The following is a 95,980-nucleotide window of genomic DNA, read 5'->3' as shown; positions in this document are numbered from 1 at the left end:
TATAGGGAGGAGTACGAACGCAACAACACAAGGGTGAACGGCCCACAGGGCGGGTACATGAAGGGCAAACGGCAGAGCACGGTAGAACCCGTTTTCGGTACCCTTACCCAGTTCATGGGCCTGCGAAAGATCAATACCATTGGGCTAAAGCAGGCCAACAAGGTGATGCACCTCGCGGCGATGGCATACAATCTCAAAAAGTATCTGAAATTCGAACAAAAACCGGTCAAGAGCGGGGCAGGCCGACTTGGCTTAATGGCATTTGTGGAAAACTCCTTTGAATGCCTGTTCAGCGCTTTTACAAGGCACCAAAAACTGGCTTCCCATTTATGACCTGACACGAAAAAAGCCTCTTAAAGAGGCTTGAACGGATCCGTTTTGTATAAACTAACGGCTTGTGCAACGATTACCATTGTTGTGCGTTCGTATTTTTATTCCCAAGGTCCATTCGTTGTTACATTTATTGTTTTCCCGTCTTTATCAATTTTGTATAGGCCACCTGCACAACCTAACCAAATAATCCCTTTTTTGTCTTTCAGAAAACTCATAGTTGAAGTTGGAACTTTGTAATTTACGAACTCATTGTTTGTGTATTTGTAAACTCCGTTGCTTGTTGAACTAATCCATAAATCATTTGATTTGTCATTGTGAATTGTGAAAACATCACTTTTGCTCAATCCATTTATTTCAGAGAAATGAACGAATTTGTTTCTGTCAAATTTATTCAATCCGCCTTCTCCAATTCGTTTGTCGGTATCAGCGTTGTCTTTCTCTGCCACTCGCGTTCCAATCCAAATATTTCCTTCTTTGTCTTCTGCAATGGATTGAACATTGTTTGAGTTCAAACCTTCTTTCGTTGTGAAATGGACAAATGAGTTTCCATTAAATTTACTTGCTCCATAACCGTCTCTTCCGAACCAAATATTTCCTTCTTTGTCTTCTCTAATTGTAGTTATCCAATCTTTTGTGTCTTGGTTGATTTTGGTTTCTATTTTCGGGTAAGGAATTGGTAAATTTTCAAATTGAGTTCCGTCAAACTTGCAAACTCCGCCCCAAGTTCCAATCCAAAAATTTCCTTTACTGTCGATTAATAAATTGCTTATCATATCGCTGCAAAGCCCGTCTTTTTTGGAAAAATTGGTGAAAGTTTTTCCGTCAAATTTCGATATTCCAGTACCTGTTCCAAACCATAAATTTCCTGCCTTATCTTCAATGACGTTTGTTATTCTGTTACTTGGCAATCCGTTTTTTGTCGTTAAATAAGTCAATTTGTTTCCGTCATATTTTGCAACTCCTTTTTCTAAAGTTCCAAACCACAGATTTCCTTTCGAGTCTTGAAATGTTTCGACTACATATTGTCCGATTTGTGAAGCATTATTTTTTTCCGTTGGATTTTTAATTTCGGCAATTTTCTTCTCTTGGGAATTGCAAGAAACTGATAAAATGGTCAATAATGTTAAAAGTAAAATCTTCATTTTCGGTTCGGTTTTAATATGTACGCACAACGGTCTCGTATAACCGTCAGTTACGGATTAATATGCTTTAATTTTCGGTTTGACACTGACTTTAGCAATTCCGAGTGGATTCGGACGTAGTCGAATCCGCCGTAATTGCGGTTATACATTGTTGCCAACAGTATTTTTATTAATTCAGTCATTGTTTAAATTCCATTATCAACATTATTGAAAATCCGATTGCTATTAAAATTCCAATTCCGTTGAGTATTTTTTTATTCTTGATTATTAAAGTCAAAATAAAGTCAATTACCAAACCAAAAAATCCAAGTCCGATTAGTCCGAACATATACACAACTCCCCAACCTTCTGCATATGATAGAGTCTTCCATTTAGCTATTGTATAGATTATGCAACAAGCCAAAAAGATAAGAAAATAGGCTCTTAAAATTGTCCACTTTTTCACTTGGTTTCTCCTCAATAAATTGGTGCGTCAAATTTTACTATTGTTGTATCATTTTCTACGATAAAGTCAACCCAATGGTCAAGCGAACCTCCATTCGTATAATATCCTCCACCACTAATTTCCTTTTTTCCACTTGCGCGATTAAAAGTCAGAGAGTAAGCTCCGTCAGATTTGTTTTTACGCATTGATAAAAATTCCGTAACGCTTTCATTCGCTTCAATTCGGTCAATTTTTATTAATTCCAATCTCTCAGTCCTCGTAAATTCCACATTTGTTATCGGTTCGCTTGAGTCATTTTTGATTTTCATCTCAATTCCATCTTTTTTGTAGAAAAAACAAGAGTTTAAAGTTAAAATTAATGTTATTGCAAGCAGTCTTTTCATATTGTTGGTAACTTATTTATATCGCTGTAAAATACGGTTTTATACCGCTAAATCGGAACAAAACTAATCAAATGCGCTTCTTTTATAGGGTTGTAAATCGAATAACACTCTAGTCTCTAAAGGAACACTATCTTTTTAAATGTTTTCCAACATTGACTTAAAACTTTCTGGGCTTGTTTTAGAACATTGAAGTTTACTGCACCCATTAAATACCATAAATGCATTGAGCTCTTTACCTAATGCATGGGCAAATGCATCGAATTTGACAATCTTCGGCTCCAATGCCAAATGATGGATTTGTAAAAGATTATTCTTTCTATCCGCCTTGCAGTCCATTCGCGCCACTAGCTTTCCGTCCCATAATATGGGGAGCGAAAAGTAACCGTATTGACGTTTTGCTTCGGGGGTATAACATTCCAACAAATAGTCAAAATCAAACAAGGAGACGATACGTTTACGCTGTATCAGCAGATTATCGAATGGGGAGAGTATTTTCAATTTGTTTCGGGCCAACGGTTTTTTCAACAATTCAAGTGCCGACGGTAAAACATAATACAGGTTTCCGGCAACCTCTACCTCTTCCAATTCTTTATGCTCAACCATCTCCTGTATGACGGTCAAAACAACGGCCTTGGTGTTTTTTAGCAAGTATACCATTTCTTTTGCTTGCCCCAAACCATTGGCTCGGAGGTATTGAATTATAAGAAAACGTGCATATTCCGTAGTGCTAGGCACCGCAGTGTTTACGTCTTCTGGCAAAACCCTTTCAGTCAAATCATAAACTTTATGGAAATTCACCCGATACGGAATCATAAGGTCACCTTGCATAAACAGGTATTCTAAAGCTTGTTTGGCCGGTTTCGTCTTCCACTCTCCCAATTTTTTACCGGTATGTTCAAAATCTTTGGCCATCAAAGGGCCTTCCGTTGCAATGCGCTTCAACACCGATCTCATAAGTGGTACGTTGCGCTTGTACCAGTGGTTCTGATGCCCGTTCGCTATGGCGTATTTACGAGGCAAGGTAAACCGATAATCGCGCATGGGCAGATAGGCGGCCGCATGGGACCAATACTCAAAAACCGTTTTATTTTCAACGAGCTGACCAAGGTGACTTGTTTTATAACGGGGATTACGGTTCCAAAGGGTATGATGATGCGCCCGCTGAATAGCTGAAATGGTATCGATTTGAATGTATCCCAAATGTTCAATAGCAGATAATGTATTGGCAAGCGCATTTCCTGTCGATTTTGTCGGAGGTAGTTTTTGTGACAACAATACTATCTTTCTTGCTTGTTGCTTCGAAATCTCTGTTGTTGTTCTGCTCATTTTAATTTTTATGATTTGAGGGAAGGGAGAATTCGCTTTCCGCTACTCGCAAAGTTCAATAAATTAAACTTTACTTACAAAACCGGTCATCTTCCACATTCCAGTAGAACTTCTAGTACCCTCACTTTTCATCCATAAATAATTCAGCGAACATTTTGCCCGCACTATTTAGAATCGTTTCTCAATAATCCGTCGCGGTTTCAAACCCGGGTTAATCATAATCTCAAAATCGATGACCCCCAATACCAATTCTTCTTCGGTAATTACTTCAACTTTCCAGAGCCCTTTTTTTACATTGTTTTTATAGGTATAACCACGAAAACCGTTATCCCGACCTCCGGTGATATCATATCCTATATCTTCGACAATCTCCCATTCTCGGGTATCGGGGTTGAACCACGTCCATCGATGAAACATCATTTTTTTTAAATCGGTCGGTGCAAAAATAGAGGAGAATACATACACATCTTCATTAGGTTTCATAATAAACTCAAGTCTATGGTCGCGCCAAAACACGAACCAGTCATCTCTTTCATAGGTGACAAAATAGGTGTTGTCTCTTTTTTCAATGTTATGCGCCACAAGACCCGTATCCATAGCAAGGGGTACAGGCGGAATAAGCTTAAAATAATAAAATACATTGATTACGGCATAGATGAATATCACAATACCCAATAGTTTTGCGATGTGTATTTCTTTACGTGTGCTCGGACTCAGGGCATAAATAACTATAATCAAGACGAGGGTACAGATTAAACTTACCAAGCCTGAAAAAAGAAAAATGCGGGTATCCATTTCTTTGATAAAGACAGGAATGATAAAAGTGAAGAAAGTAAAGTTTATAAAGAAGTACACACTAAATTGTAAATACTTGTTCGATATTCTTCGTTTTAGAAATTCATTGGCCAAAAACAGAACCACCAAGATGACAAAAAAGGACATTGTCTTCGAGAGCGAAACGCTTCTTGAAAAATAAATCACATACGCACTTGAAAGTCCACCAAAGAAAAATTGAATGGCCAACGGTAAATATTCTTCGTAGCGTTCAAGCATAGTGCCTTGCCACCTACCATCGTCGACCAAGTTATAAAGATAAAGTGTGATGGTCAGCAGGCTCATGTACAGGCACAAGACAACCAAATCGTACAACCGATCAATACGGCCCAAGGTCAACGTATCAAAAATAAATCCACCGATAAAAAAAATAATCGGCGCGTATTTTTGATGCCTTCTAATAAATTTGCGCAGTGCGCTATTTCTATACCTGACCAGTCCCCTTTTCATCTGTTTTTTGAAAGCCCATAAATATAAAGGAATTGGATCTAGGTATTTTGCCCTATTCACTATTACTCTTACCTCGATCAGAAAATGGTTAGCAGTGCAAAGGATTCGGCTTTCTGTTTAGGTTTGGCAGGTGTCTCTTTATGATATGGCTTGTTTCTTTCCTGCTGTAGTTTATCCCGTTTTTTGAAACGATAATGCGTAATACCATAACCGAACAATAAGACTATAAAAAGTACCCAATTGCCAACAATCAATTTTTTATGTGCAATATGATAAGTTGCGAAAAAAGAGGCGATAAACGCAATCACGCCGAATAATAAGCCCCAACCCAAAACAATAGCGCCACCGGCAAGTCCTTGGTCTTTGCCTGCTTCGATCCATCCGGCAAAATACATTCCAATTATAAAGAAAACCAAGAGTGAAAGTAAGTTAAATAGTAGACTGGCGGGTTTTAAGAGTTTTTTCATCGGTTGCAATTTAGTTTCGAAGCTCTTTGACGTAAAGGGTCTGGTTTCGTATAAATTAACAGGAAACATGGAAGTATAAAAACATCAATTTTGATCGTAGACCACTTCATCCCCATACGGACTTATTTTTTTAACTCTAGTTTTATTTTTCACGGAAAACTCCATAATCCAATAACTACCATCGGGGCCAATCAGTCCACCCGACGGAGACCAATCCTTTGATGATTCAAAAACCGTTTCAATTTTACCGCTTGGGGTGATTTTTTTCACTTTTCTTGCACCATAGACAGCTACGAAAATATTTTGTTGTGCATCTGACCAAAGTCCCATAAGATAGTGATGGTCTTGCACTTCAGCATGTGAAGGCCAAGTTTCCTTCAACTTATCCGATATGACCACCACATCACCGCTCGGTGTCACTTTTTTTATTTTAAGATAATCTATTACATACAAGTTATTATTTTCAGAAAAATGTAGCCAACGAATATCCTTAAACTTGTAATCTGTGTAAAGTGAAGTCTGCCCGTTTGCAGTTTCTTTTTTCAAAATTTCGATGTCGCCTGACTTTTCCGGCCAATACATACTACCCTCTGAATCGCGTACCAAAGTGTTATTGAATGGAAATCCTTCCGTCGGAGGTATGGCTTGTTCCAAACTACCGTTGCTTTTCAAACACCAAATATAATAGCCCCACTTGTCGGTAGCCTCTCCCTCGTACCATACATGTTCTCCAAAAAGGTTGTCATTTTCATCGAGATATAACTCGTGGGTATGTACATCTTTTACCGCAATAGTGCAGCTACCATCAGGTGCTATTTTCCATACATGTGTCAAATCTGTGTAAAATACATTTCCCTTGCTATCCATCACTATTCCAATTCCAGGATGTGCGGCAACTACACTCGAAAATAGCAGTGTGAAGAATAAGATAACTGGGGCGATTTCTTTTTTCATCCCATTTCTTTTTAAAATGTTACTCTTTATCAACCTAAGACATGAACATAATCGATAATCATTGCTCAATAATTAAGAAAAAATTGTTACGCAGCATCAAAAATATCACTGCGTCGGTTTCCGATATTTTTGAAAGGGTTGCTTGAGCAAACCTTTAATACTCCCATTCTCGGTGCTGTCCCTGAAAGTATCTACACCATAGACAATGGCTTCGCGATCTAATTTCATAAACGTACCAAAAAGCCGGTCCCATATCGAGAATATATTCCCGTAATTGCTATCGGTATAAGGCAAAACATAGTGGTGGTGCACTTTATGCATGTCAGGTGACACGATGATATAGCTCAATACCTCATCAACTTTTTTTGGCAATCGAATATTGGCATGTCCCAACTGCGTAGCCACTAATGAAAGTGATTGGTAGAGCATTACAATACCAATAGGAACTCCAATAAGAAATACGCCGGACAAGGTAAATGCATACCGAATTATACTTTCCAGGGGATGGTGTCGATTAGCGGTTGTCGTATCGACAGTATGGTCGGTGTGGTGTACCAAATGAATCATCCAAAGGGGTTTTACCTTATGCTCCACATAATGGACCAGATAGGCTCCTACAAAATCCAATAGCAATACACCGAGAACAATATAGGCCCACAAGGGCATTGAGGGCAACCAATTCAGAATTCCAAAATCGTTGGCAACCGTCCAATCACTAGTTTTAAGCAATAAAAAAGCTAACAAGAAATTAATAATTACGGTCGTAACGGTAAAAAACAAATTGGGCAGGGCATGTCGCCATTTTTTATAATCGAATTTAAAGAGTGGTACAAAACCTTCCAATACCCAAAAAAGGGTAATTCCCCCAACTAACAGTAACGACCGATGTGACGAAGGTATGGTCTCAAAATACGATAGAATCGACTCCATGCTTAAAGATACGAAAATCTGTTTTTCGTTGAACTCCTTTTCTAACAGTCTCCAGTGAAATATCTAATTCAATGACTGCCTTTCGACGGCCATCATTCATTGCCTATTGTTAAGTACCAATTATTAATCGCCCTACTTCCCCGCCACTCTTTTTTTCATCTCCTCGACAATATTAAAAGCCGCCGGGCAAATAGCTACATTCTTTAAAGTGATGTTATTGATTTGATGAAATTTTTTCCGATCCGTATGGGGAAACTCCCGACATGCCTTAGGTCTTACATCATAGATGCCACAATAGTTCTCGTTATCAAGAAATGGGCAGGGCAATTCTTGTAAGACATAATCTCTATCTTCATCGATACGCAAGAATTTTTCAATAAATAGTTGGGGCTTTAAACGCAGGTATTTTGAAATACGTTCAATATCGGCGCGCGTAAACAACGGCCCAGTAGTTTTGCAGCAATTGCCGCATTTAAGACAATCGGTTCGCTCAAATTCGTTCTCGTGAAGTTCTTGCATTACATAATCAAGGTTTTTCGGAGGTTTCTTCTTTAACTTAACGAAGAACTTCTTGTTTTCCGCATGCTTTTCACTTGCCTTTTTAGGTAATTCTTCAAGTATTTTATCCATGCCGTATCCTTTAGTTCCTTATCCCCTTAAAACGTTATTTTTGTTGTTCTCTTTATAAAAAACACAAAGAAGGGACTCGTAAAATACGAATTTATATGGAAGATGTTTTCGGTAAGGCCTTATTAGATTATCAGAACGGGAATTATTCCGAAGATATCTATACCTATTCTTCACTCGACGAAGAAGATGTGATGCCCCTACCCTACTTATTCCGAGATTTTAAGACTATGCCCTTGTTGGAACAAAGGGCGCTAGCACTTTGCAAAGGGAAAGTGCTCGATATTGGTTGCGGTGCCGGAAGCCATAGCCTCCATTTACAACAAAAAGGCTATAACGTGACCGCACTCGATACTTCTGCCGGTGCCATTGAAACCTGTAAACTTCGTGGTATTAAAAACACCTTGCATACCGATATATCTGCCTTTGAAGGTGAAAAATTCGATACGCTTCTCCTCCTTATGAATGGTATTGGCATTGTGGGTAATTTGAAACTATTAAACAATTTTTTGGACCATTTAAAATCTTTCTTGAAACCTGGAGGCCAAATTTTGCTTGATTCAAGTGATATCATCTATATGTTTATTGATGATGAGGATTCCAAAAGTCAAGAAAGTTTCGAATTTGACCCTGAAAACTACTATGGTGAAGTAACGTTCACTATGAAATATAAGGGAAAAGAGAGCAATTCTTTTCGCTGGTTGTACCTAGATTTCGATACGCTTCAAAGAGCCGCAAATGACAATAATTTGACCTGTGACCTTGTATTTAAAGGCGATCATTACAATTATTTGGCCCGATTAGCGAGTAAAATAGGTAAATAGGCACTATTTTTGCTTTATTTGCAGAACCTGAACAAGTTACATTTAAAAAACCTGGTTCCAGCAGTAACCAAAATAGCCAACAGTTAGTGATGAAAACTGAAGACAGATACGAAGGCCTCCGATATTTTTTTAACATAAGAAAGCATGCAATCCTTTCATTGTTAATATTCACCCTATTCTTTATAGGATGTTCAAAAGATTCAGACGGCACAAATGAAACTCCAAAAGCAGTCGATAAAACCGCTAACCTTAAAGCGGCAGGGGAATCTGCCAATGACATTCTTTCTAACGATAATTTCGACAAGCTTTTGATAGAGGTCGCCTATGTGGAAGATTTTAGACCAAAATCGGATGCCATTACCGATTTTGAAGCATTCCTCAAAAAACATACTTTTAAAGACAATATTGAAGTAATGTACAATGAGTTGCCTTCGCCAGAAAAAGATAGTCTTTCTTTAAACGAGATTGCCGATCTAGAGAAGGAAAACAGAACGGCATACAATGATGGTAAGACCTTGGCAATTTATATTTATTTTGCCGATGCCCCATCAGAAACAGACGATGAAGACGAAGATTTGGTAACCTTGGGGGCGGTATATCGCAATACTTCGATGGTCATACATGAAAGTACTGTGAAAAAACTGGCGAAACAGAGTTTTTTGATATCGGAAGCCGACATTGAAGCGGCAACCCTTAATCACGAATTTGGTCATTTATTCGGCTTAGTAGACTTGGGCACAACCCCCGTCAACGAACATGAAGACCCCGAGGCCGAAAATCACTGTAATGAAGAGAACTGTTTAATGCGCGCCGAATTGCAATTTGGTACCGGCATGAAAAAAATGTTGGCAAGCAGGGTGTCAAAAGGCCTATCATCTGCACCAGGCCTCGACCCCGAATGCATTCTCGATCTGCAATCAAACGGCGGAAGATAAATTTCTAAAAACCGTACTTTGGCAATACTTTATATGCAGCTCCTATAGCATTCACTATTAACCGATAAGATATTTACGGTATATTGAGATATTTGTGGGTCTGCAAAGACACCTTCCATTTGGGGTTCTGCATCACATAATCAACAATCAAAGGCGTTACCTTATCGCGAACACTCCATTCGGGCTGTAGGTACAAAATACAATCACCATTAACTTTAGCGGCCTGTTCTTCGGCAAAAATTAAATCGTGTTTGTTATAAACAATGACCTTGAGCTCATGGGCCTTATCATAAATTTTTCCTTCGGGCAGTTTGTTTTTTTTTGGTGAAAGACAAATCCAGTCCCAAATACCCGTCAAGGCATAAGCTCCCGATGTTTCAATATGTATTTTTAGGTTCTTCGCTTTGAGGGCCGAAGTCAAAGGACCCATATCCCATGTCAAAGGTTCTCCGCCAGTAATTACAATAGTATCGGAATATTTAGCGGCATTTTCAACTATATTTTCGACAGCTGTTGGTGGGTGTGTTTCCGCATTCCAGCTCTCTTTGACATCACACCAATGACAGCCCACATCACAACCACCGATACGCACAAAATAAGCTGCGGTACCTTTATGGAAACCTTCTCCTTGAATAGTGTAAAACTCCTCCATAAGTGGAAGCATTACACCCTTATCGACCAACGTCAAAACATCTTCTTTTACCATAGCGCAAAGATAAGTCGTGCAAAGCACAAATTTTAGATTCCACCCTGCTAATTCAATACGGTGCAAATATGCCTTAAAAATCGAATATTAAGGTGGCCAAGTATTGACATAATTTCGTTCCTATTGCCACTAAATCCTTTACATTACTTAATTTTCCCCTATTTTTATAAAAAATTAGACGCAATGGGCAGTAAGGAAGAATTCTTTGCACATATCGAGAAAGGTTACACAACTAAAGGCGATTTTATAATCATGGGAGCAGCCATGCTAAATGGTGAAGCCGTAACCGATGCTTTCGTCAAAATTCCTTTAAAAACCTTGAACAGGCACGGACTTATTGCCGGTGCTACCGGTACCGGAAAAACCAAAACTTTACAGGTGCTTGCCGAAAATTTATCGGATAAGGGTATCCCAGTGTTGCTCATGGACCTGAAAGGCGATTTAAGCGGTATTGCGGAACCGAGTCCGGGTCACCCAAAAATAGACGAACGTCACCAGAGAATTGGGATTCCTTTTGAGCCAAAAAATTTCCCGGTTGAAATACTCTCCCTTTCAGAACAAGATGGTGTTAAACTAAGGGCCACCGTCTCTGAATTTGGTCCTGTTCTTCTTTCGCGAATTTTAGATTTATCCGAAACCCAAGAGGGCATTGTAGCCGTCGTATTCAAATACTGCGACGATAACAAGTTGCCTTTGTTGGACTTGAAGGATTTCAAAAAGGTGCTTCAATATGCTACGGGCGAAGGCAAAAAAGAATTTCAGAAGCATTACGGCCGTATTTCAACAAGTTCTACGGGTACTATTTTACGAAAGATCATCGAATTGGAACAACAAGGAGCCGACCTTTTCTTTGGGGAAAAATCTTTTGAGGTAGATGACTTGACCCGCATCGATGAAAATGGAAAGGGTTATATAAACATCATTCGCTTGACCGATATTCAAGATCGACCCAAACTTTTTTCGACCTTTATGCTAAGTCTTTTGGCAGAAATCTATGCTACATTCCCAGAACAAGGTGATAGTAATAGGCCCGAACTCATTTTGTTTATCGATGAAGCCCACTTGATTTTCAAAGAAGCTTCGAAAGCACTTTTAGAGCAAATAGAAAGTATTGTAAAATTGATTCGTTCCAAAGGAATCGGACTCTACTTTGTCACGCAGAACCCTACCGATGTGCCAAATGAGGTATTGGCTCAATTGGGCCTGAAAGTACAACATGCGCTAAGGGCCTTTACCGCTCGCGATCGAAAGGCTATAAAATTGACCGCCGAGAACTACCCCGAATCACCCTATTACGACACAAAAGAGGTACTCACCTCTTTAGGTATTGGGGAAGCATTGATTTCGGCATTGGATGAAAAGGGAAGGCCCACACCTTTGGCAGCAACCCTGCTCCGTGCGCCCATGAGTCGCATGGATGTTTTGACCGACAGTGAACTGAAAGCGGTTATCGACGAATCGAAGCTGGTTAAGAAATACGGCGAAGTCATTGACCGTGAAAGCGCCTATGAAATTTTAAATGAAAAAATTGAAAAGGCCGAAGCTGCAGCAAAAAAAGAGAAAGAAAAGACGACAACCTCGCGGGGCCGCACCAGTAGCAGAAGAAGCACACGTCAAAATCCGGTGATTAAAGTGCTTACCAGCGCAACATTTATTCGTGGGGTTTTGGGGGTCTTGAAAAAAGTTATGCGTTAATTTGCAAAATATCTTGATCAACAACTTTTAAAAACAAAGTATACCCGTTAATGAAAAGAATAATCGCGGTCATAGTAATCTTCACTACCTTTTTGCTATTCAATTGCCAAAAGGAAGAAAAAAACACCTTCTTAATAACCAAAAATAGTGTTGGAAAATTAGACCGAACCAGCCTTGTACGCGACCTTGACCTCATCTACGCCGATGATTCCATTGTCAAGGATACATTAATCCTGAACTTGGCCAATAGGTCAAAAAAAGTTAAAGTTTTTGAAAAAGGCGGAAAACTTCTATTGACCCTGACACCAAGTTCCGATAGCATTCCAACAATTGAAAACGTCAGGATCCACGACCCGCGTTTCGTCACTGAAAAAGGGGTGGGCACCCTAAGCACTTTTAAGGATATCAAACAAAAGCATACTATAAAAAAAATACTTACCTCTACCAATAATATTCTAGTTATATTGAAGGATAGCAAAGTGTACTTTACAATTGACAAAGCCGAATTGCCCTCAAGCCTACGTTATTCATCAAGTGTCAATATTGAGGCCGTTCAAATACCGGACAAAGCCAAAATCAAGTACATGATGGTCGCTTGGGATTGATTTTATTAATCCGAAATATAGCCTCAAAAGTCGGCGGTCAAACGCCACCTTTACACTTTTAAGGATGCCCTATTGCTCTTTTTAGAAATTTTAATTTAGTGACGACTGATAATCAGTTCCCGATTTTGAGATTAGGATTTAGTTGTATTCTCTTGATAAAAATAAATTTGTAATAAAACCAGTCTTGAGGTTTGACACACATCAAGAATTTTTTTTGATCATAGCAATCTAGACTTCATGAATTCGCTACTACACTATCTTTTGGTACGGCGTGCCAAAAACAAATTAAAGAACAAGGAAGTTAAAGAACCTTCTAAAAAACAACTAGTCTCTGAAATACGTTCAGGACAAGTAGAGTTTGCACATGCCATAAAAGAAATACTATTTATTGCTATCGGGGTTTTCGCCGCGGGATTTGGTCTTAAAGGTTTTTTGCTTCCCAACCAGTTTATTGATGGTGGCGCTACGGGGGTTTCCCTTCTAATACAAGTCAAATCGAACATTTCATTAGGAATCCTTTTGCTATTTGTCAATTTACCATTTATAGTTTTGGGCGCTAAAACCATTGGTAAAAAATTTGCGATTAAGAGTATTCTGGCCATAGTAGCCTTGGCATTGGTCGTTCATTTTGTACATTACCCCATAATAACCCATGATAAGCTTCTAATAGCTGTGTTTGGCGGTTTCTTTCTTGGTCTCGGTATTGGCATGGCCATGCGGGGTGGCAGTGTTATCGACGGCACTGAGGTACTTGCTATTTATCTTAGCCGAAAGTGGCACTTGACCATTGGTGATGTATTGCTCCTTATCAATATCATGATTTTTTCAGCAGGAGCCTATCTGTTATCCATAGAAACCGCACTTTACGCTATTCTAACCTATTTGGTAGCTGCCAAGACCGTTAATTATGTGGTCGACGGAGTAGAAGAGTATATCGGCGTTACCATTGTCTCACATAAAAGTGAAGAAATACGGATTATGCTTACCCAAAACATGGGAAGGGCTTGCACCATTTATCAAGGCAGACAAGGCTATAGCAAAGATGACACAGAACGACTATCGACCGAAATCGTTTATACGGTTATGACCCGTCTTGAAATTGCCCGATTAAGTACTGAAATAGATAAAATAGATAAAAGAGCTTTTATCGTAATGAACGTCATCACCGATATTAAAGGCGGTATGATCAAGAAAAAACCATTGAAAGATTAACGTACCCTCCGCTCATCTGTATCTTTTTCCTATTTCTTATTAGCTTCCTTCTTCGTAAAAGGTTTTCCATCTAATAATTTACTGTTATTTTTGTGTAGATTACTTAGGTCTTTTTGCATCAAAAATGCAGGTTTCCAAAGTTGCCTCAAGCTCCCTCTATGAAAAAATTGATTTCCACCTATTCGCCCTTGGTTTATGGCAAATATTTCAATGCACTGTCTCGTCTTTCCAAAGAATACGCTGCTAAAAAAGCCTTCCAAACATTCTCCAAGGTACGTAAGGGAAGGGTTTTGCCAGAACAGACCGCTTTTTTGAACAGGGCAAGAATGGCTGTCGAAAAGGTCGCTGACCACCAGTTGCAATCTTATCTATGGCGGGGGTCAAAAGAAACTGTGCTGTTGGTGCATGGTTGGGAAAGCAACAGCTTTCGCTGGCACAAACTCATCGAATTTCTTCAAAGAGAAGATTATAACATTATTGCCTTTGACGCACCAGGACACGGACATTCTTCGGGGAAGCGACTACATGTACCCTTGTACACGATATGCTTACATCACATGGTCGAAAAATACAAACCTAATTATATCGCCGCACATTCTGTTGGGGGCATGACAACCCTATACCACCAATACAAACATCCGATATCTTCGATTGAAAAAATTGCAACTATCGGGTCGCCTTCTGAATACCATGAGATTATGGAACATTACCAAAAGCTCTTAAACTTAAACGACACAGTCATGGAGGCCCTGAATCAGCACTTTAAAGAACATTTTGGGTTTACCATACAAGAGTTTTCTACCTCTAAATTTGTCAAGACCAATACGAAAAAGGGGTTATTGTTCCATGATAAATTCGATAACATCACCCCATTTCACGCCTCGGAAGCCGTACATGCCAATTGGAAAGGCAGCACCTTGATTGCCACAGAAGGCCTAGGTCATTCTATGCACCAAGATGAAGTCAACCAGCAAATCATCTCCTTTTTTAATGGTTTAAACAAAACCGCGAAACAGGAGGTGCTGTTTTAAAAATATTAGGCTTATGGCAAGGGTTTCTTCAAACTCGCCAAATATTCAATGACATTTCTTATTTCACGTTTTGATAATGCACCACCCATTGGAGGCATGCCTGAGGGCATATTTTCCCGTTTGCCAATTCGTGAAAGGGCAATTTCCATAGGTTCGGCATCGGACGTTCGTAAAATGAGTTCCTTTTCCGTTTCTTCCTCTAGGAGTCCGGTAACGACCTGACCATCTTTAAGGGTAACTGTGACCGTACCAAAACCAGGTGCCAAGCGTTTACTTGGATTGATTATTGCTTCCAGTAATTGTTCCCTACTGAGTATATTACCAATATTATCCAACTCGGGCCCAACCTTGCCGCCCAATCCACCTACGGCGTGGCATCGCACACATTGACCTGTAGAGTTTTTATTAAAGAAATCCCTTCCTTCCCTCCAATTACCTCCATTCAACGTTTCTTGAAAAGCCTCAACCGTATTTCCCGTCGCTTTCAAGGTTTCTAACTGTGCAATGTTTTTCTCCGAACCGGAAGCTTCAACTGCCTCGACCAAATCTAAAGTTACCGATGAAGACAGTTTTTTTGCATTTGCCTTTTGTATCAATTGCGCCAGTAACGTTTCGGTTTTCTCATTTGGAAGTTCACCCAATACATTCAATACTTTCTGCTGCTCACGTACCGAACCCGTTTCAAAAATAGGGTTTACGATACCCGATAGCGCCTCCTTGGACACGTCCATCTTGGTAATTAGACCAATGGCCACAGTTCGTACCATAGGGTCTGGATCTTTCATGCCCGACTGCATAACCGTAGCTATTTTACCATAACCCAGTTCCCCCAACGCCTGTAACATGGCCATTCGCACTTCCGGCGATTTGCTCTTGGTCATTATGGATGCTAGTTGATCGTTATAGGAACGAATACCCAAGGCACTCACCATTTTTGAGGTTGCGACCAAAATATCCTCATCTTTTTCCTTTAGGAAAGGAACGACAAGACCATCCAGCTCTTCTCTTACCAGAGCAGAATCTCTCTTAACCTCGCCCCTATATCGGCCATCGACCCGGTCCAACACGGAAGGTTCCGCCCAAGTACCGATAGCCGCAAGTGCCTCTCCGCGAATAACACCGGACATATCACTTCGTTTGGCAAAATTGATGAGTGCATCCAATTCTTTCTCCCCTCCTACGCGAAGCGCAGCATTTATCGCTCGGCGCAATAAGGGCTCGGCAGAAAACCGTTGCTCTGACAAAATGGATGCCAAAGCTGGTAAATCTTCCTCAATCGACCAATCATCATTAATGGCGCGAGCTGCCTCTGTGACAATATACTCGTCTTTATCTTTAAGAAAATCGGATACTCGGGCACTCCGTAAACGTCTTAAAACCAATACGGCGGCAATTCTTAAACTCCGGTTTGGACTATGGGCCAATGCAGCAATAGGCTCAATCTCATTAATTCGGGAAAGTGCCAAAACTCCAGCATGCCTGATATAGATATCTTCATCACCATTCTCTGCAATCATATCAAGCAAGGGTTGAACCGCTTCCTTATAAGCAAGCCTTCCTAAGGCTTGAGCCGCATAAAACTGAACTCTCGGATTGTCGTTTTTCAACAATGGAAGTAATTGGGGGGCTGCTTTCGCATACCGTACATCACCTAAAATTTTACTGGCCTGTGCCACGATTTCCAAATCTCCATCAGTAAGCAATTCCATCAAAGGGGCAGCCTTGCCGTTATCCTTTCCTGCAAGTTGGCCGATACCCCAAATTCCATGGATTCGGGCAAATTGATTCGAATTATTCGTGATAACTTCTTGAAAAGCATCAAAGCCCTTGTTACCTCTTTTGACTAGTTCAAACTGTGCTTTTTGGCGGATTCTCATATCTTTATAAGACAGTAATTTCACCAATTCATTGATACTTTGTTTGTCATAATCCAAAGTCATCAAACGCTGTGTTTCCTCACGCTCGGCTTTTAAATCATCTTTATTCGAGGTCACATCCAATTTCCATACCCGGCCATAATTTTTCGTATCCCAACCATTGATCCAATCTGCCAGATACAAAGCCCCATCAGGTCCGAAACGAATTCCTGTAGGAAGCACTCCACTAAGTACATCTTGCTCTCCGTTCAATTCAAACGAAGCACCTTTAGGCTTTAACCCGAACGACCAAATATGGGAGCGACTCGGGGTTCCAACGAATTCAACCAAAAAGAATTTATTCAACCAATCTTTACCTAGCGCCGTACCAGGGTTGAACACCATACCTGTAGGACCATTATGAAAATTTTGGATGGGTGGAATAATATAGGCTGCTTGACCTTCCCAACGAGGCACAAATAACTTTTCATCCATCCATACATTATACCCATTATTTTTAGGGTCTGTATACTTACCGTATTGCCAATTAGACCTCCAACCGGCATCATGCCCCTCAACAATATGCACCAAACGCTCGCTCTCACCGCGGTGGTCGCCATCATTATCCGACGAGATAATATTACCATAGGCATCAAAAACGAATTCGTGTGTATTACGCAAACCTGCGGCAAAAACTTCAAAATCACTACCGTCAGGGTTCGCCCTTACGATGACACCTTGATTTGGGTACTTGTGCTGTATTCCATCTGGTGAGGTACCATTAAAACCGATATCACCGATACCCCAATAAATTTTACCATCGGGGCCTTCGATCGCCCCTGACATGCCATGTCCGCCAAAACCAATATGAACTGCATACCCATGCGATATGGAAGTTTTACTATCCAATACCTCATCGTCGTTCGTATCTGTTAATCGCCACATATCAGGACCTACGCCAACGAATACGTCTTCCTTTCGTACCAATAGTGCTCCAGCGACATCGGTAACTTCTTCGTTGAAATCACTCAAAATTCGTGTCGACTCATCGGCTATACCGTTGCCGTTTTTGTCTTCCAAACGCCATACCTCTTCTTTCTCTACAGCAAGGTCGTGCCAATCGTGCACCCCATCATTATTCAGATCGGATAGCCATTCGTTTTCCTCACTTTTTTCCGGGGCAAAAGTACTGCGGAGAAATGCGCGACGCTCTTCCAAAGATTGCAATGCAATGGAGGGGGTCATCCAATCCCTATGACCGCGAATATCGAATTCCGAGTTTTTTTGTCGATTGGTACGGGTCAGGTAAACCCTGCCCAAATCATCTATAGACATTGCTATGGGGTCGGGCGCCAATGAATCGGATGCCCATAAAGAAAGTTCTAGTCCTTCAGCTACCTGTGCGGCCACATTTTGGCGCGTTTCTTTGGCTCGCTGCAAGCCTATTACAGAATCTTCCCTTTTGACCAAAGGAATTTCTTTTGGTTTTTTAGGTTTGTCTTCACAGGAAATTGAAATAAAGAAAACGACTCCTAGAATAGTCAATAGCTTTACAATGCCGTAGTTTTTCATATTTTATTGGTTTGATCCAAGTTTGTTGTAATAGGTGTGATATGGAATTAATGTTGATGAAATGTGTCCGATACAAATTCTAAAACGGTTGGAAGTGCTTCTCGCCAGTACGTCCAACTATGTCGACCATCCCGTACCCGATATTCATGTGGAATCCCCTTTTTTGTCATTGCAATATGAACCAGGCTATTTCCTTCGTAAAGAAAATCATCATCGCCACAATCAATATACCAACGCACCGATTTAATATCCTCCACAGGTACACTTTCTATTAAACTAAGGGCATTGTGCCGGGCGAATTTTTCTTTTATTTCTTTATCGGAATACTTCTTATTGTCACGTTTAAGCCTTTCCTTAAAATCATCAATAGTCAAAGGCCCTATATAGGCACTCAAAGGGCAAGCTGACGAGAATAATTCTGGGTGGTGCAGCGCATACATAAAAGAACCGCCCCCTCCCATGGAGAGTCCGGCTACGGCACGATACCTTTTTTCACTCTTGATACGGTATTTCTTCTCGACGTAAGGCATAAACTCCTCAAAAAAGAAATCTTCATACCTCCAGTTTTCACCTTCGTTAAAATAACCACGTTGTCCCGTATTTGCATCGGGCATTATAATGACCATGGGAGTTGCCGTACCGTCTTTTATAGTATTATCTGTTAATCGTAATACCTCACCAAACTGCACCCATCCCGTTTGGTCATCTCCGGCGCCGTGCAATAAATAAAGGACCGGATAACTACGCTCGGAAGTTTCATAATCAGGCGGAAGATAAACAGCGTATTTTCTGTCGCCTTTTAAAATTTCACTGGTCATGGAAAGGTTGTCGTACACTTTTCCCGATTGAGAGAAAACGGTGAAGGATGTGCCCAAATAAAGTAGGGACAGCACAAAAAAATATTTCATAAAATGGTTCGATTATAACGGATTACAAGATAAGAAAAGGGTTGGGATTATTAATAGGGAATAAACAATCAATAGCTTACAGAAAAAAACAAACAAGAAATCTGCTTTTTAAACGTTATCATTTAGCATTAATCGGGTAAAACACCTACTAAATTACCTTGTATGAAAAAGTTTTCAATCGCAGGATTGCTCTTGATGGCAATACTCGGAATGAGCAGTTGCAATTATGATGATAGTGAAGATATTGATTTGCTCATACCAAAGGATGATACTCAAGAAACAACAGGAGCTTTAACTTTTGACCAAGCCAATACTCCTTAAAGAAATCAATTTTTAAGGGGAAAACAACCATTCTTCCGTCTTTAAAATAGTAAGAAGTCAAAGGGATGAACATGAGAACACCCCTTTTCTTAAGATATCTACCTATTTTCTACTACGATGCCTTTCTCTTGCCAATAAAGTATTTTTTAACAACATCGCAATTGTCATGGGCCCCACTCCACCAGGAACTGGTGTGATATAAGAAGCTTTTTTACTTACATTTTCGAAATCGACATCACCCGTTATATAGTACCCCTTCTCTTTCGTATCATCGGCTACTCGGGTAATACCCACATCAATAACTACCGCATCATCTTTAACCATTTCAGCCTTTAAAAAATGAGGAACACCCAATGCTGAGATAATAATATCGGCCTGCGATATGATTTGAGTAATATTCTTTGTTCGGCTATGTGTCAAAGTAACAGTCGAATTACCGGGAAAACCTTTACGGCCCATAAGAATACTCATGGGGCGACCAACGATATGGCTTCTACCGATGACCACAGTATGCTTGCCTTGGGTCTCTACACCATAACGCTCGATCAGTTCTAAAATACCAAAAGGCGTAGCAGGAATGAACGTACTCATGTCCAACGCCATTTTTCCGAAGTTGGTAGGATGAAATCCATCGACATCTTTATCGGGATCAACTGCCATGATTACTTTTTGGGTATCGATTTGTTCGGGTAAGGGAAGCTGAACGATAAAGCCGTCGATATCATCATTTTGATTGAGTTCCTCTATTTTCTTCAAGAGTTCCTGTTCGGAAGTAGTGCTCGGCATCTGTACCAAAGTCGACTCAAAACCGACGCGTTTGCACGACCTCACCTTACTTCCTACGTACGTAAGACTTGCACCGTCGCTGCCTACCAAAACTGCCGCCAAATGCGGAACCTTCTCTCCCCGTTCCCTCATTTTGGCAACCTCGGCCTTGATTTCTTCCTTAATCTCGTTCGAGACTTTTTTACCGTCTAGTAATTCCATTTATAAAATTTTCGGCTTATGCCTTTTTAATTTTCGAATCTTTGCCTTTTATCAACTTATTGCATTCCCTTCATGCCTCCCATCATTTGCATCATCTTTTTGCCACCGCCACCTTGCATCATTTTCATCATTTTACTCATTTGGTCAAATTGTTTCAACAATTGGTTGACCTCCTGCACGGTACGACCACTACCTTTGGCGATACGTTTTTTACGGCTAACATCTAATTTTGAAGGAGTCGAACGCTCATCGGGCGTCATCGAGTGAATTATGGCTTCTATATGCTTAAAGGCGTCATCATCTATATCCAATCCTTTTAAAGCTTTACCGGCACCAGGAATCATCCCCATCAAATCTTTCAGGTTGCCCATTTTTTTGATTTGTTGGATCTGGCTTAAAAAGTCATCAAAACCAAATTTATTCTTGGCAATTTTCTTTTGGATCTTTCGGGCCTCTTCTTCATCAAATTGATCTTGGGCACGTTCGACCAACGAAATCACATCGCCCATTCCCAAAATTCGATCGGCCATTCGTGATGGATGGAAAACATCAATGGCTTCCATTTTCTCACCTGTACCAATAAATTTTATAGGCTTGTCGACAACCGATTTTATCGATATGGCCGCACCACCGCGGGTATCACCATCTAACTTCGTCAAGATAACCCCGTCAAAATTCAAGACATCGTTAAATGCCTTGGCCGTGTTTACCGCATCTTGACCTGTCATAGAATCAACTACGAACAGAGTTTCCTGAGGTTTTATGGCACTGTGGATGTTCGAAATTTCATCCATCATCTTTTCATCGACAGCCAGACGACCTGCCGTATCAATGATGACTACGTTATATCCGCCAGCTTTAGCATGGGCCACCCCAGCCTTGGCAATAGCGATAGGGTCGCTGTTCTCGCGATCTGAATATACTTCGACCCCAATTTGTTCACCAACAATATGCAACTGGTCAATGGCCGCAGGACGATATACGTCACAAGCTACCAATAAGGGTTTTTTCGATTTTTTTGTTTTCAGAAAATTGGCGAGTTTCCCCGAAAAAGTCGTTTTACCCGAACCCTGTAATCCTGACATCAAAATGATGGAGGGATCACCCGAAAGATCGATACCTTCGGTTTCGCCACCCATAAGTTCGGTAAGCTCGTCTTTCACAATCTTGACCATCAACTGCCCTGGTTGCAACGTAGTCAAAACATTCTGGCCCAAGGCTTTTTCCTTGACCCGATTTGTAAATTCTTTGGCTATTCTAAAGTTGACGTCTGCGTCGAGCAAGGCCCTACGGACCTCTTTAGTGGTCTCTGCAACGTTTATTTCTGTAATCTGGCCATGCCCTTTGAGTACGTGCAGTGCCTTGTCAAGCTTTTCACTTAAATTATCAAACATCGTCTTGCGTTCTTTTGAAGGAAAGCAAATTTACTAATAACAGCGGGAAAGATAGTCGTTAACAAGAAAAAAAAGAGCACCCATCTAGGATGGATGCCCTTTTCGGGGATGTGGGGCAAAAAAGGTGTTAATTCTTTTCAAAAGTCAAATAATCGGTATCACCACTACCGCCACTGACATGGTTAAGTTCAATCTTGCTTTGCGTGTATTTTACAATGTGCCAATCTTCGCTTAATTCTTCAAAATCATCTGGAGCATTGAATACGATGTTAAAATCAACATCATCGGCGTCATCGGCATCAGAAACGGCAATCGACCATGCTCCTGATAAGGCCGCATTGCCATCGGTGGCACCTAAAACACCATTAACATTGAATGTAAATCCATAACCGGTAAAGTTATCGGTATCGTCCTCATCGGTATCGAAGAAATACGATACGTGCCATTCTCCACTATTAATAATCGTTTTGATTTCGGCAATATCTTCGGCAGTAACCCGATCTTCTGTCGTGTCATCGTCTTTATCACAGGCCATAAACACGACCATGGCGAGAGACAGAGTAAATACTTTTAAAAAATGGAATTTCATGTTTTTGAATTTTAGTTATTTCATCTAAACCATAACGTTGAAACACCTAATATTATTTACCCCATTACTAATTATAACTTTTCCAAAATAAGATCATTGAAACCTCCCCAGTCATTTTGGTGTTTTAGCTCCAAACGATTATCCGATACTTCGGCTATATGATAATCGTTGCCCAAAGCGTAAAAATTGCTTTCCGTCCCAAAGGTGATAATCATTTCAAGTTTTTGTTCACTATTTCTATACACGAACCACCTGCCGCTATCGGCTTCCTGCTCGTTCGGATTTAGGACTGAAAGTTGTCCGTTCGGTTCAAAACTGAACATGTAACCATCATAAAGTTCGGTGGAGAAATTTTCGTTTTCTGCGAAATAAGCAACTTCCCAAAGCGATTTATTGAACAAGCCACGGATCATAACAACATCTTCGTCATCTTCGTCGTTGTCACAATTTCTTTCAAGTATTAGCTCATAATCGGTTCCTTCAATTTCAAATTTCAACCGATCATCTCTCAAATCAGCCAAAGGCCATTCAAAACTAACACCGGGCTCTTGCCCCATATTAATTGCCATAACTAAACGGCCTTGCGCATTGGTCGTAATCTCCCAACTACCATCTAAAATGTTATCGCCGCTGCTCAACGTTACCACACCTTCTGCCATAAAATTGAACTCATAGCCCAAAAGCCTTCTCATTTCTTCCCCGTCGTTCCTTACCTTTTTTATTATCCAACTACATTCACGCAATATCCCACGTAAAGTATCAGGTTCATCGGAGAACAGTTCACACGCTTTCTTCATGACAATTTTATTATCGTCACCCGAGTAAAGTTTGATTTTTCCATCCTCTATTTCATTGACATACCATTCAAGGTTAAAATCGACCAATACATCAAATTCAAGACTTAACAATACATTGTAGTTGGCAACCCTTGTTGCCCAAGTTCCTGTTATCCTGTTGCCCGCTCTATCGATTACGGTTACCTCTCCCGCTTCCGTAAAATTCATGGCATACTCGAAATATTGTTCTGTTTGGGTCTGGTTATCCCGTTCAACATCCCTAACCAACCAAGGACACTCCACTAAATACTCCTCTAGACGTTCTTGTGTAAAATCATCATCATTGTAATCATCGTCATCATCTTCATCACAGGCATTTTTTGCACTTTCTATTGCTGATGCCAATTCGGTATTGCTACTTACCTCAACTTCAGTTTCATCATAGAGCTCCAACACCACAGGAAAATCAATACTGACCAAGTCGTCGTCATCCAACCCGGCGAAAAAGCGTCGCCATTCCCTATCGCTGTTTACTACGATCTTACCTGTTTGCTGCTTATTCGTATTGAAGGTGAACAGCGAAATGGGATAAACAAAATCGATACATTCGATGTCATCATCATCACCGCCTTCTATACATTGTTCGGCAAGTGCCCGTAAATCTTCCATTCCATTGACAGAGATTTCAGTATAGTCTCCCATAGTTACGGTTATCGGAAAAAAGATATCCAAGATATTTTCATCTTCGTCAACTGCGTCAAAAGCCAACTCGATCAACTCAAGGTCTTCCATAGAATCTATTGCAAGCTCCAATCCATTGACATTCACCTTGTAGGGAAACTGAATATCAAAACAACTAGAACCATCAACGATATTATCATACGAACCGTCGTTCGAAACGGTTTGTTCAATCAACTTAGCCGTAGCGGAACTGGCCATAAGCGTCTCCTGTTCATTTACCGGATCTACTTCTTCATGCTCCTTTTGACAAGAACCTAGACTCAATGTCGATACAAGTAGGCTCGTATACATGACATAATTTAAAAACTTTTTCATAGCGATTTGGATTTACTTATTCTTCAACTTTGAAACAACCCACTTTAAAAATACCCTACTCCTAGTTTATTTTTTTTAAAATATCTTTGGTACAAAATCTACCTTTTGAATACCGAAAACAAAGATACCGTATGTGAGGAAGAAGTGTTCAGCACCATCTTTAAAGATAATTCTAAAACGGTGTTCAATTATATATATTATAAGTTCGGCAATGAGGAAAAAGCTTATGATGCCGTGCAGGAAGCCTTCGTAAAGCTCTGGGAAAATTGCGGAAAAGTATCCCCAAAAAAAGCCAAGTCATATGTTTACACAGTCGCCAACAACCTATATCTGAATATAATCAAAGCGGAAAAGGTACGCCTTAAATATGCTGACAAGAGCTTGAAGACGACCCATGAGTCTCCAGAGTTCTTGATGGAGGAAAAGCAATTCAAGGAAAAATTGGATAGGGCACTTGATGGTTTACCGGAAAACCAGCGAACCACCTTTCTGTTAAATCGTATAGACGGAAAGAAGTATGCCGAAATTGCGGAAATGGAGGGAGTAAGCGTGAAAGCAATAGAGAAAAGGATGCATTTGGCACTGAAATCATTGCGGGAGCAAATTGAAGGTATTTAATGGTAAAAATTTGGAGCTCAATCTCCTACGGTGCTAAAAATTAAAATAAAGAAGTAGGGTTTTTTTATAACAAACTGTTATTAAGGTACAAAGCTAAAAAATATGCAGGAGAATTACTTGGCGAAATGGCTGAACAATGAACTTACCGAGACGGAATTGTCGGAATTTAAAAAGTCCGATACGTACGCTTCTTACCAAAGAATAGCTGAGGCTTCTACCCATCTAGAAGCTCCCGAATTCGATATCGAAGGTTCGTTAATGGCCATAAAAAACCAGCAAATTCTCAATGAGCCCAAAGTCGTTCGGCTCCATCCTTTTAAGAAATTTTTGCGGGTAGCCGCGGCCGTTGTCATTCTTATTACCGGTTCTTATTTCTATTTAAATTCTTTAGAAGATACCGTTGTTACACAGTATGCCGAAAGTAAAGAAGTTTTGTTACCCGATAATTCTCAAATAACGTTGAATGCCGCTTCAGAAATTTCGTATGATTCCAAAAACTGGAACAAGAAACGGAGTATTAAGCTAAACGGCGAAGCTTTTTTTAAAGTTGCCAAAGGCAAGCGCTTTACGGTAGCCACAGAAGATGGCATTGTTGCCGTTCTGGGTACACAATTTAACGTAGCGAACAGAAAAGGTTTTTTCGAAGTCACCTGTTTCGAGGGGCTGGTCAGTGTAACGTTCAATGGTATAGAAACAAAATTGCCTGCAGGCAATTCTTTTATAGCTATTAACGGAACAATAATGGAGAATACAGTTGCCGATACCGAGCCTTCTTGGATGAACAACGAAAGTACTTTTAAGAGCATTCCCCTAAAATATGTTTTGTTAGAATTTGAGCGACAGCATAATATTACCGTTGAGACCAAAAACATTAACACCGATCAGTTATTTACCGGCACTTTTAGTAATACCGATACCGAATTGGCCGTTCAGAGTATTAGCGTTCCTTTCCGAATAAAGTTTAAATTTGAGGGGAATAAAGTGCTATTCTATGCTGAAAACACTCCGTAAGCGTGTTCTTCCTTTTCTTTGCCCCATGCTATTTTTCATTTCATCAATAGCCCAGGCACAAGAAAATACGGCCACCACCTACCTCAGCTCATATATACAACTACTTGAACAGGATTTTGATGTAAAGTTCTCGTACATTGATGATGATCTTAGGACCATTCAAATAACCATACCGAAATCTTCGAAGCTTTCCGAAATTTTAGAGGATATTCGAGACCAGACTCAAATTGAAATTCAAAAGCTGAGCGAACGATATTATACACTCAAAAAAACTACAACTGTTCATATTTGTGCAATTATACTGGATAATTTCGAAAACAATACCGTCGCAGGTGCCACAGTTGAAGTATTGCAAAGTAACGTAGCATCAGTCACTGATTTGGATGGTAAATTCTCGTTCGCCAATGTTCCAAGGTCTGCAACCATACAGATACGTCATATTGGATACAAAACACTGTTTGTCAATGTCGAAGATTTGCTGGCACCCAATTGCCCTACGCTATTATTGGCAGTCAACTATCAGCTGTTGGACGAGGTAGTCGTCTACAAATTTTTAACAACGGGCCTAACAAAAGAATTGGATGCCAGCGTCACAATGAATACTAAAGAATTCGGACTTTTACCCGGGTTAACGGAACCCGATGTTCTACAGACCGTACAAGCACTACCAGGTATTAAAAGTATAGACGAAACGGTTTCCGATATAAATATAAGAGGAGGCACCAACGATCAGAATCTAATATTGTGGGATGGAATCAAAATGTATCAATCAGGTCACTTTTTTGGTCTGATCTCGGCTTTCAATCCCTATCTTACCGATAAGGTCGTTCTTGTCAAAAATGGCACCAGCGCCCAATACGGCGACGGTGTGAGCGGTATTATAAGCATGCAAACAGCAAACCAAATCAACGCTGAATTCACAGGTGGTGGTGGCTTTAACCTTATTGGAGGTGATGTCTATGGTCAATTTCCGTTATCGGAAAAATTGGCCCTTCAATTTTCCGCACGTCGTTCCCTGACCGATTTCTTTAATACGCCCACTTACAATCAATTTTTTGAAAGGGCATTTCAAGACAGTGAAGTTTCGGAGAACAGCTATACATCAGCTATTACAAAGGAAGAAGATTTCTATTTCTACGATTTTAGTGCAAAATTGTTGTACGACATCACCGCCAAACAAAAATTTCGTTTTAGCCTAATCAACATTAATAACGATTTGAATTATACCGAAACAGACACTGGGGCAGAGCGTACATCCAATAGCGAACTAAATCAGAGTAATCTCTCTTTCGGGGGAAGTCTCGAAAGTCAATGGACTCCAAAATTCTCGACCCATTTGAACATTTATTACACAAGTTATATGCTCAATGCCTTGAGTAACACGTCCAGCGAACAACAACAGCTATTCCAGAACAATGAGGTTCTTGAGACTTCAATCAAATTAAACACGCATTATACGTTGAGCAACACATTGAGTTGGCTTAATGGATATCAATTGAGTGAAACCGGCATTATCAATGCCACCAATGTCACCCAGCCTCCGTTTAAAAGTGATGTAAAAGGAGTAATGCGCACCTATGCCCTATATTCAGAATTGACCTTCACCCCGAAAAATAAAAAATGGTTCGCCCGTGGTGGTGCCCGTTTGAACTATTTAGAAAATATTGCGACTTACCACGAATTCATTATCGAACCTAGATTGAACATTAATTATTCTTTCACAGAAAACATAAAGGCTGAATTCATGGGTGAGTTTAAAAGTCAGGCCACGAATCAAGTTGTAGATCTCGAACAGAATTTCCTTGGTATTGAAAAACGAAGGTGGATTCTCTCTGATGGGGAAGCGCTGCCCATAACCAAGAGTAAGCAAGGATCGGCCGGCATCAATTACGACCACGAAAACCTATATATTGGTGTGGAAGGATTTTACAAAGAAGTCACAGGTATTAGTACGGCCACCCAAGGATTTCAAAACCAGAATCAGTTTAATGGAGAATTGGGCAAATACGATGTAAAGGGCATCGAGTTCTTGATTAATAAAAAATCGACCGATTACAGCACATGGCTCAGCTACACTTACAACCAGAACAACTATACTTTTAATGAAACAACACCGCGTACTTTTCCGAATAACTTAGATGTTCGACACAGCATTACCTTGGCCGGAAACTATACTTTCAATCGTTTGAAATTTAGCATGGGGCTGAACTATAGAACGGGCAAACCCTTTACTGAACCTCAATCAGATGACCCCATCGATGCAACTTTTTTTCCATATCGAATCAATTATGCGAGTGCTAACAGTAGTCGATTGCCCGAATATTTCAGGGCAGACGTTTCAGCTGTTTATAATTTCTCTATAAATTCTGGAATAAAAGCTTCCATCGGTCTTTCGGTATTGAATTTTACCGACCGGAAGAATACATTGAACACCTATTACAGACTGAACGAAAACGATGAGATTGAAACGGTGAAAAGTGTTTCCTTGGGTTTAACACCAAATGCCAGTTTCAGAATAAATTTTTAGAGGAAGCCGAAAACGTGGAAGACTGAAAATCAAAATTCAACATACGCTGAATAATGTCATATAACTGAGGGAAGTCTTTTGAGAAAACTGTTGGTGTTTCAACAAAATTCTCGACTGTGACCGAAAAAAACTCTTGCAAATTGGTCATCCCATATTCACGGAAATATTGCGACGACGACAATTGTTCTACAAAAGACGCGTCTAAAAAAAGTTCTTTTATCTTTTTTAGGCCGACCCTAAACTTTCGTGCCTCCCAAGAGCTCTTCTTTATCATTTCAAAGCTCAGCGCATGCGCAAATTCATGTATGGCCAGATTTATATTATCGTCAGGTATCGCAAACCCCTCCCGTATTTTTTCTGCTGAAAATATAACCGTTTTGAAATGAGGACTGTACTCTCCAAGATGATGTCGTCTTTTGATTCGGGAATAGTACTGTGACGGGTAGACCAAAATTCGCAACAACGACCGCGTCATTTTATAATCCTTTAAACCTAACGTCATCAATACTGCGGCAGCGCTTAGAATGAGCCTAAGTTCTTCTTTGTCGGTGACATTGCCATAGAAAACGAATTTTTTTCTACTTCTGAACCATACAATTCTTTGCTCACATTTTGCTCTCAGTTCTTGTGCGAGTTTGCCATAAATGGGAAAATTTTCAGTCAATAAAAGTCTTTCGCTCGTCGACAGCGGTTTTAGTTTTATAAAGGGATTCAAATGGTAGAGACCTATGGCACAGTACAGCATATAGAGCACATGGCCAAGAATATATACTATGGCCAAAATACCAAAAATATCAGCTGTCAACATACGCAGGGTTTAGGTTTCAGAACATCTTCAAAAGCAATGTAAACTAAAACTTGTCATACCTAAAACTGAAGTACTACGGAAAAATTGTTCCGTTTTTGATAGAACCGAGCTATTATCTACATTCGATCAGGTACTTCTATACCCAAAAGTTTGAATGCAGATTGCACGACTTCCCCAACCTTTTTGGACAACTGAACCCGCAAAACTTTCTTATCTTGGTTCAATTCGCCCAAAATGGAAACTTGTTGATAGAACGAGTTGAATTCTTTAACTAAGTCGTAGGTATAATTCGCGAGCAATGCCGGACTGTAATTCTCGGCGGCCAGTTGAATGGTTTCAGGAAAAAGTTGAAGCTGCTTGATCAATTCCTTTTCCTTTTCATGCAACCTCAGCGATTTCAGGCTTTCAATATCAAACTCTTGTTCTCCCGCTTCTGCTTTTCTTAAAATCGATTGAATTCTAGCATAGGTATATTGGATAAACGGACCTGTATTCCCTTGAAAATCTACCGATTCTTCTGGATTAAACAAAATTCGCTTTTTAGGATCCACTTTTAAGATATAATATTTCAATGCTCCTAGCCCGATCATTTGGTATAGACCCAGTTTTTCGGTTTCCGAATAACCTTCCAATTTACCGAGTTCTTCTGAAATATTGGCGGCGGTGGTCGTCATGTCTTCCATCAAATCATCGGCATCAACTACCGTCCCCTCCCTACTTTTCATTTTTCCACTTGGCAAATCTACCATTCCATAGCTCAGATGGTAAAGGCTATCTGCCCACGAAAATCCGAGTTTCTTAAGGATAAGAAAGAGTACCTTAAAATGGTAATCTTGTTCGTTGCCCACAGTGTATACCATACCGCCTATATCGGTATAATCTTTGGCCCGTTGAATGGCCGTACCAATATCTTGGGTCATATAAACCGCGGTACCATCGGAACGGAGTACAATTTTTTCATCAAGGCCCTCATCGGTAAGATCGATCCATACGCTACCATCGTCCTTTTTATAGAAAATTCCTTTTTCGAGTCCGTCAGCAACAACATCCTTACCTAAAAGATACGTATCACTTTCGTAATACAATTTATCGAAATCGACGCCCAAATTGTTGTAGGTCACATCAAAGCCATCATAGACCCATTGGTTCATTTTTTTCCATAAAGCGACCACTTCGGTATTGCCAGCTTCCCATTTTCTGAGCATTTCTTTTGCACTTTCAAAAATTTCAACAACTTGCTCTATATGCTTTAAACAAATCTGAATGATTTTCTTTTCTTCTTTATTCGAAAGATTCTTTATATTTCCTTCTATAAAATTGAATTTTTTGGAAATACCTCTAAATCTAGATTTAAGTTCTAAGATTTCTTGATCCTGTTTGCTGTTTTCGGTTAAGGTAAAATCTGAAATATAATTATCCTTAGTCTTTAACTCAGATGGATTCATATCCAATTCAACGGATAAGTATTCAGTCATAGCACTTTGGAAAGCCTTTTGCAATCTTAATAAATTAGGGTTCTCATGATTTATAAAATCCCATTTCCCACTTATTTTTGCTTCCTCAACAAGCTCTTTAAATTCAATTTGGGCATTCTCACTTATTTTTTTTAATTGTCTTTTGTATTCTTTATTATATTGAACATAATAATAGCCGACAAACTTATCTCCCTTTGTTAAATGAGGATTTAGGGTTGTATTGGGAGTCTCTCTCTTATCATCATTTCCTATTGGAGCAAAACGTTGCCAAGCCAACATACTTTTACAAATATGTATACCCCTATCATTGACAATTTGGGTTTTGTATACTTTTTTTCCCGAAGCCTTTAAGATTTCGGCTACCGAATAACCCAATAAAATATTTCTGATATGGCCCAAATGCAGGGGCTTATTGGTATTGGGCGAAGAATACTCAACGAGAATGGCCTCACTGCTTGCATTCGTGACATAACCATAATCGGCACGGTCTTTTATCCCATTAAAAAAATCAAGATAAAACGAATCATCAATAACGATATTCAAAAATCCCTTAACTACATTAAAACTAGAAACGGCGTCGACCGTTTTTTCTAAATACGTGCCAATTTGCTGCCCAATCTGAACTGGGTTTCCTTTTACGTATCGAAGCATAGGAAAAACCACCACCGTAATGTCTCCTTCAAAATCTTTACGTGTGGGTTGAAATTCAACTTCAGGCAATTCAACCTCGTATGTTGATTTTACGGCTTCTTTAATAGTATTTCTTAAGACTTCCTTCAAATTCATCAATCACGATATTTAAGGCTGCAAAACTACGTATTTTAACGGAACATTTTTTTGAAAATTCAATAAATACGGGAGTATCCAAAATAATCAAGAAAACCATTTGAGCAAAGAATATATCTTTTGCCGTCTCCATATTCCCATGTGTTTTGACTAACTTTATAATCATCTTTCGAAAAAGAAGCCAATGCTCCTAAACGTATCCTATACCGACAAATCGATTACCCGTAAAGTCGATGCTGAAGTGGGCAAGCCCTTTACTTTAAAAGAACGTTGGGCAATGAAAGGTATCGGATCACCAAAACTATTCATTTCTGAAACAAGTGTAGAGATTCGAAATCTGTTGATTCTTGACAATAATACGGATAGTTGCAATATTGAATTGAGACCCAAAGGTATCATTGTACGCTTTCGCTCGCTGTTAGAAACCTTTGCTTTGGTGATACCCTATTATAAACTTTCTATTTACAAGGGCAATCTCGCAACTTACGGAGTCTATAAAGATCATTATTTCATAAGGGTGCAAGCAGACACAAAAGCAGTTCAAAAATTCTTTAAAAAAATGCTTGACCACAAAGCAGATAATACGCCTACCTCAATCGAAGACTTATGAAAATATTATTGACAGGCGCCAACGGCTATATTGGTATGCGCCTATTGCCCCAATTACTAGAATTAGGCCATACGGTAGTTTGTCTTGTTCGTGATAGCAATCGATTTTCCATTGACGGAGAAACCAAAAAAAAAGTCGAGATTATTGAAGTTGATTTTTTACAGGAATTCCAAACCAATTTGATTCCAAAAGACATTGAAATAGCCTATTACCTTATTCATTCTATGAGTTCTTCGACCAGCGATTTTGATGAAAAGGAGGCCCAATCAGCTGAATTATTCAATAGATATATGGGGGAAACAAAGGTCGAACAGGTCATTTATTTAAGTGGCATTATAAATGACGAAAAATTATCAAAGCATTTAAACTCCCGTAAAAATGTCGAGAACATTCTGTACCAAGGAAATTTCAACCTTACTGTTCTTCGGGCAGGGATTATAGTCGGATCGGGCAGTTCTTCATTTGAAATCATTCGTGATCTATGCGAAAAACTGCCTTTTATGATTACCCCAAAATGGGTGTTGACCAAAACCCAACCCATCGCTATTCGTGATATTATAGAATTTCTAATCGGTGTAATAGGTAATAAAGAGACGTATGGTGACTCGTTCGATATTGGGGGTCCAGATGTCTTAACCTACAAAGAAATGCTACAGCAGTACGCCAAGGCACGAGGCTTCACCAATCGTATTCTTACCGTGCCCATAATGACGCCAAAGCTTTCCTCATATTGGTTGTACTTTGTAACATCGACATCTTATAAGTTGGCTATAAACCTTGTCGATAGTATGAAGATGGAAGTTGTTGCCAGAGACCGTCGATTACAAGATTTATTAGGCATCAAAACGCACACCTACACCGAGGCCATTGACATGGCTTTTAAAAAAATTGAACAAAATTTAGTCTTGAGCAGTTGGAAAGATAGTATGGTGAGCGGACGTTTTAAGAAAAATCTTGAAAAGTATATTCAAGTTCCTAAATATGGTGTCTTAAAAGATGAGAAAAAAATAAAAGTCGAAGATGCTGACAAAGTGTTGGAGAATATCTGGAAAATTGGAGGCAAGAACGGCTGGTACTATGCAAATTGGCTTTGGAAAATACGTGGGGTTCTAGACAAGTTTAACGGAGGTGTTGGCCTAAGAAGAGGCCGCACGCATCCCAACCGCATTTACGCAGGAGATTCACTCGATTTCTGGCGAGTTTTACTAGCTGACAAAAAGAAAAAGCGTCTACTTCTATTTGCTGAGATGCGTTTACCAGGGGAAGCTTGGCTAGAGTTTAAAATTGATGAGGATAATATCTTGCACCAGACCGCTACCTTTAGACCGAAAGGATTATGGGGGCGATTGTATTGGTACAGCATACTCCCTTTCCATTATTTTATCTTTGGAGGAATGATTCGCAATATTGCAAAAACCTAAAACGAGCATTTATCGAAAACATCGATTTCATTAAAAAAAACAAACTGCTTTCTATCGCTGTGGGAATCATATTTCTCTTTTCCCTTATCACAGTTGCCGCCACCGAAGAAAGCTATCGAGCCATTGAATATGCATCGCTATGGGTTCGTAACTATTTCGGCTTTTTTTATCTCTATTTAGGCTTGGGATGTGTGTTACTTCTTCTTGGTATTGCCCTATCGCCTTTTGGAAAGATCAAATTGGGAAAAAAAGACCAAAAGCCGGAACATTCCCTATGGGCCTGGACGGCCATGCTCTACAGTGCCGGCATGGGGGCGGGAATTTTGCTGCGAGCCGTTCAAGAACCTGTTTTCATGCAACAATTCCCGCCATACCCGTCAAACCTAGAACCTGAAGTATTGGCACTGCAATTCACATTTTACCAATGGGGTTTTACCGCATGGGCGTTTTACGGCCTCTTCGCAATGGTAGTCGGTTATGCTCTTTTTGTAAAGAAAAAGAAAGTATTGGTTAGCGCAACTATTGAAGATTCCATTACAGGTAAAATTGCAAGAAACGGAATAGATGTAATGACCATCATCACTACTGTAGTGGGGTTGATTGCCGCAATAGGTTTGGGCACCACACAAATCAACGGGGGGCTGAACCATTTATTCGAAAAAGAGTTTGGATTGGGCACAACGCTATTCTTAGCCCTTTTAATTTCCGCCATCGCTTTCTATTCAGCTTGGCAAGGTGTAAACAAAGGCATAAAGATTATCTCAAAATTTAATATTCTGATTACCCTATTAGTGCTGCTCTACGTGTTTTTCACAAGTGATATGGTCTTCATATTAAGTTCGTTCGTTTCTTCGACATTTTACTACTTGATCAACTTTATTCCTTTGAGCCTTGCTTATGGAGGTTTTGACCCCGGAATCGATTTTCTGACCGACTGGACTTTTTATTATTGGGCCTTTTGGCTCGCGTGGGCACCTTTCACAGGAATCTTTATTGCCCGAATTTCGAAAGGAAGAACATTGCGACAACTCTTACTTGGGGTATTGCTCATACCATCTTTTGGAACCTTTTTTTGGTTCTCGGTTTTTGGGGCATCGGCATTTCAACTAATCGAGGGTTGGGGTGCCTATAGCAATGAATTCGGAAATGTATTTTCATCTATTTTTGTGTTTTTTGAAAATTACCCCTTGGCCATGCTACTCAATTTCACGACTATTTTTCTTTTGATAAGTTTCCTGGTTACCTCGGTTGATTCCGCAGTATTTGTACTCAGTATGTTCACGGATAAAGGAAAAAAGAACCCTAGCAAAAAGCATCGTTTGATCTGGTCGGTTTTTATTCTATTGGCTACCGTGGCACTAATACTTTTGGGCAATGCCAAACCTGATATCGATGTGTTGACGGCCGCTCAAAAACTATTGATAGTCACATCGTTACCCTTTGCTTTTTTTATGGTAGCGATGACGGTGATTTTCTTGAAAAAAGACTTAAGAAAACCAATGTAATTAAAAGATTGCTTTAACTAAAGCGCCGGCAATTAATATAACAAAGCTGTTCTTAATTAATTATACTAGCTAAACATATGAAAGTTGACAAGAAAGCGAGTTGTTAAATTTCCTAACTGTCTCTTAAAGAAGAAAACTTCCGCCTATAAAATGGTTATATTGCCCCTCCTATTTACCTAACAAAGGTTTGATACAAAAAAACGTTTTGCTTGATGGAAAAACAAATAGCCACCTATAATAAGATTTCGGCTTTCGATGCTATCAAAATCGAACCCTTTGACACCAACAAGCGTTATACAAAACCCCATCGCCACAACAAATATCTAGAACTCGTATATTTTCAAAAAGGTCAGGGTTTCCATTATATGGATGAGAAATGTCACGCCATAACTCCGCCCACTTTCTATTTTATTTGGAAAGAACAGGTGCACCATTGGGAAATTAATACGATGCCAGAGGGTTATGTAATTATAATAAAAGAAGAGTTTCTTGAAAAAAGTTTTGACAAGAGCCTTGCCCTACTTTTAACAAAGTTACACGACCTGCAGGTCACAAAGGTTCCCGAAGATGCTTCTATAGATGCTTTATTCGAAATACTTTGTCGTGAAAAAAAAATCAACTCCCCGGTTCAAAAGGAAATACTCGAAGGCAGCTTAAAGGCTCTCTTGGCCAAAATCATTTCCTATTCCGAGGGAGCCATCAATCAATCGGTTGATCTGGTTACAAAATTCACTGAACTCTTGGAAGACCAACCCAAAAACAATGTCGGCTTCTATGCAGAATGCCTCAATACTACGGCGCAGAACCTCAACTCGTTATGCAAAAAACGGCTTTCAAAAACGGCTTCGGAAGTCATTGCATCCCATATGATTCAAGAGACAAAAAGACTACTACTTTATACAGACCTTTCGGTTGCGGAGATTTCATTTAATCTCGATTTTAAAGATGCTTCCCATTTTATAAAATATTTCAAAAGACAAGTAGGACAAACACCGCTACAATTTAAAAAAGAAGCCATTTTATAAGTACCATTAATTTTGCAAATAGACCATTTTCGAGCGTTCAAAGGGGTTATGTTTGCAGTATAATTCAAAAACATAGTACTTTGAAGTTAAAATACGTTAGCAGTTTATTTCTTTTGTTTGTAGCCCATCTTACTTTCGGTCAACTTACCGGAAAAATTGTAGATAGTGCAGATGGTTCGCCTCTTGAATATGCAACAGCGGCAGTTTACAATCAACAAGATAGCACTGTAGTAACCGGTGTAATTACAGACGCCAAAGGTTATTTCTCCATCGACAATATTAAAAAAGGCAAGTATTATTTGGAAGCCTCTTTTATCGGGTTTCAAAAGGAAACCATTTCCGACATCCAAATTCAAAATAGAAATACGGTGAATGATTTGGGGACTATTTCTTTAAAAATTGGCCAGAACCAACTTAGTGAAGTGGTTGTTCAGGGCGAACGTTCGACGGTTATTCATAAAATAGACCGTCAAGTTTTTGACACCAAGAAGTTTCAAAGCAGTCAAGGGGGAAATGCCGTTGATATTGTAAAGAACATACCATCGGTAACTGTTGACGGGCAAGGAGAAATTAGCGTAAGAGGCAGTAAAGGCTTTGCCGTATTGATAAATGGAAAACCTACACAAGGCGATGCTACCGCTATATTAGCACAGTTACCCGCTAACGCATTACAATCGGTAGAATTAATTACGGCCCCATCTGCCAAATATGACCCGGAAGGGAAAGGTGGCATCATCAATATTATCACAAAAAAAGGAGCTACAAACGGCACATATGCCCAAGTGAATGTTCGAGGCGGACTTCCTTCTATAGAGTCTTACGACACTCAAGAGGCTGCCCAAAGATATGGGATAGATGCAACCCTGAACAAAAGAACCGATAAATGGAATTTCTCCCTCGGTGCCAGTTACCAACGTAATGATAAGACCGGAAGAAGGGAAGGAGAAGTTTTTGTCATCAATCAACCAGAAAACAAGCAAACCTTTCTGCCATCTGATGGTGAACGCAGTTTTGATGACATTAGCTACAACGGAAGATTTAATGTAGATTTCACTCCTAATGATGCAGATACCTATTCTTTAGGATTTTACGGAGGAAAACATTCGGTAGACCGATTGGCGGATATCAATTATTTTGATAATCACGCAATTTCTCCAATAGGCAGCAATACCAGGGAATATACTTTTCAATATTACAACCACAACTTAAGAACACGAAAAGGAGACTTCGGATTGGGCAGTTTTGATTATTCACATAAATTCAAAAACGATTCAAAGTTATCTACATCGTTTTTATATGAATATACTTTTTTAGGAGGCCCTACTTATAATGACAACCTCGGGCTTACCGATCGGAATATCGTTTACCAGCAAGAGTACAACACAAACGACAACCCTTTAAGCGGATATCGTTTAAATATAGATTATCAATGGAAACCGCTGTCCATAGGAACCTTGGAAACAGGGTATCAATTTAGGGCCTTAGATCATACTGGTGAATTTGTATATGAACGTGACGGCGTACTTGTTCCTGAATTTTCTAGTGACATAAGTCTTGAACGTATATTGCATTCCGGTTACGCCCAACTGACCGGTGCCAAGGATAAGTGGGACTACGCCGGGGGTTTACGATTAGAATCAATGAATCGCACCTATAAAGAAGATTTAAAAACACCGGACCCGGAACAAACCTATGAATACGATTTTGTGAAATTATTCCCGTCTGCTTCTATGCAATATGCAGTTAATGAAACATCAAAAATCAAAGCCGCCTACAGCAAAAGGGTCGAACGAACGACAACACTTAAAATGAACAGTTTTGCAGAACGGGAGCATTCAGAGGTTTTTGAACAAGGAGACAATCAATTAAGGCCCGAATTTATCGATTTGGTCGAACTTGGAATTGTCAAAAATTTCAAAGGTGGCAACTCTTTAAGCGCAACAGCATATTACAGACATGTAGACAATGTAATAAACCGTGTGAACACGCTGGCTTATGAAGCCAATGGGGCAGTGTTAGATAGCATTATTAATAGGGTCTATTCCAATGTAGGAAAAAGCAATGCTATAGGATTGGAAGTGGGTGCTCAAATAAAACCTACTAAAAATTGGTCCAATTATATCGGAGCAAATGTGTATTCCTATGATATTGATGGCACTTTCGTCTTCAGACACCGAGATGGTATCACTAGAAATTATGATGTTAATAGTAGTGCCACAGTCTATTCTTTCAATGTGAATTCTACTTACTCATTCTGGGAAAATGCATCGGTACAGTTTACATTTAATTACCTCTCGGATACAAACACAGCTCAAGGTGAAGATTCTAGATTTTACACCCCGAATCTTACGTTTCGAAAAACATTTCTCGATAATAGATTAACGGCCACCCTACAATGGCAAAATATTGATATGGGGCTTTTAAAAACGAATGAGCAGCGCATAACAACTTTTAAGACCAATGAATTTTATACCACTACCAATTATAGGTATGAAGTAGATATGGTATCGATTAACTTATCGTACCTATTCAATACAACGAAGAACAAATCTAAGTTTATCGATAGCGAGTTCGGTAAAAAAGAGTTCTAAGGCCCCACCAAATAAAGACTGCCATTAATACCATAAAATAAATGGTCGATGTCACACTTTTTATAAGCGTGAATATATTGGTTCGCATTACGGCTGTGCCGGAAAGCTCGGGATAATTCAATAATAAATTTAGAATTCCGATATTCTCGGCATAGTCTGCAACAGCTGCCACAAGGGGCAGTATGCAGAAATATAAGAGAGGACTTTCAAACTTGTCCAATTTCCTTAGAAAATAAACCAAAAGCAGTGAGTAGCTAAATCCGAAAAGAAAGGGATAGATCATATCAAGTGGAAGCTGATAAAAAAGATAACACTCCCTTCCCTTTAAACCCAATGAACCAAATAATTGTTCTACATATGCCAAATCATATCCTGTAGGCATCATATCTAAAATACGTAGCCCGTCGGCGTAGCTCGCCACCTTTGGTATGGTTACCGTTAACATCACCAAATAAACAAGACTGGTTACTATAAAAAGAAACAATACGGTCTTACCGTTACTTTTTTTGAGCAAATAACTTTTAATATCCATTCCCTAATTCTTTTTACAAAGGAAGGATGATTGAAGAAATAGTGCATTAACAAATGATAAAAAGCAATTTAGCTTTCCTTCCTTAAGCGACTTAACGATACATTGGTTATGCCCAGATAGGATGCTATCATAGGATGAGGCACCTGATTTTCCAACATTGAGAAGTCTTTGCGAAACTGCTGTAATCTTTCCTTGGCCGTCCATGAAGCCATTCTTATTTCCTTGAGCACTTTATTCTGAAGCTCTATTCGGAGTACTGAGTTCCCGAAATTTCGTATCTCTAGATTATCGATCATAAGCGCTTCAAATTCCGCAGCTCTAAAACGAATCAATCTACAGTCGGTGACTGCATCACAAAAAAGTAAAGACCTTTGGTTATTCGTACGGGTCACATAGGGAGGTAAAACCGTATTATCCTCAAAAAAAGAAAGAGTGACCTCAGTCCCCTCCGTATTATGTAGGTATGTTCTGGCGATGCCATTTAACAAGATATATTCATAATCATCGGAAGTATTCCGACAAAAAAGAAATGCGCCTTTTTCCAAAAAAAACTCGTGCCCTAAATTTGCCAAATCGTTGCGGGCGCCTAATGACAAATGAGGTGCATATTTGCCTACGGCACGATCCAACGCTTCACGGTTCATAGTACAAAATTCATTTTTAGTAATTTTTTAAATTACCCTTTATTTCGAGAACAACTAACTCCTTTTCGGCAAAAACACCTCAGCCATCATACACCGGGCACTACCACCCCCACAGGTCTCGATGGTTTCCAAAGAACTATGGACAATTTCACAATGCTTTTCGATTTGCCGAATTTGAGAACTGGTAAGACTATGGTAGGCCGCTGAACTCATTACCAAAAATCGCTTGTCATTATCACCAAAAACCTGTAGCATATTGCCGGCAAAATGATGCATTTGTGCTTCGGAAATCGCAATGATTTCTTTGCCATCTTTCTTCAAGTGATCAAGAACATTCTTACGTTCCTTTTTATCATCTATGGAATCGAGGCAAATTACGGCAAATTGTTCCGCTAGACACATCATAACATTGGTGTGATAGATAGGCAAACGTTTCCCATCCACCGATTGATTTGCCGTAAACAAGACTGGAAAATACTCAAAATCTTCGCAGAATTCGATAAATAATTCTTCGTCTGCACGTTCAGATAGGGCGCAATACGCTTTTTCGTTTTCTCGGTCTAACAGAATACTACCGGTACCCTCTAGAAAGACATCAGCTTCCTCTGCCGAAGTATAATCTACAATGTTTTCAATAAGAAATCCATGTTCTTCCATTGTATCCAGAATATCTTCCCTACGCTCATTTCTTCTATTTTCAGCGAACATGGGGTAAAGAACTACGGTTCCATCGGCGTGAAAAGAAATCCAGTTATTGGGGAAAATAGAATCTGGGGTATCGGGAAATTTGGTATCATCGACAATAATAATGTTTACCCCTTTACTGCGAAGAACAGTAACAAAATCATCAAACTCAACTTGTGCCTTGGCATTTATTGCTTGATTCTGGATTTCAAGATCCTCCATAAAATAATTGTTCACCGCAGTCTGTTCGTTCATTCGAAAACTGACCGGACGAATCATTAGAATCGTATTGGTAATTTGCATCAAATTATTTTTTGAATTTTCGTATTCATCACTATTTACATTAGCTCAATACACTCCCTTGTCAAAGGCAAGGTACTACAGCGAAGCAACCCCTCTTGCTTTGCAATTTCGGCATAAGGAATTTCCTCTACCGTAAAACCTTGGGTTCTGAGCCAATTGTTGAGCCTTGTAAAACCACGTTCGGAAACAACAACATCGGGTGATATCGAAAATACATTACTGAACATTTGATACATTTCATCCGCTGTAATTTCGAAAATATTCTCCCTTCCAAAGAAATCAACGAGCCATTGGTATTCTTCTTCAATCAAGAAACCATTTTTATGCAAAATCGCTTTTCCTCTACCCAAGGGCTGAAAACAACAGTCTAAATGTAACGCATTCTCTTTGGCGTTGGTATTACTTTTTCTAAGTTCAAAAGACTTGACCTTTTTATGAGGAAATAATTCAGCAATGTACTTAACGGCCTCCTTATTGGTACGTGCTGTAATGTAGTCGGCATAATCATCTGCCGTGTACGTGCCTATGAAGATATAATCGTTCCAAGGCATTACATCGCCTCCTTCAACATGTACTTCTTTGGGGGGGTGAAGAATATCATCTTCAGGAATCTTGTCCAACACATGAAGAATGGCCTCAATTTCCTTTTCCCTATCCGGAAGGATATTAGCCAATATCAATTTATCCTCTATAACAAAAGCAATGTCCCTAGAAAATATCTGGTTACAGTTCAATAACACTTCCGGGCGAAAAACCCTAACCCCGTATTTTTTAAAAACCGCGGCGAAAGCCTCCATTTCCTTTACCATATCAGCCTCGACCGGATATGTTCCGTTTAAAATGTGCTCTAATGATTTCGGATCATACGCCTCCTCGGGTGTTGGGGTCGCCCCACAACTAACTGCAGTACCTAAAAGCACCGCCTTTAAACGTGACGTCTCATCAGTGATGTGTAGTTGCAGCATAATACTCAATTTTAGGTAAAGATAGGGTATACTATCAGGGTAAAAAAAATGCCCTTTTAAATAATTAAAAGGGCATTTATGACTTATTCTTTTGTAGACTATCTCAAATCGACATTGACGAAAGGCCTAAGATTTTCGCCAATATAAACTTGTCTAGGTCGACCTATTGGTTCGCCACGTAAACGCATTTCACGCCATTGAGCAATCCATCCTGGCAACCGACCCAAAGCGAACATTACAGTAAACATTTCGGTAGGTATACCCAATGCTCGATAAATGATACCCGAGTAAAAATCAACATTAGGATATAACTTTCGTTTTACGAAATATTCATCTTCCAAAGCTTCTTTCTCCAACCCTTTGGCAATATCCAATATCGCATCTTCGACACCTAAATCACTAAGAACTTCATCAGCCGCTTTTTTGATAATCTTTGCTCTAGGGTCGAAATTTTTATAGACTCTATGCCCAAAGCCCATTAAACGGAAAGGATCTTCCTTGTCTTTGGCTTTGGCCATGTATTTTTTTGTGTCACCTCCATCGGCCTCAATTGCCTCAAGCATTTCAAGAACCGCCTGATTGGCACCTCCATGCAGTGGTCCCCAAAGGGCAGATATTCCGGCAGAAAGCGAAGCAAACAATCCGGCGTGCGATGATCCTACGATTCGTACTGTAGAAGTAGAACAGTTTTGTTCATGATCGGCATGTAGAATCAACAGTTTATCTAAAGCTTCGATAACCACACTATTCTTTTTATAGGTTTGGTTTGGCTTCTTGAACATCATTTTATGTATGTTCTCAACATAGCCCAAAGTATCGTCACCATAATCTAACGGCAAGCCTTTTTTCTTGCGTAAAGTCCATGCTACTAAAACAGGAAATTTCGCCATGATACGCACGATGGCATGGTACATATCTTTTTCAGAAGAAACGTCAACTGTAGAAGGATTGAAAGCAATAAGCGCACTTGTCAACGAAGAAATAACGCCCATCGGGTGAGCAGATTTGGGAAAACCGTCCAAAATCTTTTTCATTTCTTCATCGATATGTGATTCTTCACGAATATCACGATGAAATTTTGCTAGCTGTTCTTTATTGGGCAATTCTCCAAAAATCAGCAAGTACGCCACCTCTAAAAAATCAGCCTTTTCGGCTAATTCTTCTATCGCATAACCACGATATCTAAGAATTCCTTTCTCTCCATCCAAAAAAGTGATGGCACTTTCGCATGACCCTGTATTTTTATACCCAGGATCCAAAGTCGTCAGCCCCGTCGTCGAACGCAATGTTTTTATATCGATTGCAACCTCTTTCTCTGTTCCTTCAATGACTGGAAATTCAAATTTCTTTCCGTTGTAGTCTAGCGTAACTTTATCTGACATTTGTATAGTTTACTTGTTAAGTCTGTAATTTGTAAATTTATGAAAAACACTTCACGTTAACAATTTCATTATTTTTTTTGTGGCATTCTTAACAGAAGTGGTAGGAGTATAGCAAATTGGTAATAACGTTTTGGCCTTAACTTGCCCTTACCCCTAGGGCATATAAAAATTCGTAGTATCCGTCGACCGATTTCTCCCAAGTAAACCGCATTTTTTTGGCATTGTCTTGAATTTCCTTCCACTTATCCTTATCGTTCACGAAAATATCCAAGGCAACATCGAAAGTCAAGAGCATATTCTTAATTTTCTCATCATAGGTTTTTCCATCAAAACTAAAGCCCGTTTTCATATGCTCGACAGTATCTTTTAACCCACCCGTATGATGCACCAAACATGGATTCCCGTTTCGCATGGCCAACATCTGACTGATACCACAGGGTTCAAAAAGACTGGGCATGAAATATAGATCGGACTCTAGATAAATCGAATCGATTAAATCTTCTGATTGTCCGTTCGTAAAAATAAAGTTTTTGTGTTTGTAGCTCAAATCCCTAAAAAGCGCTTCGTACTCCGGTGCCCCAGTACCCAACAACATAAAAATACCGTCTATTTTTTCCAGCTTCTTTAGAATTTCGACGAATGCTTCCGGCGACCGTTTGAAAAAATAGAATTTTTGCTCCGTCAATCGGGCAACACTAGAAACTATAAATTTTGGGCGCTTCCCTACAAACTCCATCACTTTTTCTCCCGTATGGGCCAAGAAATCAGCTTTGTATTTTTTTGACTCTTCCTGCAACCATCTAAACAGTGCTTTGACCGTATTTCGGTATATCAATCCTTTCTCGGCGGCTCTTATGTTTTTGTAATTTGAACCGTTTAGAACACCAAACAATCTTCCTTCGTTGTCTGCCTGCTGTAAATCTTTCTCAAGTCCTTCTCCTCCAATAAATTCGGGTGGTGTACTCGGCCTGAGAACATCTTCCTTATATGATGGGGATACGGTATGCACCGCATCGGCCAACCGAATACCCACGGCCATAAGATTTACGCAATCTTGATACCTATAGTCCATCAAATCTTCTGTATTGAACTCGATATCAGGAAACCAATTTCTGAGTGAAGAATAATTGTTGTCAAAAGGTCTAATGCCCTGTATTGCCAAGTTGTGTATGGTATACACAAAACGAATCTCTTTTAACGACCTATATTCGTTATGATAAGCCCTAAGAAAAAGCAGTAAACTTGAGTGCCAATCATGTAAATGTACCACATCGAGCTTACCAAAAGCCCCCAATTTTATAGCTTCGGCCACCGCTGTGCAGAAGATAATATATTTTACGGCGTCTGTAAAAAAAGGTTCTTCGGGGTCGTCGTGATAGATATGGGCAATTTCACCCCCCTCTATCTCAGGATGATGAATAACGTAATGAAATAAATTCTTGAACTCCTTTTTTGGTGCCACCTCATAAAGCTCCGCTGTATAATCGAGCCCGCGCAATTGAAAATTAAGATTACTCTTAAAAACACCATTTTTATGAAGGCGCGAATAAGCGGGTACTACTATGTGAGCCCTATCTCCACGCTCCGAAATCTGTCTCGGAACATCACGCACCACGTCTCCCATTCCACCAGCCTTACAGTTTGCAATTCCATCATTCTCAGCGGCAACAAAAAGAAAATTATTCATATCAATCAATGGTCTTTTATGTTCCTCAATATAAACAATAAGTTACAGAAAACTTTGACAAAATATCAAAAAAAAGCCTTTCTTGATTTGACATCAAGAAAGGCTCCTATTCTTCCGGTTCGAAAACTATTTGATATTGAATGCTTTCTCTTTTGGGTAGTATGCCATACTGCCCAATTCTTCCTCGATACGTAGCAACTGATTATATTTTGCCATTCTATCGGAGCGCGAAGCAGAACCCGTCTTAATTTGTCCTGTATTCAGGGCCACTGCAAGATCAGCGATTGTATTGTCTTCTGTTTCGCCAGAACGGTGGCTCATAACAGAAGTATAGCCTGCATTCTTTGCCATATTTACCGCAGCGATAGTCTCGGTCAATGTACCGATCTGATTTACCTTGATCAAAATAGAATTGGCGATGTTATTTTCAATACCCTTAGACAACCGTTCTACGTTAGTAACAAACAGGTCGTCACCTACCAATTGAACTTTGTCACCTACTTTCTCGGTCAATGCTTTCCAACCGTCCCAGTCGTTTTCATCCATACCATCTTCTACGGAAATGATGGGATATTTTTCACATAGCTCAGCCAAATATTGAGCTTGTTCTTCGGAAGTACGTATTACCCCTTTATCTCCTTCAAACTTGGTATAATCATATTTACCGTCAACATAAAACTCGGCAGAAGCACAGTCTAAGGCAATCATAACATTATCACCCAGTTTATAACCGGCCTTTTCAACAGCTTTAGCGATAGTATCCAATGCATCTTCAGTACCACCGGCCAAGTTGGGTGCAAACCCTCCTTCATCACCTACTGCAGTACTCAAACCTCTATCATGCAATACTTTTTTCAGGTTATGAAAAATTTCAGTCCCCATTTGCATGGCGTGTGAAAAACTTTCAGCCTTCACTGGCATCACCATAAATTCTTGAAAAGCAATCGGTGCATCGGAGTGTGACCCCCCGTTAATAATATTCATCATTGGTACTGGTAAAGTATTTGCACTAACACCACCCACATAGCGATACAAAGGCATGCCCAACTGGTTCGCAGCCGCTTTTGCCACAGCCAATGAAACACCCAAGATAGCATTCGCCCCCAATTTAGATTTATTAGGAGTACCGTCAAGCTCGATCATAGTCTGATCGACCAAATTTTGCTCAAAAACTGACATTCCCAAGATTTCTTCCGCGATGACAGTATTTACGTTATCGACAGCTTTGCTTACTCCTTTTCCCATATAAGCCTTTCCACCGTCACGTAATTCTACAGCCTCGTGCTCACCAGTAGAGGCCCCAGAAGGTACGGCAGCTCTTCCTAATATACCATCTTCGGTAACTACATCTACTTCTACCGTAGGATTACCTCTTGAATCTAAAATTTGTCTTGCGTGTACACTAAGTATAATACTCATATGGATTTCTTTTATTTTGATTGCTTTACGAAAACACAAATATACAAAAGCATACCTTTTGCGAATTGGTTTATCGCCCTATATTCTATAGGAAATAACATTAATTTAAACTACAACGTTTTAGTTGACCGCCGATTTGATCATATCAAAGAATTGATCGAAAAGGTAATCGGCATCATGCGGACCAGGACTTGCTTCAGGATGGTACTGAACGGAAAACACATCTTTATTCTTCATACGTATTCCTGCAACGGTCTTGTCATTCAAATGTACATGTGTGATTTCAAGTTCAGGGTTGGCTTCGGTTTCTTCCCTGTTGATGGCAAAACCATGATTTTGGGATGTAATCTCTCCTTTACCTGAAACCAAATTCATAACGGGATGATTAATACCCCTATGACCGTTATGCATCTTAAAGGTGGAAACACCATTTGCCAAGGCAATAACTTGGTGCCCTAAACAAATACCGAATAGTGGCTTTTCACTGGCAATCAATCCCTTTGTTGTTTCGATAGCAGCTGTCAATGGTTCCGGATCCCCAGGACCATTTGAAATAAAATAGGCATCTGATTGCCATTCGGCCATCTCGGCATATGAAGTGTCGTATGGAAACACTTTTATATAAGCATCTCTTTTTGCGAGATTTCTCAGAATATTCTTTTTGATACCGATGTCAAGTGCCGCTATTTTATAAGTTGCATTTTCATCACCCACATAATAGGGCTCTTTGGTCGACACCTTTGAAGAAAGTTCCAAACCTTCCATGCTCGGTACTTTTTCCAATTCCTTTTTGAGGTTATCAATATTTTTAACATCGGTAGAAATCACAGCGTTCATGGCCCCATTATCCCGAATATAGCTAACCAGGGCTCTTGTATCTACATCTGATATGGCAAATAAGTTACTGGCATTTAAAAATTGTTCGAGGCTGGCATCCGCACTTGGTCGCGAATAGTTATAGCTAAAATTCTTACAGATTAATCCTGCAATTTTAACCGAGTCCGATTCCACCTCGTCGGCATTGGTTCCATAATTTCCGATATGCGCATTGGTAGTGACCATTAATTGACCAAAATAGGAAGGATCCGTAAATATTTCCTGGTAGCCCGTCATTCCCGTATTAAAACATACTTCACCAAAGGCCGTACCTTCTTTATCGCCAACAGACTTCCCATGAAAAATGGTCCCGTCTGCAAGCAACAATAATGCTTTTCTTTTAGATTGATATTTCATGTTCTATTTTATTTGACAAAAAAACATAAAAAAAGGATAGTCTTCAAAGACTATCCTTTTATACTTATTAAAATATACTAACATTTTATTCTTCAGAATCATCTGCTTTAACTTCGGCATCAGCAACATTTTCAACAGCCTTTTCTTCAGTATCAGCTACAACCACTGGTGGTGTCTCTTCTTTTTTACCGCCGCTTCTTCTACTTCTTCTAGTAGATTTCTTCTTAGGTTGACCAGCGTTGTAAAGTTCGTTAAAATCGACCAACTCTATCATGGCCATATCAGCATTATCCCCTAGACGGTTACCCAACTTAATTATACGCGTGTATCCACCTGGTCTATCACCTACTTTTTCAGAAACTGCACCGAACAACTCTGTAATCGCATACTTGTCTCTCAAGTATTTAAAAACAATACGTCTGTTATGCGTCCCTTTATCTGCAGTTTGATTATTCTCAGCTTTTGATTTGGTAATCAATGGTTCTACAAACTGTTTTAGGGCTTTCGCCTTGGCTACTGTAGTGTTAATTCTCTTATGCTCTATTAGGGAACAAGCCATATTGGCCAACATAGCCGTTCTGTGGGCTTTCTTTCTCCCTAAATGATTTACTTTTTTACCGTGTCTCATTACTTTTATTTTATCATCTTGCTACCAAACTCGTAAGACCGAGGAGCAAAATATGATTACTTAATCTTTATCTAATTTATATTTTGATAGGTCCATTCCGAAGCTAAGTCCCTTATTGATAACCAACTCTTCCAATTCGGTCAAGGATTTTTTTCCAAAATTCCTAAACTTCATCAAGTCGTTCTTATTAAAAGAAACCAAATCGCCTAACGTATCAACTTCTGCAGCCTTCAAACAATTTAAGGCACGAACCGATAGATCCATATCTACCAATTTAGTTTTCAACAATTGACGCATGTGCAACGATTCTTCGTCGTAAGTCTCTGTTTGTGCTATTTCATCAGCTTCAAGAGTGATGCGCTCATCGGAGAATAACATGAAGTGATGTATCAAGACCTTTGCTCCCTCTGTCAATGCATCTTTCGGATGTATTGAACCATCGGTAACTATCTCAAAAACCAATTTTTCATAATCGGTCTTTTGCTCTACACGGAAGTTTTCAATGCTATATTTAACATTCTTGATAGGTGTAAAAATAGAATCTACTGCAATAGTTCCAATAGGTGCGTCAGATTTTTTATTCTCCTCAGCAGGAACATAACCTCTACCTTTATCAATGGTTATCTCCATGTTGATACTCACCTTAGGATCCATGTTGCAAACAACCAAATCAGGATTCAAGACTTGATATCCAGAAATAAATTTCTGAAAATCACCGGCAGTCAATTGCTCTTTTCCGCTTACGGAAATAGAAACAACTTCTGATTCTGAATCATCAATTTGCTTTTTGAAACGAACTTGTTTCAAGTTCAAAATAATCTCTGTCACGTCTTCAACAACACCAGAAATTACCGAAAACTCATGTTCTACTTTGTCGATTCTAACCGAAGTGATGGCATGCCCTTCCAAAGATGAAAGCAATACCCTTCTTAATGCGTTCCCAACAGTCAATCCATAACCAGGTTCCAAAGGGCGGAATTCAAACTTCCCTTCGAAATCTGAGGAATCGATCATTATTACTTTATCGGGTTTCTGAAAATTAAATAATGCCATAATTGGATCAGTGTTGTTTTATTTTGAGTATAACTCGACGATTAATTGTTCTTTGATGTTCTCCGGAATCTGCATACGTTCGGGAACCGCTACAAAGGTTCCTTCCTTTTTTTCAGTATTCCAGGTAATCCATTCATAAACGCTACTGTTCGCCGACAACGCATCTTGAATAGTCTGCAAAGACTTTGACTTTTCCCTAACACCGACAACATCACCGGGTTTAAGAGAGTATGATGGAATGTTTACCAATTCACCGTTAACCGTAATGTGTCTGTGAGATACTAATTGTCTCGCACCTCTTCTAGATGTAGAAATACCCATACGGTACACGACGTTATCTAAACGAGATTCACATAATTGAAGTAATACCTCACCGGCAACACCTTCTTTTCTTTTGGCGCTGGTGAACAAGTTTCTAAATTGTTTCTCTAGAATACCATAGGTATATTTGGCCTTTTGCTTCTCCATTAACTGAACAGAGTACTCAGACTTTTTACCACGACGTCTGTTGTTACCGTGTTGTCCTGGGGGGTAGCTCTTTTTTTCAAAAGCTTTGTCCTCTCCGAAAATCGCTTCACCGAATTTTCGTGCAATCTTACTTTTTGGTCCTGTATATCTTGCCATTTTCTTTTAATTTGAAGTGTGATTATGAATTAAGGCTTATCCTTCGATAATCGTTATCTACACTTCTGTGAAATATATTAATATTGGATTAAACTCTTCTTCTTTTAGGAGGTCTACAACCGTTGTGTGGCATTGGTGTAACATCAATAATCTCTGTTACTTCAATTCCTGAATTGTGGATGGTACGAATTGCAGATTCTCTACCATTACCAGGACCTTTTACGTATACCTTCACTTTTCTAAGTCCTGCTTCATGAGCAACTTTGGAACAATCTTCGGCAGCTACTTGAGCGGCATAAGGTGTGTTTTTCTTAGAACCTCTAAAACCAAGTTTCCCGGCCGATGACCAAGAGATTACATCGCCTTTCTTGTTGGTCAATGAGATAATGATATTATTAAAGGATGCAGTAACATGAGCCTCACCTACCGAGTCTACAATTACCTTACGCTTTTTTGCTGTTTTTGTACTTGCCTTTGCCATATTTTATAGTTTCTAGTTGTTAGTTGTTAGTATTAGAATCCTAGACTTTTACATTTCAAACAGATTCAATCTAACTACCAAATACTAATGACTTTTAATTATTTAGTTGCTTTCTTTTTGTTGGCAACTGTTTTTCTTTTTCCTTTTCTTGTCCTAGAATTGTTCTTGGTACGTTGTCCTCTCAATGGTAACCCAGATCTATGACGTATACCTCTGTAGCATCCGATATCCATCAAACGCTTAATATTCAATTGAGTCTCTGAACGCAATTCTCCTTCTATGGTAAAAGAAGCGACTGCCTCACGTATACGACCTATTTCATCATCGTTCCATTCCGAAACTTTCGTATCTTCACTCACTTGGGCTTTCTCCAAAATTTCTTTAGCCCTACTATTACCAATTCCAAAAATATAGGTAAGGGCGATTACGCCTCTCTTCTGTTTTGGTATATCAATACCTGCAATTCTAGCCATAATTATCCTTGTCTTTGTTTAAATCTAGGATTCTTTTTGTTGATTACGTACAACCTGCCATTTCTACGTACAATCTTGCACTCGGCACTTCTCTTTTTTATTGATGCTCTTACTTTCATCTTTCTCTCTTTCTTATTCTTAATACCTGTATGTTATTCTCGCCTTAGACAAATCGTAAGGACTCATCTCCAATTTAACTTTATCCCCAGGAAGCAGTTTTATATAATGCATTCGCATTTTTCCCGAGATATGCGCCGTTACCACATGCCCATTCTCCAATTCTACACGAAACATCGCATTCGACAATGCTTCGATTATAGATCCATCTTGCTCTATTGCTGCTTGTTTAGCCATAACGTTATGCTACTTTTCTATTTTTGCCCGTTTTCATCAAACCGTCATAATGCCTGTTCAATAAATAAGCGTTCACCTGCTGAACGGTGTCAATAGCCACACCTACCATAATCAGTAACGATGTACCACCATAAAACAAAGCCCATCCTGCCTGAATACCCATAAGCTTGACCACCACTGCTGGAAGTACCGCTAAAAGCGCCAAAAATACGGAACCAGGTAATGTTATCAAAGACATTATTTTATCTAAGAAATCGCCTGTTTCCTTTCCTGGCCGAACACCCGGAATAAAACCTCCACTGCGCTTCAAATCATCGGCCATTTTATTCGTAGGTACTGTAATCGCAGTATAAAAATAGGTAAAGACAATAATTAGAAAAGCGAACAACAAATTGTATGCTAAACCAAAAATATCATTAAACTGTACCTCCATCCATTGTCCGACAGCCGTATCATTAAATGTTTTACCCAATAAACCCGGTGCAAACATAATTGCCTGCGCAAAGATAATAGGCATTACCCCAGAAGCATTCAATTTTAAGGGAATATATTGCCGTGATCCCATAATATTTTTCTCGTATCCACCAGATGCGGTTCTACGCGCATACTGTACTGGAATCTGACGTGTCGCCATAACCAGCAGAACACTTGCCAAGATGACCAAGAACCATATGATGATCTCAATCAAAATGAACATTAAACCTCCATTATTATCGACAGTTCTTGAAATAAATTCTTGAACGAACGATTGCGGCATGGTGGCGATTATACCTATCATAATCAATAAAGAGATTCCATTACCGATACCTTTATCCGTAATTTTTTCTCCCAACCACATGGCAAAAACACAACCAGTAACTAGAATAATTACCGCTGGAATCATAAAGTCAAGTCCTTTTCCTAAAAGAAAAGCACTATCACGTACTCCGAACGCCTCCAATCCATAAAGATAAGCTGGCGCCTGAACGATACAAATACCAATTGTTAACCAACGTGTAATTTGATTCTTTGTCTTTCTTCCACTCTCACCCTCTTTATCCAATTTCTGTAGATAAGGAACCGCTATACCCATCAACTGTACAACAATCGATGCCGATATGTAAGGCATGATACCCAATGCAAAAATGGAAGCATTGGAAAACGCACCACCGGTAAAAGCATTTAATAAACCAAAAATACCTTGGTCAGTACTAGAGGCCAATTCTGCCAATTGTTTGGAATCGATACCGGGAAGCACTATTTGGCAACCAAAACGGTACACCAAAAGAAGACCTAGAGTAAGAATAATTCTATTTCTTAGCTCCTCAATCTTCCAAATATTGGCTATTGTCTCAAAGAATTTCTTCATGCTATGCTTTGGTTATAAACTTATTGCCTCTCCACCAGCGGCCTCAACAGCAGCTTTGGCACTAGATGTAAATTTATGTACTGAAATCTTTAGGGGTGCCTTTAATTCACCACCACCTAAAATCTTCACCAAATCGTTTTTGCGAACCAATCTGTTCTCAATAAGTGTATCAAGTGTTATGGTATCCTTAACAACTTTTTTGTCTACCAACTCCTGTAACTTATCCAGGTTGATTCCTTGATATTCTTTTCGGTTGATGTTCGTAAAACCAAATTTAGGAACACGTCGTTGCAATGGCATTTGACCACCTTCGAAACCGATTTTTTTAGAGTAACCCGATCTCGACTTCGCGCCTTTATGTCCTCGAGTGGCAGTACCTCCCTTTCCGGAGCCCTGACCTCTTCCTACTCTCTTTCCTTCTTTCTGAACAGCGCCATCCGCTGGTTTTAAATTGCCTAAATTCATTGGACCTATAATTAAGCTTCTTCTGTAGAAACTAAGTGTTTAACTTTATTTATCATGCCAACAATATTGGAAGTCGCCTCATGCTCTACGACTTGACCAATTCTTCGCAAACCAAGTGCTTCAAGTGTCCTCTTTTGATTCTGAGGTCTCTTGATACCACTTTTCAACTGTTTTACCTTTATCTTCTTTGCCATCTTTTTAGTAATTCGTAGCTAAGTAACCAGCTCACCGGCACTTAATACTATTATTTTATCCCTTAAAAACCTTTTCCAAAGAAACACCACGTTGTTTTGCAACCGTGCTAGCACCTCTCAGCTGTAAAAGTGCATCAAAGGTAGCCTTAACGACATTATGGGGGTTTGATGAGCCTTGAGATTTGGAAAGTACATCTTGTACTCCAACAGATTCAAGAACCGCCCTAACGGCGCCACCTGCAATAACTCCAGTACCGTGTGATGCTGGCTGAATATAGACACGCGCACCTCCGAACTTTCCTTTCTGCTCATGCGGAACGGTAGCTTTGTTCAAAGGAATACGGATAAGATTTTTCTTTGCATCTTCAATAGCTTTCGCAATTGCAGTAGCAACTTCTTTAGACTTGCCCAAACCATGCCCTACGACACCATTCTCATCACCAACGACCACTATAGCTGAAAAGCCAAATGCCCTACCACCTTTAGTTACCTTGGTAACCCTTTGAACACCGACCAATTTATCTTTCAGATCTAACCCTCCAGGCTTTACGGTCTCTACGTTTTTGTATTTCTGGTACATATTCTCAATTAAAATTTTAGTCCTGCTTCCCTTGCGCCATCGGCCAAAGATTTCACCCGGCCATGATAAAGGTTACCCCCTCTATCAAAAGCAACTTTCTCTATTCCTGATTCTTTACACTTTTCAGCAATAGTTTTTCCTACAAGGGTAGCCAATTCAGACTTAGTGCCCTTATTTTTAGCCAAATCCTTATCCCTTGATGAGGCAGACAGTAAAGTCTCACCTTTATTATCATCAATAACTTGGGCATAAATTTCACTATTACTTCTAAAAACGGAGAGTCTTGGTCTTTCGGCAGTTCCGAAAGAAACTTTACGTATTCTCCTTCTAATTCTAAATTTTCTCTCGGTCTTCGATAATCCCATGATACTTAATTATTATGCTGATTTACCCGCTTTTCTTCTTAATTGTTCACCAACAAATTTGATACCTTTTCCTTTGTACGGCTCAGGCTTGCGAAATGAACGTATTTTTGCCGCTACTTGACCCACTAACTGTTTGTCATGCGATGTCAACTTTACGATAGGGTTTTTACCTTTTTCAGAGACAGTCTCGATTTTTACTTCCGGCGCTATGTCTAGCACAATATTGTGCGAAAAACCTACTGCCAAATCTAATTTCTGACCTTGATTACTAGCCCTGTATCCAACTCCAACCAGCTCCAGTTCCTTGGTCCATCCTTTGGAAACTCCTTCAACCATATTCAAGATCAAAGATCTGTATAGACCGTGTTTCGCCTTGTGCTCTTTCGAATCTGATGGCCTAGTTACCCATGCCTGACCGTCTTCGACCTTAATGGAAACCCCTGAAAACTCTTGGACCAGTTCACCCAACTTACCTTTTACAGTAACTTCATTATCCTTTACCTCTATGGTCACACCATCAGGAATCGCTATTGGATTATTACCTATTCTTGACATTTCTTAATTCTTTATCACATTAATATACATAGCACAATACCTCGCCACCAACATTCTCGTTCTTGGCCTGCTTGCTGGTCATTACTCCATGCGATGTTGACACTATAGCCACACCAAGACCGTTCAGAACTCGAGGCAAATCTTGCGAACCTGTATACTTACGTAGACCGGGTTTACTAATGCGCTCTAATTTCTTAATAACCGGATCTTTGGTCATTTTATCGTACTTAAGTGCAATTTTGATAGAACCCTGCACTTTATCGTCTTCGAATTTATAACTTAAAATATAACCTTGATCGAATAATATTTTAGTTATCTCCTTCTTTACTTTTGAGGAAGGAATCTCAACAACTCTATGACCCGCTCTACTGGCGTTTCTAATTCTTGTTAAATAATCTGCTATAGTATCTGTAACCATATTTATCTTATTCGGTAACGGTTTTTAGCATCATTGCTAAACCTGAAACCAGTTATTCAATTGTCTTACCAGCTGGCTTTTTTTACCCCAGGAATCAAGCCTTGATTCGCCATCTCCCTGAACATAACCCTGGAAATTCCAAAAGTACGCATGTAACCTTTAGGTCTTCCCGTTAACTTGCAACGATTATGCAAACGTACAGGTGAAGCGTTTCTCGGAAGTTTCTGCAAGCCTTCGTAATCACCTGCTTCTTTCAACTCTTTTCTTCTCTCCGCATATAAAGCAACTGTTTTTGCTCTTTTTCTTTCACGGGCCTTCATTGATTCTTTAGCCATACTAGTTCTTTTTAAAAGGTAATCCCAGTTCTGTTAATAATGATTTCGCTTCCTTGTCCGTCTCGGCCGTAGTCACAAAAGTTATATCCATTCCGTTGATTCTATTGATTTTATCAATATTAATCTCAGGAAAAATAATCTGTTCGGTAACGCCAAGGCTATAATTGCCACGACCATCAAAACCAGTAGCGCGAATACCTTGAAAATCTCTTACACGTGGTAACGCAGAAGTCACCAACCTGTCTAAGAATTCGTACATTCTTTCTCCACGAAGTGTAACCTTCGCTCCAATCGGCATACCTTTTCGTAGCTTAAATGCCGCAACATCTTTCTTCGACATTGTAGAAATCGCCTTTTGCCCAGTGATATTGGTCAATTCGTCTACAGCATGATCGATTAGCTTTTTATCGGCCACAGCGGCACCAACGCCTCTACTGACAACGATTTTTTCTAATTTCGGAACCTGCATGACGTTCTTGTAGCCAAATTCCTTTCTAAGCGCATCTACTACACGCTCCCTATATTCCTTTTTTAATCTTGCAACGTAAGCCATAACTAAATTACTTCATTGGATTTTTTGGAAAACCTGACTTTCTTACCATCTCTAACTTCATAACCGACCTTAGTCGTCTCACCAGATTTGGAATCAATCAATGCCAAATTGGATATATGAATAGGAGCTTCTTTTTTAGTGATGCCCCCTTGTGGGTTTTTAGCACTCGGTTTTTCATGTTTAGAGACCAAATTAGCTCCCTCAACAATTGCCTTGTTCTTTTCAATGTCAACTCGTAAAACCTTGCCTTCCGTACCTTTATGGTCGCCAGCAACAATTTTTACGGTATCCCCTGTTTTTATCTTTAACTTTTTCATTCTAATAGTTTAAAGCACCTCTGGAGCTAATGAAACAATTTTCATGAACTGTTTGTCACGAAGCTCTCTGGCCACCGGTCCGAAAACACGTGTACCCCTCATCTCCCCTGTAGGGTTCAACAACACACAAGCGTTGTCATCAAAGCGGATATAAGAACCATCGGGTCTTCTAACCTCTTTTTTTGTTCTAACTACCACCGCAGTAGAAACAGCTCCTTTTTTAATACCGCCGTTGGGTGTCGCCTCTTTCACGGCAACAACAATCTTGTCACCTATAGAAGCGTACCTCCGTTTTGTACCTCCGAGAACTCGGATGGTCAAAACTTCTTTGGCCCCTGTATTGTCTGCTACCTTTAATCTGGATTCTTGCTGTAACATAATTATTTAGCTCTTTCTAGGATTTCTACTAACCTCCAACATTTAGTCTTGCTCAAAGGGCGTGTCTCCATAATCTTTACAGTATCGCCAATATTGCAGTCGTTCTTCTCGTCGTGTGCAACATATTTCTTTGTTTTCAACACGAACTTACCGTACATCGGGTGCTTTACACGCTTAACTTCGGAAACCACAATTGATTTCTCCATTTTGTCACTGGTTACTACCCCGACTCTCTCTTTTCTTAAATTTCTATTTTCCATAAAGCCGAACCAATTATTGGTTTTCCCTATTAGTTAATTCCGTTGCCAATCGTGCAACCGTTCTTCTTACCTTTCTTATCTGAAGTGGGTTCTCCAACGGAGTTACAAAATGGGCCGTTTTTAAATCGGTATGCTGTTTTTTGAATTCAGCAAGCTTTTCATTCAGCTCTTCGACCGACATTTTCTTTATTTCCTGTTTTTTCATGCCTCCCTAAAATTTAATCTTGATGAACATAGTCTCGAGCGACAATGAACTTTGTCTTTACCGGTAATTTTTGTGCAGCCAATCTCAATGCTTCTTTGGCAATGTCCATAGGAACTCCGGCGACCTCAAATAAAACTCTACCTGGTTTGACCACGGCCACGAAATATTCTGGAGCACCTTTACCTTTACCCATACGAACCTCCAATGGCTTTTTGGTAATTGGCTTATCCGGAAATATTTTAATCCATAGCTGTCCTTCCCTTTTCATATATCTAGTAGCAGCAATACGTGCCGCTTCTATCTGACGCGATGTTAAAAAATTAGAATCCAGAGTTTTAATGCCGAACATACCATTTGAAAGTTGATGTCCTCTACCCGCATCACCTTTCATGCGGCCTTTTTGCATTTTACGAAACTTGGTTCTTTTTGGCTGTAACATTTCTTATTCTTTAAAAATTACTTTCTACGGCGGGGTTTTCTACCACCGTCTTGCTGCTTTCCGCCTCCTTTACCACCTTGACTTTTCGACATACCGACCAAAGGAGAAAGATCCCGTTTGCCATATACTTCACCCTTCATTATCCACACTTTAATACCTAATCTTCCGTAGGTCGTATGTGCTTCATGCAAAGCATAATCAATATCAGCCCTAAAAGTGGACAATGGAATTCTTCCGTCTTTATATGACTCGGAACGCGCCATTTCAGCTCCGTTCAAACGTCCTGAAATCTGAATCTTAATTCCTTCAGCATTCATTCGCATCGCCGCAGCAATAGCCATTTTTATAGCTCTACGAAAAGATATCCTACTTTCAATCTGACGTGCTACACTGGCAGCAACCAAATTAGCATCTAGCTCAGGTCTCTTAATTTCGTAAATATTGATCTGAACTTCTTTATTGGTAATTTTTTTAAGCTCTTCTTTTAGCTTATCAACTTCTTGACCACCTTTACCAATGATAATACCAGGTCTCGCCGTTGTTATTGTTACCGTAATCAGTTTAAGCGTGCGCTCTATAATAACTCTAGAAACACTTGCCTTTGCTAAACGAGCATGGATATATTTCCTTATCTTATCGTCTTCGGCAAGTTTATCACCATAATCGTTTCCACCATACCAGTTAGACTCCCATCCTCTGATGATTCCTAGACGATTTCCTATCGGATTTGTTTTCTGTCCCATTCTAGCTTTCTATATTATTGTTAGACCCCAACACCAATGTTACGTGATTGGAACGTTTTCGTATTCTATGGGCCCTTCCTTGGGGTGCCGGACGCAGTCTTTTCAACATACTTGCACTGTCAACCCGTATCTCTTTTACAAAAAGGTCTGCATCTTCAACACTTGCCTCTTCATTCTTTGCTTGCCAATTGGCCAAAGCTGAAAGTAAAAGCTTCTCTAATCTACGTGACGCCTCTTTAGGATTGAACCTTAATATCGCCAAAGCCTTTTCAACTTGTACCCCTCTAACCAAATCCGCCACAAGACGCATTTTTCTAGGAGATGTTGGGCAATTGTTCAATTTAGCAAAAGCCACTTGTTGTTTTTCAGCCTTAATTCTTTCGGCCATCTGTCTTTTTCGAACTCCCATAGCTTACTTTTTACCTTTATTTTTCGCTCCCGCATGTCCTCTAAAGGATCGCGTAGGAGAAAATTCACCCAATTTATGACCAACCATGTTTTCGGTAATATATACGGGAACAAATTGTCTTCCGTTGTGAACCGCAATAGTCAAACCAACAAAATCTGGTGTTATCATCGATGCCCTTGACCATGTTTTGATAACCGTCTTCTTTCCAGAAGATGCATTTTGCTCAATCTTCTTCTCCAGGCTATAATGAACGTAAGGTCCTTTTTTTAATGAACGTGCCATTTCTTTCTACTTTTTTATTTCTTTCTACGTTCTAAAATATATTTGTTGGTGCTCTTAGTCTTGGTACGGGTTCTGAATCCTTTTGCAGGAATTCCGTTCCTAGATCTCGGATGCCCTCCGGAAGCCCTTCCTTCACCACCACCCATTGGGTGATCGACAGGGTTCATTGCTACCGGTCTTGTTCTTGGTCTTCTACCCAACCATCTACTACGGCCAGCCTTACCAGAAACCAACAGCTGATGATCTGAATTAGATATCGCACCAATGGTAGCCAAACAACCCGAAAGGATCAATCTTGTTTCCCCCGATGGCAATTTAACGGTAACGAATTTTCCGTCTTTGGCCATCAATTGCGCGAACGTACCAGCACTTCTAGCCATTACCGCTCCCTGACCAGGTCGCAGCTCTATACATGAAATAATAGTACCTAACGGAATAGCACTTAAAGGAAGTGCATTTCCAATTTCCGGCGCAACAGAAGAACCTGTAGATACCTCTTGACCAACCTGAAGTCCGTTTTGAGCTATTACATATCGCTTTTCACCATCAGCATATTCCAACAAAGCGATAAACGCCGTTCTGTTCGGATCATACTGAATAGACTTTACGGTCGCAGCAACATCTTGCTTATCCCTTTTAAAATCTATTACACGATACCTTCTTTTATGACCACCACCTCTATGGCGCATAGTCATCTTTCCTTGACTGTTTCTACCTCCCGACTTTTTTAACGGAGCAAGCAAGCTTTTCTCCGGCTTATCAGTAGTAATGGCGTCAAATCCATTTACTACTCTAAAACGCTGTCCTGGAGTGATTGGTTTTAATTTTCTAACTGACATCTTTAGTCTCTATAGATTACTGTAAAAATCAATAATATCACCTTCTACTACATCAACGATCGCCTTCTTGACCGAATTGGTCTTTCCGTGCTGCACACCTGTTTTGGTGTATCGTGATTTTCTTTTTGGGCCGTAATTCATTGTACGTACTTTCTTAACAGAAACACCATACGTTGCCTCAACCGCATCTTTAATCTGTATCTTGTTCGCTCTTGGATCTACAATGAAACCATAACGATTGAGCAACTCGCTATCCGCGGTCATTTTTTCCGTTATAATTGGCTTTATCAACACACTCATGGTTTTCCTATTTATTTAAGTTCGATTGCAACCCTTCCAAAGCGCCTTCAAGCAATACGATATTATTTGCATTCAATATCTTGTAAGTACTTAATTCTGAGCTACTTATCACTTCAGAACGCTTTAAATTACGCGAAGACAAATATACGCTATTATTTGAATCGCCCAACACAAACAAAGATTTTTTGTTTTCTAAGCCCAAAGACTTCAAAACTTGCATAAAATCTTTAGTCTTAGGCACTTCAAAATTAAAGTCTTCAACGACTAAAATAGCTTGCTCTTTTGACTTGATACTCAACGCAGATCTCCGCGCTAAACGTTTCAAGTTTTTATTAAGCTTTTGCTTATAATCCCTAGGTCTTGGTCCGAATATTCTACCACCACCTCTAAAAATCGGTGACTTTATACTACCTGCCCTTGCAGTACCCGTTCCTTTCTGTTTCTTAATCTTTCTGGTACTACCAGCAATCTCACCACGCTCTTTCGATTTATGCGTTCCTTGTCGTTGGTGCGCCAAATATTGCTTGACATCCAAATACACTGCGTGATTGTTCGGCTCTATTGCGAAAACCTCATCCAAAAGGTCTACCTTTCTTCCGGTTTCTTTTCCTTTAATATCTAAAACTGCTACTTTCATTACTTCTCAATAGTTACGTAAGCGTTTTTATGACCAGGCACACAACCTTTTACTACTAAAAGATTCTTTTCTGGAACTATTTTTAACACTCTCAGGTTTTGAACAGTAACTCTATCACCGCCCATTCTACCAGCCATTTTCATCCCCTTAAATACTCTTGAGGGTGTTGAGGCTGCACCGATAGAACCAGGAGCCCTCAACCTGTTGTGCTGACCGTGAGTAGCCTGACCGACACCGGCAAAGCCATGTCTTTTCACAACACCTTGAAAACCTTTTCCTTTTGATGTACCAATGACATCAACAAATTCTCCTTCTCGGAAAACATCGACACCAACAGTGTCACCTAATTTGTATTCACCTTCAAAATCTCGGAATTCAACGACTGTTTTCTTTGGAGAAGAACCTGCTTTTTTAAAGTGGCCCGATTCGGCCTTATTAGCACGTTTCTCTGCCTTGTCATCGAAACCAAGCTGAAGGGCACTGTACCCGTCGACCTCTTCGGTTCTGACTTGGGTAATCACGCATGGTCCAGCTTCAATGACAGTACACGGGATATTCTTTCCGTTCTCATCAAAAATACTGGTCATGCCTACTTTTTTTCCTATTAACCCAGACATAATTTATTTATATTTATTATTCAACTATTACTCAAAATTTCTTGCAAAAAAACAGGGCTAAGAAATCATCCAGCCCTGAATGTATTCTTTTTCCGTTTTTCCTTTGCACGCAGCTCCGGACATGTTCATTCCCACGCCATGGGAATATGTGTTTCGTTTCTCATCTATAATTTGACGAGACTCCCGCTTTTCGGGAATAAAAACTAAACCTTGATCTCTACCTCGACACCACTTGGAAGCTCTAACTTCATAAGTGCATCAATAGTTTTAGATGAAGAGCTATAAATATCCAAAAGCCTTTTATACGAACTCAATTGAAATTGCTCTCTAGATTTCTTATTTACGTGCGGAGAACGCAAAACTGTAAATATCTTTTTATGAGTTGGCAATGGAATTGGTCCAGTCACCACAGCTCCGGTTGTTTTAACCGTTTTTACAATTTTCTCAGCAGACTTGTCTACCAAATTATGATCGTAAGATTTTAATTTTATTCTAATTTTCTGACTCATCTTCTAAAAATTATGCAGTTACACCTTTAGCTGCCTTAATGACTTCCTCTGAAATATTCGATGGAGTTTCTGCATAGTGAGAGAATTCCATAGTTGACGTTGCCCTACCTGAAGACAATGTTCTTAACGAAGTAACATAACCAAACATTTCTGAAAGAGGCACTGTACCTTTTACAACTTTCGCTCCGGCTCTATCACTCATATTCGTAATAGTACCCCTTCTACGGTTAAGGTCACCTACGATATCACCCATGTTTTCTTCAGGTGTAATCACCTCAATTTTCATGATTGGCTCCATAATAACAGCTCCAGCAGCTTTACCTGCAGCTTTATAACCCATTTTGGCAGCTAATTCGAATGATAATGCATCAGAATCCACAGGGTGGAAAGATCCATCTTTTAAAACTACTTTCATAGTGTCCATTTCAAATCCAGCTAAAGGTCCATTTTGCATTGCTGCCGCAAAACCTTTCTGTACAGATGGAATAAATTCTTTGGGTATACGCCCACCTTTTATTTCATCAACAAACTGCAACCCATCTCCTTCGAAATCATCATCAGCAGGACTCATCTCGAATACAATGTCACCAAACTTACCACGACCACCAGATTGCTTCTTATAAGTTTCTCTGTGAGCAGCCATTTTAGTAAGCGCTTCTTTGTATTCAACCTGAGGCTGACCCTGATTAACTTCAACTTTAAATTCGCGCCTTAAGCGATCAACGATTATATCTAAGTGAAGCTCACCCATACCAGAAATAATGGTCTGACCTGACGCCTCATCAGTTTTTACTTGAAAAGTAGGATCTTCTTCAGCCAATTTTGCCAAAGCCATACCCAACTTATCTACATCAACCTTGGTCTTAGGCTCAACAGCGATACCAATTACCGGATCAGGAAAGTCCATACTCTCCAATACAATAGGATGCTTTTCAGCAGACATTGTATCTCCCGTCTTAATATCTTTAAAACCTACCGCAGCTCCAATGTCTCCAGCTTCGATGTAATCAATTGCATTTTGTTTATTCGAGTGCATTTGATAAATCCGCGAAATACGTTCCTTTTTACCTGAACGGTTGTTCAAAATATAAGAACCCGCATCTAAACGGCCAGAATATGTTCTAAAGAAAGCTAAACGACCAACAAAAGGGTCTGTTGCAATCTTGAAAGCTAAAGCAGCAAATGGCTCCTTTACGTCCGGCTTTCGACTTATTGACTCACCAGTATCTGGATGCGTACCTATAATTGCCTCTTTATCCATCGGAGATGGCAAATACCTACAAACAGCATCCAACAAAAATTGAACACCTTTATTTTTAAAGGAAGAACCACAAATCATAGGAATAATAGCCCTATCCATCACTGCAGCCCTTAAAGCGGCATGCACTTCTTCTTCTGTAATCGAATCTTCATCTTCGAAGAACTTCTCCATCAATTCTTCATCATACTCAGCTACGGCCTCAATTAAAGCCGCTCTGTACTCACGCACTTCAGCTTTCATTTCTTCAGGAATGTCGATCACATCAAAAGTGGCACCAAAACCCTCTTCATGCCAAACTATAGCCCTATTCTTGGCCAAATCAACAATACCCCTAAAATCAGCCTCATCACCAATTGGCAATACAATAGGCACAGCATTAGAGCCTAACATTTCCTTGACTTGCTTACACACCATCAAGAAATTAGCGCCCTGACGATCCATTTTGTTCACAAAACCGATACGCGGCACTTTATAGTTGTCGGCCAATCTCCAGTTCGTTTCAGACTGAGGCTCCACACCATCAACTGCACTAAAAAGAAAAACCAAACCATCCAATACACGTAAAGATCTATTTACCTCAACGGTAAAATCAACGTGCCCAGGGGTGTCAATAATATTAAAATGATAATCTTTAGTATCAGGTAATGGTTTTGCATTCTCCAAAGGAAACTTCCATGTACATGTAGTAGCGGCCGAAGTAATGGTTATCCCACGCTCCTGCTCCTGCTCCATCCAGTCCATAGTCGCAGCACCATCATGCACTTCGCCTATCTTATGACTAACACCCGTATAAAAAAGTATACGTTCCGTAGTCGTAGTTTTTCCAGCATCAATGTGCGCAGCGATACCAATATTTCTTGTATATTTTAAATCTCTTGCCATTTCTGATTAAAATCTAAAGTGAGAAAATGCCTTATTAGCTTCCGCCATTCTATGCGTATCCGTTCTTTTCTTCACGGCCGCACCTTCTTCCTTAGAGGCAGCCAATATTTCGGCAGCCAATTTCTGTGGCATTCCTTTTTCATTACGTTTACGCGCAAAACTAATCAACCACTTCATAGCCGTCGATATTTTACGATCTGGTCTAATCTGCATCGGAATCTGAAATGTAGCACCACCTACACGTCGGCTACGAACCTCAACATGGGGCATTACATTCGAGAGAGCGTCTTTCCACAACTCCAATGCCGTTTTTTCTTCATCAGTCTTCTTTTCCTCAACAATATCAATTGCTTCATAAAATACACTGAACGCAATTGATTTTTTACCATCCCACATCATCATGTTTACAAAACGCGTAACCAATTGATCATTAAACCTAGGATCTGGTAAAAGCGGTCTTTTCTTTGCCTGTTTTTTTCTCATTTTTCAAAGTTTGCGGTTTGCATCGGGCTTTTCTGGCTTATTAATCAAGAAGCTCAACGCTCCCCTATATTAAACCAAGGACCCATACAACCCTAATTCATTTACTTCTTAGGGCGTTTTGCTCCGTATTTAGACCTTCTTTGGGTTCTTCCTGCAACACCTGCAGTATCCAAAGCACCTCTTACGATGTGGTATCTAACTCCTGGCAAATCTTTCACCCTTCCGCCTCTAACCAATACTATCGAGTGCTCTTGTAAATTGTGTCCCTCTCCTGGAATGTAGGCGTTAACCTCCTTACCATTAGTCAACCTTACCCTAGCAACTTTTCGCATTGCTGAGTTTGGTTTCTTTGGAGTGGTCGTATATACACGGGTACATACCCCTCTCCTTTGTGGACACGAATCCAAAGCAGCCGATTTACTCTTCTTGGTAATTGTGGCCCTTCCTTTTCGTACTAATTGTGAAATTGTTGGCATACTATTATATATGTATAAAAAAACTTAGCCCCGTTTTAGGGCTGGCAAATGTAATGATATTTAGCAATAATTCAAATCCTATTCCATTAATTTTATTGGATTTTTTTAAATCATCGCAAAACACCTCAATTAACAGTGCTAAAATGGACACCAAACATTGAAACAACAAGATCAAATAGCTAATGCAGCGTTTTAAAAAAAACTGAATTCAAACTTAAAAGAAATTAAAATTTTAAATGAAAAGGAATTTCAAATCAAGCGCCCATCTTAATTCACCAATACCCTATCAGAGCATTGTTCCATAATGGACCCTATTCTCTCCATTATTTGAAAAGCGACACTGCTCTAATCTGCACCCCATAAAAAAACCATGAAACCCTCCTTTAAAACCCTAATGAAAATAAACTTCCGATTCTATCCCCTTTAAATCATCTCTAAAAAAAGACGACACCCCCAAAACACATTAAAAAGAATCAAAACCCAACAAAAAACATTGAGATTTATGATTCAACAACACATTTCTTAGCGTTTTATCATTTTACTAATTATTTAACAAAAATTAACCGGCTTTCACTTAAGACCGTAGGAATTTCTGTTGTATTTGTAATAAGCCTTCCGTTTATTGTTAAATAAATCTTAAAACATTCCAATAATTGACATTATTTAACAACTCAAAAACTATGCATGCATAAGTTTTTCATTCAAAAAGTTGGAATATTAACACGGTTTTAGGATTTTTATGCCACTAATTCAAATAATTATAAGATGAAGACAAAGTTAAGTGGAATGCTAACGCTACTATTAGCGTTGGTCGCGCAACTATCGTTTGCGCAACAAACCGTTTCAGGTACGGTTACCGACCAAGTAGGCCTGCCCTTGCCCGGTGTAAATATTGTTATTAAGGGCTCTACAACGGGAACACAAACCGATTTTGACGGAAATTACTCGCTTTCGGCAAATACCGGGGATTTTCTTGTATTTTCCTATATAGGACAAAAAACCACAGAAATTGCTGTAGGGAATAGCAGTACCATCAATGTAAAAATGGAAGAAGATGCTGAAGCTCTTGAGGAAGTAGTGGTTACAGCTTTGGGTATTTCAAGGGACAAAAAATCTTTGGGTTACTCTACACAAGAGGTACAAGGCGAAGATTTAAATACCGTAAAAAGTGGCAACTTCGTTAATGCTCTTTCAGGGAAAGCTTCAGGTATTCAAATCAAAAAGAACAACAACTTAGGCGGTTCTACCAATGTGGTTATTAGAGGAAACGCCTCATTGACCGGTAGCAACCAGGCCCTGTTCGTTATTGACGGTGTGCCGGTGAATAACACCAACACCAATTCGAAATATCAAGGTGAGGCAAGCGGTAACTATTATGATTATGGTAATACAGCTTCCGATATAAACCCCGATGATATTGCATCGGTCAACGTGTTAAAAGGTGCGGCCGCTTCTGCCCTATATGGTTCTAGAGCTGCCAACGGTGTCATTATGATCACCACAAAAAAAGGAAAAGACGCCCAGGGAATTGGGGTTACCGTTAATTCAGGAATTACCATAGGTTCTATTGACAAAAGTACTTTTGCCAAGTATCAAGATCAATACGGAGCCGGTTATGGGGCTTATTACGATGGCCCTGGTGGATTCTGGTATGAAGAAGATATTACAGGCAACGGAAGTAACGATCAGGTTTCCGTGTATACCGAAGATGCTTCTTATGGAGCGCCTTTTGATCCAAACCTGTCAGTATATCAGTGGGACTCCTTTGACCCAGATTCTCCAAATTACAGAACGGCAACTCCTTGGGTCAATGCCAAAAATGGACCGATAACATTTTTTGAAACCCCGATCACAACGACCAATTCAGTTTCTTTTGCAAGGTCTTACGACGATGATGGATCTTTTCGATTGAATTACACACGATTTGATCAAAGTGGCCTGATGCCTAACAGCTCAATTAAAAAGCATAACTTTTCTATGAGCGGGTCTTTTAATTTAACAGATCGCTTAACGATTACAGGATACGCCAATTACATCAACACCAATGCACTGGGTCGTAACTCAACAGGTTACGGTGATAACATCATCGGTAATTTTAAACAATGGTGGCAGACCAATGTTGATATTAAAGAGCAAAGGGATATTTATTTCGCCACCAAAAGGAATGTTACATGGAACCCTGCAACTAGCGATCCCGGTTCTGCACCTATCTTTTGGGACAACCCCTATTGGACTCGTTATGAAAATTACCAAAATGATTCTAGAAATCGTTTTATAGGTAACGTATCGTTGGATTATAAATTTACGGATTGGCTAAACTTTACCGCAAGGGCAGCCACCGACACCTATTCCGAAATACAGGAGGAAAGAAGGGCAAACGGTAGTGTACCAACAAGTTTTGGTATTCCCGATAGTGGCGGAAACCGAGGAAATGTGGATTCTGGTTACGGAAGAAGAAATCTAGACGTTACGGAAACCAATTACGATTTCATGTTTAACTTTCAAAAAGACCTTTCCGAGAAATTCAATTTAAAAGGAATCGTTGGTACCAATATTCGAAGAAGTGAGTTTCAATCCATTTATTCCGCCACAAGTGGAGGGTTGAGTGTTCCAAAACTGTATTCGCTACAAAACAGTACAGGTCCACTTTCACTACCTGTTGAAATAGCTGAAAAAATAGGCGTCGATGGTATTTATGCAAGTGCATCCTTAGGCTTCGACAGAACACTTTTTGTAGATGCCACCATAAGAAGAGACCACTCTTCCACATTGCCTGAAGACAATAGTAGTTTTTACTATCCTTCTATTGCCACGAGTTTTGTGTTTTCAAATCTTTTGAACACAGATTTCATAACCTTTGGTAAACTAAGAGCCAATTATGCAGAAGTAGGTAACAGTGCACCTTTCGATTTTCTTTATGACACATACAATGTAAACATTCCTCCAGGGGCGCCAAGTACATCCGTTGATAATCAAAAGAAGAACCCAGATTTAAAACCTGAGAAAACAGAAAGTTTTGAAGTCGGATTGGAAATGAAGTTTTTACGTAATAGGTTAAGTTTTGATTTGGCCTATTACCAAACCAATTCCATCGATCAAATTTTCGGGGTACCCGTATCAAGAGCTACCGGCTATCAGGAAAAAATTCTAAATGCAGGTGAAATTGAAAACAAAGGTGTGGAGGTTTCCATATCTGGAAATCCTGTAAGAACGGAAAACTTCAGTTGGACTGCCATGGTCAACTGGACAAAGAATAAAAATGAGGTGGTATCATTGGAAGATGGTATTAATACTTTACAGTTAGGGGATTTCCAAGGTGGGGTAACCCTCAATGCCGAGGTCGGACAACCTTACGGAATCATATACGGTACCGACTACACCTATCTCGATGGACAAAGAGTGGTTGACCCCTCTAATGGCCAATATATAAAAACCGCTACGTCTGATCAAAACATTGGAGATACCAACCCAGAGTGGATGATGGGAATATCCAACAAGTTCAACTACAAAAATCTTACCTTCAGCTTTTTAATCGACATACAAAAGGGAGGTAGTATTTTTTCATTGGACCAGTACTACGGTCTTGCAACCGGCTTATACGAAGAAACCGTATTTATCAACGATTTGGGCAATCCTGTTAGAAATTCCTTGGCCGACGGTGGAGGATTTATCAATGAAGGTGTAAACCCAGATGGAACAACAAACACTTCCAGAATTAACGCCAGTGTATTTGGTGCTTGGGGATATAGAAGAGGTTTACCGGATAAAGCATTTGTCTATGATGCCAGCTATGTAAAATTACGTGAAGTGGCACTTACCTATAATCTGCCCAGCAAATTATTGACAGACACTTTCTTGACCAATGCCAGTTTAAGTTTAATTGGGTCCAACCTATGGATAATAGACAAAAATATTCCGCATGAAGATCCAGAAGGTGGTTTGTCTGCAGGCAACGTTCAAGGGTATTCAGTTGGTTCTTTGCCAACTACAAGGGATTTTGGTGTCAATCTTAAATTACAATTCTAAAAAATATAAAAATGAAAAAACTAGCAATAATAATTACTGCCGTGATTTTTGCTTCTTGTTCCAGTGAGCTGGAAAGTCTGAACGAGAACATCAAAGATCCATTGGCCGTACCTGGTGAAAGTTTGTTTACCGGGGCGCAGAAAAACTTGGTCGACCAGGTGGTTGATTTGAATGTTAACAATAACAACACAAAACTTTGGGCCCAGTATTTACAGGAAACAACCTATACTGACGAAAGTAACTACGATCAGGTAACCAGAACCATTCCTGCAACACATTGGAGTGTTTTGTACAAGAATGTTCTAAAGGATTTGGATGAGGCCAAGAAAGTTATCGAGGCAACGACATATACCACCACTGAGCTTGAGGCCTTGAAACCTAATAAGTTGACCATTATCGAGATTCTTAACATCTACACTTATGGTCTTTTAATAGAAACCTTTGGCGATGTACCTTATACTGAAGCATTGGATATCGACAATCTTCTACCTAAATATGATGATGGCGAAACGGCCTATAAAGATTTAATAGGAAGACTGACTACCGCTATTGATGCTTTGGATGAGAGCACTGAAAGTTTTGGAAGTGCCGATAGAATATATAATGGAGACGTAGCCCTATGGAAGAAGTTTGCTGCTTCCCTAAAATTAAGAATGGGAATTCTTTTATCCGATGTTGATGAGGTCTTTGCCAAGAGCACTGTCGAAAGTGCCGTTGCAACAGGTGTATTTGAAAGTAATGCGGATAATGCATCTTACGAATATTTAGGTTCCGATCCAAATACAAATCCGATTTATGACAATTTAGTCTTAAGTGGAAGGAAAGATTTTGTTGCCGCAACGACCATTATAGATATCATGCAGCCCAGAAGCTATGAGTATTTGGAAGATTCCAATGAAGACGGGGAGATAAATGAAGATGATGACCGTACCGTGGTACCTGGTTCGGTAACAAGTACTGACCCTAGAATGAAGTATTATTTCGCATCCAACGTAGATGTGGATCCTTCAGTTGAACAAGTGGTGTATATTGGAGGAGGAATTGGCAGCACTGCAAATTATGCCTCCCATACCCATGTATCTGCCCAATTAGAAGAAGCAACATTTCCCGGTATCATTTTAGACTATGCAGAGGTACGCTTTTTATTGGCCGAAGCACGGGCTAGGTCATTTGAAGTTGGTGGAACTGCAAAAGAGCATTATGATGCTGCTATTACAGCCTCCATTCTTGACTGGGGAGGTTCTGACGCAGAGGCTACGACCTATTTGGCCGAACCTTCTGTAGATTATGATACGGCTATTGCAGCAAGTACGGCCGCCACGCCTTGGAAAGAGGTAATCGGTACCCAAAAGTGGATTGCACTTTACAACAGGGGACTAGAAGCTTGGACCTCTATTAGGCTGTTGGACTACCCACTTATGGCAACTCCTGCAGAGGCCGTTTCTGGTTTTCCTAACAGATATACCTATCCAATTTTAGAACAGTCTTTGAACGGAGCCAATTATGGTTCGGCTTCTTCCGCCATAGGTGGCGATGAAGCAGAGACTAAACTTTTTTGGGATCTATTTTAAAAATCACCGCTTTCTATAAGTGATTTACGGAATCATAAAAGAACGCCGTGGAAGAAAATTTTCTTCCACGGCGTTCCTATTTTATGGGCCCCATCAAATGGATATTGAAATTCAGATTAGAATCTTTATATATAAAACACAAAATTCAAGGCGCCCTCTTAAGGCCTTCTGTTGATTACCAAAACTATAAGCAGCCTACATACAACTCACAATACGACATTTATTGGAGCTTAGGGCATTTGAACCTGATTACGGCGAGCGGCAATAATAGTACGTATGCGCATGACCAAACCCTTTGTTGTCTTAAATAGGCTCCAAACATCACATACTTTCATCACAATTTACCAAAACTGCCCTTTATTATGATTTTCATAATAATTTAACAATAAATAACATTTACACCTCCATAAAAGTAGGAAAATATGTTATATTTAAATTATTGTTAATTTTTTTTGTTAAATATATCTTAAAAATATGCTTTTTAAGTCAGTATTTAACACGTATAAAACTATGCGTGCATAGTTTTTGGCCTAAAAAGTTGGATTGTTAACACTATTTTAGGATTTTTGCGTTAAGCTAATTCAAATAATTATAAAATGAAGACAAAACTGAATGGACTTTTGACGCTCGTTCTAGCGTTAGCCGTGCACCTTACTTTTGCACAGCAAAAAACAATTTCGGGTACGGTCACCGACCAAGATGGTCTACCGCTTCCTGGAGTAAACATCCTTGTTGACGGAACTACGAATGGCACACAAACCGATTTCGATGGAAATTATTCGATTTCAGGAGAAACGGGCCAAGTATTATTGTTCACTTTTATCGGACAAAAAGATGTGAGCCAGACAATCGGATCTTCCAGCACCATTAATGTTCAAATGGAGGAGGACGCACAGGCTTTGGAAGAGGTCGTTGTAACCGCATTTGGTAAAACCCAACAGAAAAAATCACTTGGTTATTCAACAGTATCCGTTACAGCTAAAGACTTAACGGAGGTGAACAATGTGAACCCCTTCGAATCACTTTCAGGTAAAGTAGCCGGTGTAGACATCACCGTACCCGCCCAGCCTGGAGCTTCGGCGAAAGTAGTTTTAAGAGGGTTTAGCTCATTAGGTTCGAACTCTCCATTATACATTGTGGATGGCTCCCCTATAAGTAATGCCAATAACAGGGGTAGTGACCCAAATAATTTAAGTACAGATGCCACTCGAACATTCGACGCAGGTAATGGCTTAAATGATATCGACCCGAACAACATTGCAAGCATGACAGTACTTAAAGGTGCCGCAGCGGCAGCAATTTACGGGTCAAGAGCATCAAATGGTGCAATAATCATTACTACGAAAAAAGCTTCCCGGGGTCAAAAATTAAGAGTTGATATTTCTACATCAACTGATTTTTCAGAGGTTGCAAGACTACCCCATTTACAAAACGATTTTGGACAAGGATGGGCCGGACAGAGTTATTCTAGAGGCACAGATGCCAGTAACGAAAATGGTTCATGGGGCGCCCCATTTGACGGCCAGATAAGGGTGTGGGGTAATATTGTTGACAATTCGCAACAGATAAAGCCGTATGTCGCTCTCGAAGACAACGTCAAAGACTTTTTTGAAGCGGGAACCAATTACACGAATTCCATCAGATTAAGTGGTGGTGGTGAAGTTACCGACTACTCGCTAATCTTTACAGATACCAATAGTGATGGGGTTATACCTACGGAAGCAGACGCGTTGGATAGAAAAGTATTCAACTTCTCTGGTGGAATTAAAGGTGAGAGATTTAGAGCAAGAACGGTTGCAAATTTTGTTACCAGAGACCAGAATATCGTGAATACGGGTCAAGGTGATAATGCAGGGGAAGGTGAGGCTTTAATTCAAGAAGTGATTCAAGTCCCAAGAGACATAAGTCTACTGGATATGCAAGATTATGAAAATAATAAATTCAATACGAATGATAATTTTTACACACCATATTCAAGAAACCCGTGGTGGACGATAAACGAGAATAAAACCTCATTCAGAAACAATCGTTTTTTCGGGAACGTAAATCTTTCATATGATCTTACACCTGATTTGGTCGCAACATTCCAAACCGGAGTTGATATCACCAACAATACGCTTAAAAGTTATGGTGCTGTCATAAACTACACGCCAGGCTCACCGAACTTTGTAGATGGCGCTACCAATAACGCAGGTGGTGTAACAGAAAGGAAAAATGACCGAAAGGAGTATGACACCTTTTTTACCTTAGATTACAACAAGCAGCTTTCTAAGAAGTTTTCCTTGAACGCTACTGTAGGCGGGGCATTTAATGAGATATCTACAAACTTTTTAAGTGTTTCCATTACGGATCTTAGCGTACCTAACTTTTATGAACTAACGAACACTGCTGGCAGACAAATTGCAACGCAATCGGATACTAAACGAAGAATTTACGGTCTTTTTGGTTCCGCTGAACTTGGTTTTGCCGAAAGGATATACCTAACCTTGACCGGAAGAAATGACTGGTCATCAACACTCCCAGTAGAGTCGAATTCTTTCTTCTATCCATCTGTTGCCTTAAGTGGTATTGTCATAGACAATGCCGATACTTTTGTAAAAGTACGTGGTTCTTTCGCTAGAGTAGCGAAAGATACAGATCCTTATGCCACAAGAAACACATTGATTCAAGGAATAGCACAGGCCAATCAAGGACAAATTAGTTTTCCTATTGCAGGGCAAAATGCTTTTGAGTTAAGTGGAACTTTAGGAAACCCAAATTTAGAACCAGAAATCACTAAGGAGTATGAATTCGGTGCGGAAGTCAATTTATTCAACCGAAGGGTCAATCTTGATGTTGCATACTACAATAAAGATACCGAAGGCGTAATTATCGATAGACCATTGCCTAGAAGTACAGGATTTGCCTTTATTTCAGGTAACTTTATTGACCTTAATAATAAAGGATACGAATTGAGCCTTGGCCTGATTCCGGTAATGACAGATAATTTCTCTTGGAATTTGGATTATACTTTTACCAAAAATGAGAACGAGGTAACCGATATTGCAGAAGGTCTTCCCCAAATTTTAATTAACAGCGCATATGCCGTTAACTTCTATGCCGAAAAAGGCAAACCACTTGGTGTTTACAAAACAAGGGTAGCTGCCACAACGGACAGTGGACAGGTTATAGTTGATGCGGCTTCGGGAATACCTACTCAAGTGGATAATGAAGAGGAAATCGGAACTTCTCAAAGAGATTTCATTATGGGACTTAAAAATTCCTTTAGATATAAAAACTTCACTCTTGCAGCTAGTTTAGATTGGAAACAAGGTGGGGAGATGTATTCTTATACCAACAGATTGTTAGGCTTTACGGGAAACTCTATTGCTACCACATACAATGATAGGGCTCCGTTTATTGTGCCAAATTCGGTTAATGAAAATGAAGACGGTACCTTCTCAGAGAATACAACTCCGATTAATTTTATCGATGTTACAGGCTTTTACAGTTCTTCGAACAATGGAAGTATAGAATCAACCCATGTTATAGACAAAACCTTTGTAAGGCTACGAGATTTATCGTTAACCTATAGAATTCCGAGCAGCTTTACCGAGATGTTGGGTCTCACTGCCGCTTCCCTCAGCGTTTACGGGAAAAATTTAGCTTTATGGACACCCAATAGCAATCCGTACGTTGATCCCGAAGTTTCTACTTTCGGTGATGATTTAGCTAGTGAGTTCGGAGAATTTGCTGGAAATCCAACGCAAAGAACTTATGGATTTTCACTTAAGGTATCCTTTTAATAATAAAAAAATATAGATATGAAAAAAATATTAATTAGCGCACTTAGCATGATAATCTTATTCGTATCATGCGATAGCCAACTAGACATCAATCGAGATCCTGATCTTTTGGATCCAGAGGGTGTAGCGATTTCTTCGGAAATAGCGGTAGGCATAATTGGAATTACGGGAACCCAGGGGGCCTATTACTCCATTGTGGGTGGTATATGGTCCCAATTCTGGGCACAAAGCCTTAATTCGAGCCAATACCGATCGGTAGATAACTACACGATAGGAGTTTCTGATTTTGAGGGAGGTTGGTCTAATATGTATGATGCATTAAGTGACATCAGAAATGCGAAGAAAATCTCTTTGGAACGGGAAAACTGGAATTATTATTTGATTTCAACTTGTTTAGAGGTATATGCATCACAAATCTTAACTGATTTTTACGGTGACATTCCTTATGCCGAAGCTAATGACCCTACTAATTTCTCTCCTAATTTTAATACAGGCGAAGAAGTATACAATTTCATGATAGCTGATTTGGATGATGCCCTTGGACGTGATTTAGAAAATTCTGCACTTCCGACACCAGGTGGTGATGATTTTATTTTTGGGGGCAATATGACTCACTGGATAGAATTTGCAAACACCTTGAAACTCCGAATCTTTCTAAGACAAACAGAAGCTAGACCAAATGTTGCCTCAGAAGGCATAACCGCCATGTTGAATGCCGGGGCACCTTTTTTAACTGTGGACGCAGCCGTTGGCCTTGGAGGTGGTGTATTTGAAGATGAGGCCAATTTAAGTAATCCTCTTTATGAACATGACAGAAGACAACTAAATACGCAAAATAACTTAAGAGCTAGTACGACTATGTGGTCGTTTCTTTCTGCTAATTCAGATCCTAGACTAGAGTCTTTCTATGCAACTGCCGATGCAAGTGGAGCAGGTCTCGGGCCCATGAATCAAGGTGATTATAACAGCTCGGCATCTCCCTCATCCGTATCTCTTGCAGATATTAGCCCATTGTCTCCCATTTACTTCATAAGCGCAGCCCAAAGCTACTTTATGCAGGCGGAAGCAATGGAAAGGTATAACGGAGGTGTAGGTGCTAAAGAGCTCTATGACGCGGGCGTTTTAGCTGCTTTTGAAAAAAGCCCTAGCTTTTACGACAACTCTTTAGGGGAAGGTAGTCAAACATGGATTGCATCAGAACCTTTCGATGGAGCTCCGTTTATAGCCCCAGGAGGTGCATACGAATATCCTTCTGCAGGTAGTATGGATGATAAGATGAAAGCTATTATCACCCAGAAATGGGTTTCTTGTTACCCCGATAACGGATATGAGTCTTTCTTCGAACAACACAGAACAGGTTATCCTGAAGTTTCGCCAATTCCGCAATCAGATGAAACATACGTTGCTGGAGAATGGGCTTATTCTGTAGAAGGTCTTACGGGCGGTGTTTTTCCACAGCGCATGGTATATCCGAACTTAGAACTTTCTAGAAACTCCAATGCTCCAAGCATTGTTGAACTGACTGCGCCCGTTTGGTGGAATAAGTAATAATTGCAAATACTAAAAATGATGAGAAAAATATTTATATATCTATTTATTGTTTGTCCCTTCATATTCATTTCTTGTGATGGTGAAGAAACAAATGATGTAAGCCTTGTTACGAACTACGCCACGGTAGAAATTATTGGAGAGTTTACTACTGTAATCAATGCCGGTGAATCATATACTGATCCAGGGGCAACTTCAGAGATATCAGGTAGTCCTGCTGAATATACTACTAGCGGAAGCGTCGACTCGAATACACCTGGGGTTTATACCATTACATACGAAACCATCAATGCTGACGGATTTCCTGCCTCGGCCAGAAGGGTAGTCGTCGTTCTTGACCCAGCTCCTAGCGCATACGACTTAAGTGGAAATTGGGCTAGAACAAATGGCAGCCCTGCAGAAGTAGTACAAATTTCCGATCGTGAATACACCCATAGTAATGCAGGTGGTGTCGAAGGGGAAAACCAATTGATGGTTACCTTTTATAATGTAGATGATGAGTTGTTGTACATCCCCTTTCATCCTAGTGCCTCAGAATCGGGCATCAGTGTCGAAAGTTTAGATGGAAACATTGAAGACAACGACAACTTTACTTGGAATTTAAACGCCAGTACTTTCTATGGTACATTCACAAGAGTTTTCGAAAGACAATAAAATAAAAATAAAGACAATGAAAAATATAATTAAACCACTAATTTTCCTATTTGCCATTAGTTTGTTTGTTTCTTGTGATGAAGGGGGCGATCCAGATCCAGGAGCAACTGGTGTTGTTGAAATGGCAGGTGATTGGTATGTGCAAGGGTTTCTAGATGGAGAGATGATTGCTGACTATTTACAAATTTCTACCTACAATACCGCAGCCGATGATGGCACAGAGATGTGGATTGATGACCATGGCAATTTTTGGGATTTCAAAGTCAAGACTCCCGTTAATGTCAGTACATTAAACTTTTCCGGAGAGACTTTGGACAGTGATGTTGATGGATATGTAATAACAGTAAGCATCACCAATGGTTCTGTGACTAAGAAGGGAGCTACTTCATCAGGTGGGAATACTGTTGATGGAATTTCTTTTGATGCAGAATTCTCAGATGACCCAGGAACCATTTATCATTTGGAAGGCTATAAGAGAACAGGTCTATTAGAAGATGAGCATTAGAAAATTGCTTTAAGCTAATTACATCTAAAAACCACCTCGATCGAGGTGGTTTTTTATTTACCTTTGTCCCCATGCAAAAAACAACCCAAATCTACGGAATTAGGGCCATCATTGAAGCTATCAATGCGGGAGAGCCCATCGACAAAGTCTTTATTCAAAAAGGACTAAAGGGCGACCTTTTTAAGGAACTCGAAGGTATACTCCGTAAAAAAGGCATCAATGCCTCATACGTTCCCATTGAAAAATTGAACCGTTTGACCCAAAACAACCATCAGGGAGTTGTAGCCAATATATCACCAATTAGCTTTTATAGTCTTGAAGAATTAGTGGAGAAGGTAACGGCCAGCAAAAAACTGCCCCTATTCCTACTACTGGACCAGCTTTCAGATGTTCGAAATTTTGGGGCTATTATCAGAACAGCAGAGTGCACTGGCGTGGACGGTATTATAATTCAAAAAAAAGGTGCCGCCCCCGTAACCGCTGACACCATAAAGACATCTGCAGGTGCCGCATTTAAGGTTCCAATTGCAAAAGTCGATCACATCAAAGATGCTGTTTTTTACCTTCAAGCATCCGATATTAAAGTCATCGCGGCGACTGAAAAAACAGAGACCATGGTCTATGATATTCCTTTTGATGGGCCATGTGCTATAATCATGGGCTCGGAAGATAGAGGGATATCACCCTCTATTATTAAGGTCGCGGATCATAGCGCCAAACTCCCCTTACTCGGGGAAATTGGTTCTTTAAATGTATCTGTAGCGTGTGGTGTTTTTCTATATGAGGCTGTACGACAACGTCAAAATTTACAACCCTAAAGTAAAAACTTACGAATTGACATCATCACCATTGCTCTTGTAGTGATAGGTGATTTTTACAGATGCGTCATCAAGTTCAACTTCATCCGTTTTTCGTTCTATAAAATTTCCATCTTTGTCAAATTGCTGTAGAAACTCGTCTTCCTCTTCATTATAGTCCTCTGATTCCCAGTCATATTTTTTGGTGGAGGGCAGCTTGGCTTTAATCAATATGGCCAAAAGCAATCCGGTTACAAATCCGGCCAAATGGCCTTCCCAAGAGATATCATCCTTGATCGGAAAAATATACCATAGTAAACTTCCATAGATAAAAACGACGATTAATGAAAGTGCAACTAAGCGGTAGTACTTACTAAAAATGCCCTTAAAAAACGTGAAACTTACTAAAACATAAATTACCCCACTCGCCCCAATATGATATGAAGGCCTGCCGATTGCCCATGTAAAGAGTCCTGAAAGCAATATCCCCCAAAATAAAACCCGAAAAGCAATCTTCCTATAGAAATAAAACAAAGCAGCTAATAATATCGCCAAGGGAATCGTATTGTTATAAAGGTGCTCTACAGAGCCATGAATAAAAGGGCTAAAAATTATGCCGCGTAACCCAACGAAATTTCTGGGGATAACACCAAATTGGTTCAGATTGACCTGAAAACGTAGTTCGAGCCAAAACACCGTCCAAATCATAAGTACAGCAATCATAGGTGCCAAAACCACCGAATTAGTAAATTTGAAATACTGATGTTCAGACATAATAATTAAAAATACACCTATTGTGAAATAGCCCGCTAAGACAACCCTTTTTTCTTTTGCTTTATTCTCTTATTGAGATTGTAAAAAATTGCAATTGATTAGCCCAATTGCTAAACTCAAGGTTCAAAAACCAAGAACCTCTCCATAAATATAATAACGACAAATCGTCATCTGTTATTTTATCTTAATTTTATCGCATGAACGAACCGCTAGCTGAAAGGGTACGCCCAAAAACTTTAGACGATTACATTAGCCAACTCCATCTGGTTGGGGAAAATGGTTCATTGACGCAACAGATTAAAAAAGGCCTTCTGCCGTCCCTTATATTTTGGGGACCACCGGGAACGGGAAAAACGACCCTCGCCAATATTATCGCCCACGAGAGCGGTCGCCCATTTTATGCTTTGAGCGCTATCAATAGCGGGGTGAAAGACATTCGTGAAGTCATTGAAAAGGCTAAACAAAGTGGAGGACTTTTCACCTCTAAAAATCCGATTTTATTCATTGATGAAATTCATCGGTTTAGCAAATCACAACAAGATTCGTTGCTGGCAGCTGTCGAAAAGGGGTGGGTAACCTTGATTGGCGCTACCACAGAAAACCCAAGTTTTGAGGTAATTCCCGCATTATTGTCGCGATGTCAGGTTTATGTGCTTAACCCCTTCGGAAAAAAAGACCTCGAAGACCTACTTCATCGTGCAATGGAGAAGGACACTTTTCTGAAATCTAAAAAGATAAATTTAAAAGAAACAGAGGCTTTGCTACGACTTTCTGGGGGAGATGGCAGAAAACTTCTTAATATTTTCGAATTGGTTATTACATCGGAAGCCTCGGATACGATAGTTATTACCGATGAAATGGTCATGGGGAAGGTACAAAGGAACACCGTTCTTTACGACAAAACCGGCGAACAGCACTATGATATTATTTCCGCCTTTATCAAATCGATTCGGGGAAGTGACCCAAATGGAGCCGTTTATTGGCTGGCGCGTATGATCGAAGGGGGGGAAGATGTAAAATTTATTGCCCGACGATTGCTTATCTCTGCCTCGGAGGATATTGGCCTAGCCAACCCAACGGCCCTTGTTATTGCCAACAATGCCTTTCAGGCCGTCACCACCATTGGTTACCCTGAAGCACGTATCATTCTAAGTCAATGCGCCATTTACCTGGCCACTTCAGCAAAAAGCAATGCCAGCTATATGGCGATAGGCAAAGCCCAACAGGCCGTAAAACAAACGGGAGACCTTTCGGTTCCTATGCCCTTGCGCAACGCTCCGACAAAGTTAATGAAAGACTTAGGGTATGGCGCAGATTACAAATACGCCCATGACTTTGAAAATAATTTTGTGAATGCCGAATTTTTACCGGAAGAATTGACTGGTACTTCTTTCTACAAGCCGGGTAACAATCAGCGTGAAAACGCAATACAAGACTTTCTCAAAAAACGATGGAAAGATAAGTATCAATAAAAAACTGATATAAAACTTTTCATTATCAGCAATGTACGACTTCGATGAAATTTGGGTAAACCTTCTCGAGATTTGTTATTTCTGCCATACGCTGACCCCATCTAAAAACAGGGTAAATATGAGTTTTGGAATTAAAACTTAATGTCGAGCTCATCCGCTTTCAAAACACCACCCTCATAATATTCAAAAAACCATTTTCCATCTTTTTTGAGCAGCACTCCGTCAGTACCGTCCCTCTTTCCCAAATAATAGTCTGGCATTGATGTCTTATAAACCTTCATTAAAATTTTGGGCGTACTATCCACCAATTGATACCCATTGCCATCGGGTAACTCTTGAGCATATAGTGTTCCGGTAATAACTTCTACTTTCTTAATATCAGATTGCACGGGCTCCACACTTTTGTAGGTTTGTCGCGCTGTTGAAGCCTCTTGTTTAATAACCGCCACACTTTCGGTGTTTTTTGGAGCAACCACTTCTTTCTTTTCTTCTATTTTCTTGACATCGTTCTTAAAACTCACGGTTATTGGAGCAGACTTTTGCGAATTGCCGTTGTAAGCATAGTTCACGGTATTGAACGAATTAAAAGCATCGCGAATAGCCTCGCTATAAGCGGTCTTAAACTCTTTACTCTTGCTTTTACCTTCTTTGGTACTAAAGACTTCTTTCTCCGCACAGTCTTTAAGAATCAATTTAGTTTTTGTCGTGAACATGGAAGAACCGTCGATTAAATCGACCCATAGCCCCAAACATCTGTTATTGTTCAACTCATCGGGCAACTCATCACCATATAATGCAGTAAAACCTTTTTTCTCAAATAAATACTTCACCAGTGTACTGGTCTGGTATTGGTTTTCCTTTTTAAATTCATTGAATTTTTTGGGGACAATTATATATTTGTAATCATTTAATTGGGCATTGACAGTAGCTACAAAACCTCCAATAAAGAGAATTGCAAAAAACATATTTTTCATATAGGGGTACATTTAATTAGATGGATTATAATAAACCAAAATAGTACATTAAAAACTGAACATTGAATCAAGAAGATTTTTGGAAAGATGCAATGCATCAACAAAAAACATCCCCGTCAAATACTTCCTATTGAAGTATTCAAAAAGCATGCCCTTCTTTATAAAATTGAAATGAAGGTATCAGTGATGCATTCAAAATATCAATTCTTTCCCCAAGATATGATATTTAATCCTAACTGAAAAGAAGTATACTGGCTAGCTGCCAAATTTTGATAAGCCAAAAGATTATCGGCCATAAGATATAGATTTACCGGGCCAGCCTGCATGCTTACACCCAAACCTACATTTGTAAGAGAGAACTTATCTACTGTGTACGTAGCTTTTACAGCCATAACATCACCAAATCGACGATGATAAAAAGCAGTAAGTGCAGTTTGCGGACCTCTGGGTCTATTTATCATATAAATTTGACCACCCACCCCATTTGCGTACTTTAAGCTGCCCTTATTAGAAGACACTGAATAATTACAATCACAGTCTTGTCTAGACCGAACAGGTTTACCAAAATTATACCGTAACGAGGCATATAATTTGGTCGGCCTAAAAGCAACGTAACTTTCCGAATCATCTTCAAAGGGCACCAAGGCATCCACTTCATCTACAAAATCTTGCCAAAAATCCCTATTGGAATCTGATAATGCACTTGGTAAAATAATTTCGATTCCTTCGATTGTAGCATTTCCATTTAAGGAATAACTCTTTACGTCGTTTGCATGGTAAATAAATCCGAGATCCAACAAGCTACCCGTAACTACAAGTTGCTCATTTATATTATAGGAAAAACCTAAATCCACACCGACACCCAAATTACCACCAAAGAAACCTCGTTTAATAATCGTTGATGCTAAATTTCCGTCATCTTTGGCCTCATCCAATGCACTCAGCCCAGAAGTTCTAAGCTGCATATCTGCATTCAATGTACTTGCCAATAGGTTATTCTGACCTTCTGTAGTCACAAAATACCCTCTGTTACCCGTAGAATTGAAGTCCAAGATACTGGAATAAAGCTTACCTCTCAAACCTAAAACCAAGCCATTACCCATACGCTTATTCACCCCAAAATGAAAAACATTCATCATTTCTCCCCGAGTCTTCAAATGGCTAAGGTCAAACCTTTTATCTAAATAATCGGCATTACCTTCAAAAGCCAGAATAGCGTAATCTTTGAACCAATACCCAATCGCATCGCCTTCGTTATAAATACCAAAAGAATAAAAGTTGTTGGGATTTCTACCTTGAAATCCACCGCTTAATAATTCAAGTTGATAGGTTCCACTAAGTTCATCCTCGATTTTCATACCACCGATTGCCCGGTCCCTAACCTTGTCATTGATATCAAGACCGTCATCCGCAAAAATATCATTCGCCGAAATTCCGCTGGAGCCTACTTGAAGTGAAATGCCTGAAAGCATTGGAATACCAGCATACCACTTAAAATCTACTTTCGTACCGGGGTTGACCATCAAAGATTGCGGAACTTCACCAAAATCATATAAGAGCTGTTTATTTTGGCCATGCATATAGCCGCATACCAACAAAATGGTCGCTAAAAAAGTCTTTTGAAATCTCATTTTAAGGCAACGGTGAATTTACCACTTGATTTTAAGGTGATTTTGGGATCCGACAAAGTAGAAGTGCTGGAATCTGCACCAATCGTGGCGCTTACCCTAAAGCTTGAAGTATTTCGTATAATATCTATATTTTCACCACCAGGACCAAAAGTTATCTCTCGCTGCAAAACTGCAGTCGGGGCAGGTGGTACGTAAAAGCTTTCAGTGTACAGAACGTTCCCGGCTTCATCTAAAAACTCTACGAGAATCTCATCAAATTCTTGATTGGTCGTATTCTCCACTTCATAGGTAATAATACCACTTCGGACCCTTTCTGAAAAAACACTTTCTGAAAAAGCGTCAAAATTAAAGTCTCTTGAAAAAAAAGTAGCAGAAGAGGCTGCATCAATAGCTCTTTCAGAGGCTTCGATATAGAGAATACTAGCTTCATAGGTAGGGCGCAACCTAAGATCTTCGTATTGATCAAAGTTCTGTTCTTCCATGCAAGAATTCAGCAGGAAGACCAGTACCAAACTTGTGATTAAATAGGTTCTGAAACTTTTCATTTTAAATAATGCGCGATATACACCGATTCCGAATCGAAAAAGGCGTTACGTTTATATAACTCTATAAATAGGTTTTTATTTCACGTAAATCGTGAATCATTTGGCAAATTTCGTGCACTGGTTCATTATGTGCGTTAAAATGTATTGCATGAAAACCAACAGCCTTCGCCCCTAATATATCGGCCTCTAAATTATCACCTATCATTAGCGCATTTTGAGGTCGCACATTGGCCCCTCGCAAAGCAATTTCAAAAATAAGCGGGTTCGGCTTCTTTACCCCGGCCATTTCGGAATCGACAACTTGGTCAAAATATCCATGTATTTTCGAACCCCTTAGTTTTTTCTCTTGAATTTCTTTAAAACCGTTGGTTATAATATGAAGTTTATAATTGGGACTTAAATAGTCTAATACCTCAATGGTGTAAGGCAGCAAATGATCAAAAGACGACAGGTTGACAATATAATCTTCCGACAAGACATGAATCGTATCATCGGGGACAACATAGGCCAACTCATCGAAAACGGTTTTAAGGCGTTCGTAGCGAAGGGCCTCCTTCGTAATCTTTTCTTCCCGATATAATTTCCAATAAGCTAAATTTTTAGGGACGTATACCCGTAAGAAATCGGACAAATCAACATCAATTCCGTTGTCTTTGAAAATTTTCCCAAAGGTAAGTGCTGAATTTTTATCAAAATCCCAGAGCGTATGATCTAAGTCAAAAAAAATATCGGTTACTACTTCTTTATACATGGTACTTCGTGATTATTGTTTGATATAGCCCTTTCCAATCTAATTTGGCATTACCACCCAATAATTCATTTGAAAAAATGAATACAAAATTGCCATTTACCTCTCTTATTTGACGATACAACGCATCGACTTGTTCTAAAATGACCTCTTTGTCCTTTGTGTTTATAAATGCGTAATCGTGTACGGCGAACGGATGAACCCTTATGGGCTGTTGAATCTCCATCGTTATATCATAAAAATAAAAAGGGCTGCAGGTACCTGCCCTAAAACCGACTTCATGCGTGTACCCCATGGTGTAATCGTCAGTAAACTCAGCCTCGACCAAATTTCGGTAGGTTTCAGGAACGTCTACTCGATTATAGCGTTGTCTTGCGTAATTAACAGTACGGTTGATAACGGCTTCTAAACTTTTCTTCTCTTTTTTTAATAGTTCAACATCGCTAAAGGAACTATAGGAAGCTGACAAGGCCACTAAACTATAATCGGCAATATACTTTATCAAAAAACGAAAGTTGTTATTATTGGGAGATACGTTCTTGTCATAAGTTGAGTAAGAAGCAAATTGAAAAAAGAAAATGCTCTTCACACCGTATTTCTTATGCGTTTCCACGAGGTAATCAAAATTGTTATAGGGATCTTTACCTACATTGAACCAAACCCCTATACGTTGCGCAACCCTTTTCAACCTAAGGTTCGACAAATCAAGAAATAACCCGGCCAAACTACGACCAAGGCCCCTATATGCAAAACAGTGTGATGTAGTAACATCAATAATTGAAGTATATTTATAGGTTTTGCCAGTGTATTCAATATCAGGAAAACGCTCAATCAACTTCTCCAACAATTTAAGCGCCCACATGTCAACTACGGGCTTTTGTAGAAATTCATTTTGGTACGCCAGACTTTCTTTGGGAGGAAATCGGCCGTGAACATCTTTTACATGGGGCAAATATTCTTCGTATCGGCTGAGCAGAAAAAAACTGGCCGCAAAAATATCGAAAGGAACATTACTCCGTTCCCCTGCCGAAAAGAAACAAGGAACACCCTCCCAATCTCCCATAACGATATTAAAATCATTGATGCCCTGTTCGAACAGCAAATCATTGCTTCGTATAAAAAACTCGTTCTGTAGAGGCTGTTTGGTATAGGTTATCTTCGGACCTGTATGCTTTATAAAATCTTCTACCTTGGTGCAATATGATACTTCTATGCCCAAAATCCGCGTAAACAGTTGCCTCATGATATAGGTAAATCGAGGCGTTATTTTATGGGTATAGATAAGCAACATAACTGTCGAAAGTTCAAAGATTAAATTCTAATTCAAAAAAGTTTCAGAGCGCTAAATTTTCCAAAAATTCAAACTATTTATAGGTCACCACCAATTGCCGATGATCAGAGTACTCCTTCATCAGCAAAACTAAAATAATCCTTTTGGGTAATAATCAAATGATCAAGAACTTTTATATCTAAAGCTTCAGCACCCAATTTCAACTTTTGGGTAATCTGTTTATCGGCTGCACTTGGTTTTAAGGTACCCGACGGATGATTATGTGCCAAAATTAAGGCGACGGCACCAAGTTCTAAAGCTTGCTTCATCACGATACGTATATCGACCAGTGTACCTGTTAAACCGCCCTTGCTTAGTTGGGATAGCTGTAACACGCTATTCGCATTATTTAAGTAGACTATCCAGAATTCTTCATGGGGCAACTCTCCCATGGCCGAATGCAATAGTTCAAAAGCGTCGCGACTGCTACTTATTTTTGTGATTTTCACTGCATCTTCCCCTCTTCTTCGCCTTCCTACTTCCAGAGCCGCAGCAATTGTGACCGCTTTTGCCTCTCCTATTCCCTTGAACTGCATCAATTGTTTTATGGAAAGCTTACCCAACTCATTTAAATTATTATTGACCGACGCCAATATACGTTTTGAGAGTTCTACTGCACTTTCGTTTCTGCTTCCCGAACCAATAAGAATAGCAATAAGTTCAGCATCAGACAATACCGACTTACCTTTATTCACCAACTTTTCCCTGGGCTTGTCATCATCGGACCAGTGTTTTATGGAAAAAGATGTTGGTTTTTCTTGCATAAAGTAAATATAGCCAATTGTCGTTAAGTTGGGAATGCCGGCCTAACCGGTTAACTTGTTTTCAAAAATTATTTAAGGTCTCATATCAACCTTGGTCAAAAATCGAATGGTCGAAAATGCCCATCAAATAAAACGAGCGACGGTAAAGCCAGAAACCCTCCAAAAACTATTTTTGTCGCACCTACTTAAGAAAATGCTATCGCGTAAAATGCTTGGTGAATTCGTTCAAGTTCAAGCCGCCATAATTGCCCGAACTCATCAGCAGCAGTATGCTATTATCAAATTTTTGATCAAAAAGAAACTTTTGAAATGAGGCAGCATCGGTAAAAATTTGCAAATCGTCGCGCTCAAAAGCGTCTGAAATCTGCTTGGGAGTTACTTCCTTTAATTTTTTGATTTTAACCGATTCCGGTAAATAGAAAACGACGGCTTGGTCTGCTGCATTCAAAGCCCCTTTATATTCCTTTAAAAATTCAGCATTGAAACTGCTATAGGTGTGAAGCTCGAGACATGCAATCAATTTACGATCAGGGTATTGTTCTTTGACCGCATTGGTCGTGGCTGCAACTTTACTTGGTGAATGGGCAAAATCTTTATAGGCTACGGAAGTTTTATTTTCGGCAATCTTCTCCAACCTTTTTGATGCCCCTGTAAAAGTGGCAATGGCCTCATAGAAATCATCTTCATCGACACCCATATTTTGACAGATCCATTTTGCCCCGGCAAGGTTACTCAAGTTATGCTTTCCGAACACCTCAATTGGCATAGGACCCTCTGGCGTTTCTAGAAGTGTTTGACCATTCTCAACAGAATAAGCAGGAGTTCGATAGGGTAATTTTCTAATGGCATTCCCCGAAGCTTCCACGATCTTTTTCACTTCTGGGTCTTCTTCGTTATAGGTAATGCTTCCTCCTTTTACAATGCTATCCACAAAAATTTGAAACTGTTCTACGTAATTCTCAAAAGTGGGAAAAACGTTAATATGATCCCAAGCAATTCCGCTCAAAAGTGCGATATTGGGTTTGTACAAATGAAATTTCGGGCGTCTATCGATTGGCGAAGACAGGTACTCATCACCCTCCAAAACAATAAAATCATTTTCTTCGGTTAAATGAACCATACGGTCAAACCCATCTAATTGGGCACCGACCATATAGTCTACCGGTTTATTGTGATAATTCAACACATGAAGAATCATCGAGGTTATGGTCGTTTTACCATGACTACCCCCTATGACGACCCTTGTTTTATTCTTCGACTGCTCATAGAGAAACTCGGGATACGAGTAAATAGTCAACCCCAATTCCTTTGCTTTTAACAATTCCGGGTTATCCGCCTTTGCGTGCATCCCCAAAATAACAGCATCTAGACCAGCGTGTATTTTTTCAGGAAACCAACCAAATGTCTCGGGTAGTAACCCTTTATCGTCCAACCTTGACCTTGAAGGTTCAAATATTACATCATCACTACCCGTAATAGTATACCCTTTGTGATGAAGTGCGAGGGCCAAGTTGTGCATTGCACTTCCCCCAATGGCAATAAAATGAATTTGCATGGAAAAAAATTATGGCCCAAAGATACAGATTGAAAAGGTGATCACAAACTGCTTCTTTAATGGTCGGATTATTTTTATCTTGCAGAGCCAACATCCATAGCTATGAAAATATCTTTAAAAAATAAGAAAGCGCTTATTGGCGGAAGCAGCAGTGGTATCGGAAAAGCCATAGCGGAACAATTGGCCGCAAGCGGCGCCAGTGTAACCTTAATGGCAAGAAATGAAGATAAATTAAAAGCCATTCTATCGAAATTACCTTCAGCCGACGGACAAAGACATCAATATCTTGTGGTTGATTTCAGTGATTTCGAAGGATATAAAAAGAAGATTTCAGCCTATTTCGAAAACAATACAGTCGATATTCTAATCAATAACACCCAAGGACCATCAGGGGGCGGAGCATTGGAAAAAAATGTAAACGATTATCAAAATGCGTTTGATTTGCTCTTCAAGACCGTTGTCTTCACTAGCGCATTAGCCCTCAAACACATGCAAGCAAGCGGATGGGGCCGTATCATCAATGTAGCTTCGATATCGGTCAAAGAACCCCTATCGTACTTGGCCTTATCAAACAGTATTCGCGCGGCCGTAACGACTTGGGCAAAAACATTGGCATCTGACGTCGGTCCATACGGAATTACCGTAAATAGCGTTTTGACCGGTTATTTCGATACAGATCGCATTGCACAACTCAACGAAAAGAAAGCGGAAAAAATGGGGATAGAGCCACACGAAGTACTAACGGAAATGGAAGCAAGGGTGCCCGTAGGCCGCATTGGCGATCCAAAAGAATATGGATATCTTGTAACATTCTTAGCCTCTGACAAAGCGGCCTATATCACAGGTACCAATATACCGATCGATGGTGGTTTATTGAAAAGCGTTTAGCAATTCGCTTTGCCTAACTCAAATAAAACTCTTCCCTAACCCAAAGCACCTCTTCCCTCGTTTAATATTGGGCAATAAAACAATCGGCACCATATTTGTTCCGTAATTTTACGTTATACCCCGTTTATCCGAAAAGGACGGTTACCACGGCTTAAATATCCTTGATAATGAAATACATAGCAACACTGTTCACCATAATTTTGTTTTCACAAATGACACAATCACAACAAAATAGTGAATCATATGAGAACCTTTGGAAAAAGGTACAAAAGCTCGAAGACCAGGCCCTGACGAAGTCTGCACTGACACTCGTGCAATCAATTTCAGAGAAGGCCAAAAAAGAAAATAATTCGGCACAGCTCATCAAGGCCCTTTTGTATTCCTCAAAATATGCCATGACCTTGGAAGAGGATAGTCAACTGAAAATCATTGGCGATTTCAAAACGGAAGTGGAAAAGGCAGAATTCCCCACCAAAAACATTTTAGAAAGTTATTTGGCCAATATGTACTGGCAGTATTATCAACAAAATCGCTATAAATTTTACGATAGAACGAAAACTACGACAAAGGCAAACAATACAGATTTCAGAACATGGGACCTTACCACTTTGTTCGAGGAAATCAGTAGCCTTTTCGATAAATCTCTGGCAAACCCTAAGGCTCTTCAAGAATTAGATACTTCCAGTTTTCAAGATATTTTAAACGCGCAACCAAGTTCTGAAACCTACCGCCCCACCCTATTTGACATTTTGGCCCATACAGCACTCCAATTTTATAAGACAAGCGAAAACAATATTACCCGACCTGCTGATAAGTTTGAAATCGATGCGCGAGAAATATTGTGCGGGGCGTATGAATTTACACAACTGAAAATTTCAACTGTAGATAGTACCTCACTTCAAGTAAAAGCCTTGCTCATCTACCAGCAGCTGTTACAATTCCATTATCCTGATGCACAAATGTATGCTCTTGTCGAGGTTGATATCGAAAGGTTAAAATATATTCATGAAAATGCCGTATTCGAAAACAAAGACCAACTTTATCTAGAAGTATTGCAGCAATCGGCACAAAGTCTATCACACAGTGAAGTCTCTGCACTTTATAATTATGAAATAGCCGCCTTGTATCGTCAATGGGGGAATAGCTATACACCGAATGTTAACGACGAGCACCAGTGGAAACAGAAAGAAGCACTGGAACTTTGCGAAGAAATTATTGCCAAATTCCCTGAAAGTAGGGGTGCCAAGAAATGCAGCGCCCTGAAGTTCGATATTTTCAAAAAAAGCCTTGAACTTACTACTGAGCAGCACGTACCGGTAAATACGCCATCTCGATTATTAGTAGATTACAAGAATCATAATGGTCTGCAACTTACAGCCTATGCCATATCGCAAAATGAGTTACAACATTTGAACACGCTCTACCCAGAGCCTGAAAAATTAGCCTACATTAAAAAATTAAATACAATTAAGGAATGGCGTACCGATTTAAAAAATGAAAAAGATTATCAGTCGCACAAAACCGAAGTTTCCATTCCCTCTTTACCCAACGGCCAATATGTGATTTTAGCGATTCCTGAAGAGGATGGGGATTCTGCCTTTGCCTATAGCCCGATACAAGTGACCGATTTGGCGCTTATAGAAACACGAACACCCGTCCATCACAAATTTCAGGTAATCAACAGAATTAACGGAAGCCCCGTTCATGGAGCGAAAGTGAAATTCAATTACCGAAAGAACTACAATGGTCCCGATTTGACCAATACCTTTACTACGAACGAAATGGGAATGGTAGAAATCTTATTGGATAACGATTATTGGACCAATGTAAAGACAGAGATTACACATCGCTCAGACAAAGCCTATTTCGGAGATTATTACGTCAATCAAAAACACGACAATAATACGCCGAGTACTATTTACACATCCTTTTTGTTTACAGATCGAAGCATCTACAGACCTGGGCAACCATTATATTTTAAAGGTATTGCGATAAAAAAAGATAAGAATACCTCTTCTGTACTCACAAACACAACGGTTGCGGTTACTTTATATGACGTAAACCGTCAAGAGGTGGATAAGCAAGAATTCATCACCAATGAATTTGGGTCTTTCAACGGGGAATTTTTACTTCCGTCTGCCGGACTCACAGGAAATTTTTCAATGGAAGTAACCTCAAAAATGGTCAATCTCCATGGAAATGCAAACTTCTCGGTAGAAGAATACAAGCGACCGAAATTTGAAACTTCTTTTGAACCGGTGACCGAAACATATAAAGTCAATGACAGTATTTCATTAAACGGAAAGGCTATTGCCTACGCCGGAAGCAATATCACCGACGCCAAGGTAAGCTATAGGGTAAGACGCGTGACAAACTTTCCGAGATGGTACTATTGGGGGCGACCACATCATAACGGTACGCCCCAAGAAATTGCCCATGGCGAAACCGTTACCGATGCTTCAGGAAACTACAGCATTAAATTCAAAGCAATACCTGATACAAGCCTAGACCGGGAAACCCAGCCTACTTTTAACTATGAAATCACCGCCGACGTAACCGACATTAATGGAGAAACACATAGTGCGACTACAACAGTTAGGGCGGGCTACCATGTCTTGACCGCCAATATCGGAGTTGCCAACACTCTGGACAAGGACAAAAGTGACATTAAGATTACGATTTCAACCAACAATCTTAATGGGCAGTTTGTTGCTACCAAGGGAACACTAAAAATGTATAAATTAAAAGGTCCCGAAGAAGTACTCCGAAGTAGGCCTTGGCCAGCCCCAGATTACAAAGGTTTTTCAAGAGCGGAATTTGAAAAGCGCTATCCCCACGATGCATTTGAAAACGAACATGACCCCACAACTTGGGAAAAGGGAAAATTGGTTTGGGAAACTAAATTTGACACAAAACAATCGCAAGAGGTCATCCTGAACAACACCAAAAAATGGCCCTCTGGAAATTATGTAATCGAACTGGAAACCGAGGATAAGTTCGGTCAAAAAGTAAAAGATGTAGCCCACACAAGACTATTCAGTAATAAAGACAAAAAATTGGCAGATCACCAACTCTTCCAAATAAAAACGGACAAGCAGACGTACAATATTGGAGATAAGGTAGAAGTTACATTATCGAGTAGTGCCGAAAATCTTACCGTGTCGGTATTTGTAGAAAAAAACCAAAAAATTGTTGACACTCGAACCGTTCTTCTGAACGGGGACTCCAAAACTTTTGATATACCGGTAAACACCGATGATTTAGGTGGATTCGCTATTAACTACAGCTTTTCTGCCTTCAATTCTTTTGAATCGGGCACAGTACCCGTTTTAGTCCCCTATCCACCAACCGATCTAAAAATAGAGTCCATTACTTTTCGTGACAAATTACTGCCGGGTACGGATGAAACATGGACCTTTAAAATAAAAGGGCCCAAGGGCGAGCAAGTAACTTCCGAGGTATTGGCGAGTATGTACGATGCCTCACTGGACGCCTTCCGTGGGCATAATTGGAGTTTTGACCCCAACTATCGCTCGAATTATTATTCGTCTATTTATAGCAATGCGAATCAAAGTTATGGAACCAGTTCCTTTTTAACATATTCCAATTATAAAACTGCATATAACTATGAACTTCAAAGCTTTGATAGTTTTAATTGGTTCGGGTTTCATTTTGGCTATGGCCGACAACGCCTATATAGTAATATGGCCATGCGAAAAGGTGCTCCGTCTGCCGCTATGGGTATGATGGCTCCCGAGTCAGAAAGTTTAGACGAAGTTGTAACTACAGATTATGATGTAAGCGAAAAGAAAGAAGAAGGGCCTTTTGATAAAGAGATGGAAAACGACAAAAACGCGGCTACCGATCAAAAAGTCCAGATTCGTAAAAACCTCCAGGAAACCGCCTTTTTCTTTCCGCAATTGCATACTGATCCTGAAGGAAATGTTTCCTTTAGTTTTACAACACCTGAAGCCTTGACCCGATGGAAACTACAGCTGCTAGCCCATACCAAGACTTTGCAATATGCCTTGACGACTTTAGAGACCGTTACCCAAAAAGAATTAATGGTCATTCCCAACATACCTCGCTTTCTTCGGGAGGGCGATGAAATTGTGATTAGCACCAAAATCGCGAACCTTACGAAGAATGTACTTTCAGGAGCGTCAAGCCTAAAATTAACTGATGTTGTTACAGGTAATGACGTAACCGAAAAATTGATTGTTCCTTTTTCTTCGGAAGAAATGGCAAGAAAATCTTTCTCGGTCGATTCTCTTGGCAATACGCAAGTATCTTGGCGGTTAAAAATTCCCGAAGGTCTTCAAGGTGTTCAATATACGATTACGGCAAAAGCAGGAAGCTTTAGTGATGGGGAACAAAGTATACTACCTGTATTGACAAATCGAATGTTGGTCACTGAAACCTTACCCATGTGGGTGCGTAGTAACCAAACCAAAACTTTTATACTTGAAAAGTTGCTAGACAATACTTCGACTACACTTAGCAACCATAAGCTAACGTTGGAACTAACCTCCAACCCGGCTTGGTATGCGGTACAGGCCCTGCCCTATTTAATGGAATATCCATACGACTGCAACGAACAAATTTTCTCGAGATACTATGCCAATACCCTAGCTAGTCATATAGCCAACAGTAATCCGAGAATTCGCGAAGTTTTTGATCAGTGGTCAAATTCAAAGGCTTTATTGAGCGGTCTCGAAAAAAATCAGGAACTAAAATCAATGCTAATTGAAGAGACCCCATGGTTGCGCGATGCCCAATCTGAAACGGAACAAAAGAAACGCATCGCCCTGTTATTCGATCTCAATAAAATGAGAAACGAACAACGAAATGCCTTGAATAAGCTTAAAGAAAATCAAATGTCATCGGGAGCCTGGGCCTGGTTTAATGGCGGACGGGAAAATCGATTCATAACCCAACACATTATTACCGGATTGGGGCACTTGAAACAATTGAATGTGACAGATGCAAATGATCAGACTGAACAAATGATTGAGCGGGCTCTGCAATTTCTAGACAAAGAATTTGTTGAGGAATACAATCGAATGAAAAAACGAACCTCAAACATAAATGATGACCATTTAAGCCATACACAGACGCACTATTTGTATATGCGCAGTTTTTTCAAGGATATTCCCAAATCAAGCGACGTAGTAAACGCAATCGCCTATTACAAAAGTCAGGCACAAAAATATTGGCCTAAGAAAAATCTTTATACCAAAGGACTGTTAGCCTTAAGCTTGAATCGTATGGGAGACAACAACACTTCCAAGAAAATAGTTCGGTCGCTCAAGGAAAATAGTATAAACTCGGAAGAGTTGGGCATGTATTGGAAAGAAAATACAAACTCTTGGTTTTGGTATCAAGCACCTGTTGAAACCCAAGCCTTGATGATTGAAGTGTTTTCAGAACTCACCGACGACTCATCCAGCATAGACAACCTCAAAATTTGGTTATTGCAGCAAAAAAAGACCAACCAATGGAAAACTACCAAAGCTAGCTCCGATGCGGTTTATGCGCTTTTACTTCAAGGAGGCGATTGGCTTTCTGTCAACGACGCCGTAAATGTCGAAGTGGGTGGTAAAAAAATAGACCCGTCAAAATTAGAAAATGTGAAAGTGGAGGCCGGCACCGGATATTTCAAAACCACATGGAACGGTAACGAAATAAGCAACGAAATGGCTTGGGTACAACTTGATAAAAAAGGTGAAGGTATCGCATGGGGTGCCCTATACTGGCAATATTTTGAAGATTTGGATAAGATTACGTCTGAAGAAACCCCTTTACAATTGGAAAAGAAATTGTTCTTGAAAAGGAATACAGATACAGGTGAAGAAATCTGGGAAATAACCTCACAAACGACACTGGAAGTAGGTGACCTTGTACGCATACGAATAGAACTACGTGTCGACCGTGCCATGGAATTTGTACATATGAAAGACATGCGTGCCGCCGGCACCGAACCTATAAATGTACTATCACAATACAAAAGGCAAGATGGGTTGGGATATTACGAAAGCACCAAAGACGCTAGTACGAACTTTTTTTTCGATTATCTAACGAAAGGGGTATATGTCTTCGAATATGATTTGCGAGTGAATAATTCGGGAGATTTCAGCAATGGCATTACAACAATACAAAGCATGTACGCTCCGGAATATAGCAGCCACAGTGAAGGAGTTAGACTACAAATTAAATAAGTATTTTACGAAGAATTCACCACAATGCATTGTTATTTTTATTAATTTAACATACAACAACTAAAAATTCAATAGCATGAATCCTTCATTTTCATTAGCAATTCGCATCGTTTTTGGTGTTTTTCTTATCGTAATGGGCGCCAATAAATTTTTTCATTTTATGCCAGCGGCCCAAATGTCAGAAGCCGCAATGAACTATTTTTCGGCACTTATGAGCACAAACACGCTTAATATAGTGGCAATCGTCGAAATACTTGCCGGTGTTTCCCTTTTGATAAATAAGTTCGGAGCGCTTATGATGATCATTTTAATGATCATTTCAATAAATGCCCTATTGTTCCATGCCTTTTTAGAGCCTGGTTCAATTTGGGGCGCTGTAGTATTACTTCTATTTAATATCGTTATGCTTTATTCATACAAAGATCGCTATACAGACATTCTAAGACCTTGAAAAATTTGAACAAAAATTTCTAATGTAAAAAAGGAGCGGATTCAAATGAATCCGCTCCTTTTTTACGAGTATACTATTTTTTGTGATAGATAATTTGAAACTTAATTTTCGAAATAAAATCTTATGATAATACTAAAGACCCAAAATGTCAAACAAATAAATCCCTAGCAAGTAACCCACTCCCAAACCAATAAAAACAAGAAGGTAAAGAAGCCCCCTCGAATTTTGAGTAGTAAAGTTCACCAAGGTTAAGGGGGTACCATTTTTACATACCTCAAAATACCTTCCTTGCGGTTCGGTAATACTTAATTTTGGACGAATTGTATATTCGTTGTTTTTTATCGTGAATTGGTGGTGCTTTCCGAAAACGGATTTCTTTTCAGAAATTTCATTGCCATTAAGTAAAATACGCTCTTTCCCGAAAGAAGTATTATAGACTTCTATTTTATGATTTTCAATATAGTATTCCGCGCATTTCATAGTACAAAACAAGTATGTCAATATTAAAAAAAATCTACTCTTCGGGGGTCACGAAAACATCATTCAAAAATTGAATGAAAAAAAATACTGAGACTATTTACAAAACAGTCACTGTTAACTTCGGGGATTCCAAATAAGAGGTTTTCCTATTTGGGAGACGCAAAATAGAAAATTAAAAAAGAACTGCAAACGAAAGTTTTCAACAAAAGAAATATTC

The 95,980-nt window shown here is 39.7% G+C and carries 94 protein-coding genes; 27 read left to right on the top strand and 67 right to left on the bottom strand.

Annotation, left to right across the window (positions count from 1 at the left end; genetic code table 11):
* Positions 1-333 (top strand): transposase (locus tag BLS33_RS20450; protein ID WP_245731573.1); only part of this gene is annotated, 333 nt, incomplete at its 5' end.
* A 98-nt stretch (positions 334-431) separates the two neighbouring features.
* Here the strand turns inward: BLS33_RS20450 and BLS33_RS20445 are convergent.
* The 8 genes from BLS33_RS20445 to BLS33_RS20405 all read right to left on the bottom strand — a co-directional run bounded on the left by BLS33_RS20445 (position 432) and on the right by BLS33_RS20405 (position 7,894).
* Positions 432-1,475, bottom strand: a complete 1,044-nt coding sequence (locus BLS33_RS20445) for a ligand-binding sensor domain-containing protein (protein ID WP_089894238.1) — start codon at positions 1,473-1,475, stop codon at positions 432-434.
* A 456-nt stretch (positions 1,476-1,931) separates the two neighbouring features.
* Positions 1,932-2,303, bottom strand: coding sequence for a hypothetical protein (locus BLS33_RS20435; protein WP_089894233.1), 372 nt, complete (start codon positions 2,301-2,303; stop codon positions 1,932-1,934).
* Positions 2,304-2,438: 135 nt separating this feature from the next.
* Positions 2,439-3,629 carry a winged helix-turn-helix domain-containing protein gene (locus BLS33_RS20430; RefSeq protein ID WP_089894231.1) on the bottom strand — a complete coding sequence of 397 codons (1,191 nt, stop codon included), beginning with the start codon at positions 3,627-3,629 and terminating at the stop codon, positions 2,439-2,441.
* Between the two features lie 168 nt (positions 3,630-3,797).
* A complete protein-coding gene (locus tag BLS33_RS20425) occupies positions 3,798-4,913 on the bottom strand; it encodes a DUF2914 domain-containing protein (protein ID WP_089894270.1) in 1,116 nt (371 codons plus the stop codon).
* A gap of 77 nt (positions 4,914-4,990) precedes the next feature.
* Complete coding sequence (locus tag BLS33_RS20420; protein WP_143017660.1) at positions 4,991-5,380, bottom strand: hypothetical protein; 390 nt, start codon at positions 5,378-5,380, stop codon at positions 4,991-4,993.
* Positions 5,381-5,464: 84 nt separating this feature from the next.
* On the bottom strand, positions 5,465-6,334 hold the full coding sequence (locus tag BLS33_RS20415) for an NHL repeat-containing protein (protein WP_089894224.1): 870 nt from the start codon (positions 6,332-6,334) through the stop codon (positions 5,465-5,467).
* Positions 6,335-6,439: 105 nt separating this feature from the next.
* Positions 6,440-7,264, bottom strand: coding sequence for a sterol desaturase family protein (locus tag BLS33_RS20410; protein WP_089894221.1), 825 nt, complete (start codon positions 7,262-7,264; stop codon positions 6,440-6,442).
* Between the two features lie 132 nt (positions 7,265-7,396).
* Positions 7,397-7,894, bottom strand: coding sequence for a YkgJ family cysteine cluster protein (locus tag BLS33_RS20405; RefSeq protein WP_089894218.1), 498 nt, complete (start codon positions 7,892-7,894; stop codon positions 7,397-7,399).
* Between the two features lie 95 nt (positions 7,895-7,989).
* Between BLS33_RS20405 and BLS33_RS20400 the strand changes: the two genes are divergently transcribed.
* Positions 7,990-8,715 carry a class I SAM-dependent methyltransferase gene (locus tag BLS33_RS20400; RefSeq protein ID WP_089894214.1) on the top strand — a complete coding sequence of 242 codons (726 nt, stop codon included), beginning with the start codon at positions 7,990-7,992 and terminating at the stop codon, positions 8,713-8,715.
* An 89-nt stretch (positions 8,716-8,804) separates the two neighbouring features.
* Positions 8,805-9,650 carry a hypothetical protein gene (locus BLS33_RS20395; protein WP_245731572.1) on the top strand — a complete coding sequence of 282 codons (846 nt, stop codon included), beginning with the start codon at positions 8,805-8,807 and terminating at the stop codon, positions 9,648-9,650.
* Positions 9,651-9,723: 73 nt separating this feature from the next.
* Here the strand turns inward: BLS33_RS20395 and BLS33_RS20390 are convergent, their stop codons facing one another.
* Positions 9,724-10,356, bottom strand: a complete 633-nt coding sequence (locus BLS33_RS20390; protein ID WP_089894212.1) for a 7-carboxy-7-deazaguanine synthase QueE — start codon at positions 10,354-10,356, stop codon at positions 9,724-9,726.
* Positions 10,357-10,539: 183 nt separating this feature from the next.
* Between BLS33_RS20390 and BLS33_RS20385 the strand changes: the two genes are divergently transcribed.
* The 4 genes from BLS33_RS20385 to BLS33_RS20370 all read left to right on the top strand — a co-directional run bounded on the left by BLS33_RS20385 (position 10,540) and on the right by BLS33_RS20370 (position 14,899).
* Entirely contained in the window at positions 10,540-12,051 is a 1,512-nt protein-coding gene (locus tag BLS33_RS20385) for a helicase HerA-like domain-containing protein (protein WP_089894209.1), read from the top strand.
* A gap of 50 nt (positions 12,052-12,101) precedes the next feature.
* Positions 12,102-12,656, top strand: coding sequence for a hypothetical protein (locus BLS33_RS20380; protein WP_089894206.1), 555 nt, complete (start codon positions 12,102-12,104; stop codon positions 12,654-12,656).
* Positions 12,657-12,893: 237 nt separating this feature from the next.
* Complete coding sequence (locus BLS33_RS20375) at positions 12,894-13,868, top strand: YitT family protein (RefSeq protein WP_089894203.1); 975 nt, start codon at positions 12,894-12,896, stop codon at positions 13,866-13,868.
* Positions 13,869-14,026: 158 nt separating this feature from the next.
* Positions 14,027-14,899 (top strand): alpha/beta fold hydrolase, encoded by an 873-nt coding sequence (locus tag BLS33_RS20370; RefSeq protein ID WP_089894200.1) that lies wholly within the window; start codon positions 14,027-14,029, stop codon positions 14,897-14,899.
* 11 nt (positions 14,900-14,910) lie between these two features.
* Here BLS33_RS20370 and BLS33_RS20365 read toward each other — a convergent pair whose 3' ends face one another.
* Positions 14,911-18,327, bottom strand: coding sequence for a HEAT repeat domain-containing protein (locus BLS33_RS20365; protein WP_089894196.1), 3,417 nt, complete (start codon positions 18,325-18,327; stop codon positions 14,911-14,913).
* A 47-nt stretch (positions 18,328-18,374) separates the two neighbouring features.
* The gene (locus BLS33_RS20360) at positions 18,375-19,235 is read right to left on the bottom strand and encodes an alpha/beta hydrolase (protein ID WP_176801473.1); all 861 of its coding nucleotides are present in this window, start codon (positions 19,233-19,235) and stop codon (positions 18,375-18,377) included.
* Positions 19,236-19,397: 162 nt separating this feature from the next.
* Between BLS33_RS20360 and BLS33_RS24955 the strand changes: the two genes are divergently transcribed.
* Positions 19,398-19,556: a hypothetical protein gene (locus BLS33_RS24955; RefSeq protein ID WP_176801472.1), complete on the top strand. Its 159-nt coding sequence runs from the start codon at positions 19,398-19,400 to the stop codon at positions 19,554-19,556.
* A 102-nt stretch (positions 19,557-19,658) separates the two neighbouring features.
* Here the strand turns inward: BLS33_RS24955 and BLS33_RS20355 are convergent, their stop codons facing one another.
* From BLS33_RS20355 to BLS33_RS20340, 4 genes are all read right to left on the bottom strand, one after another.
* Positions 19,659-20,543, bottom strand: a complete 885-nt coding sequence (locus tag BLS33_RS20355) for a bifunctional 5,10-methylenetetrahydrofolate dehydrogenase/5,10-methenyltetrahydrofolate cyclohydrolase (RefSeq protein ID WP_089894192.1) — start codon at positions 20,541-20,543, stop codon at positions 19,659-19,661.
* Between the two features lie 56 nt (positions 20,544-20,599).
* Positions 20,600-21,937 carry a signal recognition particle protein gene (gene ffh / locus BLS33_RS20350; RefSeq protein WP_089894189.1) on the bottom strand — a complete coding sequence of 446 codons (1,338 nt, stop codon included), beginning with the start codon at positions 21,935-21,937 and terminating at the stop codon, positions 20,600-20,602.
* Positions 21,938-22,064: 127 nt separating this feature from the next.
* Positions 22,065-22,526: a hypothetical protein gene (locus BLS33_RS20345; RefSeq protein ID WP_245731571.1), complete on the bottom strand. Its 462-nt coding sequence runs from the start codon at positions 22,524-22,526 to the stop codon at positions 22,065-22,067.
* A gap of 71 nt (positions 22,527-22,597) precedes the next feature.
* Positions 22,598-24,358 (bottom strand): hypothetical protein, encoded by a 1,761-nt coding sequence (locus BLS33_RS20340; RefSeq protein WP_245731570.1) that lies wholly within the window; start codon positions 24,356-24,358, stop codon positions 22,598-22,600.
* Between the two features lie 105 nt (positions 24,359-24,463).
* Here BLS33_RS20340 and BLS33_RS20335 point away from each other — a divergent pair, with 105 nt between their 5' ends.
* From BLS33_RS20335 to BLS33_RS20325, 3 genes are all read left to right on the top strand, one after another.
* The gene (locus BLS33_RS20335; protein WP_089894186.1) at positions 24,464-24,976 is read left to right on the top strand and encodes an RNA polymerase sigma factor; all 513 of its coding nucleotides are present in this window, start codon (positions 24,464-24,466) and stop codon (positions 24,974-24,976) included.
* Positions 24,977-25,078: 102 nt separating this feature from the next.
* Positions 25,079-25,987, top strand: a complete 909-nt coding sequence (locus BLS33_RS20330) for a FecR family protein (protein WP_089894184.1) — start codon at positions 25,079-25,081, stop codon at positions 25,985-25,987.
* Complete coding sequence (locus BLS33_RS20325; protein WP_089894181.1) at positions 25,968-28,514, top strand: TonB-dependent receptor; 2,547 nt, start codon at positions 25,968-25,970, stop codon at positions 28,512-28,514. The genes BLS33_RS20330 and BLS33_RS20325 overlap by 20 nt, the downstream gene beginning before the upstream one ends.
* Here the strand turns inward: BLS33_RS20325 and BLS33_RS20320 are convergent.
* From BLS33_RS20320 to BLS33_RS24950, 3 genes are all read right to left on the bottom strand, one after another.
* The gene (locus BLS33_RS20320) at positions 28,498-29,322 is read right to left on the bottom strand and encodes a zinc-dependent peptidase (protein ID WP_089894175.1); all 825 of its coding nucleotides are present in this window, start codon (positions 29,320-29,322) and stop codon (positions 28,498-28,500) included. The genes BLS33_RS20325 and BLS33_RS20320 overlap by 17 nt on opposite strands.
* A 116-nt stretch (positions 29,323-29,438) precedes the next feature.
* On the bottom strand, positions 29,439-31,583 hold the full coding sequence (argS, locus tag BLS33_RS20315; RefSeq protein WP_089894173.1) for an arginine--tRNA ligase: 2,145 nt from the start codon (positions 31,581-31,583) through the stop codon (positions 29,439-29,441).
* A complete protein-coding gene (locus BLS33_RS24950; protein ID WP_176801471.1) occupies positions 31,549-31,716 on the bottom strand; it encodes a hypothetical protein in 168 nt (55 codons plus the stop codon). The genes argS and BLS33_RS24950 overlap by 35 nt, the downstream gene beginning before the upstream one ends.
* Positions 31,717-31,767: 51 nt before the next feature.
* Between BLS33_RS24950 and BLS33_RS20305 the strand changes: the two genes are divergently transcribed.
* The 5 genes from BLS33_RS20305 to BLS33_RS20285 all read left to right on the top strand — a co-directional run bounded on the left by BLS33_RS20305 (position 31,768) and on the right by BLS33_RS20285 (position 38,735).
* Positions 31,768-32,193 carry a hypothetical protein gene (locus BLS33_RS20305; RefSeq protein WP_089894167.1) on the top strand — a complete coding sequence of 142 codons (426 nt, stop codon included), beginning with the start codon at positions 31,768-31,770 and terminating at the stop codon, positions 32,191-32,193.
* Positions 32,190-33,614, top strand: a complete 1,425-nt coding sequence (locus tag BLS33_RS20300) for an SDR family oxidoreductase (RefSeq protein ID WP_089894163.1) — start codon at positions 32,190-32,192, stop codon at positions 33,612-33,614. Before BLS33_RS20305 ends, BLS33_RS20300 begins: the two co-directional genes overlap by 4 nt.
* Entirely contained in the window at positions 33,530-35,119 is a 1,590-nt protein-coding gene (locus tag BLS33_RS20295; protein ID WP_176801470.1) for a BCCT family transporter, read from the top strand. Before BLS33_RS20300 ends, BLS33_RS20295 begins: the two co-directional genes overlap by 85 nt.
* Before the next feature lie 212 nt (positions 35,120-35,331).
* Positions 35,332-36,144 carry a helix-turn-helix domain-containing protein gene (locus BLS33_RS20290; RefSeq protein ID WP_089894160.1) on the top strand — a complete coding sequence of 271 codons (813 nt, stop codon included), beginning with the start codon at positions 35,332-35,334 and terminating at the stop codon, positions 36,142-36,144.
* 80 nt (positions 36,145-36,224) lie between these two features.
* Positions 36,225-38,735: a TonB-dependent receptor gene (locus BLS33_RS20285; protein WP_089894157.1), complete on the top strand. Its 2,511-nt coding sequence runs from the start codon at positions 36,225-36,227 to the stop codon at positions 38,733-38,735.
* Here the strand turns inward: BLS33_RS20285 and BLS33_RS20280 are convergent.
* The 40 genes from BLS33_RS20280 to rpsL form a co-directional block, all read right to left on the bottom strand.
* Entirely contained in the window at positions 38,701-39,267 is a 567-nt protein-coding gene (locus tag BLS33_RS20280; RefSeq protein ID WP_089894154.1) for a hypothetical protein, read from the bottom strand. The genes BLS33_RS20285 and BLS33_RS20280 overlap by 35 nt on opposite strands.
* Before the next feature lie 68 nt (positions 39,268-39,335).
* Complete coding sequence (locus BLS33_RS20275; protein ID WP_089894151.1) at positions 39,336-39,911, bottom strand: Crp/Fnr family transcriptional regulator; 576 nt, start codon at positions 39,909-39,911, stop codon at positions 39,336-39,338.
* 54 nt (positions 39,912-39,965) lie between these two features.
* The gene (gene ctlX / locus BLS33_RS20270) at positions 39,966-40,898 is read right to left on the bottom strand and encodes a citrulline utilization hydrolase CtlX (protein WP_089894148.1); all 933 of its coding nucleotides are present in this window, start codon (positions 40,896-40,898) and stop codon (positions 39,966-39,968) included.
* A 35-nt stretch (positions 40,899-40,933) separates the two neighbouring features.
* Positions 40,934-41,863: a dimethylarginine dimethylaminohydrolase family protein gene (locus BLS33_RS20265; RefSeq protein WP_089894145.1), complete on the bottom strand. Its 930-nt coding sequence runs from the start codon at positions 41,861-41,863 to the stop codon at positions 40,934-40,936.
* Positions 41,864-41,961: 98 nt separating this feature from the next.
* Positions 41,962-43,245: a citrate synthase gene (locus tag BLS33_RS20260; RefSeq protein ID WP_089894142.1), complete on the bottom strand. Its 1,284-nt coding sequence runs from the start codon at positions 43,243-43,245 to the stop codon at positions 41,962-41,964.
* A 136-nt stretch (positions 43,246-43,381) separates the two neighbouring features.
* Positions 43,382-44,932, bottom strand: coding sequence for a glycogen synthase (locus tag BLS33_RS20255; protein WP_089894139.1), 1,551 nt, complete (start codon positions 44,930-44,932; stop codon positions 43,382-43,384).
* 126 nt (positions 44,933-45,058) lie between these two features.
* Positions 45,059-46,351 carry a phosphopyruvate hydratase gene (eno, locus tag BLS33_RS20250; protein ID WP_089894136.1) on the bottom strand — a complete coding sequence of 431 codons (1,293 nt, stop codon included), beginning with the start codon at positions 46,349-46,351 and terminating at the stop codon, positions 45,059-45,061.
* A 120-nt stretch (positions 46,352-46,471) separates the two neighbouring features.
* Positions 46,472-47,584, bottom strand: coding sequence for a glutamine-hydrolyzing carbamoyl-phosphate synthase small subunit (carA, locus tag BLS33_RS20245; protein WP_089894133.1), 1,113 nt, complete (start codon positions 47,582-47,584; stop codon positions 46,472-46,474).
* A gap of 85 nt (positions 47,585-47,669) precedes the next feature.
* Complete coding sequence (gene rplQ, locus BLS33_RS20240) at positions 47,670-48,212, bottom strand: 50S ribosomal protein L17 (RefSeq protein WP_089894130.1); 543 nt, start codon at positions 48,210-48,212, stop codon at positions 47,670-47,672.
* Positions 48,213-48,272: 60 nt separating this feature from the next.
* Complete coding sequence (locus BLS33_RS20235) at positions 48,273-49,265, bottom strand: DNA-directed RNA polymerase subunit alpha (RefSeq protein WP_089894125.1); 993 nt, start codon at positions 49,263-49,265, stop codon at positions 48,273-48,275.
* A gap of 18 nt (positions 49,266-49,283) precedes the next feature.
* Positions 49,284-49,889, bottom strand: coding sequence for a 30S ribosomal protein S4 (rpsD, locus tag BLS33_RS20230; protein WP_089894123.1), 606 nt, complete (start codon positions 49,887-49,889; stop codon positions 49,284-49,286).
* An 88-nt stretch (positions 49,890-49,977) separates the two neighbouring features.
* On the bottom strand, positions 49,978-50,370 hold the full coding sequence (gene rpsK, locus BLS33_RS20225) for a 30S ribosomal protein S11 (protein WP_089894120.1): 393 nt from the start codon (positions 50,368-50,370) through the stop codon (positions 49,978-49,980).
* Positions 50,371-50,468: 98 nt separating this feature from the next.
* Entirely contained in the window at positions 50,469-50,843 is a 375-nt protein-coding gene (gene rpsM / locus BLS33_RS20220) for a 30S ribosomal protein S13 (RefSeq protein ID WP_089894112.1), read from the bottom strand.
* A 2-nt stretch (positions 50,844-50,845) separates the two neighbouring features.
* A complete protein-coding gene (gene ykgO / locus BLS33_RS20215; protein ID WP_089894109.1) occupies positions 50,846-50,962 on the bottom strand; it encodes a type B 50S ribosomal protein L36 in 117 nt (38 codons plus the stop codon).
* 19 nt (positions 50,963-50,981) lie between these two features.
* Positions 50,982-51,197, bottom strand: coding sequence for a translation initiation factor IF-1 (infA, locus tag BLS33_RS20210; RefSeq protein ID WP_013751343.1), 216 nt, complete (start codon positions 51,195-51,197; stop codon positions 50,982-50,984).
* A 4-nt stretch (positions 51,198-51,201) separates the two neighbouring features.
* Complete coding sequence (gene secY / locus BLS33_RS20205) at positions 51,202-52,545, bottom strand: preprotein translocase subunit SecY (protein WP_089894106.1); 1,344 nt, start codon at positions 52,543-52,545, stop codon at positions 51,202-51,204.
* A gap of 12 nt (positions 52,546-52,557) precedes the next feature.
* On the bottom strand, positions 52,558-53,010 hold the full coding sequence (gene rplO, locus BLS33_RS20200) for a 50S ribosomal protein L15 (RefSeq protein WP_089894103.1): 453 nt from the start codon (positions 53,008-53,010) through the stop codon (positions 52,558-52,560).
* A gap of 11 nt (positions 53,011-53,021) precedes the next feature.
* A complete protein-coding gene (rpmD, locus tag BLS33_RS20195; protein ID WP_089894098.1) occupies positions 53,022-53,204 on the bottom strand; it encodes a 50S ribosomal protein L30 in 183 nt (60 codons plus the stop codon).
* A gap of 55 nt (positions 53,205-53,259) precedes the next feature.
* On the bottom strand, positions 53,260-53,784 hold the full coding sequence (gene rpsE / locus BLS33_RS20190) for a 30S ribosomal protein S5 (RefSeq protein WP_089894095.1): 525 nt from the start codon (positions 53,782-53,784) through the stop codon (positions 53,260-53,262).
* 8 nt (positions 53,785-53,792) lie between these two features.
* The gene (rplR, locus tag BLS33_RS20185; RefSeq protein WP_089894092.1) at positions 53,793-54,149 is read right to left on the bottom strand and encodes a 50S ribosomal protein L18; all 357 of its coding nucleotides are present in this window, start codon (positions 54,147-54,149) and stop codon (positions 53,793-53,795) included.
* Positions 54,150-54,161: 12 nt separating this feature from the next.
* Positions 54,162-54,704, bottom strand: coding sequence for a 50S ribosomal protein L6 (gene rplF / locus BLS33_RS20180; RefSeq protein ID WP_089894089.1), 543 nt, complete (start codon positions 54,702-54,704; stop codon positions 54,162-54,164).
* A gap of 19 nt (positions 54,705-54,723) precedes the next feature.
* Entirely contained in the window at positions 54,724-55,122 is a 399-nt protein-coding gene (gene rpsH, locus BLS33_RS20175; RefSeq protein ID WP_089894086.1) for a 30S ribosomal protein S8, read from the bottom strand.
* Positions 55,123-55,187: 65 nt separating this feature from the next.
* Positions 55,188-55,457, bottom strand: a complete 270-nt coding sequence (rpsN, locus tag BLS33_RS20170) for a 30S ribosomal protein S14 (protein WP_089894083.1) — start codon at positions 55,455-55,457, stop codon at positions 55,188-55,190.
* A gap of 1 nt (position 55,458) precedes the next feature.
* Positions 55,459-56,010 carry a 50S ribosomal protein L5 gene (gene rplE, locus BLS33_RS20165; RefSeq protein WP_089894080.1) on the bottom strand — a complete coding sequence of 184 codons (552 nt, stop codon included), beginning with the start codon at positions 56,008-56,010 and terminating at the stop codon, positions 55,459-55,461.
* Positions 56,011-56,012: 2 nt separating this feature from the next.
* Positions 56,013-56,327: a 50S ribosomal protein L24 gene (gene rplX / locus BLS33_RS20160; RefSeq protein ID WP_089894078.1), complete on the bottom strand. Its 315-nt coding sequence runs from the start codon at positions 56,325-56,327 to the stop codon at positions 56,013-56,015.
* Positions 56,328-56,336: 9 nt separating this feature from the next.
* Positions 56,337-56,705 (bottom strand): 50S ribosomal protein L14, encoded by a 369-nt coding sequence (rplN, locus tag BLS33_RS20155; RefSeq protein WP_089894076.1) that lies wholly within the window; start codon positions 56,703-56,705, stop codon positions 56,337-56,339.
* Positions 56,706-56,707: 2 nt separating this feature from the next.
* Complete coding sequence (rpsQ, locus tag BLS33_RS20150; RefSeq protein WP_089894073.1) at positions 56,708-56,965, bottom strand: 30S ribosomal protein S17; 258 nt, start codon at positions 56,963-56,965, stop codon at positions 56,708-56,710.
* A 13-nt stretch (positions 56,966-56,978) separates the two neighbouring features.
* Complete coding sequence (gene rpmC / locus BLS33_RS20145) at positions 56,979-57,170, bottom strand: 50S ribosomal protein L29 (RefSeq protein ID WP_089894070.1); 192 nt, start codon at positions 57,168-57,170, stop codon at positions 56,979-56,981.
* Between the two features lie 13 nt (positions 57,171-57,183).
* A complete protein-coding gene (gene rplP, locus BLS33_RS20140) occupies positions 57,184-57,609 on the bottom strand; it encodes a 50S ribosomal protein L16 (protein ID WP_089894067.1) in 426 nt (141 codons plus the stop codon).
* A gap of 17 nt (positions 57,610-57,626) precedes the next feature.
* The gene (gene rpsC, locus BLS33_RS20135; RefSeq protein ID WP_089894064.1) at positions 57,627-58,352 is read right to left on the bottom strand and encodes a 30S ribosomal protein S3; all 726 of its coding nucleotides are present in this window, start codon (positions 58,350-58,352) and stop codon (positions 57,627-57,629) included.
* Between the two features lies 1 nt (position 58,353).
* Positions 58,354-58,761 (bottom strand): 50S ribosomal protein L22, encoded by a 408-nt coding sequence (gene rplV / locus BLS33_RS20130; protein ID WP_089894062.1) that lies wholly within the window; start codon positions 58,759-58,761, stop codon positions 58,354-58,356.
* A 3-nt stretch (positions 58,762-58,764) separates the two neighbouring features.
* Entirely contained in the window at positions 58,765-59,043 is a 279-nt protein-coding gene (rpsS, locus tag BLS33_RS20125; protein WP_089894059.1) for a 30S ribosomal protein S19, read from the bottom strand.
* A 14-nt stretch (positions 59,044-59,057) separates the two neighbouring features.
* Positions 59,058-59,882, bottom strand: coding sequence for a 50S ribosomal protein L2 (gene rplB, locus BLS33_RS20120; protein WP_089894058.1), 825 nt, complete (start codon positions 59,880-59,882; stop codon positions 59,058-59,060).
* 9 nt (positions 59,883-59,891) lie between these two features.
* The gene (gene rplW / locus BLS33_RS20115; RefSeq protein WP_089894054.1) at positions 59,892-60,182 is read right to left on the bottom strand and encodes a 50S ribosomal protein L23; all 291 of its coding nucleotides are present in this window, start codon (positions 60,180-60,182) and stop codon (positions 59,892-59,894) included.
* Positions 60,183-60,189: 7 nt separating this feature from the next.
* Positions 60,190-60,819: a 50S ribosomal protein L4 gene (rplD, locus tag BLS33_RS20110; RefSeq protein ID WP_089894052.1), complete on the bottom strand. Its 630-nt coding sequence runs from the start codon at positions 60,817-60,819 to the stop codon at positions 60,190-60,192.
* On the bottom strand, positions 60,819-61,436 hold the full coding sequence (rplC, locus tag BLS33_RS20105; protein WP_089894048.1) for a 50S ribosomal protein L3: 618 nt from the start codon (positions 61,434-61,436) through the stop codon (positions 60,819-60,821). The genes rplD and rplC overlap by 1 nt, the downstream gene beginning before the upstream one ends.
* 203 nt (positions 61,437-61,639) lie before the next feature.
* Positions 61,640-61,945, bottom strand: a complete 306-nt coding sequence (rpsJ, locus tag BLS33_RS20100) for a 30S ribosomal protein S10 (protein ID WP_007094989.1) — start codon at positions 61,943-61,945, stop codon at positions 61,640-61,642.
* Between the two features lie 10 nt (positions 61,946-61,955).
* Positions 61,956-64,088 carry an elongation factor G gene (gene fusA, locus BLS33_RS20095; protein ID WP_089894044.1) on the bottom strand — a complete coding sequence of 711 codons (2,133 nt, stop codon included), beginning with the start codon at positions 64,086-64,088 and terminating at the stop codon, positions 61,956-61,958.
* Between the two features lie 6 nt (positions 64,089-64,094).
* Positions 64,095-64,571 carry a 30S ribosomal protein S7 gene (gene rpsG, locus BLS33_RS20090; RefSeq protein ID WP_089894041.1) on the bottom strand — a complete coding sequence of 159 codons (477 nt, stop codon included), beginning with the start codon at positions 64,569-64,571 and terminating at the stop codon, positions 64,095-64,097.
* 101 nt (positions 64,572-64,672) lie between these two features.
* Positions 64,673-65,047, bottom strand: coding sequence for a 30S ribosomal protein S12 (gene rpsL, locus BLS33_RS20085; protein WP_013305196.1), 375 nt, complete (start codon positions 65,045-65,047; stop codon positions 64,673-64,675).
* Between the two features lie 765 nt (positions 65,048-65,812).
* Between rpsL and BLS33_RS20080 the strand changes: the two genes are divergently transcribed.
* From BLS33_RS20080 to rlmB, 7 genes are all read left to right on the top strand, one after another.
* On the top strand, positions 65,813-69,073 hold the full coding sequence (locus tag BLS33_RS20080) for a SusC/RagA family TonB-linked outer membrane protein (RefSeq protein ID WP_089894038.1): 3,261 nt from the start codon (positions 65,813-65,815) through the stop codon (positions 69,071-69,073).
* Between the two features lie 11 nt (positions 69,074-69,084).
* Positions 69,085-70,644 (top strand): SusD/RagB family nutrient-binding outer membrane lipoprotein, encoded by a 1,560-nt coding sequence (locus BLS33_RS20075; protein WP_089894035.1) that lies wholly within the window; start codon positions 69,085-69,087, stop codon positions 70,642-70,644.
* Positions 70,645-71,240: 596 nt separating this feature from the next.
* Positions 71,241-74,429 carry a SusC/RagA family TonB-linked outer membrane protein gene (locus BLS33_RS20065; RefSeq protein WP_089894029.1) on the top strand — a complete coding sequence of 1,063 codons (3,189 nt, stop codon included), beginning with the start codon at positions 71,241-71,243 and terminating at the stop codon, positions 74,427-74,429.
* A gap of 18 nt (positions 74,430-74,447) precedes the next feature.
* Complete coding sequence (locus BLS33_RS20060) at positions 74,448-75,977, top strand: SusD/RagB family nutrient-binding outer membrane lipoprotein (protein WP_089894027.1); 1,530 nt, start codon at positions 74,448-74,450, stop codon at positions 75,975-75,977.
* 18 nt (positions 75,978-75,995) lie between these two features.
* Positions 75,996-76,631, top strand: coding sequence for an immunoglobulin-like domain-containing protein (locus BLS33_RS20055; RefSeq protein WP_089894022.1), 636 nt, complete (start codon positions 75,996-75,998; stop codon positions 76,629-76,631).
* Between the two features lie 16 nt (positions 76,632-76,647).
* Positions 76,648-77,136, top strand: a complete 489-nt coding sequence (locus tag BLS33_RS20050) for a lipid-binding protein (RefSeq protein ID WP_089894250.1) — start codon at positions 76,648-76,650, stop codon at positions 77,134-77,136.
* 71 nt (positions 77,137-77,207) lie between these two features.
* Positions 77,208-77,954: a 23S rRNA (guanosine(2251)-2'-O)-methyltransferase RlmB gene (gene rlmB / locus BLS33_RS20045; RefSeq protein ID WP_089894019.1), complete on the top strand. Its 747-nt coding sequence runs from the start codon at positions 77,208-77,210 to the stop codon at positions 77,952-77,954.
* 9 nt (positions 77,955-77,963) lie between these two features.
* Here rlmB and BLS33_RS20040 read toward each other — a convergent pair whose 3' ends face one another.
* Positions 77,964-78,707 (bottom strand): rhomboid family intramembrane serine protease, encoded by a 744-nt coding sequence (locus tag BLS33_RS20040; protein WP_089894016.1) that lies wholly within the window; start codon positions 78,705-78,707, stop codon positions 77,964-77,966.
* 197 nt (positions 78,708-78,904) lie between these two features.
* On the opposite strand from BLS33_RS20040, the gene BLS33_RS20035 reads away from it, so the two are divergent.
* Positions 78,905-80,179 carry a replication-associated recombination protein A gene (locus tag BLS33_RS20035; protein ID WP_089894013.1) on the top strand — a complete coding sequence of 425 codons (1,275 nt, stop codon included), beginning with the start codon at positions 78,905-78,907 and terminating at the stop codon, positions 80,177-80,179.
* A 131-nt stretch (positions 80,180-80,310) separates the two neighbouring features.
* Here BLS33_RS20035 and BLS33_RS20030 read toward each other — a convergent pair whose 3' ends face one another.
* From BLS33_RS20030 to BLS33_RS20000, 7 genes are all read right to left on the bottom strand, one after another.
* Positions 80,311-81,153 carry a hypothetical protein gene (locus BLS33_RS20030; protein WP_143017659.1) on the bottom strand — a complete coding sequence of 281 codons (843 nt, stop codon included), beginning with the start codon at positions 81,151-81,153 and terminating at the stop codon, positions 80,311-80,313.
* A gap of 200 nt (positions 81,154-81,353) precedes the next feature.
* On the bottom strand, positions 81,354-82,784 hold the full coding sequence (locus BLS33_RS20025) for a DUF5723 family protein (protein ID WP_089894007.1): 1,431 nt from the start codon (positions 82,782-82,784) through the stop codon (positions 81,354-81,356).
* Positions 82,781-83,329 (bottom strand): hypothetical protein, encoded by a 549-nt coding sequence (locus BLS33_RS20020; RefSeq protein WP_089894004.1) that lies wholly within the window; start codon positions 83,327-83,329, stop codon positions 82,781-82,783. The genes BLS33_RS20025 and BLS33_RS20020 overlap by 4 nt, the downstream gene beginning before the upstream one ends.
* A 61-nt stretch (positions 83,330-83,390) precedes the next feature.
* Complete coding sequence (locus BLS33_RS20015) at positions 83,391-84,080, bottom strand: YjjG family noncanonical pyrimidine nucleotidase (RefSeq protein WP_089894001.1); 690 nt, start codon at positions 84,078-84,080, stop codon at positions 83,391-83,393.
* Complete coding sequence (locus BLS33_RS20010) at positions 84,073-85,368, bottom strand: polysaccharide deacetylase family protein (protein ID WP_089893998.1); 1,296 nt, start codon at positions 85,366-85,368, stop codon at positions 84,073-84,075. Before BLS33_RS20010 ends, BLS33_RS20015 begins: the two co-directional genes overlap by 8 nt.
* A 104-nt stretch (positions 85,369-85,472) precedes the next feature.
* Positions 85,473-86,171, bottom strand: a complete 699-nt coding sequence (gene radC / locus BLS33_RS20005) for a RadC family protein (protein ID WP_089893995.1) — start codon at positions 86,169-86,171, stop codon at positions 85,473-85,475.
* A 196-nt stretch (positions 86,172-86,367) separates the two neighbouring features.
* Complete coding sequence (locus BLS33_RS20000) at positions 86,368-87,726, bottom strand: UDP-N-acetylmuramate--L-alanine ligase (RefSeq protein WP_089893992.1); 1,359 nt, start codon at positions 87,724-87,726, stop codon at positions 86,368-86,370.
* A gap of 102 nt (positions 87,727-87,828) precedes the next feature.
* Here BLS33_RS20000 and BLS33_RS19995 point away from each other — a divergent pair, with 102 nt between their 5' ends.
* The 3 genes from BLS33_RS19995 (at position 87,829) to BLS33_RS19985 (ending at position 95,283) form a co-directional block, all read left to right on the top strand.
* A complete protein-coding gene (locus tag BLS33_RS19995) occupies positions 87,829-88,614 on the top strand; it encodes an SDR family oxidoreductase (protein WP_089893990.1) in 786 nt (261 codons plus the stop codon).
* Between the two features lie 167 nt (positions 88,615-88,781).
* The gene (locus BLS33_RS19990) at positions 88,782-94,832 is read left to right on the top strand and encodes an alpha-2-macroglobulin family protein (RefSeq protein ID WP_176801469.1); all 6,051 of its coding nucleotides are present in this window, start codon (positions 88,782-88,784) and stop codon (positions 94,830-94,832) included.
* A gap of 76 nt (positions 94,833-94,908) precedes the next feature.
* A complete protein-coding gene (locus tag BLS33_RS19985; protein WP_089893985.1) occupies positions 94,909-95,283 on the top strand; it encodes a DoxX family membrane protein in 375 nt (124 codons plus the stop codon).
* A 132-nt stretch (positions 95,284-95,415) separates the two neighbouring features.
* On the opposite strand, the gene BLS33_RS19980 is transcribed toward BLS33_RS19985, so the two are convergent.
* A complete protein-coding gene (locus BLS33_RS19980; RefSeq protein WP_089893983.1) occupies positions 95,416-95,763 on the bottom strand; it encodes a hypothetical protein in 348 nt (115 codons plus the stop codon).
* Positions 95,764-95,980 lie beyond the last annotated feature (217 nt).

It is taken from the genome of Kriegella aquimaris, from assembly GCF_900103215.1.
Classification (GTDB): domain Bacteria; phylum Bacteroidota; class Bacteroidia; order Flavobacteriales; family Flavobacteriaceae; genus Kriegella; species Kriegella aquimaris.
Note: the sequence above shows the minus strand (reverse complement) of the source record. Positions and strands in the feature narration are given on the sequence as shown.

Coding starts and splice junctions, on each gene's coding strand:
- BLS33_RS20445 (WP_089894238.1), bottom strand. CDS start 1,475: ATGAAGATTTTACTTTTAACATTATTGACCATTTTATCAGTTTCTTGC.
- BLS33_RS20435 (WP_089894233.1), bottom strand. CDS start 2,303: ATGAAAAGACTGCTTGCAATAACATTAATTTTAACTTTAAACTCTTGT.
- BLS33_RS20430 (WP_089894231.1), bottom strand. CDS start 3,629: ATGAGCAGAACAACAACAGAGATTTCGAAGCAACAAGCAAGAAAGATA.
- BLS33_RS20425 (WP_089894270.1), bottom strand. CDS start 4,913: ATGAAAAGGGGACTGGTCAGGTATAGAAATAGCGCACTGCGCAAATTT.
- BLS33_RS20420 (WP_143017660.1), bottom strand. CDS start 5,380: ATGAAAAAACTCTTAAAACCCGCCAGTCTACTATTTAACTTACTTTCA.
- BLS33_RS20415 (WP_089894224.1), bottom strand. CDS start 6,334: ATGAAAAAAGAAATCGCCCCAGTTATCTTATTCTTCACACTGCTATTT.
- BLS33_RS20410 (WP_089894221.1), bottom strand. CDS start 7,264: ATGGAGTCGATTCTATCGTATTTTGAGACCATACCTTCGTCACATCGG.
- BLS33_RS20405 (WP_089894218.1), bottom strand. CDS start 7,894: ATGGATAAAATACTTGAAGAATTACCTAAAAAGGCAAGTGAAAAGCAT.
- BLS33_RS20400 (WP_089894214.1), top strand. CDS start 7,990: ATGGAAGATGTTTTCGGTAAGGCCTTATTAGATTATCAGAACGGGAAT.
- BLS33_RS20395 (WP_245731572.1), top strand. CDS start 8,805: ATGAAAACTGAAGACAGATACGAAGGCCTCCGATATTTTTTTAACATA.
- BLS33_RS20390 (WP_089894212.1), bottom strand. CDS start 10,356: ATGGTAAAAGAAGATGTTTTGACGTTGGTCGATAAGGGTGTAATGCTT.
- BLS33_RS20385 (WP_089894209.1), top strand. CDS start 10,540: ATGGGCAGTAAGGAAGAATTCTTTGCACATATCGAGAAAGGTTACACA.
- BLS33_RS20380 (WP_089894206.1), top strand. CDS start 12,102: ATGAAAAGAATAATCGCGGTCATAGTAATCTTCACTACCTTTTTGCTA.
- BLS33_RS20375 (WP_089894203.1), top strand. CDS start 12,894: ATGAATTCGCTACTACACTATCTTTTGGTACGGCGTGCCAAAAACAAA.
- BLS33_RS20370 (WP_089894200.1), top strand. CDS start 14,027: ATGAAAAAATTGATTTCCACCTATTCGCCCTTGGTTTATGGCAAATAT.
- BLS33_RS20365 (WP_089894196.1), bottom strand. CDS start 18,327: ATGAAAAACTACGGCATTGTAAAGCTATTGACTATTCTAGGAGTCGTT.
- BLS33_RS20360 (WP_176801473.1), bottom strand. CDS start 19,235: ATGAAATATTTTTTTGTGCTGTCCCTACTTTATTTGGGCACATCCTTC.
- BLS33_RS24955 (WP_176801472.1), top strand. CDS start 19,398: ATGAAAAAGTTTTCAATCGCAGGATTGCTCTTGATGGCAATACTCGGA.
- BLS33_RS20355 (WP_089894192.1), bottom strand. CDS start 20,543: ATGGAATTACTAGACGGTAAAAAAGTCTCGAACGAGATTAAGGAAGAA.
- ffh (WP_089894189.1), bottom strand. CDS start 21,937: ATGTTTGATAATTTAAGTGAAAAGCTTGACAAGGCACTGCACGTACTC.
- BLS33_RS20345 (WP_245731571.1), bottom strand. CDS start 22,526: ATGAAATTCCATTTTTTAAAAGTATTTACTCTGTCTCTCGCCATGGTC.
- BLS33_RS20340 (WP_245731570.1), bottom strand. CDS start 24,358: ATGAAAAAGTTTTTAAATTATGTCATGTATACGAGCCTACTTGTATCG.
- BLS33_RS20330 (WP_089894184.1), top strand. CDS start 25,079: ATGCAGGAGAATTACTTGGCGAAATGGCTGAACAATGAACTTACCGAG.
- BLS33_RS20325 (WP_089894181.1), top strand. CDS start 25,968: ATGCTGAAAACACTCCGTAAGCGTGTTCTTCCTTTTCTTTGCCCCATG.
- BLS33_RS20320 (WP_089894175.1), bottom strand. CDS start 29,322: ATGTTGACAGCTGATATTTTTGGTATTTTGGCCATAGTATATATTCTT.
- argS (WP_089894173.1), bottom strand. CDS start 31,583: ATGAATTTGAAGGAAGTCTTAAGAAATACTATTAAAGAAGCCGTAAAA.
- BLS33_RS24950 (WP_176801471.1), bottom strand. CDS start 31,716: ATGGAGACGGCAAAAGATATATTCTTTGCTCAAATGGTTTTCTTGATT.
- BLS33_RS20305 (WP_089894167.1), top strand. CDS start 31,768: ATGCTCCTAAACGTATCCTATACCGACAAATCGATTACCCGTAAAGTC.
- BLS33_RS20300 (WP_089894163.1), top strand. CDS start 32,190: ATGAAAATATTATTGACAGGCGCCAACGGCTATATTGGTATGCGCCTA.
- BLS33_RS20295 (WP_176801470.1), top strand. CDS start 33,530: ATGGGGGCGATTGTATTGGTACAGCATACTCCCTTTCCATTATTTTAT.
- BLS33_RS20290 (WP_089894160.1), top strand. CDS start 35,332: ATGGAAAAACAAATAGCCACCTATAATAAGATTTCGGCTTTCGATGCT.
- BLS33_RS20280 (WP_089894154.1), bottom strand. CDS start 39,267: ATGGATATTAAAAGTTATTTGCTCAAAAAAAGTAACGGTAAGACCGTA.
- BLS33_RS20275 (WP_089894151.1), bottom strand. CDS start 39,911: ATGAACCGTGAAGCGTTGGATCGTGCCGTAGGCAAATATGCACCTCAT.
- ctlX (WP_089894148.1), bottom strand. CDS start 40,898: ATGCAAATTACCAATACGATTCTAATGATTCGTCCGGTCAGTTTTCGA.
- BLS33_RS20265 (WP_089894145.1), bottom strand. CDS start 41,863: ATGCTGCAACTACACATCACTGATGAGACGTCACGTTTAAAGGCGGTG.
- BLS33_RS20260 (WP_089894142.1), bottom strand. CDS start 43,245: ATGTCAGATAAAGTTACGCTAGACTACAACGGAAAGAAATTTGAATTT.
- BLS33_RS20255 (WP_089894139.1), bottom strand. CDS start 44,932: ATGAATAATTTTCTTTTTGTTGCCGCTGAGAATGATGGAATTGCAAAC.
- eno (WP_089894136.1), bottom strand. CDS start 46,351: ATGAGTATTATACTTAGTGTACACGCAAGACAAATTTTAGATTCAAGA.
- carA (WP_089894133.1), bottom strand. CDS start 47,584: ATGAAATATCAATCTAAAAGAAAAGCATTATTGTTGCTTGCAGACGGG.
- rplQ (WP_089894130.1), bottom strand. CDS start 48,212: ATGAGACACGGTAAAAAAGTAAATCATTTAGGGAGAAAGAAAGCCCAC.
- BLS33_RS20235 (WP_089894125.1), bottom strand. CDS start 49,265: ATGGCATTATTTAATTTTCAGAAACCCGATAAAGTAATAATGATCGAT.
- rpsD (WP_089894123.1), bottom strand. CDS start 49,889: ATGGCAAGATATACAGGACCAAAAAGTAAGATTGCACGAAAATTCGGT.
- rpsK (WP_089894120.1), bottom strand. CDS start 50,370: ATGGCAAAGGCAAGTACAAAAACAGCAAAAAAGCGTAAGGTAATTGTA.
- rpsM (WP_089894112.1), bottom strand. CDS start 50,843: ATGGCTAGAATTGCAGGTATTGATATACCAAAACAGAAGAGAGGCGTA.
- ykgO (WP_089894109.1), bottom strand. CDS start 50,962: ATGAAAGTAAGAGCATCAATAAAAAAGAGAAGTGCCGAGTGCAAGATT.
- infA (WP_013751343.1), bottom strand. CDS start 51,197: ATGGCTAAACAAGCAGCAATAGAGCAAGATGGATCTATAATCGAAGCA.
- secY (WP_089894106.1), bottom strand. CDS start 52,545: ATGAAGAAATTCTTTGAGACAATAGCCAATATTTGGAAGATTGAGGAG.
- rplO (WP_089894103.1), bottom strand. CDS start 53,010: ATGAATTTAGGCAATTTAAAACCAGCGGATGGCGCTGTTCAGAAAGAA.
- rpmD (WP_089894098.1), bottom strand. CDS start 53,204: ATGGCAAAGAAGATAAAGGTAAAACAGTTGAAAAGTGGTATCAAGAGA.
- rpsE (WP_089894095.1), bottom strand. CDS start 53,784: ATGTACCAGAAATACAAAAACGTAGAGACCGTAAAGCCTGGAGGGTTA.
- rplR (WP_089894092.1), bottom strand. CDS start 54,149: ATGGGATTATCGAAGACCGAGAGAAAATTTAGAATTAGAAGGAGAATA.
- rplF (WP_089894089.1), bottom strand. CDS start 54,704: ATGTCAAGAATAGGTAATAATCCAATAGCGATTCCTGATGGTGTGACC.
- rpsH (WP_089894086.1), bottom strand. CDS start 55,122: ATGGTTACAGATACTATAGCAGATTATTTAACAAGAATTAGAAACGCC.
- rpsN (WP_089894083.1), bottom strand. CDS start 55,457: ATGGCTAAAGAATCAATGAAGGCCCGTGAAAGAAAAAGAGCAAAAACA.
- rplE (WP_089894080.1), bottom strand. CDS start 56,010: ATGGCTTACGTTGCAAGATTAAAAAAGGAATATAGGGAGCGTGTAGTA.
- rplX (WP_089894078.1), bottom strand. CDS start 56,327: ATGAAAAAGTTAAAGATAAAAACAGGGGATACCGTAAAAATTGTTGCT.
- rplN (WP_089894076.1), bottom strand. CDS start 56,705: ATGTTACAGCAAGAATCCAGATTAAAGGTAGCAGACAATACAGGGGCC.
- rpsQ (WP_089894073.1), bottom strand. CDS start 56,965: ATGGAAAATAGAAATTTAAGAAAAGAGAGAGTCGGGGTAGTAACCAGT.
- rpmC (WP_089894070.1), bottom strand. CDS start 57,170: ATGAAAAAACAGGAAATAAAGAAAATGTCGGTCGAAGAGCTGAATGAA.
- rplP (WP_089894067.1), bottom strand. CDS start 57,609: ATGTTACAGCCAAAAAGAACCAAGTTTCGTAAAATGCAAAAAGGCCGC.
- rpsC (WP_089894064.1), bottom strand. CDS start 58,352: ATGGGACAGAAAACAAATCCGATAGGAAATCGTCTAGGAATCATCAGA.
- rplV (WP_089894062.1), bottom strand. CDS start 58,761: ATGGGAGTTCGAAAAAGACAGATGGCCGAAAGAATTAAGGCTGAAAAA.
- rpsS (WP_089894059.1), bottom strand. CDS start 59,043: ATGGCACGTTCATTAAAAAAAGGACCTTACGTTCATTATAGCCTGGAG.
- rplB (WP_089894058.1), bottom strand. CDS start 59,882: ATGTCAGTTAGAAAATTAAAACCAATCACTCCAGGACAGCGTTTTAGA.
- rplW (WP_089894054.1), bottom strand. CDS start 60,182: ATGAGTGTGTTGATAAAGCCAATTATAACGGAAAAAATGACCGCGGAT.
- rplD (WP_089894052.1), bottom strand. CDS start 60,819: ATGAAAGTAGCAGTTTTAGATATTAAAGGAAAAGAAACCGGAAGAAAG.
- rplC (WP_089894048.1), bottom strand. CDS start 61,436: ATGTCTGGGTTAATAGGAAAAAAAGTAGGCATGACCAGTATTTTTGAT.
- rpsJ (WP_007094989.1), bottom strand. CDS start 61,945: ATGAGTCAGAAAATTAGAATAAAATTAAAATCTTACGATCATAATTTG.
- fusA (WP_089894044.1), bottom strand. CDS start 64,088: ATGGCAAGAGATTTAAAATATACAAGAAATATTGGTATCGCTGCGCAC.
- rpsG (WP_089894041.1), bottom strand. CDS start 64,571: ATGAGAAAAAAACAGGCAAAGAAAAGACCGCTTTTACCAGATCCTAGG.
- rpsL (WP_013305196.1), bottom strand. CDS start 65,047: ATGCCAACAATTTCACAATTAGTACGAAAAGGAAGGGCCACAATTACC.
- BLS33_RS20080 (WP_089894038.1), top strand. CDS start 65,813: ATGAAGACAAAGTTAAGTGGAATGCTAACGCTACTATTAGCGTTGGTC.
- BLS33_RS20075 (WP_089894035.1), top strand. CDS start 69,085: ATGAAAAAACTAGCAATAATAATTACTGCCGTGATTTTTGCTTCTTGT.
- BLS33_RS20065 (WP_089894029.1), top strand. CDS start 71,241: ATGAAGACAAAACTGAATGGACTTTTGACGCTCGTTCTAGCGTTAGCC.
- BLS33_RS20060 (WP_089894027.1), top strand. CDS start 74,448: ATGAAAAAAATATTAATTAGCGCACTTAGCATGATAATCTTATTCGTA.
- BLS33_RS20055 (WP_089894022.1), top strand. CDS start 75,996: ATGATGAGAAAAATATTTATATATCTATTTATTGTTTGTCCCTTCATA.
- BLS33_RS20050 (WP_089894250.1), top strand. CDS start 76,648: ATGAAAAATATAATTAAACCACTAATTTTCCTATTTGCCATTAGTTTG.
- rlmB (WP_089894019.1), top strand. CDS start 77,208: ATGCAAAAAACAACCCAAATCTACGGAATTAGGGCCATCATTGAAGCT.
- BLS33_RS20040 (WP_089894016.1), bottom strand. CDS start 78,707: ATGTCTGAACATCAGTATTTCAAATTTACTAATTCGGTGGTTTTGGCA.
- BLS33_RS20035 (WP_089894013.1), top strand. CDS start 78,905: ATGAACGAACCGCTAGCTGAAAGGGTACGCCCAAAAACTTTAGACGAT.
- BLS33_RS20030 (WP_143017659.1), bottom strand. CDS start 81,153: ATGAAAAATATGTTTTTTGCAATTCTCTTTATTGGAGGTTTTGTAGCT.
- BLS33_RS20025 (WP_089894007.1), bottom strand. CDS start 82,784: ATGAGATTTCAAAAGACTTTTTTAGCGACCATTTTGTTGGTATGCGGC.
- BLS33_RS20020 (WP_089894004.1), bottom strand. CDS start 83,329: ATGAAAAGTTTCAGAACCTATTTAATCACAAGTTTGGTACTGGTCTTC.
- BLS33_RS20015 (WP_089894001.1), bottom strand. CDS start 84,080: ATGTATAAAGAAGTAGTAACCGATATTTTTTTTGACTTAGATCATACG.
- BLS33_RS20010 (WP_089893998.1), bottom strand. CDS start 85,368: ATGTTGCTTATCTATACCCATAAAATAACGCCTCGATTTACCTATATC.
- radC (WP_089893995.1), bottom strand. CDS start 86,171: ATGCAAGAAAAACCAACATCTTTTTCCATAAAACACTGGTCCGATGAT.
- BLS33_RS20000 (WP_089893992.1), bottom strand. CDS start 87,726: ATGCAAATTCATTTTATTGCCATTGGGGGAAGTGCAATGCACAACTTG.
- BLS33_RS19995 (WP_089893990.1), top strand. CDS start 87,829: ATGAAAATATCTTTAAAAAATAAGAAAGCGCTTATTGGCGGAAGCAGC.
- BLS33_RS19990 (WP_176801469.1), top strand. CDS start 88,782: ATGAAATACATAGCAACACTGTTCACCATAATTTTGTTTTCACAAATG.
- BLS33_RS19985 (WP_089893985.1), top strand. CDS start 94,909: ATGAATCCTTCATTTTCATTAGCAATTCGCATCGTTTTTGGTGTTTTT.
- BLS33_RS19980 (WP_089893983.1), bottom strand. CDS start 95,763: ATGAAATGCGCGGAATACTATATTGAAAATCATAAAATAGAAGTCTAT.